Source organism: Bacillus sp. FSL W8-0519, from assembly GCF_038005585.1.
Classification (GTDB): Bacteria; Bacillota; Bacilli; order Bacillales; family Bacillaceae_G; genus Bacillus_A; species Bacillus_A paranthracis.
This window is the reverse complement of record NZ_JBBOTL010000002.1, coordinates 286,897-378,864: the sequence shown is the minus strand read 5'-3', so window position 1 is coordinate 378,864 and position 91,968 is coordinate 286,897. Positions and strand designations below refer to the sequence as shown.

Sequence of the window (91,968 nt, the reverse complement as noted above, 5' to 3'; positions counted from 1 at the left end):
TTGTGATCACCAGCTTTTAATTGTTCTTCATACACGTGAAGTGAACGTTGTTCCACTTCATGATTAGAGGGCTGAATGTGACGGGTCGCCAAACCGTTTTGTGTCACATCTGGCTCTTTTTTTATGTTCTTTATGTGGTTGATATCCGTTAATGATTTATTGATCCCAGAAATAATCGGATGAGTAGCGATGCACTCTAGATCAAAATAGATCTCTAAATGATGATCAAGAGTTTCCTTCACCTTTACTTCCATCCCTTTATAACGATAAGGAACCGAATAGTTTCGATCATTATAAGAAATCATGCTGCTTTCCGTTACGTAAGTAACCTTCCATTTACTTATTGGGAATAAGGGTCTCGTATTCCAATGTAATAAGTGTTTTTGTTCCTCTTCAAAACGCTGTAGAGGTGGCTCAAGCGTCGTTTGATTCGGTTTTTTATTGGCCACTTTGTCCAGCCATCCACTTAACATCTCATTCATCTCATGAAGTGTATTCTTTTGTTTTCTTTGCAGAAAATTCTTCTTAAGGTAACCAACCGCACTTTCTACTTTCCCTTTGGTTTGTGGTCTTGCTGGTTTACACGCTTTCGGAACAACTCCATAGTAAGCTAGGAATTCTTCGAACTTTCGATTAAAACGTATTTGTGTTGGACTATGTAAGGTGACTACCGTTTTCATATTGTCATAGAGTATGTGTTCAGGAACGCCGTTAAAATAGGCAAATGCATTCATGTGGCATTTCATTAGCTGCTCCATATTCATCGTATTTGTAATTTCCATGTATTTCATACGGGAGTAACCTAAAACGATGATAAATACATAAAGCTTTTGTTTCTTCCCATCAACCTCATGTTCTCCAATCTCTGCCCAGTCCATCTGTGCTTGCTTTCCAGGAGGTGTTTCAAAACGGATACTCGATTGTTTCTTTGGTTTCTGGCGATAAGGTCTGATGAAATCTCTTAAAATAGTCATCTTTCCTGGATAACCCATAGATTGAATTTCCTCAAGAAGCACTTCGCAGTTAGTGGTACCTTCCTTTAACCGTCTTAATAAATAGTCTTTATATGGATCTAAAAGGCTTGTTTTCAATTTACCGTGAGGTTGTTTTTTTTTCTTTGGTAACTCATTTTGATTTAAGTATTTTCGTATTGTTTTTGGATCAAAGCCTGTTAATTCTGCTATAGCAATCTGAGTCCAACCTTTTGAGTGATACTCTTTAATCATAAAAAATTCCCCATCCTTGATCATTATCTCTCTACACTCCAAGTTGTTTTTGAGATAATTATCCGTTATTATTGGGGAATTTCACACCGTTGTTATTAGGGATTTTACCACCGTTGTTTTCAGAGAAGTAAATCATTATTGGATTCAAGGTATAAACCGGAAGGTTACAACATTGGAGTGAATTGTGGGGAGACAGCAGGTCAAACGATTTTTCATTGTCACATACACTTAATACCAAGATACTTTAACGATATTAATGACCCCACAGGTGGTGTTAGAGGAGTGATTCCACAAAAAAGGATTTATAAATAATTATACATATTATTAGGAGGTTCCAATGCTAACAAATTTGTATTTGGTTAGACATGCCCATTCTACTTACACACCAGAGGAATTAAAAAGACCCTTATCAGAAAAAGGACTAAAAGATGCTTACAAAGTCAAAGAGTTACTAAGAGAAGAAAACATTGATCATGTTATCTCAAGTCCATATTTAAGGGCTATACAAACGGTTGAAGGAATAGCATTAACACTGGGCAGGGAGATTCAAATTGTAGATGAATTTAAAGAAAGAAAGCTAACGAAGGAAGATGTTAATGATTTTGAGCAAGCAATTAGAAAGGTTTGGGACAACCCTGATTTTTCTTGGGAAGGTGGAGAGTCAAACAAGAGTGCCCAACAAAGAGGAATTAAAGGCATTGAAATGGCTTTAGATAAATATGAAGGCAAAAATGTTGTTGTAGGAACACATGGAAATATTATGGTACTAATGATGAATTATTTTGATGAACAATACGATTTTGAATTCTGGAAGAAGCTTGCTATGCCAGATATATATAAACTTTCTTTCCAAAAAAAAACCTTAGTTAATTGTATAAGAATATGGAAAGATTCTAACTTAATTTAACTTGTGAAATCCTTATTAATAGTGAAGTATAAAGTTCTATTTCAAACGGTAGCTTGTTTAGTTGAACAAGTCAGTTAAAAAAAGTCGGTTCCTTAGCGTACAGGAATTCGACTTTTTTTAGTTAAAATTCGCTTAGCGTACAAAACTTCCGAAATGTTGGCTGTACCCCATGCCCATCAACTTAAGAACGAAAACAAAATGAACTTTCGTTCAAACAAACTAAAAAACACGTAATGTACTTTTGGTATTGAAAAGTACACACACCAAATAAACTCTAACGAGTTTCATTTTAAAAATTATGCAGCTTTCTTTTGTTTTCCAAACCCATTATACTCATAGACAACACCCATAATATCAAAGATAGTTTTCTTCTCATATCGATGAGATTTCCGTCCATTCTTCTGTAGGAGGTCGAACAAACGGATTAAAATCTTTGTTAGATTTTGGGTGTTTCTCTGTATCGCTTGATATAACAGCGATACATGATCTTGAATCATCCCAATGGCTTTATATTCACTTAATTCTCTTTTGTTCTTTTGCAAAAGAAGTTTACGCATCTTAAACATCGTAGAAGAACAGATAAAGATGGCAATAAGTCTTCCATACACATGACATTCTAATCGCTCTTTTTTGATAGTTTGCCAATGATGAATTTGAAATAAGGATTTCCACGTTTTAAAAATAATTTCTATTTGCCAGCGAAGGGAGTAAAAGTCATGTATTTGTTCCATCGGAACAACTCCTTCAGGCGTATTTGAGACATATATGTTGATACCCGTTAATCGTTTACTCTTTTCTGAAAATGTAATACCCTTTTTACTTTCAGTGTAACTTTGTTTTTTTCTACGTTCCTGTATCTGTTTGTCTGTTAAACGATAGATAATTACACGTGTGAATAGTTTTTGATTCTTTCCAATGTAAGCTTCTTTTATTTCGTATGTTTGACCGGGTTTTAAATTGTTCATAATATGTTCTAAATCAACTTGGATATACTGTGATTGCTTTTTTACGGTTCCGTTTCGAAAGTATTCTGGAAACGGATTTTTTACATACACGGTATGGTTTAATTTTAATCTGGATATATAATAAGCACCTCGTTGATCCATTTGATCTAAGTCTTCTAATGAAAAATAACCTAAATCACGGATACATAAATCGCTTGGACGTAATGTGTCTAAGCATTCTGTTCCAAAGGTCTTATCATTATTTTTTCCTGGACCTATCTGAAAGTTTAGAAACTGTCCGCTATGTAAGTCATATTCTAATTGAATCTTGATACCCGCTGTTTGTGCACAACCACCTGATCCAGGATATACATGGGCTAAATGTTTTGGTACTTGGAAAATCGTCGCATCTAAAATACGAATTCGTTGAAAATACGTGAGCGCCGCGCTTGAAATGGCCGATGTTTCACAGATTTTACTTTTCCATAATGCCGAAAAAATATATTTCAAAAATTCAACCGCTTTTTTATCAAAGCGTTTATTAAGTCCTTCTGGACTCATAAGAGTGCCTGTGGCCGCATGTAATTGACTGCATAGTCGAACAAGCGAGTCACTCGCTGTACGTTGACTTACCCAAATACATATGGTAGCTAATTCATTTCCAGAAAACTTTCGTTTTCTTTTTACAAAACCTAATTCTTTTGCGAGTTCTTCCAAAAGAGAAGGGGTTAAATGACGATACAGTTCTTCAGAAAATAGTTGTAATTCATCTTGAATCGAAAGATTCATAAAAAATGTCACCCTTTCTAGCTAGCTTTTTAGAAAGAATAACGTTTTTTGTCACTTGGGGGTAGTGAAAATTCTTAAGTTGATGGGCATGTGGCTGTACCCCACATCCATCAACTTAACGTATATTTTTATACAAAATGCGGTCTTTCCACGTAGTTTTTTATTATCTTTTATAGATGTTATAAAAGTAGGCACATCAAATAAACCCTGACGGGTTTCAAATTTTTCGCTATGCTACCTGATGGGCAGAAGTGGTATACTCATACACAACACCTAAAATATCAAAGACTGTTTTTTTCTCATATCTGTGAGATTTTCGTCCGTTTCGCTGTAGGAGGTTAAACAGACGAAGGAGAATCTTTGATAATTCTTGGGTGTTTTTATGTAGTGCTTGATGAAAAAGTAAGAAATAATCTTTAATTATGTACATCGCTTTATATTCACTTAGTTCTTTCTGTTTCTTACGTAACAGGAGTTCTCTCATTTTAAACATAGTAGAAGAACATAATAGGATACTAATGAGTTGTCCATAAAGGTGGCATTCTAATCGCTCTTGTTTAATAGATTTACAACGATGAATTCGAAACCAAGATTTCCATATTTTAAATAACAGCTCAATTTGCCAACGCAGTGAATATAAATCATAGATTTTCTCTTTCGGTACCCATTCCGTAGGAATGTTTGTCATATATACCGTAATTCCTTGTAAAAGTTTCGTACGCTCTGTATATGTAATCCCTTTTTTCTTTTCACGAATAGCTCGATCATGTAGACGTTTCTGTTTTTGCTCCTCTGTACATCTATAAACCACAATGCGAGTGGGTAGTTTGTCTTTGCTCCCTACATATACATCATGTAATTCATACACTTGGCCAGGTTGTAATTGGTTCATGATGTCTTCCAAATGAATTTGTATATATACCGGTCTCAATTGAGCAGGTTTTGTTTTAAATACCACTGTTTCGAATTCTTTTCTATATATTTTAGTTGGTAATTTAAGACGCGATAAATAATACCCTTCCTTATCTTGGATCGATTTAAAGTCTTGTAAACGAAAATACCCTAAGTCACGAATATATAGTTCATTCTTTTGTGTCATGTCCATTCGAGTCGCCCCATATGCCTGATCACTTCGTTTTCCTGGTTCAATTTTCACATCAGAAAACTCTCCGCTCAACAAGTCATACTCTAATTGAATTTTCACACCAGCTGTATGACTACAGCCTCCGGCACCAGGATAAGTAGCTGCGAATCGATCTGGAACTTGAAAGGTTGTAGAATCAAGGATGCGAATCCGCTTAAAGTAAGCAGAAAGAGAATGAGAAATTGTAGATGATCCTCCAATTTTAGCTTGTAGAAGTGTAGTAAATACATTTCGAAAGAAGGCTACAGAAGCCGAGTTAAATCGTCGATTCAGTCCCTCAGGACTTAATAAAATTCCTGTTGAAGTTTCTAATTGACTACAAAGTTGAGTAAGAGAGGTTGTAGCGATTTGTTGATTTAACCATACACACAAAGATAAAAAATGGTGCCCATGGCACTTACGTTTTCGTTTCATTCCACCTGCTTCTATAGCTAATTGATTAAGTGTAGCGGGAGACATATATCGATATAACTCTTCGGCAAATAAAGACAGCTCTTGTTTTTGATGCATATTCATAAAAAGCACGTCACCCTTTCTCATTAACATAAGAGAATAGTAACGTGCTTTTAAGTTTAAGAATAGTCTAAATCCTTAAGTTGATGGATGTGTGGCTGTACCCCTATAATTCCCTCAACAACTTCGTTCTATTCATCTGATATTAAGCTAGTCCTGGCTTATATCGGCCGGACTAACTTAGAGCAAGAAAAAAATGCTAAGCCCGTCACATCAAAGGCTTAGCGTATATTTTGTTCATCCAGCCTAGTTATCCATTTTGATAAAACTTTAAGGTGCTCGCAGTCAAGCAACCGTTTTCCCAACGAAACTACACATTTTCAATAATAATCCTTTGTGCTGTTCTCAGGTTGCGTTTTACAGTTCTCAACACATTTTCTTCTTCTGCGTAAGCACCTACTTGCACACCGTCAACAATTACACGTTTAATAGCCATATTGCTTTTCAGATTAGTCGATTTTCTCTTCAAATTAAACGCGCGTGCTAACCCATTAACATGCCCTTGGGCAACCGCTTGCCGCCAATTCGGGTCTCTTAATTTTTGGGCATCGCTTGCATGATCAATAAATCCGTTCTCCGTTAATAAAGCGGGCATTCTGGTTTCTCGCAGTACATGGAAATCGGCCTTTTTTTTACCACGGTTATGCAAGTTATTTACTTTGACAATTTCTTCATGCATAATGTCCCGAATTAACGCTGTTCTCGATGAATCAGACAAACTGTTATGAATATAATCTTCATACCCATGAGCTGAACCGTTAAATGCATTAACGTGGATGGATAGAAAATAATCTGCACCCCAAGCATTCGCATCATCTGTACGTTCTTTCAAGCTGCGCGTAATATCTGCTGTTCTACTCATTTTAATTTGCAGGCCTTCATAATGGTTTTCCAAGAGATTCCGGATGCTATGGGAAATATTTAAGGTAATTTCTTTTTCCTGCATCCCATTGCCAATAGCTCCTGGGTCCACTCCCCCGTGACCAGGATCTAAATATAATTTAAACATTTTACACCACCTCGTACAAATACAATATGATCGAAGAGTAACGGAGGTATAGGAATTCGTCTGAGGTACATATAAAAATAGGTGATGATAGGCATTACATTTCATTGAATCAGATGATTTATTTTAAAGCTAAGAAATTTTCCAAATGCGAGACCATATGTATGAGCAGCAGGAATTAATGTTCCATATTTTTCGTGGGTCAGGCAAACTCTTTTCATCTAGACAGTAGGCTGATTGATTATTGATGCTTCTTTCTTAACAAAACACCTAAGTGATTCTCTGTGCATATACTGTATCATTACTACAGGATTATGATTAAATACAACTCAATCCATACATAAAATAATCAAGGAGAGGTTAATTTTGAAAATTCCAAAGACAGCCAAAGTTAGTATCCCCTTTCCATCCGTATGGGGGATTGATGCTTCTATTGCGGGGAGATCCATTATTAGAGGTATACTTACCATTGATTCCATTGTAGACAACAAAGTAGTAGGTACAGTTAATTTTCGTGGTATACCTATTCCGATTAATGGGTATTGGGACGAAAGCGCTAAACAAATAAGTTTCGATTCACCATATGCCTCCTTTTTTGGCAACTTGACAATATTTGATGAGACCGCTATAAGCATTCGGCATTTCGTTTTAAGTGGACGGTTTATAATGAAACCTCCCTCTTTGCTGGCTGGTGAATATGGAAATTGGATTGCTACAACCTTTACACCCCGTTTGGGACCTCCCATATATACTAATGTTTTACCACCTGCTGGTGCCTTTTCAGTCTCAAGTATGCTCTTGGGACAGCAATTGTTTTAATTAGACCATGACTTTATAAAAACAACCTTCGTTTGTGATTGACTAAGGTTGTTTTTTATAAAGTGTTCTCGGAAAATACAGCCTTGCTTTAAATCTGAGTTTAGCGTATATCTCCGTTAAAATGTACTCGGAACCCTTTGATGATCGTGCCTAGTTAGATAAACAAATATTGATACTTCCTTATAGAAATAGCCTGCTTGGTTAGGTACGTTGTTTCACAATCCCCGGAAATTTTTAATATAAGTAATGAATGCTTATTTTTTTCCTTCCGATAGCTTTCTATATAAAGAAGCTCTAGATACATTTGTAATTTCACAAATTTGATTTACAGTCATATTTCCTTCTTTATATAGCTTTACTGCATAATTCATTCCTGCGTGATTTTTATGATATTTCTTTAACCGTCCTTTAAACTTCCCTTCTTTCTTTGCGAGCTCAATTCCTTCACGCTGACGCATACGAATAAGGTCTCGCTCTAATTGGTTAACACCAGCCATTACCGTAATTAAGAATTGGCTATATGGATTATCTTCTGATAAATCTAGCCATGTATCCTTAAGTGATTTTAAGCTTCCCTTTTTATTTCGTATTAAATCAATCAATTCAAATAAATCTTGCGTACTTCGAGTGATCCGAGTTAAATCTGTAACATAAATAATGTCACCTTCCTGTAAATCCTCTAACATTTTTTGAAGTTGTTCACGATCTTTTGTGGCTCCTGAAGTTTTTTCTTCATAAATAATATCCATTCCAATTTCGTTCAATTGCCGAAATTGTCTTGAAGGATTTTGGCTAGTCGAACTGACGCGTACATAACGGGGTGGCGTCAGGAAAATGCGGATTTACAACGATAAGGAATTTCCAATATAAAAAGCCTGATTTCCCATCACCTAAATTGAGAAATTAGGCTCTTTTTTCGTTACTCCATAAACAGCATTCTATTACTGAATATGTAATTTACTTCGGGATAACAGGGACCCAGAGTTCGTGTCTTGGTTTATGCTTCGGACCGTAATAACATTCTATACACGGTAAATTTGCAAGTTCATACTCGGAGGTAGGGACCCACTCGGAATATAAACGTTTCCATGCATCCACTATGTTCGGAAAAACTGCCCATGTACTTGCGGGAATAATAAGCGTCTCCATATTTTCTGGGGATTCCCCATCGTATCTTACGCCCATGAAATAGGAAAATTGTTCATCTGTGATGGCAGCTTCTTTTCCGCAAACCCCCAGAAGGCTTTCAAGCGTGCATTTTGGATTTTCCCATGACATATCTACTAGTTCTTGCATAAATCCATCTTTTTTCGCAGTGTTCCAAAGCGTAGGGATTGTTTTAAATGCTCTGCTTGTTTTTACTGGCTTGCTTTTTCCGACAATTCTTAATTCAAAATCAAGGTTTTCAATTCTGTAGTCCATCTCGGTATCTCCTTTAATAGAAATTTGAAAGGAAATTTTGGGAAAGGCTTTTAACTGTACCCCTCTATTACGAGCATTGGAAGGGGTTACCCCATGCATTTTTTGAAAAGCACGTGAGAAAGTATCAGAAGAAATATAACCATATTTAATTGCCACATCGATGATCCGAATATCACTTTTTTGAATTTCAAATGCTGCAAGTGTTAACCGTCTTCGTCTAATATATTCTGATAGCGATACACCTGAGATTGAAGAGAACATTCTTGAAAAATGAAACTCAGAACAGTTAGCTGCTTTTGCAATCTCTTTGTAGTCTATTTCTTCATCCAGGCTATTTTCAATGTAGTTTAACGCATTGTTCATTCTTTCTAGCCAATCCATAAGTTTACTCCCTTTCAATATTTACTTTAAAACAAAATAGATAATAATTACCGACATTTCATGCCTAAAAATGTTGGTGAAAAAATACACCTTTTGATAGAATCAGGACAAACTATTTGTTTCTTTCCGATAGATTTCTATATAATGAAGCCCTAGATACATTAGTAATTTCACAAATTTGATTTACAGTCATGCCGCCTTCTTTATATAGTTTTACTGCATAATTCATCCCTGCGTGATTTTTATGATACTTCTTTAAACGCCCCTTAAACTTTCCTTCTTTCTTTGCTAACTCAATCCCTTCACGTTGACGCATACGGATAAGGTCGCGCTCTAATTGGTTCACACCAGCCATTACTGTAATTAAGAATTGGCTGTATGGATTATCCTCTGATAAATTTAGCCATGTATCCTTGAGTGATTTTAAGCTTGCCTTTTTCCTTCGTATTAAATCAATCAATTCAAATAAATCCTGCGTACTCCGAGTGATCCGAGTTAAGTCTGTAACATAAATAATGTCGCCTTCCTGTAAATCCTGCAACATTTTTTGAAGTTGCTCGCGATTCTTTGTTGCACCAGAAACTTTTTCTTCAAAAATAATATCCATCCCGATTTCGTTTAATTGCTGAAATTGCCTTGAAGGATTTTGGTTAGTCGAACTGACACGTATATAACCAATTTTCCGCAAAATATCACCTCATTTTTGAGATAAGTCTTATGAGACACTCTTAACTATGATTGTCACTTTTGGAGTTATTTTGCGCTTGTTTTAAGTAATATTTTGCATTATAAGTAAATATAAAAACGCTATCATCATATAAAACGATAGCGTTTTTATTTACTTGATTCCGATTACTAAACTATCTCGTGCGGCTTCAACAACTTCTGTTGTTATTGTTTCAAGCTTATTAATTTCGAGTATTCTTTCAATTTGAGTGAACAGTCTCTGTATGAGCCTAAAGTTCCCTCCAGTAATCTTTATTATGCTAGTTATTGCCTCATAATCGGAAAAGTCCTCAAGCTTTATAGAAAGTCCTAACTCTCTCCATTTATATTCCAAAATATGATGGGTTTCATCTTTACTAAGTTTATCAAATTCATGGGCAAATCCAATTCTAGAGTAGAGTTGAGGGTATCGAGCTAATCGCTTTTCAATGCCAGGCATTCCAATTAATATCATCGCTATATCATTTCGATCGTAGATATCCCTAAGTTGTTCTAAATTTTGTACTTTTAGGCGATCTATTTCATCAACAATAATCAGGTCGATATCTTCATAAGCGTCAGTGGAGTACTTTTCTTCTTCTCCCTTAGTAAGTACTTTATACATAGTTCTTACCATGTTCATTCTAATTCCAATAGTATGAATCTCGTCAGTCATTTTAGTGGCTCGTACAGCTGGAGCTGTATAAAAAATTGTCCTAGCCTCAAGTATTTTTTCATCTGCATCTTGGCCAATTTCATTTGCTGTTTTATAAGCTATTTGTTTTTCAATGGAATCCCAATTTGCATAATACCTTGAGGACAATGTTTTTCCTACACCCGGTAATCCATAACAAATGCCTATATATTTATATTTGATACATGCATCACAAAACTCGGCAAATCGCTTATATTCTTTTGTTTCAATAAATTTTTGACCTTTATTCATTGAAATACCTCTTTAACTTTGACTTTGACTTTTTGGTAGGTTCATTTATTTTGTTCTCTAGATCCTTTTTCTTTGACAAGGCAATTTCTTCTACAACAGTTTTTCCAGAATCGAGTTGCTTTTTTAGACTTCTCCGTATTTTATTTCGTGCTGAAACAATCTCTTTTAAATCTACTGTATAATCGGAGATTTCAGGGGAAATAGCCGTACATAAGTATTTATCTTGATAAAACACTCGAATCTCCGCAATGTCTCTTGGATTATAACGAATAATGACAGTTTCTCCAATGTATGCAGCTAGATTTGTGTCTATATATCTAAGTCCTTGGAAGTGAATCCCGTCAGAATGAACCTTCCTTGGTTTCGCTACATTTAGCAATAATAAATCAAGACTTTCCAAACTCTCAGGCATATTGGGAAGAAATCCAGAATTATTCCACGCCTGTATCGGTTCTTTTTTTGTTGTACTGTGAACCCTATGGTGATAGTTACTTATAATGAAATTTGATAATTTTTCATCTAATTCTTTAATGGTAAGAAGTGAAGTGCTAGTCTGATTTCCCAAATAACCGGGTAAATCTTGCAGAAACAATTGATTAATGGTTAAAAAGAATCTCTCTATTTTCCCACGCCCTCTTGGAACACCAACTGTAGAAAAAACTAGATTAATTTTTAAATCAACTGCTACTTGCTCTAAATGGTTGGATGTAAAGTCACTCCCATGGTCTGTATAAAATATTTCAGGAATCCCACATATTTTCCAATCGGGATTGCTTTTTTTCCATATTGCTTGGTGTAAGACCAAAGATGTATGTATAGCAGAGGGATTTTCAAAAGTTAAGAAATATCCAGCGACTGCTCGGCTATAATCATCTAAAATGATTGTTAGCCAAGGTCTTTCTGGTTTTCCTTTTTCATTTAAAACTATAATGTCTAATGGGGTATGGTCTGCTTGCCAAATTTCATTGGGGTAGCTTGCCTCTCTTCGATGAATTAAATCATATTGATTGTTGTATGCTTTTTGGCCATCATGCGCTAACTTCTTCAGGCTTGGCAAAAGGGACTGTGATACCTTATGCACTTGATAATAACTTGGTTTTTCCCAGCCTTTTTTCTGACATTGCTCACAAATCATCCGATGAATAGACGTTAATGAATTCCTTTTGTACTTCAATATCAATTGTTCGATCGACACGACAACTTCTGGCTCTAAATGTGTTTTGCCGGCATCACTTCTTGTTTTTCGAATTAAACCTTTTAATCCATTTTGTTTATAGTCCTGAATCCAGTATTGCAGCGTTCTTTTGGCAATACCGGTTTCTTTTATAATAACAGTTAATGTTTTCTCATCGGTAAGATAAGGCGCAATGATTTTATACTTTACCATTGCTTCTCGACGTTGTTCTTCTGAATAAGCCGTTAATGGAGGATGTTCATTTTGCATTAATAACCACCTTTCCGATTTATTGTCTTTCTAAATAGCGATAAATTGTAGTACGAGATACACCCCATTTTTCTGCGACATCTTTGATAGGTGTACCACTTTCAATTAGGGATTTCATCATTTCTATGTCTTTCAATCCAAACTTTTCTGGTCTGCCACCGAGCCTTCCTCTTGCTCTAGCTGCCGCTCGACCGGCAGCCGATCTTTCTTCTATTAAATTACGTTCAAATTCAGCAAAAGCTGCGAATAAGTGAAACATCAATTGTCCTGTTGCATTACTTTTATCCATTGTTAGGTTTTCTTGAAGACTATGAAAACCAATACCACGTTTATTTAAGTTATTCACAATTTGGATCAAATCTTGCATGTTGCGTCCTAGACGATCCAATCGCCAAACTACAATTGTATCGCCTTCACGTGCATAATGAATTGCTTCCTCTAAACCAGGACGTTGTTTTTTTGTTCCACTCATTTTATCGTGAAAAATCTTCTTACAACCATATTGAGTTAGTGCATCTGTTTGTAAATCTAAATTTTGTAATCCTGTAGATACACGTGCATATCCAATTAACACCAATTATCACTCTTTCTAATTTTTACTCTATTACCATTGTAACATAAGATAGAAACACATTGGTTATTGAACATAGAATAATGAACAGAGTTTTATTACATATAAGACAATAAAACACGCTTCTTTTAAATCAAAAAGAAGCGTGTTCAGAAAAGGACGAGTTTTGGAACAAATATTGGGTTTAAGAAATATTGGCAGGCTGCTTTTTTGATAAAAAGCGCTTTTTTAATTTTGTTCCGCAATCGGTCCATATTCTGGAATAAGTGATTGTATAAATAATTAAATTTTGAGATAATTATCATTAAGGAAAAGGGAGTTTAAATGGAATAAGATTGCTCACTAAAAGAAGTAATGAAAATATGACTTATAAGGGGTAGAGTTATGAAGCATAAAACATCAGAAAGATTATTTAGAATAGATTGCGGATATATATATATCCAAGAGTTTTCCATTAAAGATGCAGATAGTATATACAGAATTTCAAATCAACCCGAAATATTTAAGTTCTTGCCAGACTGGAAATCAACAAAAGAACAAAGGGTAGATTGGGTTACCAATTATGAAATACCAGCAAATAAAGCCTTTCTTGATGCCGCTGTAAATACATCAAACATAGATGGTCATTTTTTAAAACTAGGGGTATTTATTAAGGAAACAGATGAATTTATTGGTTGGTGCTGTACAGGCATTAAAGATGAGCTACCTTCACCGAATAGAGAAATTATGTATGCCATTTCAAGTGAATTTCAAAAGAAAGGATACGCTACTAAAGCGTCTAAAGGATTGATTAACTATTTGTTTACAAATACAAATTTAGATGTCATTAACGCAGTAGCTTTAATTAACAACGTTTCATCAAATAAAGTTATTGAAAAATGCGGATTTACTTATCTGAGTCAACAAACGATAGAAAATGAATTATATAATCACTATATATTGAATAAATCAGAGTGGATGAAAAAGCATTAAATGAAAATGTTGTTGTTCCAGAAAAGGGCGCTTTAATGGAGCAACGAAAAAAGCCTAATTTCTCAATTTTAATGAGAAATTGGGCTTTTTATATTTACTCATAGTGCAAAATAGCGCTTAAAATAGGTGCAAAATAACTCCTAAATTGACAATAGTAGACTGATAAAATCATAGTTTAAGAGTGTCTCATAAGACTTATCTCAAAAATGAGGTGATATTATGCGGAAAATTGGTTATATACGTGTCAGTTCGACTAACCAAAATCCTTCAAGGCAATTTCAGCAATTAAACGAAATCGGGATGGATATTATTTTTGAAGAAAAAGTTTCTGGTGCAACAAAGAATCGCGAGCAACTTCAAAAAATGTTGCAGGATTTACAGGAAGGCGACATTATTTATGTTACAGACTTAACTCGGATCACTCGGAGTACGCAGGATTTATTTGAATTGATTGATTTAATACGAAGGAAAAAGGCAAGCTTAAAATCACTCAAGGATACATGGCTAAATTTATCAGAGGATAATCCATACAGCCAATTCTTAATTACAGTAATGGCTGGTGTGAACCAATTAGAGCGCGACCTTATCCGTATGCGTCAACGTGAAGGGATTGAGTTAGCAAAGAAAGAAGGAAAGTTTAAGGGGCGTTTAAAGAAGTATCATAAAAATCACGCAGGGATGAATTATGCAGTAAAACTATATAAAGAAGGCGGCATGACTGTAAATCAAATTTGTGAAATTACTAATGTATCTAGGGCTTCATTATATAGAAATCTATCGGAAAGAAACAAATAGTTTGTCCTGATTCTATCAAAAGGTGTATTTTTTCACCAACATTTTTAGGCATGAAATGTCGGTAATTATTATCTATTTTGTTTTAAAGTAAATATTGAAAGGGAGTAAACTTATGGATTGGCTAGAAAGAATGAACAATGCGTTAAACTACATTGAAAATAGCCTGGATGAAGAAATAGACTACAAAGAGATTGCAAAAGCAGCTAACTGTTCTGAGTTTCATTTTTCAAGAATGTTCTCTTCAATCTCAGGTGTATCGCTATCAGAATATATTAGACGAAGACGGTTAACACTTGCAGCATTTGAAATTCAAAAAAGTGATATTCGGATCATCGATGTGGCAATTAAATATGGTTATATTTCTTCTGATACTTTCTCACGTGCTTTTCAAAAAATGCATGGGGTAACCCCTTCCAATGCTCGTAATAGAGGGGTACAGTTAAAAGCCTTTCCCAAAATTTCCTTTCAAATTTCTATTAAAGGAGATACCGAGATGGACTACAGAATTGAAAACCTTGATTTTGAATTAAGAATTGTCGGAAAAAGCAAGCCAGTAAAAACAAGCAGAGCATTTAAAACAATCCCTACGCTTTGGAACACTGCGAAAAAAGATGGATTTATGCAAGAACTAGTAGATATGTCATGGGAAAACCCAAAATGCACGCTTGAAAGCCTTCTGGGGGTTTGCGGAAAAGAAGCAGCCATCACAGATGAAAAGTTTTCCTATTTCATGGGCGTAAGATACGATGGGGAATCCCCAGAAAATATGGAGACGCTTATTATTCCCGCAAGTACATGGGCAGTTTTTCCGAACATAGTGGATGCATGGAAACGTTTATATTCCGAGTGGGTCCCTACCTCCGAGTATGAACTTGCAAATTTACCGTGTATAGAATGTTATTACGGTCCGAAGCATAAACCAAGACACGAACTCTGGGTCCCTGTTATCCCGAAGTAAATTACATATTCAGTAATAGAATGCTGTTTATGGAGTAACGAAAAAAGAGCCTAATTTCTCGATTAAGTTGGCGAGAAATTAGGCTTTTTATATTGAAATTTCCTTATTGTTGTAATCACCATTTACCTGAAGCGCTTCCTTTAGGAGATTATCGCAAAAATATTCCAAACCGTGTGGGGATGGTTTGATGCTAATGAGTATAATATGAGGTGTTTTATGGATAATTAATTAATAAATGGAAAGAATACCTTTGAGTAACCTAGAAATAAATTTTATTTTATTTGCTCATTAATTATTAAATCCTAATCAGATAGTAGGTTTAACAATGCAATCACATAAAGCAAATTTTTCACAAGTATTTGTTTTGTTTATGATGAGTATTGGCTTAATGAATCACGTAATGGTAATTCCTATGTTATTAGCGATCTCAAAGAGGGATTCGTGGATTTCTGTCCTCTTATCTGGAGGATTCATTCTCGGTTGGTTACTTTTTATTCAATTTATTATGAAAAAATTAGACCATACACATCTGTATTCATGGTTAAATAACCATTTTGGCAAAATTATTGCAAGGGGATTATGTTTTTTAATATATATATTTATCCTCTTATTTATTGGAGTTACCTTAAAGGATATGATTGTATGGACCGTTACATCCTATTTCCCACAAAGTCCTGCGCCTATATTAGCAATGCTATTTTTAGTTATCTGCTTTTTTGCTGCAACTTCTACCTTTACAACCTTATCTATTCTCTCAGGTTTTTTATTAGTATTTGTTGTTGCATTAGGCTTTTTCGTTATGAGTCTTAATTTTCCACATAAGGATTATTCTCAATTATTCCCTATCCTTGAGAATGGATTGACACCCGTTATCAAAGGAACCGTCTATAGTTTAGGTTCTCTGCTAGAAGTGATTTTAATATTTTTTATTCAACATAAATTAAAAATGAATATCAAGTCACGGAGTTTTATTATGCTCGGCTTAGTATTGATAGGCTTAACGCTTGGACCTTTATTGGGTTCTATTGCTATTTTTGGACCTGAAGAGGCTTCTAATCAGAGGTATCCTGCTTACGAAGAATGGAGATTATTGAAGATAGGAAAGTATATCGAACATGTAGATTTCTTTTCAATTTACCAATGGTTATCAGGTGGATTTATTAGGATTAGTTTTGGTTTATATATTATTGGACAATTATTTTCATTTAAAAACGAGAAAAAAAGGAATGTATTAATAGGAATCAGTTCACTAATTACATTTGTGGCTGTTCTTCTTCCTATAAGTGATATCGAATTTGTTCGTTTTTTACAAAATGTTTATTTTCATTTAACTTTTTTATTTTTACTTTCCTTTTCAATAGTATTAGGACTTTTAGTTTTTCTAAAAAGAGGAAAGGAGAGATAATCCTTGCGAAGATGGAATCAGAATACAAAAAAAGAGGGTAATGGAAAATTTTCTATCTATAAACCAAATCCAATATTAAATGAGGAAAAAATACGTTCAACATATCAAAATAGTGAGGATGTCAAAGTTGTTCTCCATAAAATTGGGAGTGAAGAAAAAGCTGTTGAGACCTTTTTCATTTATTGCGAAAGTTTAGTGGACAAAAAACAAATAAATCAGATTGTTATTCCTCAATTAGAAAAAATAGCTCAAAAACATCAATATCTTTTCTTAAAGGAAGAAATCCATAAGTATCAACAAGAGCTAGAGTGGACACCTTTAAAAGTGGGAGAAGGGTTAGAGTCTATCTCTTTGGAAATATTTAACGGAAATTTAGTTCTGTATTTTCCTAAGTCGCTTACCTTTTTTTCTGTCAATGCTTCAAATAAACCAAACCGTTCTACTGAACAGTCTAATTACGAAATATCCGTACGTGGGCCAAGAGACAATTTTATTGAAGATATTTCAACAAACGTGGCACTTATTCGTAAAAGATTAAGACATCCCACCTTGTCTTATCAAACGTTGACGTTAGGTAAACGGACCCAAACTCAAATAGGGATATTATATTTAAAAGATGTAGTTAATTTAGAGATTTTAGATAACATTCGAGAATGTCTAACTTTAATTGATATCGATGGCGTAATTAGTTCAACTCAAATTCAAGAGATGGTATCGAAACAATCTTTATCTATTTTTCCTCTTTGTGGTGATACAGCTAGACCAGATTTTGCAGTGGAATGCTTATTGCAAGGTAGAGTAGTGATTATAATTGATGGCTCCCCAATTGTTATTATCGCTCCTGTTACTATAACTTTTTTAATAAAAGCTGCAGAAGATTCCCACTTTAATTTTCTAACTGTATCATTTGCACGCTTTTATCGGTGGATAGGATTTCTTTTAGCTGTCTTCCTACCCGGATTTTGGATGGCATTACTTGCTTATCACCAAGATCAAATTCCTTTCCCTCTTCTTGCGACTGTGACTGTTGCAAGATCAGGTCTACCATTTCCAGCACCACTTGAGCTTATAATTGTTTTGTTCCTTTTTGAGATGTTCCGTGAAGCCGGTCAAAGATTACCCTCCCCCCTTGGTCAAACCCTTTCAGTGGTAGGCGGACTAATCATTGGGGATGCTGCAATCCGTTCGGGTTTTATCTCCCCTTCTGTCATTGTTATTACTGCTTTATCTGCTATTGCGGGATATACCTTAGTAAACCAAATATTAGCAGGAGCAGTATCCATACTCAGAGGGTTTGTACTATTATGTTCAATTTTGATGGGGTTATATGGATTTATGCTTGCCGGATTCGTAATCGTTCTTTATATCTCAAGATTACGTTCCTTTGGAATCCCTTACTTAGCTTTAGTTTTCCCAAAATCTAGTTCAGATTTTTTCAAGGGATTGTTTCGTTTACCGTGGAGAAGTTATAGACATAGAGTTGATTATCTCCGAACCAATGATAGTTCTAAAACGGACGAAGGAGAAGGAAAACAGTGAAGCTGCACAAAATAAAACTAATAATTATGATGCTTATCACTAGTGCAATGTTATCTGGATGTTGGAATATTAAAGAAGTTCAAGATATTTATTATGTTGCAGCTCTTGGTATAGATTTTAAAGAAGGAAAATATATAGCTTATGCTCAGTTACTTGACTTTTCTAACGTTGCTAAGTTAGAGGGGGCTAGACCTGATAAACAACCACCAGTGTGGATAGGAAGAGGTGAAGGTTTTACCATTACGGAAGCATTAAATCAATTATATAAGGATGCTCAACAAAGACTTTTTTGGGGACATGTATCTACAATAATATTAAGCGAAAGACTGCTCAGACAAGATATTAAAGACTCTATTGATTTTATTAATCGGTACCGAGAAATACGCTATAATATTCTCTTATACGCTACAAAGGAACCCATTGATGATATACTTAAAACAAAAGCCTTTTTTACATTATCGGGGTTGTCTACCATTCTCCATGAACCAAAGGAAAGATATAAACAACGGTCTTACATACAACCTAAACAATTTTATCAATTTATTAGAGATAGTGATCCGATGGGGCAAACTGCTTATATCCCATCACTTAAAATTTCAACAGAAAATTGGAAAGAAGAATCCAAAAAAGCACCATTATTAAGAAATGATGGAGCGTTCTTTGTAAGGAATAATCGCCTAGAAGGATGGCTTTCTGAGACTGATTTAAACGGTCTAAGATGGATGGATGAAAAAAACGTTCGATCTCCTGTGTGGATTATTGAGAATGATAGCGCTGTTGTTTCCGTAGTGATAGAGAAACCTAAGATTACAATTTCCCCTATTATGAGTAGTAAGCCCATACTTTTTAATATTCGAGTTGAAGTTCAAGCTGGAATAAATGAGAAGATCAAGGAAATTAGTGATAAAGAGTTGATTACAAAAACTGAAGATATTATCAAATTAGAAATTCTAAAATCCTTTGAAAAAGGAATAGAAATAAATGCAGATATCTACAAATTAGGTGAATCATTATACCGTCAGAATCCAAGAAAATGGAAAGAAGAAGTAAAAACAGACTCGTTTTACTTAAATGAACACAGTATAAAGAATTTAAAAGTTAAAGTTAATTTAGTTAACTCCGGAAAGTTGAAGTACCAAGATGGATCCTAATATTAATTCAAACGGTATTTATAGTTTTTTAAAAAGGCCTAAGCTCTTGCAACACCGAGAAATTAGGCTTTTTTATATTGAATTCCTTAACGTTGTAAATCCGCATTTTCCTGACGCTACCCCTAGATAAAGAAATAGGAATTCATCATTTATTTAGTTGAGTGGATATGCAGGGGAATTTACTCCGTTATTGGATAAGGACGGAAAGTCAATGGTAAAACTATATATTCGAATAAAACAATTTATATTATTCAACTATATGGTAGCTTTAGTTTCACAAGGAAATAAACAACTTTATTATCTGTTTTGATTTCAGAAGTAAAGCTGAACTTAACTTTTTTAAAAGGAGATACTACAATTTAAGCAGTGCCTCCTTTACGTTTTTATAAGTGAGTTTTAATGACCTTATTGTTTCTATTCATTATGTCCAATGCTATAGATGGGCTGATGCAGCTTGAATTCACAGTGACTTCTTTAATTTTGTTTTTCCTTTTCTTCTAGGAATGAGCAGTTAGTTTTCTGCTGAATGCTCTTTTATATTAACTTGTTTGTCATCATATATTACGGATATGTAGCTATTAACTCATAGGGTCTTCTTTTAAAGAGCACTTGTACCTAGTGCTCTTTTTAGTTTCCTTATTTAGCTCACTTTTAATTTTACATAATATTTTTAATTCCGTTTATACTATAGTTGTAACTTTAAGTTACAACGTATTGTGGGTATCGTTATTGTTGGACAATAAAGCAGTTAGTTCATTGAGCTAGCTGCTTTATTATTTAAATAATAACAACATTAAACCTCTCCCTATAAATTGTTATTCATAACATCATTAGTTACTATATTTTAGTTTTATTTCCCACTTTTCCAGCATATTCTTTAAGAAGGGTGTTTAGCTAAAAAAGTTACCTCCTTATCGATGAGCACTCACTTATGTAGTGCTCCTTTTCATGCTGTACAATTCTGTTTTACTTGTATAATTATATATAGTTTCTTTTTTGAACCTCCCACATTCTTTTTTACAAGTTGCAATGAAACAGTTAGCTTTTTTCTAACTATCCTGTTTTTATTTTTCACTTTTTAGTTAAACGTACATATATTAACTTTGAACAATGGCCAATAGGATACTTAACCTACCTCTCTAAGAGCACATTTATATCTGTGCTCTTTTTTGAGTCACTTTAAAATAACGATTTTGTTTAGTTATCATTTGATTAATCATATTTAAAATTTTTTAACATATCTTAATTTTAATCAGGAATTACACTACCCCCCAGTAGATCTGTAGTTCCTGTAATTGAGCCTATAACTCTGATTAGAACCTGTTATAAACAACAGGTTCTATTTATGGTCATTCTTCATCCCCATCGTTGCGATAGGTAAGACTTTGAAGTTATCTCCATCTTTTGCGCCACTTAACACTGTACGTGCGAAATTCACTACATTCAAACACCTCTAGGCTACATTAAGCAATACAAACTTTATTAATGTATTCATTTCTAGCTTGAAGATAAAAAAATTCATGATTCCACATATTTATATTCTCTATCCATTTTGGATACTTTAAAAATGGATACTTATTTTATACATATTTTACTTGTATGATTTTAATCAAAATGTGAGGTGGTCGTTTATGATAAAAGGCTATGCAGCATTGCTTATTATAGATGTACAAGTGGGTTCATTTAAAGAAGAAAGAATGCTATATAAAGGAATTGAATTATTAAAAAACATTCAATTGTTAATCCATAAAGCTCGTACTGTCCAAGCGCCTATTTTTTACATGAAGTTTAATGGGAAAACAGGATCTTTATTAGAGCATGGAAATCCGGAATGGGCAATTCATGAATCTGTAGCTCCACTATCTGAAGATATCGTTCTTGAAAAAAACCACCCTGATTCATTTCATGAAACAAGTCTTCAACAAGAATTGAATAAAAGGGACATCGAACACATTGTGATTACAGGCGTTCAGTCTGAAATATGTATAGATGCGACGTGTCGACGTGCATATAGCTTAGGGTATGATGTTACTCTTGTTGAAGATGGGCATAGTACATATGACACTACATTATTATCGGCATCCCAAATTATTAAGCATCATAACGATATAATAGGTGAATGGTTTGCTGATTTGAAAAAAGCTCAGATAATTGAATTTTAATTAATCTTGAATAGGTTTTTCTTGATAGATATAGTACGAATCATTTAAATTTAGCTAAGGTATTAATCCTGTTTCCTATTATTAAATATATGTTTTACTGTATGCGATAATGTAATAATTATATTCTAATAATTAAATGCCCCTTTTAGGGCTACAGACACACCGTTATTAAGTAACAAAAAGCTTATTTTTTTTATTTTGGGGTAATTCTAAATTCTTAAGTTGATGGGCATGTGGTGCTATCCAAAAGTCAAAATAAACAAAATAGAGGAACAAATGCAGTTTTATAAATCAATGTTTGTGTCCCTGGAGTTTCCTTTAATGTTAATATTAACTGATTTAAAAATAGCCCTTGTTACTATTAAATTCCTTCCAATGATTAAGGAAGGAATTTATAGTTCAATTATACATGTTCCTTTTGATTGTTTATATGCATATCGTATTTTGACCAAAACTATATGCAAATGAGGTGAAAAAATGCCCATTACGAATCGATTTTCTACCACTACTAACGGGGCACTTGCGATTACAGGGAACACACTAGGTTTAAGTAAAATTAGTAACCAAAACCGTGCTGGTACAATCGGGGCAATTGGTGCATTCGTAACTACGAATACCGCTTTACAAGTACCTACTTTTCCTGCTGGTACAACGTTAAACTATACACAAAATAGTTCTACCGCTGTATTAAATATCCCTGCTGGTAGTACGATTCTTTACGCAGAACTCGTTTGGGGTGGAAACTATTTATCTCGTGATCAAAACATTACGAGTGTATTAGGAAACCCTGTTTCTTTTACAACACCTGTTTCAACATACTCAATTAACCCTTCGGCTGTTACAGCTTCAAATCAAACTTTCGTTTCTGGATCTGTCACATTTGGATTCTATACACGATCTGCAGATGTAACATCTCTCGTTCAAGCTGCTGGATCTGGCTCTTATACAACTGGCTCTGTCCCTGGACTTGTTGATCCTTTAGATGCTTCTAATGGGGCTATCAATTCTTCTGGATGGACGCTCATTGTCGCTTATCAAAATGGGACATTGCCAGCAAGAAACTTAACCATTTATGTAGCGGGTAACCGTGTTTCTGCTGATACCGGTAGTGCAGATGTAGCTGTTTCAGGATTTTTAACACCTTCAGGGGGACCTGTAAGCGGACGATTATTTTTGAGTTCTACCGAAGGGGATGCTGATTTAATTGGGGATCAGGCTCTATTCGGACCAAATTTCAGTTCATTAAACGCTTTATCCGGACCAAATAATGCCATAAATAATTTCTTCGGTTCCCAAATTAATAATGCTGCAGGAAACTTAGATACAACAGGGACATTTGGAACGCGAAATCAAAGTGCTTCTTCAGGTACAAACATCTCTGCAGGAAGACAAGGCTGGGACATTACTTCCATTGATATTTCTCCCTATTTAACAAATTCTCAAGTATCTGCCGCAATCCGTTTAACAACTAACGGAGATGCATACATGTTAAATACAGTCGGCTTACAAATTAATATAAACTCACCTAATATACAAGCAACGAAAAGCGTGAATAAAAGTGTAGCTACAATTGGAGACATTCTCACTTATACAGTTACTATCCCTAATACCGGACTTCTTCCCGCCAATAACGTTATTTTGACAGACATTCTCCCTAATGGGACTTCCTTTATACCTGGCACTGTAACGGTAGATAACATACCACAAACAAATGCAAATCCTGCCGCTGGTATATCTCTTGGAACAATTAATAATGGTGCTTCTCGTACAGTAACTTTCCAAGCGACTGTCGTTTCTCTGCCAAATCCAAATCCGATTTCTAACACTGCTAATATTACATTTCAATATACACCAATCGCCGGTGGAACGACCTTTAACGGTCTTGCAACAAGCAACTCTGCTGGAACACAAGTTAACCTCGCAGATATTAATGGCACAAAATCAGTTAATAAACTTTTTACCGATATTGGTGAAACGCTAACTTACAGTATTGCCTTAGCTAATATAGGAAATATCGCTGCAACAAATGTTATATATACGGACCTGATTCCTAGCGGGACTACTTTCATTCCAGGGAGCGTAACTGTGAACGGAGTTATCCAAGCTGGCGCAAATCCCGCTACTGGTATATCAATTGGATCTATTGCTGCTAATTCTACGACTACGGTTTCATTTCAAGTATTCGTTCCTTCTATCCCGCAAACAAATCCAATATTAAATAGTGGTACAACAACTTATCAATACATTCCTGTGCCAAATCAACCGGCAGTAAGCGGGACTGATACGACGAATATTGTCTCCACTCAAGTGAATAATGCTACTGTAACAATGACGAAAGCAGTAGATAAAAATTTTGCAGATATTGGTGATACACTAACGTACACCGTTTCCTTTACAGGTACAGGTAATACGAATGCGAACAATGTTATTTTTACAGATGTCATTCCTACTGGAACAACTTTTGTTATAAACAGTTTAACAATTGATGGCACGACACAAGTGGGCGCAAATCCCGCTAACGGTGTGAACATTGGATCCATCCCAACTGGTACAACAAAAAATGTTTCATTTCAAGTAGTAGTAAATACAATACCCGCGTCAAACGTCGTATCTAATGGATCAAGCGCTTCTTATCAATATACCGTCAACCCTAGCCAATCACCAGTTACAAAAAACATTTCTTCTAATCTCGTTTCCACTCAAATTAATAATGCGAATGTAACATTAACAAAATCAACTAACAAACAATTTGCCACAATTGGCGAAACGATAAGTTATACAATCCTTATTACAAACAGTGGAAATACAGCTGCAACTAACGTACAGCTAACAGATTCACTTCCAAATGGAACGATATTAACACCAGGTTCGGTAACACTCAACGGTGTTTTACAAAATGTAGATTCTCTCGTTTCCGTACCTATTGGTACAATACCCGGAGGAGCTACTTTCACCTTATCCTTTCAAGTAACAGTCATCAATATTACGACCCAAAATCCTATCATTAATAACGCCTTCGCTTCTTATCTATATACTGTAAATGCAAGTTTGCCACCGACTTCAAAAACAGCAAATTCTAATTCTGTTACATCAACAATTAGACTAGCAAATCTCCATGCTAATAAATCTGTAGATAAAACGTTTGCGGAAGTTGGTGATGTATTAACTTACACCTTTGCCCTTACTAACGATGGAAATGTTGCAGCGAACAATGTATTACTATCTGATTCAATTGCGAATGGAACCGCTTTTGTCCCAAACAGCGTTATAGTTAACAGTGTTACTCAGCCAGGCGTTACACCAGCTAGCATCAATATTGGTAGCATCAATGCTAATACTACAATTACAGCTTCATTCCAAGTAGTAATAACTAGCATTCCAAATCCAAACCCTATTTCAAATAGCGCTTCCATCTCCTATAACTTTATCGTTGATCCAAACACTTCACCTGTAAGTAAGAACACTACTTCAACCACTACATTTACTCAAGTAAACGATGCAAATGTCATTTCAGCCAAAACAGTGGATCGAGCGTTCGCTACCGTAGGGGATATATTAACTTATACTGTTACTTTGACGAATGCAGGAAGTGTTTCTGCTGATAGCCCTACTTTCGTAGATACGAATCCAGACGGTACTACCTTTATTCCAAATACTTTTCTTATTAATGGTGTACTTCAAAATAACGCAGATCCAAATATAGGTGTTCCACTACCTTCCATTGCTGCTAATGGCTCACTTAATGTCTCTTATCAAGTAACCGTCACCTCTTTACCAGCACAAAACCCAACATTAAATTCATCTAGTACACAGTATAGCTTTATTCTAAATCCGGGCGATCCACCAACTATAGAAACATCTTTGAGTAATACTGTAAGTACACAAATCAACTTAGCAAATGTAGTTATTGTCAAACAGGTAGATGTAACTATTGCTGATGTTGGGCAACCAATCACATATACCATTGCTTTAGCTAACACTGGAAATACTCCAGCAAATAATGTAGTCGTTACTGATATACTCCCTCCTGGCACAACTCTCGTACCAAATAGTATTTTTATAGGCGATGCTTTACAACTAGGTGCAGATCCAAGTGTCGGCCTTCAAGTTGGTACAATTCCAGCAGGCGGAATTACAACTATTGTCTTCCAAATTACTACGAATGGCATACCTTCACCAAATCCAGTGCAAAACAGTGCTGCACTTCAATATAGCTTTATCGCAGATTCAAATTTACCTGCTGTTGTAAGAAATGCTACTAGTAATATAGTAACAACACAAATTAACACCGCTAATATTGTTGCTACGAAACTAACAAGTACAAATTTCGCTGATGTTGGCGATGTCATAACTTATGCAACGATTTTAACGAATAACGGCAATATCCCTGCCTCTAATGTAACGTTTACAGATATCATTCCAGCTGGTACCATCTTCCTTCCTAACACTGTAATGATTAACGGTGTCCCTATAGCTAATGCAAACCCTGCTAATGGCATTTTAATTGGGACGATAGGAGCGAATTCATCACGTACTGTTGCATTTCAAGTTTCTGTACCAACTATTCCTAGTCCAAATCCGATTACGAATCAATCGAGCACTACATTCCAATACACATACGACGCATCCAAATCAGTTGTAACGCAGATGGTGGCCTCTAACACCGTACAGACAACTATTAATAACGCTACGATTGCCGCTGTAAAATCGGCAGATAAACACTTTGCTAACGTAAATGATATTATTACGTATACAACTACTTTAACGAATAACGGGAACACACTTGCATCAAATGTAATTTTTACAGATGTAATTCCAAACGGAACATCATTTATTCCTAATAGTGTAACAGTAAATGGCAATACACTTCCTAATACAAACCCAGCAAGTGGGATTGCAATTGATCCAATAAACCCTAATACAAGTGCAACAATCTCATTTCAAGTAATAGTAAATTCCATTCCTAGTCCAAATCCAATCCCGAACCAAAGCAATACAGCGTACCAATATGTCATAGATCCTAACTTACCTCCAGCATCCGCTAATGCGTTAAGTAACGTAATAACAACTCAAATTAATAACGCTACAATCGTCGCTACGAAGTCAGTAAATACACCGACAGCTGCAATTGGGGATATCGTTACTTATACGATTGCCGTTACGAATACAGGAAATATTCCTGCTAGTGCTACAGTTTTAACAGATGGACTCGGCGCAGGCGCTTCATTTGTCCAAAACTCTGTAACTATCAATAATATTCCGCAGCCGGGTTTAGATCCATCACTTGGTATTCACTTAGCAGATATTCCCCCAGGAGATACTGTATTCATTACTTTTCAAGCACAAATTTTAGCGATACCACCTAGTGGCACATTAACAAATAATGCTCTTGTAAATTATGAGTATACCGTGAACCCAAACCAATCACCTGCTGTTGATAGCACAATTACGAATACGACGGTTACTCCAATTATTGATGCTACTTTAGTTTTAAATAAAAATGCGAGTACAACTTTCGCTACAATTGGTGATACGATTACATTCACTTCATCTATTACAAACACAGGAAATACTACTGCGAACAACATTGTGTTTACAGATTCCATTCCAAATGGTACTACCTTTGTCCCAAATAGCTTTAAAATAAATGGTGTAACCGTCCCAAATGCAAATCCACAAAATGGTATCAATATTGGCAACTTGAATTCAAATGCATCTGCTACACTCAGTTTTCAAGTAAACATTACATCACTCCCAAATCCGAATCCAATCCCAAACCAATCATCGCTTCAATATAGCTTTATTGTAGGTATAAATGAACCGCCAGTTTCACGAACAGTTCAATCTAATAAAACTTTTACACAAGTAAATACTGCTTCCGTTATCGTAACAAAAACTGCAAGCAGTGCATTTGCTGCTGTTGGAGATACAATTACGTATACAACTACCCTCACCAATAGCGGAAATACTACCGCAAACACACCTGTTTTTATCGATATATTACCACCTGAACTTTCATTCGTTCCTGATAGCGTACAAATTAATACCATCCCACAACTTGGATTTAGACCAGATAGCGGGATTTCTTTAGACTCAATTCCAGTTGGAGGAACGACAACCATTAGCTTTCAAGCTATCGTTGGCTCAATACCAGTTACAAATTCAACTTTGAACCAGTCTAGCACGACATACTCGATCATTGTTGATCCTACCCAGCCGCCGGTGACAGAAACAGCTACAAGTAATCCAACTTTAGTTCAAATTAACGAAGCGATTATTCAAGCAACGAAAAGTGTGGATCGACTATTTTCTGACGTAGCACCTGGAAATTCATTTTTAACGTATACTGTTTTATTGGAGAATATAGGAAACACAACTGCTACGAATATCATTTTTACAGATCCGATTCCAAATAATACAGTGTTTATAGCGGATAGCGTTCGAGTAGGCGGGGTTTTATTACCTGGGGTAAATCCAGCGAATGGGGTACCAATTGGGGATATTATTGCAGGAGATTTTACAAACATTACCTTCCGCGTGCAAGTAGTTAGCATCCCAAATCCTATTTTTACAATCGGACCTGGAGGACCAAACTCACCAGTTGTAAACGGTGCTTCTATTGATTATCAATTTATGACAGGACCTAATTTACCACTTGTTTCACGAAATACGACATCTAATTCTGTTTCGACACAAATAAATTCTGGGGAAATTGTGGCAATCAAATCTGTAGATAAAACTTTCGCAACGATTGGCGATACAATTTCTTATACAATTACATTAAGCAACCCTGGAAATGTCACTTCACAAAATATAATTTTCACGGATACTTTACCTGATGGAACGGCATTCATATCTGGCACTCTTACAAACGATTCTGGTACACAGCAGATCGGAAATCCAGCTAACGGGATTCAGATTGGAAATATAAATCCAAACGGAACGGCTGTGATTACTCTCAACGTACTTGTTACAAATATTCCAAGTATAAATCCAATTTCTAATTCTAGTTCTGTACAATTTTCATATGTGGTCGACCCTAGCCAACCTTCCGTATCACAAATGAATGTATCTAATGCTGTTTCGACAACTATTAATAGTGCAATTTTAACAACCCAAAAAAGTGCTGATAAATCTATCGTTTCAGTTGGAGATACGATTACGTATACAACTACTATTACAAATACAGGAAATACAGCCGCTACGAATATTACTTTCACAAGCGCTATTCCAGCTAGCATTACCTTTATACCAAATTCATTCACGATAAATGGCGTTCAGCAGTCTGGTGCACAACCAGCACTGGGAGTAACTATACCAAATATCGCACCGGGTGAAACAGTAACTGGTACTTTCCAAGTAAATGTTATTTCTGTTCCCCCTTCAAATTCGATTATGGGTAATGACACAATTTTATATTCTTATACTGTCGATCCAAACGGAACTCCTATTACAACTTCTATTTCAACAAATATCGTTACAAACCCGGTACTAGATGCTATGATAACGATGGTGAAATCTGTAGATCAAACACTTGTAACACTAGGTGATACCATTACCTATACGACAATTTTAACGAATAGCGGTAATACAAACGCTACGAATATTACTTTCACTGACCTCATACCAGATGGTACGACGTTTATAACTGATAGCGTTACAATAGATGGCATCACACAAATCGGGCTCAACCCTAATACAGGTATTACAATTGGATTAATTGCTCCTAACAGCTCAATATCTATAGCATTTCAAGTGACCGCTACTTCTACCCCTGTTCAAAATCCTATTGCCAATTCCGCTACTGCTTCTTACACATTTATCGCTGATCCCAATGCACCTATTGTTTCAAGAAACGCTACTTCAAACACAGTGTTTACTACGATTAATACAGCTAACATTCTTTCATTAAAACAAGTCGATAAATCCTTTAGTCATATTGGAGACACACTCACTTATACTGTCGTTTTAACAAACAATGGAAACTCATCCGCACAAAATGTTATATTTACAGATACCGTGCCAAGCGTCACTACATTTATTGCAAACACATTTTCTATTAATGGAGTTCCTCAAAGTGGGGCGGATCCATCGAACGGTGTGAATATTGGGACAATAACAGCCGGGACTACAGTAACAGTTTCGTTCCAAGTTACTGTAACATCATTACCAAACCAAAACCCAATTGTAAATTTCTCATCAACATCGTATCAATTAGTCTCACCACCTGATGCAGAAACTTCAATTAGTAATCCTGTTTCAACCCAAATTAACGAAGCAATATTGTCTATGACGAAAAATGAAAGTGTATCCTTTGCAGATATCGGGCAAACTGCTTTTTATACTACTTCTATTACCAATGTAGGCAATACCGATGCAACTAATATTGTATTCACAGATACATTACCAAGTGGACTCACATTTGTTCCTAACACATTAACGGTCGATGGCGTTTTACAACCGAATGCGAATCCAAATACAGGCGTATTACTTGCAACACTTCCACCAAATGAAATATATAGTATCGTCTTTCAAGTTACGGTGAACAGCATTCCACCTATTAATCCAGCACCGAATACAGCAGCAACGACATATGAGTTTATTGTTGATCCTGTTAACCCTCCAGTATCGAGTGCAGCTACTTCCAACACAACGCTTCTTCAAATAAACAACGCAACTATTATTAGCACAAAAACAGCAGATCTTACTTTCGCGGATATTGGTAATACAATAACATTTACACTTAACCTCCCTAATACCGGGAATACGGCTGCAACTGATGTAACTATTATCGATATTCTTGATAGTAATTTAAGTTTCGTTCCAAATAGTTTCACAGTTAATGGGCAAACCATTCCAAACGCTGATTTATCTACTGGTGTAAATATTGGTGCCATTAACGGCGGTAATGCAGCAATCGTCACATTCCAAGCAACTGTTACCACACTTCCTACACTTAATCCTATTTCTAATTATGCTTCTATCACATATCATTATGTCGTTGATCCTAGCCAACCATCTATTACAACTTCTAATCAATCTAATACAACAACCACACAAATTAATAGCGCTATCCTTACTGCACAAAAAAATTCAAATGTATCTACGGTTGACATTGGGCAAGATATTGTCTACTCCGTTACAATTACAAATAGCGGAAATGTTAGTGCAACAAATGTTATTTTTACCGATCTTATTCCAGATGGAACTTCATTTGAACCGAATAGTTTTACACTTAACGGAACTAGCATCCCAACTGCAGATATCGTTACAGGGGTTCCAATTGGTGATATCGCGCCAAACCAATCTGTCATTGTGGCATTTAATATTATCGCAGATGAAATCCCGCCTATAAATCCAATTACCAATCAAGCTAGCGTTAACTTTCAACATATCGTTAATCCGACTAATCCACCAGTTTCAAAAAACATTACTTCTACTACTGTTTCAACAAAAATCGAAAGTGCAATTTTAAACACGATTAAAATCGGAGATAATGCTTTTGCAACGATTGGTGATACGATTACGTATACAACTACGATTACGAATACAGGAAATATTCCAGCTAACAACGTTGTTTTCTCAGACCCTTTACCTTCATGGACACAATTTGTTACAGGATCAGTTGTTGTTGACGGTACTTCATTACCATCCGCTTCTATCACCAGCGGTATTGGCATAAATACAGTCAATCCAGATCAAACTGTAACAATCATATTCCAAGTTCAAATTGTAAGCAATCCGACAACATTCACTCCTGAACTCCAAAACTTAGCATTTGTGAACTTCCAATATAACGTAGGCAATGCATTACAGGCTCAGCCTGGCAACGTGGAAACGAACGTCTTCGTTACTTCTATTCATTCAGCAATACTTTCAGCTGTAAAAACTGCTAGTACAGCCTTTGCAAATATTGGCGACACGATCACTTATACCGTTTTAATTCAAAATAGCGGCAATACAAATGCTACGAATGTAAATTTCTCAGACCTCATTCCAGCAGGAACGACCTTTGTTGAAAATAGTTTTACTGTAAATGGAAATACCATTCCAGGTGCAAATCCAAATAGTGGAGTTACTATCGGGACGGTTAGCGCGGGTAGTTCCTTAACTGTTACTTTCCAAGTCATAGTTACATCTACTCCACCTTCAAATCCAATTACAAACGTTGCATCTATTCAATATGCATTCATCGTTGATCCGGCGGCTCCTCCTGTTACCGGCACAATAAATTCTAATAGCGCTTCAACACAAATTAATAACGCGACTGTTACAACTATTTTAGAAGCAAATCGAACAATCGTATCTACCTTAGATATCATTACGTATACAGCAACATTAACGAATACTGGAAACTTCCCTGCAAACTCTGTATTACTCATTAACGGAGTTCCTGAAGGAGCATTATTTGTTCCAAATAGTGTCACGCTTAACGGGATTTCACTTCCAGATGCAAGTCCAACTCTTGGTATTCCAGTTGGTATTATCGCACCAGGTGATTCTGCTACTATTACGTTCCAATTTCTTGCAAGCTCTATTCCATCGCAAGGAGCAATTATAAATCAAGCACTTACAAGTTACACGTATATTGTCGATCCGAGTCAACCTCCAGTTACAGCAACCTCCTCATCTAATACGGTTAGTACAGCTGTCGTTGATGCATCGCTGTCTGTAATTAAAAATACAGATTCTCTCGTACAATCTACTAACGGTACAATCACTTACACTGTAGTCGTTCAAAATAACGGGAATACAACTGCAAATACAGTTACTTTAACAGATTTGGTCCCAGAAGGAACTGCATTTATTCCGAATAGTGTGACCATTGATAGTGTCTCAATTCCAGGTGCCGATCCAAACGTAGGGATACCATTAAACTCCATAGCGCCTTCAGACATTATCACCATAACATTCCAAGTGATCGTTCAATCCATTCCAAGCGTGAATCCAATTTCTAATATAGCCCGTATTGCCTATACTTTTATCGCCGATCCAAACGCTCCTATCATCTCTCGAACAATAACGTCTAATCCAGCAGTCACACAAATTTCGGATGCGAATGTTCTTTCATTAAAAGCAGTCAATGCACAACAAGCAACAACAGGTGATATTTTGACTTATACGATAACGCTAGAGAATACCGGAAATATTCCTGCTTCAAATCTTATATTTTCAGATACTCTTCCAGAAGGGACTACATTCGTAGACAATAGTTTTACACTTAACGGAACAGCTATACTTGGTGCAAATCCAAATGCAGGTGTTACTTTGCCTAACCTAGCAGCAAACGCTACTCACCTTATTTCGTTCCAAATTCTTATTAACGATCCATTCTCGCAACAATCGATTACAAATCAATCCAATACAACATATACAATTCAACCAGATCCAGGGCAACCGCCTATTACGGAAACATCTACTAGTAATATCGTCATTACAAATTTCGTGCAAGCACAATTAACAATTACAAAAACATCCAATCCAACAACTGTAGATATTGGTGGAACGATACTTTATATTTCTGAAGTGAAAAATATCGGCAATGTTGACGCAATAAATATTATTTTTACAGATTCGATTCCAGCTGGGACTACATTCGTTCCCGACAGTGTCACAATTAACGGTGTACTTCAGCCTGATACAAATCCAGAAAACGGAATATCAATTGGAACGATCCCATCAAATAGTTCCAAAACAATACTATTTCAAGTACAAACAAACAATCCACCTACTGAAACCGAAATTGTAAATCAATCTTCAGCAACGTACCAATATGTAAGCATTCCTACAGCTCCCCCAGTAAATCGCTCTGCAACTTCTAATATCGTTACAACATCACTTCAAAATGCAAATATTATTTCTGTTAAGCAGGCAGATGTTACTTTCGTATCCATCGGGCAAAATATTACCTACACAAATACACTACAAAATATAGGAACTGTTCCGGCTAACAATACATTGTTCATTGACAATATTCCAGAAGGTACTATATTCATTGAAGATAGCTTATCAATAAATAATGTCATTCAGCTTGGTGCGAACCCTGAAAATGGAATAACTCTTGGCACGATACAACCAGATGAAACAGTCACTATTTCATTCCAAGTACAACTTACAAGTATACCTCCTGGCAATACAGTCATTAACATTTCAGACACTTCGTATGAATACCAAATTGAGCCTAGTTCTCCAATTATTCAGCGTAGATCGTTATCAAATGCCGTAACTACTGAAGTCCGTACAGCAAATGTTAGTTCACTTAAATCTGCTAACAGATCTATTACACGCATAGGTCAAATCATCACATATACAGTCGCAGTTACAAACGCTGGTACAGTACCTATTACAAATACTCTCCTAATTGACGCAATTTCTGCTGGCACCACATTCATTCCAAATAGCATTCTTGTAGATGGTATACCAAGACCTAACGAGAATCCAAGTACCGGAATCACCCTTAATATTATCCTTCCAAACAATACAATTATCGTTACATTCCAAGTAAATGTAGTCTCTATACCTCCTCAAAATAACATTAATAATATCGCCGTCATCCACTATGAGTATCAGCCGGACCCAAGCTTACCACCAATTTCAGAAACGACATCTTCCAATACTACAAATATACAATTTATTGATGCTATTCTTATCGCTACAAAATCTGCTAATACAATAGTAGCTAATATTGATGAAACTATTGAATATACAGTACTCATTCAAAATAACGGATCCACTACAACTAACTCCATCTTTTTTACAGATACGATAGAAGATGGAACAGTCTTTATTCCAGGAAGTGTAATAGTTAACAACACGGTACTTCCTGCAGCAGATCCAAATATCGGTTTTTCTATTCCTAATATTGCGTCAAGTCAAGCGACTACAATAACGTTCCAAGTTTCCGTTACGAATTTACCTGCTGTAAACCCAACACCTAATACTGCAAACATCGTCTACGACTTTATTTTCAACCCTGATTTTGCACCAATTCAAAAATCGACTAATTCCAACACTACTTTCGTTCAAATTAATGATGCTGATATCGTTTCACTTAAAACTGTTGATTTGACTTCTGTAACAATTGGTGACATTTTAACTTATACAACAACTTTAACGAATACAGGGAATACAGATGCCACTGCTGTTGTATTTACAGACAATATTCCTGGTGGAACTACCTTTATTGACGGTAGCGTTTTAGTAAATAACATTCCGCAGCTTAACGCCAATCCAAGTACCGGTATACTTGTAGGAACGATTGCTCCTAACATTTCTATCCCAGTCACATTTTCTGTTACCGTCATAGCGCTTCCAGCTAGCGGCCATGTTCAAAATCAATCAACTTCTCGTTATACGATAAATGGAGAAGAACAAATATCGACTAGTAATATTACCTTCACTGAAGTTATTACTGCTACTGTAGTCGCAACAAAAACAACGCCTATCCAATACGCTGACTTACAAACGATTATCCCTTACACAATTTCCATCACAAACAATGGGAATATACAAGTAGAAAACATTATCGTGACAGATATCATCCCAGCAAATACGAACTTTATAGAGAACAGTGTTATTGTGAATGGCAACGCTCGTCCAAATGACAATCCACTTAACGGGATACAAATCGAGAACATTCCGCCTAATACAACAGCAACTATTCTATTCCAAGTACGGGTTACTTCGATTCCGCAAACAAATCCAATCTCTAACACGAGTACAATTGAATACCAATACACGTTACCAGGTCGACCACCTATTACCGAAACTATTATTTCATCAGCTGCCGTAACAGAAATTAATCACGCGACTTTAAATAGCAATAAAGCTGTTGACCTTGCATTTGCAACTGTCGGTGATACGTTAACGTATACGATTACACTCAATCAAACTGGTAATGTTGCAGCAAATGATGTAGTCATTCAAGATATAATTCCTCAAGGTACCACATTTATAGAAAATAGCGTTATTGTAAACGGAGAAACTCTTCCGGGAGTTAATCCAGTAAGTGGCATACCAATTGGTACTATAATTGTTGGTGGAGACGCTATTACTTCATTCCAAGTAACTGTGACTTCTATTCCAATACAAAACGAACTCACCAACCAAGCAATCACTACTTTTAACTATAAAGTCAACCCAAATAACGTACCTGTTACAAATACGACGACAACAAATACAGTCACAACAACCGTCCAAAATGATAATGTCATTGCGATAAAAGCTGTTGATTTCACGAGTGCCTTACCTGGTCAAACTTTAACGTACACCATTACGATTACTAATAGTGGTAATATCACTATTGAAGATCTTCTTCTAGTAGACACGGCACCAGTAGATACGACATTCGTTATTGGTAGTGTTACGATTAACGGAATCAATCAACCTAATGCGAATCCTGAAAATGGTATTACGCTAGGCAACCTTGCTCCAAACGAATCTGTTATTATTACATTCCAAGTGACAATATCTTCTTCTACTCTTCAATCTACAATCAATAACGATGCTACTATTTCCTATACACCTATTGTCGGTCCAATCCAACCACCTATTACGATTACAAAGCAAATAAATACAGTTACAAAGCAAACAAATACCGTTACAACGACAGTCGTTGATCCGATGGTTGACATTGAAAAAACAGCTGACAAATCTATTGTCGTTATAGGAGATATCATTACATTCACATTAGCGGTATTTAATCACTCCCCAATTCCGACAATCAGTACTTCTGTTATAGACAGCATTCCAGCTGGTACAACATTTATAGAAAACAGCGTAACTATTAACGGTACTTCGGTTCCAAATGTTCGTCCAGACACTGGTATTAATATTGGTTCTTTATCTGCAGGTACAGTAGCAACTATAACATTTCAAGTCCTCGTAACTTCTATTCCTTCAAACAGTACAATTATAAATTCTGCAACAGTTACCGCTGCTTTTCAATTGACACCACAGGATCCAATTATTACTTTCATTGTTAATTCAAATATTGTTCGTATACCAGTTCAATTTATAACTACAACAGTCACGAAAAATGCTTCCGTCAGCTCAGCTTATTTAAATCAATATTTTGATTACACGGTACGCATTACAAATACTTCCAAAATTTCACTCTCAAATATTTCGTTACAAGATACTATTCCAGCAGGTTTACAATTTATAAACGGCACTGTCTTTATTAACGGTGAACGCTCTCCACTAGCGAATCCGAATATCGGTTTCCTAGTTGCCACTAATTTAGAGCCAAACGAAACAATTATCGTGTTATTCACAGTACAAGTAATAAGTCCACCTGTTAATAATGAGTTTAAAAATACGGCCAATATTTCGTTACAACTTCAAGTCTCGCCTACCGATCCACCAATTACAGTAACCGTTACAAGTAACGAGAACATCGTCACCTTTGTTCCAGAAAATCCAGATGAAACACTTCCAAATTTAAATTGCTTCTTTGACGGTGAACGCTTCATTCGCATTACTCCTCGAAATATAAGAAATTACCTTTGGGCTTGGATTTGGTGGCAGTAATTAAATAAAAAATAAAAAGCTTGTAATTTGGATGTTATCCAAATTACAAGCTTTTTTGACATGGTACCTCTAGTTACTTAATCTATTTCAAACCTCTGATAAAAAATTATTCAGTCAATTTTTTAGTTGAAAAGAAAATATTAAGAAAAGTAAAAGGTGAAATTGGAAGAAAAGTGTAAAAGCTTGTTCACTTATATAATTTATGTAAGAAATACAGGTAATGTATATGAAGCAATCGAAGTTATGAAAATAAAATATATAATACGGGGTATAGCTAGTATTGATATTTGGCAGCTAATATCTAATTCGGTAACCAATCAAATTAACTCATTTTACTTTCTTGGGTAAAGCTGAACCTGAATGTTCAATTATTGAATGAACATGAACATTAATTTGGGCATCACTAAAATAATTTTCGCCTTGATCCCAATTCTTACGTATTTTCTTCCATTTTTTATAATTATGCCGCTTATATACTTCTCCTAACGCTAATACATCTACCTTATATTTTTTTTGAACAAGCTTTATTGATTTTTGAATCCTTTGTTCCACCTCTTTTGAAATATCCTTCGTTAAGCGTTTTTCATTCATGAATTTTTTATGATCACTAAAATGCAACTCCGCTAAAGCACCTTCGAGAAATAGATGAATATCAAACTTCGGTTTTGTAGTATTTTCAGTAAATACCTGTATTTTTCGGTGTAGCTTATGAATTTCATATGTAATAAGCTGGTCCTTTTTACGTATGGTAAAATAACCTCCTAATTTTTCACCGATTATAAAGTTTATTCCCACTGTCTGTTCGCCGTTTAACATTCCAACACACTTGTTATCCTTCCCACGAAACAACGCAGCCCCATCCATTTCTATCCCCTGTTTTGTAGGTTTTAAGACAGGTAGTACAAAACTTCGGTTTGAAATTATCTTTTCCTGCACGTCACCAATTCTTGCTGCCTCAACCATCTGAGCATTTTTAGGAGGGTGTTCAGCTAGCATATCAATATACTGTGCCGGTAAATTTTCTGGTTTTGCATTTTGTTTCAAGATTGCTTCTGCATTTTTCTCAGAAACAAATAGACGAATATTTCTTCTCATTTCATGATCTCGAATGTATACATCTAACGTATTTTGTAAAACATTTGGATTCGATAGTAATTCTTCAGAAAAAATGATTACTTGTATATGTGGAAAAAATAAAGTACGACTAATCTTTTTAGCGATTATTCGTATTTGTTCAAACACACTATCTCCTTTTGCACTCACATCAATATAATTATTCCCTGCGCCTTTTCCACCTTCTTGCGTTAACTTACTGGGAAGTACCATTTGATACGTCCCTTTCATAATTGGATTAGATTTCTTTTCCTTAACAATATCGTAAGCGGCACCTACTACAAAGCCTCTTTCTTCTATCTCCGCTAACTCAGAGCAACCGCTGATAGCCCCAGCTATAAGCGCAATTGTTATAACTTTAAAAAGACATTTCATTTCCACCATTCCTTCATTTTATCTTATATACAATAAAAATTAGTAAAGGCGCTAACACAATAAATCTCATATCAAATCACTTAAAATCCAAATAAGCCCACTGTGTGAAAAGAAAGTTTGGATAGCGATATCTCGAGGCATAGAAGATGCACCTATACATCACTGGTTGAAGATGCCACAAAAAACAAGTTCCCAACATCTAAGTTTTTCATCTCTATACTCAAATGATTTCAATTATTTTTGCTTCTCAAGATTCATTATAGAACCTTTATTTTTTTGATTAACTTAACAATTAATCTTCATGTAATTAAAAAGATAGATTATTGATTTTTATGAAAGGAAAAGATGTTTATGACACTACATGGACGTTCAGAATATTTACTGAAAGAATGAATGAAAAAATTACACTGTAAGAATAAATTTAATTTTGTGTTTTTTGAAGACAGCAGATGCAACGGACCTGAAGGTAGCTGTTTTAAGATGGGTGGTGAATTCGAACTTTTATTACAAAGAGCAGCTAAATTAGATCCCTTGTTTATTATTCATGGAGGAGACAAGGTTTATACAGTAGAAAAGAAATATGTATAACACTAAACAAAATCATTATCCCTAAAAACAAAATATACGGATTAAATAATTATAAAGTAGACTATTTAGAAAAATAATTATATCTTACCCGGCTTAATCCTATTTTAGCAATGCATGCGCAACCTAATATAGGATGTTGGTCAACAAAAGAAGGATTTCCTGTGGTCACATCAAAAAAGTATGATGTGAATATGTTAGGTTTGTTAAATGGAATGCAAGCAGTACTTCCTTCTATGATTGTAAGCAAAACAAATACCTTAATGGGGTCCTACCACACATCCATCAACTTAACGTATATTTTTATACAAAATGCGGTCTTTCCACGTAGTTTTTTATTATCTTTTATAGATGTTATAAAAGTAGGCACATCAAATAAACCCTGACGGGTTTCAAATTTTTCGCTATGCTACCTGATGGGCAGAAGTGGTATACTCATACACAACACCTAAAATATCAAAGACTGTTTTTTTCTCATATCTGTGAGATTTTCGTCCGTTTCGCTGTAGGAGGTTAAACAGACGAAGGAGAATCTTTGATAATTCTTGGGTGTTTTTATGTAGTGCTTGATGAAAAAGTAAGAAATAATCTTTAATTATGTACATCGCTTTATATTCACTTAGTTCTTTCTGTTTCTTACGTAACAGGAGTTCTCTCATTTTAAACATAGTAGAAGAACATAATAGGATACTAATGAGTTGTCCATAAAGGTGGCATTCTAATCGCTCTTGTTTAATAGATTTACAACGATGAATTCGAAACCAAGATTTCCATATTTTAAATAACAGCTCAATTTGCCAACGCAGTGAATATAAATCATAGATTTTCTCTTTCGGTACCCATTCCGTAGGAATGTTTGTCATATATACCGTAATTCCTTGTAAAAGTTTCGTACGCTCTGTATATGTAATCCCTTTTTTCTTTTCACGAATAGCTCGATCATGTAGACGTTTCTGTTTTTGCTCCTCTGTACATCTATAAACCACAATGCGAGTGGGTAGTTTGTCTTTGCTCCCTACATATACATCATGTAATTCATACACTTGGCCAGGTTGTAATTGGTTCATGATGTCTTCCAAATGAATTTGTATATATACCGGTCTCAATTGAGCAGGTTTTGTTTTAAATACCACTGTTTCGAATTCTTTTCTATATATTTTAGTTGGTAATTTAAGACGCGATAAATAATACCCTTCCTTATCTTGGATCGATTTAAAGTCTTGTAAACGAAAATACCCTAAGTCACGAATATATAGTTCATTCTTTTGTGTCATGTCCATTCGAGTCGCCCCATATGCCTGATCACTTCGTTTTCCTGGTTCAATTTTCACATCAGAAAACTCTCCGCTCAACAAGTCATACTCTAATTGAATTTTCACACCAGCTGTATGACTACAGCCTCCGGCACCAGGATAAGTAGCTGCGAATCGATCTGGAACTTGAAAGGTTGTAGAATCAAGGATGCGAATCCGCTTAAAGTAAGCAGAAAGAGAATGAGAAATTGTAGATGATCCTCCAATTTTAGCTTGTAGAAGTGTAGTAAATACATTTCGAAAGAAGGCTACAGAAGCCGAGTTAAATCGTCGATTCAGTCCCTCAGGACTTAATAAAATTCCTGTTGAAGTTTCTAATTGACTACAAAGTTGAGTAAGAGAGGTTGTAGCGATTTGTTGATTTAACCATACACACAAAGATAAAAAATGGTGCCCATGGCACTTACGTTTTCGTTTCATTCCACCTGCTTCTATAGCTAATTGATTAAGTGTAGCGGGAGACATATATCGATATAACTCTTCGGCAAATAAAGACAGCTCTTGTTTTTGATGCATATTCATAAAAAGCACGTCACCCTTTCTCATTAACATAAGAGAAAAGTAACGTGCTTTTAAGTTTAAGAATAGTCTAAATCCTTAAGTTGATGGATGTGGGGTACAGGCACATCGCTATCAAGCTAACAAAACAAAATACCCCCTAAAACGAAAAAGAATTGTAGATTTGTAACACCTATTACATCTGTTCAAGATCCAGGATCATATGTAGCTGTTATGAAACTTGGAGAAAATTATTATTATGGTGGCAGCTTTAAAATTAAAAAATAATGAAAGTTAATTTCACTAATGATAATATTTTTGATATGATCAATGTATAATAAAAACATAACTCATGTAATAGTCTAGGCGGTATACTTGACCAACGGCCGCTTAGCTAATGAGTTATACCCCTTAGAAAAGGTACCTTGCAGCAGGGGTACCTTTTCTTTTATTTTCAGTGGTAAATTATTTTAAATTGTAGCTATATAGCTAAAAAGTATAATGATTATATTGTAATTGAAGTGTAGTATGTATCCCATATGAATATTTTTAAATATTAGAAAGAAAATCATTTGGGCGATAGCTGGAATCCCAATGATAGTTAAACATTGTATCCAATTATAGTTATACGTAGAGAGATGGAGTAATCCAAATGAGCTTCCAGATAATATTAAAGAGGCTGTAATTGAAGCTATGGGGCTTATTATGAATGAGCGTATGATCTTATGCAAAAAAAACAATATAGAGACAAACATAATGTTCTCTCCGATTAATTGAATTGCAATACCAGGTGTTTTGTGAAGCATATTAGTAATCCCTTCATTCCCAATGGGATGAGATGCTCCTCTGAATGTTGTAAAAGATATTAGTACGGCTAACAATAACAACATAATAGCATAAATAATAAAAGCACAGAAAAAAGAAATTTTTAGTTGCTGGAAAGTGATTTTTTTAGAAAACAAAAACCGTTGATCCCTCATTATAAATAGGAAAACTAATGAAATGGGAAAAGAAAAATAAAAAGATTTAATTAAGTATTGCATCCGTATATCTAATTCATTTATATAATTAAGCATGAATGATGGAAAAGGTATGTAAACAGTAATAATACAAAGTATGATAAGTATTAGAAAGTGCAGATACGTTTTAGTTTGTACTAAGCAATCTAAATATGTGTTGGCAGAACTTAATGCGTTTATGGTCTGCTTAAACTCTTTAGAAACTGCGTTAATAACACTCCGCCATTTTAATAAAAGTATATGTATTTAATCCATCATCTTATATGCCATTCTTCCCTAATTGTGTTAAATATAATCTCATCTCTACGCACATTATAAAATTTCACGTACCATATTTATTAATTATATTTAAAATATAGTCAACAAGGGGATTTCTATATTCCGGACGATATAATTTTTGAGAACCAATATTTTTGAAGCGTGGCATCAGTTTAAAACCAAGTAGATGACAAAAAGCAAAAGCAACGACACTTTGCCCATGTGTATCGACATAATTTCGATCTACTTCCATGTCCGTACAGTGACGAAGAACCCCTTCCATCATAGCTGCAACTTCCGAAGAAAGGCAGGATTTAAGCTGTGAATAGATACAAGCTGACTTTCGATCTGTATGCCAATAGATCATAACGCCCTGTCTTTTATAACGAGGATGCCATTCGTACAGCAAGTTCTGATTCCACGATCCAAAATGTTTTGAATCGGAAGCACATGCCGTAGTAGCTTCTCCCCATACTTCTTTCATACGGTTGCAAATGATATGGTTCGTAACCTCTGCATTCGCTTTACGTAGATGATCTTTATGTATAAATTTTTGACGGATGTATCGAAGTTCCCGATAACTATCAGTGTTGCTTCCAGCAGAGACAGCTTTCAGACCTGTATTGGTTCCAAGGCCAAATAAACTGAGAAGAAGTCGACGTTGAATTATTTTTCGATCTAAAATCTCTCGATCTGCCGTAGTCTTAAAATGCTTCGTAAATTCTGTGTGAAAATCGGTTTCTTTTAGCAAATCTAATAAGTTAATATCTGACCATCGATTCTTGATTTCACCTTTAATTTGAGCCAAATGGGGAGGATCAGGCTGTTTCTCTAAAGGAGAAACTCGAATCCAACCTTTATTATTTTTCGTCGTAATGACAACTTGTCGATTACTGTTCTTTTCGAATCCTTGATTCAATAGAGTTAACTTTTCCTTCATTAACCGTATGATTTCTGAAATAAACAGATCAGCTTCCAAAGGTACTTTCAATGCTTGAAAATGTTCTTCTTTACGTTCTTCAAAATCTTGAGGTAAGTCTTCATCAGGATTTCGATAACGATCAGCCCCCTCAATCCAAACTTCTTTACAACGAAGTCGAGTTCGAAGTGATTGAAGAACAGCAATTTCATAATTGATTCGATTCACTCTTTCAATCCCTTTGTTATCTTTTTCAATAATAATCCCTTTCCATCATCAAAACCTCCTATTATAATAGTTTTATTTCTGTCTCTCAAAAAGTTAAAAAGCCTGCCTGTATGTTTATATTAATTTTAAAATGTCCTTAGGTTCTTGTAAAATATATTCCGCATCTTTAAAAGCATCTTTTGTTTTTGATCCCCACGAGGCAAGAGCAAATTTCACACCAGCACTTTTTGCACATTGCATATCATATATAGAATCTCCAATGTAGATTGCCTCGTGACAAGGAACATCTAATCGTTTTAAGCAGGCTAATAAAGGTTCAGGATGTGGTTTATGTTTATCCGTATCACATGCGCAAATTGTATGTTCAAAATAACTACTTAAGCCAAATGGCTCAAATTCGTCTATTAATTCCTGTTTAGTTTTCGATGTCACAATGCCTAGTTTTATAGTACTTAGAGACAACATACCAATGATATCTTCAATTGACTTGAACACGGAGACTTCATGATTATAAGCTAATACAGCTTTACTCCATTTTAGATGAATAACGTCTATATTAGGCACATTCAATTTTTTTAAAGCTTCCTTCCCGGGGATACCCAATGCAAAGTCCAATGCATCTAATGTATAATCTTCATTTAATTCTTCTTTCAAAATTCTTTGTAACGATTTTAATATTGCTTTTTCTGTATCTAAAATTGTACCATCAATATCGAAGATAAGAGTTTTAACCAAATTAGTCCCTCCATTTTCAGTTCTATTCCAAGCGATTTTTTCACACCCTTTAAAGCTTTTTTCCTATATGTTCTCAGGTTTAAATTTTCTCTTAATGTCCATTGTAACAAAGTTCCAAATGAACTATCATTATTTTTAGTAAATGGAGGGGATTTTTTGAAAAGAGAAAATTTGAGGGTGTTTACTAAAATTTCATTCTTAACAGCATTAACTTCAATTACAATTCTACCAATATCCTTATATATGTTAGCAATGACTTCAAATGAAAATATAGTATCTATTTTAAAGGTTTCTATATCAGTTACATTTTTTTCTTCCTTATTTGCTATTCCTTTAAGCGTCATTTCAATGTTCAGTAAAGAGAATTTAACCAAAAGAATTTTTGTTTTATTGGGAAATTTATTACCAATCGGTCTTTTAACTTATGCTATAATTTTAGAATTTGTAGATGAATTCTTGTAGACTACACCTTAAAACAAAAAATAGCGAATTTAGGTTTAATAGCGTTTAACAGACTTAAGGTTACTTTTAAAGGGTTTAATGGGTTTCTATACTTAATGTATTGTCACATCAAATAAAAACCCTTAAAAATGAATCTGAGTGGTCATTTTTAGGTTTTTAAAAATGATTTTTAATATTTATGTAAATAAAAGGAAAAAGAATCCGTTTTATGGACCCTTTTTCCTTTTATTATTTTAACTTAATGTAATCTGTGTTGTCCTGATAATTGTTCCTCAGCCATTCGAACTAAGCGCTTTGTAATTTCTCCACCGACAGACCCATTTGCACGTGATGATGTATCAGGTCCTAGTGTGACTCCTAATTCACGGGCAATTTCATACTTCATTTGTTCAATAGCACTTGCTGCAGCAGAAATAAGAATTTCATTTGTATTACTTTCGCGTCTTTGAATATTCATAATTGCACCTCCACTATATTTGTATATAACATGTGCTTAATTATGATATTTATACGTAAGTAAACTATTTTCTTCTATTATTTTTAGGAGAACTCTTTTTCGTTCTCTCTTTACCATATTCCACTAACTGAATTTGAAACACATCTGAATCCTGAATTCCTAACACATTCATTTCTTCTCTAAATGAACGCCAGGACTCTACCTTTATTGATTTTTCTAGGCCATTTCTTAATGTGTAGATTCTTGAGTATTCTATATTCTATAATTAAACCCTCCTTACACGTTAAATAATGTGTATTTAATTGTGTAAAAAAGACATAATTAAATAATTTTTTATATTAAAATTTCACACCAACATATCCGCAAATGTAGTCCCCACATTATTCTTTCGTTTCATATGCTTCTCTAAATAGATCTTTGTTGTTTGAATATTTTCATGCCCAAGTGTTTGCATTAAATGATATAAATCCGCATTTCCTTGTTCAACTGCCATGATTGCAAAAGCATGACGGAATGTATGTGCCGTTACAGGATTTTCACGATACTTTAGAAAATCTAAATTTGTCTTTTTTATCATATCTGTTACCTGGTTGGATAACGTTTTAGGATTATAAAAGTTTCCTCTTTGATTAATAAATACAGGACTTTCATCTCCACGATTCAATACAGTTTGGAATCCTCGTCTTCGTCTCATTTCGCTAATACATTGGAATAAATGCTCAGGAATGAAAAGTTCACGTACTTTATCCCCTTTTCCTGTGACTTTTAACCAATACTTTCCGTCATAATGTAAGTCTTTCACTCTCGCAGTGCACAATTCTTGAATTCTTGCACCGGTACTTGCTAGAGCTAGTAAAATTGTATAGTTTACTAAATGCCCTTGTTCTTTATAAAACTCTAAAATTTTCATCACTTCATCATAGGATAGGTCTCGATTTGGCCGATCCTGTTCATTTACATTCGCTCGCTTCAGTTCTTCATGAAGAGGCTTTTCAATGTAAGAAAAAACGTGAAGATGTTTTAGAAAAGAACGAATGAGCACTGTTTTCTTCGCAAGCGTTGCGACCGCGTACGTATCTCCGTTTCTACCGTTCTCTACCTGCTTCAACCAAGCATTATATTTACGAATATGCCAAGGTTGCAATGTTTTTAATAAAGAGTCGTTTTGCTGTACCTCTTCCCCATTCAATTCGAATTCCTCTGCGTGCTGCACCATGCACTGACAAAATGACAAGATTTCGGACACATAACTCTTTTTCGTATCCTCTTTTCTATTCTTCTTTTCATCCATATCTTTTTGTAAATGGGGTCACGTCACATGCCCATCAACTTAAGAATTTTCACTACCCCCAAGTGACAAAAAACGTTATTCTTTCTAAAAAGCTAGCTAGAAAGGGTGACATTTTTTATGAATCTTTCGATTCAAGATGAATTACAACTATTTTCTGAAGAACTGTATCGTCATTTAACCCCTTCTCTTTTGGAAGAACTCGCAAAAGAATTAGGTTTTGTAAAAAGAAAACGAAAGTTTTCTGGAAATGAATTAGCTACCATATGTATTTGGGTAAGTCAACGTACAGCGAGTGACTCGCTTGTTCGACTATGCAGTCAATTACATGCGGCCACAGGCACTCTTATGAGTCCAGAAGGACTCAATAAACGCTTTGATAAAAAAGCGGTTGAATTTTTGAAATATATTTTTTCGGCATTATGGAAAAGTAAAATCTGTGAAACATCGGCCATTTCAAGCGCGGCGCTCACGTATTTTCAACGAATTCGTATTTTAGATGCGACGATTTTCCAAGTACCAAAACATTTAGCCCATGTATATCCTGGATCAGGTGGTTGTGCACAAACAGCGGGTATCAAGATTCAATTAGAATATGACTTACATAGCGGACAGTTTCTAAACTTTCAGATAGGTCCAGGAAAAAATAATGATAAGACCTTTGGAACAGAATGCTTAGACACATTACGTCCAAGCGATTTATGTATCCGTGATTTAGGTTATTTTTCATTAGAAGACTTAGATCAAATGGATCAACGAGGTGCTTATTATATATCCAGATTAAAATTAAACCATACCGTGTATGTAAAAAATCCGTTTCCAGAATACTTTCGAAACGGAACCGTAAAAAAGCAATCACAGTATATCCAAGTTGATTTAGAACATATTATGAACAATTTAAAACCCGGTCAAACATACGAAATAAAAGAAGCTTACATTGGAAAGAATCAAAAACTATTCACACGTGTAATTATCTATCGTTTAACAGACAAACAGATACAGGAACGTAGAAAAAAACAAAGTTACACTGAAAGTAAAAAGGGTATTACATTTTCAGAAAAGAGTAAACGATTAACGGGTATCAACATATATGTCTCAAATACGCCTGAAGGAGTTGTTCCGATGGAACAAATACATGACTTTTACTCCCTTCGCTGGCAAATAGAAATTATTTTTAAAACGTGGAAATCCTTATTTCAAATTCATCATTGGCAAACTATCAAAAAAGAGCGATTAGAATGTCATGTGTATGGAAGACTTATTGCCATCTTTATCTGTTCTTCTACGATGTTTAAGATGCGTAAACTTCTTTTGCAAAAGAACAAAAGAGAATTAAGTGAATATAAAGCCATTGGGATGATTCAAGATCATGTATCGCTGTTATATCAAGCGATACAGAGAAACACCCAAAATCTAACAAAGATTTTAATCCGTTTGTTCGACCTCCTACAGAAGAATGGACGGAAATCTCATCGATATGAGAAGAAAACTATCTTTGATATTATGGGTGTTGTCTATGAGTATAATGGGTTTGGAAAACAAAAGAAAGCTGCATAATTTTTAAAATGAAACTCGTTAGAGTTTATTTGGTATGTGTACTTTTCAATACCAAAAGTACATTACGTGTTTTTTAGTTTGTTTGAACGAAAGTTCATTTTGTTTTCGTTCTTAAGTTGATGGGCATGTGACGTGACCCCACTTATTTCACCTGTAATATCTCTGGCTAATTTATTACCATCAAATTCTTTTTTTCCTGATGCTAATGAAGTTTCATTGTTTATTGTTTCTTCTTGATTTAAATCGCTATACACAATTTTATCAGATTCACGCGCTTTTTCCTCTGTGATTTTTTGAATTGATGCAGTCCAATTCATATTTAAATCTTGTATACTGAATGTTCCACTCGCAGGACTAAAACCTTTCCCACTTTGAACTTCTGCAAGACCTTGAGCAATACTCGTAGCTAATTGAAGCGCTGTATCATAATTACTACTAGAAACATAATTAAATTCATATAAATACTCTAGTTTTTCTTGAAGCTTTTGTTTCATCGTATCATAAATTCCCACCATAACTTGCATTCCTGGAAGGGTACTACTAGTTCCTTCAATATCTGCTTTCATTCGGTCAATTTCTCGAATTTGTTCTCGTATTTCTTGTTCAATGACATCTGTTGTAGCGACTTGTGATTGAAAATCGTTCGGAAAGGAATTATTCTGTCGAATTAATTCTTCACACAAATAAATAATGCCTTGAGCTAAAGGACGAAATGTCTGTGCAAAGAATGTCTTCCCTGTATCATAAGTTTTCCCTTGCAAAATAGTATCGCCCACAAAAGCATCAATTGAATTAATAACTTGTTCCATACCTTGAATAGTGGCTACACAAAAAGCATTCATACTTTCTGTTTGAGCTTGTACTTCTCCCAAATACATGTTTAAACCCATGTACTCCCCCCTTAATAAGTAAATGATACCAACTAAAGGATAAAATTGTAAACTATGATTTTATTGATTTTATTGATTTTTTTGATAATTTTAACTATAAAATCCTTAATATTATTTCGCCGCCGTGTATCCTACAATTAATTTCGCAACCCATTTTTAAAACAATCGTAACACAAAGTCAATTACACTCTACCAAAAGGTACACCTTTAGATATAGTATATTCTATGCAGCTTAAACTACTTCAAAAGGTATCAAAATGTACTTAAGACACACTTCATAAGTACACACACTTTTTGAGATGTGTTTGTTGAATGATTTTATGCTTATTGGATATCCCTATCAGTTGGATACAGCACAGAGAATCCCCTTGTTGTGATGTTTGTTATTTTTAAGATGTAATCTGGTACATGAAATTTTACAATTAAGTTGTTCCTTTGTTTTTCTTTTAAAATTCTTATAGCATTCTATATAAATCTTATGGTATTATATAGATAGAAAATTTGTTTCCATTGTTTATACTCTATTGTACGTAGCGTGAAGGACAAACCTTACGCCCTGTTAACTCGGGCGAGGTTTGTCCTTTTTTTTACTTTAAGGAGGAATTTACTATGAAAAAAGTCTACAAAATTGGAGCAGTTATCACAACTTTATGCGTTGCATGTATCGCGATCTTTACTTTAACTAAGAATGAATCAGTCAAAACAGAAACTATAACACCAGAAAAAACAATTGTATCTGCTGCAGATGTAAAAGGATCACCTGAGAATATAAAAGATATTTCAAAAGAAGAATTAAAGCAAAAAATACAATCCCATGAAGAGTTCATTGCGTATTACTATCAACCTACCTGTCATTTTTGTAAAAAAGCTGCACCAGATATCAATCGTATGTCAAAAAAGCATGATAGAACCATTTATCGTATTGATATCTCTACACCAGAAAATCAAAGTGCCTTTCAAGAGTTCGACATTCCAGGTACTCCAGTTGTTGTAGCTTATAACAGAGGTGAAGAAGTTGAACGTTTAGAAGGAGCTGTTTCAGCTGCTACCTATGATGGATTCTTTGCAAGACGTAATTCGAGCGCTAGCTAGTATAGTGCTCGTTTTTCTTTGTAAGAAAGGAGAATTAACATGCAACAAAACGCCCGTATTCATTCTTTAGACATAATAAGAGGTATCGCCACACTATGTATCCTATTTGCGAATCTACCCACTATGACGGGACTAGATCCCTTTAATCAGGCAGGTTACACCGGTACAGATAAAACGATTCGTTTTTTAGTAGATTTGTTTATACAAGCAAAGTTCTACACTATTTTCGCATTCTTATTTGGAGTAGGATTTTATATCTTTATGAAAAATACAGAAATAAAAGGATATCATATGTATAAGCTATTTACCCGGAGACTATGTATTTTACTAGTCTTCGGTTTACTCCACTTCACCTTTCTATGGTATGGAGATATTCTACATGCGTATGCTATAGCTGGATTTATTCTATTGTTCTTTTATAAGCGATCTACTAAGCTTATTTTTATAACTGGTTGTAGTTTCCTAACGGTTAGTTATGTATTACATATTATTGTATTTTTACGAGCAAGTTCTTCTATTACTGAAGTACCAAATTACTATCAATATATGTTTACAGGTAACACTACCAATCACACTGTAAATCTATTTATACATTATTCTCATCAAGTAAAAGCACGTCTTTTCTTTCTAATGACTCAGGAATTCCAGCAACTACTCATAGGAATTCCGGAATATATAGGCTTATTTTTAATCGGGTTATGGGCTGGTAAGAAAAATATTTTTAAAAGGGTACCGGAATTAATAAAGAAAATTAGATTTTTACAGTGGAGTTCGTTATGTATCTCATGCCTTCTCTCTTGTCCTATTATCTACTACTTTATAAAAACAGATGTCTATTACTCTCAGGATGTACAACTATGGATTCTATTTGGAGGGAAAATGCTAGCTATATTCTATATTTGTACTCTACTGAGAGTTTGTGAGAATAAAAAATATATAGAATGCCTGCACCCCTTTATGAACGTTGGCCAGTATGCTTTAACGAATTACATCACTCAAAGCATACTTACGCTTGTGATTCTTTCGTGGTGCTTTAAAGATGTCTCACACTTATATTACTGGCAACTATGTATCTTTGGGCTTTTAATTATTTTTGTACAAATACTATTCAGCAAGATTTGGAGTAAATATTTCCGCTATGGTCCTATTGAGTGGATATGGAGAAAAGGAATTTATAAGAAATAGACTATTTTTTACCAGCTACATGCAATTAACTGAAAAAAATGTTAAAATATTATATGAAAGATTAAAGATATATTTGTGGTTGTAAAATGGTGTTATTAAAATTAAAGTGGTTCAAGTCAGAGAAAGGCACCTTTTGGTGCTTTTTCTCTGACTTGAACCTATATTCCATAGAAATCCACTTAACATAATATAAGGTAATATTAATTTAATTATAAAGATAGGTGATAATATGTTTAGTATTAACAATAACCCTCGAAAAAGTAAAATACGAAAAGTTAAATTACAAGTACCTGGTGATGTGAAATATGAACTTCACACTACTTATAACTTGTTATTAAAGGAGGGATATCAGGTTTTATCTGTAATCAATATTAAAAATGGTGGTATCATTGTGTACCGTCATTTATATGAAGATACCAATTTATACGAAGAAAATTCTATTGTATTAAAAATTCGATTAATTACAAATAAAGGAACGGTTTTCCCTGAGCCATATCTGTACGCACATTATATATCGGCAAGAACCACTATAGACCTTGCTGATATATTTATTGAAGAACCAATACGTAACTTGGGGTTAGGAAGCATATTAATGAAACATTTACTACAAATAGCAGTAGAATCTCAGGTAGACAAAGTAACTGGTCTTATGGTTAGTGATGATAGTCAACATAAAGCCAAACAAATTAATTTTTATATGAAACATGGATTCGAGATATCTGGTAATCGTCTTTTATGGAAGCAAAGCGCATAAAAATCAAAAATATTAAATTCACAAAAAGAGGATGCTATACCTTTTATTGAGTATAGTATCCTCTTTTAAAACATCCTATTTCAATGTCATGTGTGCAAGCACCACATTTTTATCAAGAAATCTGAAGTATGACAACAATTAAGTTCATACTAGCATGAACAACAAATGATATTAGTAACCTATTGGTACGCACATATACTACAGCAAGTACAAGTCCAATTAAAAAATAACCAAATATAAACGGAAAATCAAAATGCATAATAGAAAAGAACAATGAGCTTATTATTATGCTCCAAGTTTGCTTAAACTTAGACATTAAAATGTTTATGGCCGCATAACGAAAAACAAACTCTTCTACTAACGGTGCAAGAAGAACAATTGAAATAAGTGCCACAGGAGATATTGCTGCTGCAGCGACTGTATTAGACGTATTTGCTGATTGCGTAGTTAGCTGAAATACACTCTTATCTAATACACTACCAACCATCTGCGCAAGAAATACGAATATGATCCCAACTAAAATCCATATGAATGATTTTCTTGATAATTTAATCGATAACTTTGGATCACTTATTAATTCTTTACTATATATAAGAAAAAAGATTATCAGCGTAAGTGAAAACCCAATTAGTTCCCAATGCACAAGAAGTTTTTGGATTGCTTGCTGTTGGTTTCCCTGAATATCATACCAACCTGTCTTTGCTAGCAATAGTACACCTATTATCCCTACAAATTGTGTCATAACAAAATAAATCAAAATGACGAAACCCGATTTATATTTAATACCACTACTCATATTCTTAATTCCATCCTCCACTTTCTTTATCTTTTCGATACCACTCATTACAGCAACAATAAGCACAAAATGCTAGATAACTAGCATTTCAGCTACTAATCGCTCCCACATAATTATTCTGCTTAGTTTTCTAACAAACTAATTCGTTGTAAAAACTTAACTGCAAAGTACCCTCTAAACTCTTCTAGAAAAACCACTTGCGTGCCACTCTCTGCTGTAAACTGATCTGTCCTACAAGTCCATACTTTTCCGTCATAACGCTTTGCCTCTAAGCAAGTGTGCATTACTACCTTGTCGCCTACCTTTAATCCGTCCATCACACCAAATACCGTTTGATATGCTTCTTTATATCTACGTTTTATGAAATCAACTTGCTTCTTTGTTCTAACATTTGCAAAACGTCCCTTCATATAATCCGAGCAAACGTGATCTATATCTTCTGGAGGACCGGTAAAGTAAGTAGAGCATTGCTTACCTCCACTTGTTGTATAAGTCATTTCCACTCCACCACGTTCATCTTTTATCATTTCAAGTGTTGGCTTCATGCTTGCACCTCTTTTAATTCCACCTTCCATTTCTCTTGAAATCTCACAAATGTTTCATTTGAAAATCGAACAGCTGCACTTGGATATTTGTACTGAAAAAAACCGTCGTCAAATTGTATCTTTGTTTTGTCGTACCAATATTGAAATGCTACTTCATTTGAGTAATCTTCCAAATCTACCTGTAATTCCTCAATAAGCTTCCATTCTGTCCTTGCATCATCTTCTGTAAAGCGCCCTTCTCTGCGATCATATAGCAAATTCTTTTTGATATAAGTAATGGTTCCTTCAATATCAACCACATCTTCTTTTGCAATTTTGCAAAGTATCTGATCCGGTCTTCGGCTAATTAAGTATTCTTCTATACTTTTGTTTCTTCCTAATGAAAACCAATGAGAAAAGTTACCGAAGTCTGTAACAGCTGTAAAAACTCCGGATTGATCGTATAAAAATACCCCCCATCCTTCTCCATCTACTGACGGAACTGTATAACGATATGCGGCTGTTTGTGTCATTCTCATTTCTCCTTTTTTGTATGTAAATAAAGACTTTGTACAGTTATTTTGTTCGCCAATTTTTGTAGGATAACGCTCCTTTGTAATACGTAAAATCAACTCTAGGCAAAAGAATCCCCAGTTCCCTTCCGCCTTGATGAATACCAAACCAAATACCTTCATTTTCCCATGTATCCCGTCCTAATCGAATTTCTTTAAAGCTACTTACATACGGGTACAAAAATCTTTCTAAATAGGATTCATACGTATTTTGAAACATTGGAAAATATGCAGATACATCGGACATAGGGTCTTTATATTTTTCCTTATAATATTCGTAAAACTTCTCTCCCTCTATATCTAAAAAGAATTGAAATTCAATGCTTTCTTTCCCTTCTGGTGGAAATAATACATATATATCTTTAAACACTAGCTTCCTCCGTCCTCTTTATAAATGTTATATATTGATTTAACAATTATAATTCCATAGATATGTATCAAACCTCATGCAACCTTCAAATGCTTTAATCCCATTTCAAGCGCACCAGTTCCACCAAATCCTTGATTAAATAAAAGGGGGACATCATACTTCTTTGCGTACTCTTTTGCTACATCAATAGATACATGGCCACATGCACCTTTTTGAATGACAATAACATCACATTTTTTTATAACACTTCGAAAGGTTTTCTTTACGCCTCCGTGATTTTTCCCATCATGGAAAATAACCTGGCAATCTCTTTTTTTGGCCAACTTCTCTAACGTTCTTCCATTTGATCCACCTAAAACTAGAATTGTACTCATTCCCATTCACTCTCCTTATCTTTCTTCTTTATGTACGTACTTGGTGATGTTAATAACACAAGTGTACAAGCTACAATATTCATTAATACGAAACAAATTAATAATAATATAACGAAAATTGGTGACAACAAGATGAGAATAAAGCCACTTACTACCAAGCATATAAAAATAAAGCCATTGCTCATGTCTTCGTAACCATCTAGTCCTTGTACAATATTCAAACTATGCATCCATACTGTGATACTATCCCAATTTTCTATTAACAGATAGCCACCACCCAACAGAAAAGCCCAGCCAAGCAACGTTCCTAATAATCCAGAATTTCGTCCTATATAATACCCCGAAACAAAATTCGCAGCAGTACCAATTAACATTCTCATTTGTATTCCTCCATATCCATTTCATTTAGCGTTATATACAAATTTCTTTTAACCATGGTTTTATTATATCAGAAAATTATGAATATTCAATAAATAATTTTAGGTACTCTTTATTTTTTTATAAAAGGGTTGTGTTTTTCTCCACAACCCTCACTTTCTTCTTAATCCACAGGTACTTCTTCTTGTCCATGTGGAATTTGTTCAATTGGTGTTACAATTTGAGCATATTTGTTTACCTGCACTTTAAATTGTCGTGGTTCTAAGAAGTTTACCTGTTGAATTAAAACTTCAATATGAAACGTATCTACTTTTTTCCCACGATCAATTTTGGTAATACGCGCATTGTAAAACTTATCTCCATTTAGAAAATACCTTTGAACAGCTTCTGCAGCCAGCATACGCTCATTACTTGTCATCTTCATTGGTTCAATACCAAATCCAGCCTTTGTAAACAAATACGGAACATCATAACTACTATTAGAAATTTTTCGTAGTAAATCCTCTACAGTTTTTGTCTTTGCGATATATTCCTCTTCCTTTGTATCAAATCCCTTTGGCTTATCTCCAAGCATCTCGATTTCATCTTGATTGACTTGCTCTTCCTCTTGTACTTGAGATTTCATCATGTAACGATGAATCGTATTATAAGTAGCAACGCCTACTACCAACACAATAATCCCCAATATAACTAAGTACTTACGAGGCAGATTCGCTAACACATTCATGACTTTCTTCATTTCTTCACATCCCATATCAGTCTATAACATTACGAATTTGCGTCATATGTTGACCTCTTGCCGTATAGTTTAGACCTGTAATTTGTACACCTTTATTATCACCAATATGAATCATTCTTTGATTCCCCATATAAATTGCAACGTGCCCTGGGTTTTCATAGAAAATAAGATCCCCTGGTTGTGCATGATTGATATCTGGTACTGGTTTACCTTGTCCGACTTGAGCACCTGTCCAATCTCCAAGTTGTACACCTATGCTTGTTCTAAAGACATACTGCGTAAATCCTGAACAATCTGAAGAGCCACCTGGTGGATTACGGTCTCCTAATACATATCTGACTTTTCCTTGCCCTAGCCATTTTTTCGCTTCTTCCAGTACCTTTTGTCGTTTAGCATTTGTCATGGTAGGAGAACCACCAGATGATAACCCTGGATCATCATTTTTCTTAAAGAACTTCATTGGATCCATCGGTTGATCGTTTATACGAATTTGGAAATCTAAATGGACAGCGTATCCAAGCATGTTCAGAACACCACCAACATAGTTAGAACCACCCATTTCCCCGATAATTTGTCCTTTTGTTACCATAGTTCCTGGAGTAACTGAAATCTTACTCAAGTGTAAATAACGGGATACAATGCCATTTCCATGGTCAATATAGACACCTAGACCACCGTAGTTTACATATCCTGTTTGAGCTGTAACTATTCCTGCTTCCATCGACCATACAGGGTCTCCTGGTTTTCCAGCGGTCATGGCTCCAATATCTACAGCATTATGCGGTTTGTTATTATGAATTTCATCAAATGTACCTGTAATACGCCCTGATTTCGTTGGCCATTTCCAACCTTTATCAGAAATCCATTCTCCATCTCCATTTGCTACACAACCTAAATCCTTGTAATATTTTAAAACTTTGGAAACATATGTAAAATCCCCGTAACACGCATTTACCTTGGTTCGAAAGTTATTCGGATCGGAGCAACCACCTGGATTTAAATGATTCTTACTTCTTGAGAACTCAATAGCTGTTTCTTCTGAATAGCCACCCTTTGCTAAAGCGTAACTAATAAAACCTTCGCCAAAGTTGTATGACTGCAAAGCGAGTGCAATGTCACCATTGGCCTTTCCTAGTACATCTTTAAATTCCCGTACACCTGCTTCTATAGAAATATTGGGATCTTTAATACACCCTACACGAGCATTTCCCTTTACACCAATACAAGATGAGCTCATATCTCCATATTGCCCCTCTGAAGCCTGCATCGGGTCATTTCCTGCTCCACCTGATTCCTGCATCATTTGGGCAGCCAAAATACCAACATATTGAGCAACACCATGTTTTTCTGCCATTTCTTTAATTTTTGGAAGATATCCTGTAACTTTTGCATTAAGATTGACAGGCTCCCCGCCAGGGCTCACATTACCTACACACATACCACCAACAAAATTACTAGAAGGTGCTAGATGTCCATACATACCTTCTAACATCCCGGCTTCTAATATCTCACGCGCACGCTCTTTTTGACTTTTACTAAACTTTGCGAGTTCCATAGCTTTCTCTAGCCCATGAGAAGATGTTGTCACTTTTTTACTTCCACTCGCATTAATCTCATCTATTTTTTTCTTAAAATCTGTATCTCCTAATATCTTTTTTACATCTGGTCCGGAGTAACTTTCAGATTTTGTTTTTTGCATCTCCTTTTTCTTTTTTTCGCAAGGACCATTCGGTCCCGCCTCGCATACCTCTTTTTCCGTATATTCTTCATATTGGATATCCAAGAAATATGATATAGCATCATGCGGATCTTTACCAGTTAAATCATTATCATATCGTGCCATGTCAAAGGCGACGACCTCTTTCCAATCCACATTCAAAGCCATTGAGACTTCCATATATTTTTTTACTTGTTCCTCTGTCTTATCTTCATCATCGGTAAAAGGTACAAAAGAGACTAAAATCACACACACAGCAATAATTACTCCCATTACCAAAGCGGCAGGTACTCCAACCGCTGCTACAACAGCACCCACAATTTTTAATATACCTGCTTTTAGCATTTTGGCAGCAGCTTTCGCTGCCGCCCTTCCTGCTTTTCCTGCCAATTTTGCCATCTTCCCGCGTGCTTGCATCCCTTTTTTCTTAATAAAGTGGGAAGCTACATCTTTTAAAGGATTACTTTTTTTCTGTTCATTTGGATCGTTAGGATTTTGACTCATAGACTTATCACACCATATTTTCCATTTTGAGAATTTCTTCCTCTTCGCTGCGCTAAGCGAGGATTTGGCGCAAATGGAATCAGATTTTGCGGGTCATGTTCTGATAAATTCAGATGCGTCTCTGTACGAACAACTTCGTCCTGTGTATGTGTGACTAAAATTTCTTCTTTTGGCTTAATACTACTGTCTTTCACTTCACAAGCTCTTTCAATCCTTTGGTTTGCTTGTAAACGCGTATCTCCTTTTCCGAATGGCGAAATACGTGACACTGTACCGTCTGTTGTTGTCGCAACCATGTAACTACGATCTCTTTCTACCACCATTTGTACATTCTTATAACCACCTTGGTCTAAATCAGACATATAGAAGTGACCATTGTCTACCTTGTGATTGACCGTAAGTGGTGGTTCATTAAATACCGGTTTCTGTTGCAACGGTCTTTGATTTTGATTTCCTACTAATTGATTTGGATTTACATTGATCGAGCGATTGATATTGATTTTTCCACCACTTGAATCTTGTATATAGGCTGGAGATGCTTTCGCACCATTACGATACTGCGTTAATTGTCCATCTGAAATATTTAAGTCCTGATATACGACTTGTCCAGATCGTATACTGCTATCTCCACTACCATAACGAGATACAACTTGCGTCATACCACTAGCGTCTTTTGCTTCAATCCAAGATTTATTATTTGTCGTCACAAGACGTACGGCACCTTTTACAACCGATTGCGCGCCTGTATGATCTGTTGTTGTCGGTACCATCTGTTGAATTTCCTGAATCTCTTTTGCTTCTGTACGAACTGCACTGTTATACGGATTATGTTTACTTACCATACGTGCAGTTGCTTGATAAGCACCCGCACCACCAATCACACCTGCGGCGTAACTTAAGCCTTTTGTCACATTATAGTGACGCTCTGCTGCATTCCCACCTAATGATGTATTAACTGCAGCAGTAGTCCCACTTATTACTCTTTGTACTGCATTCCCTCCGGATTGTTGTACAGCACTCGCGGCACTAAAGTATGCATTTGATACCGTATCAATGCGATCCGCAAGCATAAGGTGTTTCGCACCTTCCATTACACTCATGCCAAGTTTTGTACTTTGCTGTGTCATACGTCCCACTGCGGAAGTTGGGATAGACATTTTACCAGCACTTTGTGCAATATTCGCTACACTTGTTGATGCATCTGCATAAGAGCGTTCAATTTCCGCAACGGAAAGATCTCCTGCACGTGCTATACTCGCTTGCGTTTGTGTCGCTGCATATACAGCTTTATTGATTGCGCCACCTGTCGCAACGCCATGTGAACGAACACCTTGAATCGCACTAGTAATTCCAGAACCTACTTGTTGGCTCACCGTTCCAAGACTTGCATGGCTTTGTAAACCTTTCGTTAATTGCGAAGCAAAGGCATCTTTATTAATATACGATTGATTATGTAGACTCTTACCACTCATATCTTTTGCCTGTACGGGCATCGCTCCCGCTTGTACTGCCGCTTGTTGTGCGACTGCTTTAAATTCATTTCCTTTTTCATTCAGGTGAGACTGCCAAGCTTGCTCTTTTTGTGGTTGAGACATAGTTGGAGACAACTTTTTCATAAAGCTTGCCTGTTGTTCTGCTGCATAGCCCTGTTTAAAGGATTCTGTAGAGGCTTGTACTAGGTTCCCAACATTACTTACTTGTTTTGCTTGCTGACTTCCATTTCCACTTGTCAAACCGTGTGTTTTCACACCATTAACTGCCTTCTGAATACCTGCCGAACTGGATATACCCATAGCATTTAAACCAGGATCTTTTTGTAACTGTTGTGATAAATGAGAAGCGAAAGCTTCTTTATTCGCATAGTTTGTACCGTCTTTTTGCTGTACAATACCAGCTGATTCCGCCGCTTGTTGTGCATAATTTTTGAAGCCTTGTACTTTTTGATCTAAATGCTTATTCCATGCTGCTTCTTTTTCTTGTTGCGGCATATCTGCAGGGAATTGTTTCATAAATCCAGCCTTATGGTCTGCACTATACGCTTTCTTAAATGCAGCAGTAGAAGCGCCGACAAGAGCACCGACTTGTCCCATATTTTGATGGCCACTTTCTAACGTTTCTCCTTTTACATCCTCGACTGCTTTTCCGACTTTTCCTAATGCAAGTCGAGAAGCAAACGCATCTTTATTCACATAGGACTTATCAAACAGATTATTTCCTTGTTTGTCCTTCGCATCAACTGGCATAGCTCCCGCTTTTGTTGCCGCCTGTTCTGCGTGATTTCTAAATCCTTGTACCTTTGTGTTCAGATGATCGTTCCAATGTTTCTCTTTCTCTTCTGCTGACATATTTTCTGGTAACTGACTCATAAACGTGTCTTTATGGTCTGCCTCATACCCCTTTTGGAATGCATTCGTTGCAGCCTTTACTAAATCTCTAGCATTTCCATATGGTGTAGCGGCTTTCTTCATATTTTGTAAATCTTGTTTCCGCTGATTTGAGAAACGAGACATTTGATCACTATTTGTTTTCGCTACTTTTTTAGCAATCTCTGCATCAGATGCACCAGGGAATGCTTGTTTTAAACGGCTTGCAACTGCAGAATCCGGATTATCTGCTTTCCAATTTTCAAAGTCTTTTGTAGCTAAATCCTGTGCGATATCTTCATCGGTTAGTTCCGGATAAGATTCGCCATTTAGATTTGAATACGTGTCCGCACCCTTTTTTACACTGAAACCAATATGTTTTCCTAAAGCCACAGCTCCTTCGCCGACTGCAGCAACACTTCTACCAGCCACTGCACCAGGAGCACTACCTAATGCACTTCCAACTTGCGATCCTGCTACCATCGCTCCCGGTCCAAGACCAGCTCCCGCTGCCATACCTGCAAGTCCTGTCGCTGCTTTACCAATTGAACTTCCAATTTGACCAGCTTTTAACATACGAGCTGCACGAGATGTTGTACCAACATCTGTCCCTAAATTCGCTCCTAATGCATCTTTCGGGTTATCCGCATCTTCTTTATTATCTTTCTCTCCATCTTTCTTTTCTTTCCCTTTATCTTTTGCGCTGCGGTAGTCATCACGAACACCTTTAACTAGCCCGGCCACACTTGCTAAAGCACCCATACCCATCATCGTACCTGCTCTATGAATACCAGCGGATGCATTGGTGCTAAGGCCAATAAAGCTTTTCACGATTTCACCAACTGGGATAAACATCGCAAGTAATATTAATTTTATAATAGGATTTTGCGCACCCCCAATAAGTGTAATAACTAACCATAGGGTAATTGCGTGAATCGCTTGAATTAATACTGCACCCATAAGTTCACGAATCCAATATAAAGTCTGTTGTTTCTTTTGTGGGAACATCCACATTCCTACCATTACAGGGCCTAGTAACATTAATACGTATAGTGTCACAGCACGCATTAAATAATAAAAGTTTGCCCATATCATTAATCCAGCTTCAATAAATAGTCCGAATATGATAAACATATAATCATTTTTATGGTCTTTCATTGAAAGTTCTGTAATCGTCTTATTATCTGCCAGTCCATTCTTTAATAGAGGTATTTGCTGATCTGGGTTAAAATTCCCTAACGCCTCTTTAAACTCTACTATAATCCAAGAATTTAGATCAAAAATAAAATTATAAAAGAAATCTAAATGCCAGAGGCAAATCGAGATAATCATTAAGTCTTTTGCATATTCAATTAATGCCGTGCGATTATTTGGATTCAGAGTCGTTGCTGAATATTTTGCTGCTGTAATTACTACACTGACGAGAACACAAAAAGCAACAAGTTTAAACATGACAGGCATACCGGTATCTAATACATTCGTAACTGCATTCTTTTCATATAAAAAATCTAGATTAGATTTATCTCCACCAAAGACTAGAACTGGAATAGTATCCATAAATCCATAAATAGGCGCTAGTAGGGCCTTTACCATATGGATAACAAGGCCTCCGACCCAATCTATTATTTTCTCAAGCATAATTTCACCTTCCTTTACAAAGGTACGCTACTATCCTGCGTACCCTTGTACTTTCTTCATATTGTTTAAAAGCTCTTGAAGTACCGCTTCATTCGATTCAATAAACATCATTTCTTTATCTGATGGATCTGTTTGAATCCAAACCGAACTATCTCCTACACGGAAGATTCCTTCTCCTTTTCCAGGGTTGTTTAGGATAATATCTAACTCCCCAGCAGTTAAGTTAAAGTTCTCTTGAATCTTTTTCTTATCAATCTTATTTTGTTCTAAGAAGAAATAAGAGAAAGTAGATTGCAAGATACCACGAGCTTTTACATTTTCTAAAATACGAACAAAGTCCTGACTTGCCCAACACATACCGGCATTTCTTTTACGTGAACGACGTGCTACTTTTTCTAAGAAGTTAACCGTTTGTTCATAATCGATAAACTGCCACATCTCATCCACATACAGTACTTTTCGTTTGATAGCGTGTTCTGGACTCTTAATCCAGTGCTCCCAAATATAGTTCAAGATAACGTGGAAAGCGATTGGTTTTAAGAATCCTTCTTCTAAATGACTAATATTAAAGTTAACAACACGTGATTCATTTAACTGTGTTTCTACACCACGACCAAAATGACTTTGCCCATCAAATAATGGTTTTGACCCATCACGTAAGAACGGACGAATCGCAGCGATTAACTCTTCTGCCTTCACATCGTCTCCATGATGTTCTACTATGACATCGTAGATTTCTTTTAACTCCGGCTCTGGCTTTCTTACTTGAGACTGAATTAATTGTCCATCCACCTTCTTCACTTCATCTGTATATAAAGAAGAAGGATGTGAAGTAATACCATGTTTATCAAACACTTCACGGATTGCATCTTCTAGCATCGTACGTTGGAATACATTTAATCCTGGTTGATCAAAGTCTTGCCCACGAATAATAATGTCAAAGAATCCTAGTATTTCATTGATTTTCTCTAAAATTGGTACAAATCTCACATACTTTACGCCATCACGTTCTACGAGTTCTTTCTTATCATATTGTTCAAGTGCTTCTAGTTCTTCATCTTTATCCGTAATCTGAAGCTCTGTTACAGCAATTGCACAAGGGTTAATAATGATATTACTTTCAGGTGAAATGTTTAGGTTAATACCACCTAAACGTTTTGTAATTTTTACAAACTATGATGATAGGTAAGGCTTTGATGTAATCTCCACCTTTTCCCCCACCTCACACCGTACGTGCTAGTTTCCTAGCATACGGCGTTCCATCGTTTCCAACTGACTTTAAAATCAAATTATGTTACTATCGGTTCATTTCCAGCTTTAGTTCTTAGCACATTCAGTTTATCCATTTGTTTCTTGTTAAGTTTAAAAGACCGAAGGTAATGTGTAATCTTATTAAGATTCGTCATGTGAATCAGTTTGTGTATAAACCAATCTACAATTACCAAGTTGTTGTACTTGTCATCCCCACCTTGTTTAATGGGAACAATGTGATGACAATGAACACGTTCAATACCAATTTCCTCACCAGTTACATAACACTTACCATATTGAGCAACGTATTTTGATATCCTATTATCGTTGTACTCAATACTTTTATTCTTCGAATAAGTCCTCATAACTTGGTTGAGAACATCCTTAGGTATTGCCTTAAGATTACTATGTACTTTATTACGCCCCGTTTCCGTATAGTTACAGATAACCTGCGAAAAATTCCACGGGTTTTTATGATGTATTCCTGTAACTGGTAAGAGTGGAGTGTTCTGTACAACGTAAATCTTAGTGTTAGGTTGTATTCCTTTGGTCTTCCTTTTAAAATTCACAGATGTTTCACAGAACTTCATGTGCTTCATATTGTTTCTAAGTCTGGTTCTTATGACTCTTCGCAGAGAGTAATTTACCTCCGTTAAATCCATGTAAATTGTAACCGCATATTTAAAGTAATTTTGTATACCAAGAAGGGTTGAATTAAATTGAGTAACTTTCTCTGAAGTGGGCTCCTTTTGAATTCCTTTGATTCGTTCTTTTAGTTGTCTTTTAGCTTTTGTAATAGCTTTGTCGGACATACTGGTTTTTGCAATATATCCAAATTTAGCTTTACCTTGTTTAACCACTTTGATTTTGAATCCAAGGAAAACTGACGAGTTTTTCTTGAGATTAACCACTTTGGACTTTTTGGGGTTAATTTCTAATCCCAAGCGGGATTTGAGAAAATCAACTGTCGCATGATAAAAGCGTTGTGCTTCATCATAAGTCCGACACATTATTTTGAAGTCATCCGCGTATCTCACTACATAACCACATTTTAGATTCGTGTACTTCCTAGCATATTGTCGAAACCCTAAATGCCGAGTAGAGATTCTGTGAGGTTTGTAGGTTTCCCATTGGCTACTTATCCACCAATCAAGTTCATTTAGAACAATGTTGGAAAGTAAAGGAGAAATAATTCCTCCTTGCGGAGTACCCTTATTGGGAATACCCTCTCCTTCTATCTCAGATTTAAGGATTTTTGAAATAACACATAGAAGTGATTTGTCTCTTATTCCCAGAGTCCACATTTGCCTTAATAGCTTTTTGTGGCATACATTATCAAAGAACCCCTTAATGTCAATATCAACACAGTAGTGTTGGTGACCTATGTTAATAAGACTTACAACTCTACTTAGTGCATGGTGTGTACTTCTGTTCGGTCTAAATCCATAACTATGGTTATGAAACTTAGCTTCACAAATAGGTTCCAATACTTGGAGGATAGATTGTTGTACTAATCTGTCCCAAATTGTTGGAATCCCCAGGGGTCGCTTCTTATCACTGCCCTCTTTTGGGATAAGGACTCTTTTAACTGCTTGTGGTTGATAGTTATTTAATCGTTTCCTAACTTCATGAATAATCTTTGTATCGTTTAGGTGCCAAATATCTTTAATGGTTAAATTGTCAACTCCAGCCGTGTTACTCCCCTTATTAGTTTTGATGTTGCGGTATGCCAATCTAATATTTTCTTCCGAACCGATAATATCAATTAATTTATAGAAATTGTTACCATTAAGGCTATTAGAATATAACTCATCATACTTTCTTTGCATGTCGTAATATTCACTGTGCCTTAGTTTAGTTTTCTTTAACATGGGCTGTAACCTCCCCTTATTTACTGGAGGTTTACATCTCTTTAGTCTTACTCGAAACCATGTCAACCATAAGTAACAGTCAGTTTTCAATCGACTAGTGGCTATCCCTCCACGTTCATTACACGTTTCATAGGTACTGTGCCACCACTTTCACTGTCATAAACCTAGGTTATACAATTTACAATTGTTTTCCCTAGAACCACTTCATCGGAAGCAAGCCCTCAGTGTTGACAGCTTACCACGTTCCGTCATTCCTATCTGTGCATATACCGTTAGGTTTCTCCTATGAGCCTGCTACCTTGATATTGCCTGTAACAATATATGGACTTTCATAAAGGCGAGTTTTACTCATCCACAGTAGCGACACTAATTGTGTCAGTAAGCCTTTCGACTTACTTCCGATATAGACCCGTACCATCAGAGATTCGTCCGCACATACCATACTCTATTGGTTCATAGTGCATACTAACCATAGGTAATTTATAGACTTCCGGTTTATAGGTTACACCACCCACCTCTGAGTGACTTTCGTATCCTATAGGATTACGGTAACTCTCAACCGACTTCACCGAGCTTCATACAGTTCAGTTCTTGCTAACTTCACTGCATGTCGGAGTATTAAAGGAAGCCCTTCAAGGCGTTACCCTATCATTTGACTTCTTGGAATGACAGTTCACTGTTGAACTGTAAGTTCGACAATGCCTAAGCTTTTCACTTAGGAACGTGTCGCACCTCCCTCTGGATCGATAATCATTGCATGTGTATCTGCAAGTGATGTTTCACGAGCGAGCTTCATTTTTAAAAGTAAACTTTTCCCGGAACCTGAAATTCCTGTCACACCAATGTTATAGTTTGGTGGACGATAATCTGCATTCCCGAATGAATTTAAAAATTCTACTTGGCCAGTAATTTTATTCTTTCCTATTGGTATACCACCGTTAAATCTTCCGGATCCTGACACAAAGGGTGCAAATGTACATAGAGCACGTCTATCGATGTTCCGATAAGTATCTTGCAGCGTATTTGGTGCCCCTAGTGGCATAGTAGCTTTCAAACCACTTTTCACACGGTTCCAAGTACTTGCTATCTTAAAATGAGATGCTTGCATTTCATCTTCAATATACTCACATAAAACGTCCAATTCTTTCTTTGATTCTGCGTAAGCAACACCCATTGTACTCACCATATACGAGTCGTTTTCATTGAACTGGATTTCATCCATTAAATTGTTTGTATCTTGAATTTTTGCATCTAAGTCTTTTTCTTGGTCAATGTTTCCTCGTGTACGTTGGAAAGAAAGATTCGAACGTAACATTGTCAGCTGCATATCTAATGATCGCATTGCCTTAGCTTTTGGCTCTTTATGAATATCAATCATGACATCCACTTCCCCGGCTGAAGTTAACATGTTCAGCCAATTCGTTTGCATCATACGTGGATATCCATCACGTGGAATATAAAACGGACGGAAGAACGTATTACTTCCTAAAGATTGTTTAATAACCCCATAATCTTCTGCATCAATTTTCATTCCTTCTGGGGCAATAACATCAAACACTGTTGTTTGATTGTCTAATTGCGTCGGTACTTCCTCTTCTTCCAACTCTTCCTCCTCTAGCTCCAATTCGTCCCTCTCTTCTGCTTCTATTTTTTTCTTTTCCTTTTTCTTTCTTCCGAACAACTTCATGTTTACGCCACCCCGTTATTTGATTTTTCTGCCTTTTCTTCTGCTAGCACTTTCTTCATTAACTCTAGTTTTCTTTCATTTGTTTCCCCTGTTGAATAGAGGGAGAAATTCTCATTTTCAATTAAGTCCTGGAAACGAGCTTTTACAGCTTTCCGACGGTTAAATGCTACATATAAAAGTTCTATTAATTTATCTTTCGTTAACATTTCTACATTAATTTTTGCTTTCGATAGTAGATTTCGAGAAGCATTATAACGGCGATATAATTCGTTAAACGCCTTATCCACAATCTTTTCTTCCAACTCTTCCTCTGTATCAGCAGTAATCGTACTAATATCAACCTTGTATGGATAAATTAAATAACGCTTTTGTTCATATCGAGGTTGCGAACGCTGCCAGTACTCTAAGTTATCGATAACTTCTTGGCCATATAGAACCGTCTCTGGTGTAAGGTCCTTCGCACCTTTCATCGTTTCTGTCATTTTGCGTACAGGATCTGTTAAATCCACAAACTTACTTTGAATATATACTTTCGTATTAAATTCTAATGTGGTTAACCATGATTCAATTTTGATATCAATTGCTTCTTGTTCCATATTGGAGAGTAAATAATAGTTAACTGGATGTGCTTCCGCAATCAGAACAAATGTATCATCATGATATCGAATCATATGATTATCGATTTCCTTAATGTCTTCTACAAAAGCACGAAAGAAGTCAACATTATCCTCATCAATTTCCGATTCAGCAGGCGTATTTTTTTTATTTTTCTTTCCAGCTTTTTCAGTAGTGTGTTTCTCTACTCCACCTTGCTTTTTCCCTTTTTTCTTAGAACCAAACAGCGGTTTTCCATTCATTTTCCGATAAAAGAAAAATCCCACAATGGCTATTGCTGCAAAATATATCATTTCTAACATTTATAAGTTCTCCTTTGCCCATGTAGTTGGCTCGTATCCTTTTCTCCACTTACCTTTTTCGGAACGGCTACGCATTTTAATAAGTAGATACTTATCTAGATACATGTGTTGTTTTTCTTTATATATAAACGCAAACGTTATAACACCTATTACCGTCGGTAGTGCTAAAATTAAGCAAATAAAAAACGCTACTACCGCATCAATAGGTGCAAATAGTCGCCATAAAAATGGTACATATAAATAAAGGGATGCTCCGCCACCTAATAGATAAATCAATTGGCGTTTGCTCAGCACACCTAATAGTGTTTTTTGTTCCGAAGTCATATCAACAGGAACGGTTACTTTTCTCATTTTGTTTCCTCCCTTGTATAAGAGAAGCTCTCCCCAAATAGAGGAGAGCTTGTACAAACTCTTATGTTAGATTGTCGTAACCCAAGCAGCGATATCGTAAGCTTTGATCATGACAAAGCCTCCAATTGCCGCGCAAGCTAAACCAATCATAGCTTGTGTACGGTTTTCAGGGTTCTTCCCTTGTGCTCCAGATAGTTTAATAGCTGCAAATACAACGCAAGCTGCTACCCAAATTCCCCCAAAACCAATTAAGGTTTTCACCAAAGTGTTCATGCTTTTTTGAACGGTTTCAGCATTACCGCCACCACCATTACCACCAAGCCCTTTCGAAAAACTATTTTTTGCCAGTAAGAAATCTCCTACTGATGTTGTCATAAGTTTTGCAGACAACCAATTCAACATAATTCCTGCACCTCCGGGTGTTTTTGCTCGCAAAACGCAAAAAGACCCCAATACACGCACACGCCCCCTAAGGACATGGCGCATATTGAGGTCTTCTCTTATATGCGAACTGATTAAATTTATATTTTATTGTAAAATCTTATTACGTTTATATTATAGCAATACGATTTTAAAAATACAACCCCTTATTTACACCTTTATTACTTTTTGTCTACTTTGTTTGGATCGTACCATACCATTTTTATTATATCGTATTCAAATTTGTAGCAAAAAAAATGTGTAGATTCAAACCAAGGCTAACCACAAAAAAATAAGTGCAGATATAATATTTTAAATTAAACTGTATTCTAGATAACTAGCTATATATTCAATTTTGTACGACATATCGTTTTTTCTTAATGTTAAAATGAAAGAAAAAGGAGACTTGTTCATGAGTGAATTAATCAGTGATGTATTGGTTGGGATCGTTATGTCGATTCCTTCAAAAAAGGAAAAAATGATTCGTAAAAACTTTAAGTTATTGAAAAAAGAAACGTGGTTTAAAGAGATTGAACAAAGATACGGTAGATTAATGGTATTTAACTATTCCATTAGAGAACTTGTTAAAAAAGAGGATCTTGAGGCAATCTTAAAGGATGTTAAGAAGACTAATGAATTTCGTTATGAATTAGAGGAAATCCTAAAGCAAGAAAAAATATAGTTATAATCACAAAATGGGCATCAATTAAAAATCAAAAATAGGTAATTGTTTGTAATCACAATTACCTATTTTTGATCATTTATATTTACTCTTTATGTTTTAAAATTTCATTAACCTCTTCCACACTTAATTCAGTGGCTTCCGCTACTTTCTCTATAGGTACACCGACATGAATTAAATTGTGAATTATCTCTATCTTAGTTGCAATTCTAGTCTCTTCTGTGGCTTTCTTGGTAGCTTTTTCTTCTGCCGTTTCTATTTCTGATATTCTATCTTTTATTGCTTTTTCTCTAGCCTCATATAAGCGTAAAAAATCCTTATCGCTACTTAAACGCTCCCAATCCTCTATTGCTTTTTTCAAAACTGGATCTTTTTCCATTGCTATCGCCTCCAGGATTGTTGTTAATTTCTCATCCTCATGCGCAGGGAATAATAATAACCAACGCGCTAAAGAATTTTCCCATGGATTCATTCGTTCTCCTCGCCATTCTTGAATCACTTTTGGAATTTCAAGAAAATGCAACTGCATATTTTCAGTAATAATGCGCTTCGATTTCTTGTTCATCACTGTATTAACATTATGAAACTCTTGCTCTTCTGGAAACAGAATGAAATCTACTATGTTAATGCAAATGGTTGGTCTTAATTCTGTGTACTTCATCCCTTGAGTCATTTGAGAATAATACATGCCAGCCCAGTAGAACAAAGAACGCTCTATCATATCTTTTTTGTCTCGAACTTGAATCTCTATATTTAATTTTATACCATTATTCAGAGTAGCTCGCAAATCTAAAATAGATAATTTATCATCCTTCTGCTCTCTTGGAAGATGCGGATCATCTAAGTGCAAAGATGTAATTTCTTCATCAATAGATGATTGTAGTACCGCATTAAGAAACCCTATTAATATATCTTCATTTCCTTCTACTCCAAACAGACGCTTAAAAGCATAATCAACTCGTAAATTTACTAGATTCTTTTTTACATAGACACTCATGTTCTTCCTCTACCTTTCTCGTTTTAAAATTGTATTTTAGGACATAAAAAAAGATAGAATTACAATTCTATCTTTTCCCCCTCTATTCATCTCACCATATATGGATACTAGTTATTTAACATATACGAAATATCCTCTTCACACATATTTGTCGCATTTGCAATTGTCGTGATAGAAACTCCTTCACTATAAAATCGTTGAATGAGTTCCATTCTTTCTTGTTCCCTAGCTTTTTTGTCTACGTCCATTAATTGTTGCATAATATCCATATCCTTCATACACACCTTTCTTTTATATAAAATCCCCTAGTTAAACTGTTACGTGTATTGTAAAAGAAATTTTTACACTAATACTGCTACTTTGTTGTAAAATGTACAACTTTCTTTTAAGTTCACAACGATTTTTTATATTGTGCGAAAAACAGGCTTGAAAGAAGCTTGCATCGCATCATCTAAACCTTTCCCTTGTGCTGGGTTCCATGCTGCAATAATTACGTTATAGCCCTCTTTCTTTAACTCTGTCGCAAAAGCAATTAAGGCGGCTCTTACTTTTTCATTCTCTACTAAGTCAGCATCGAATGCTAAGTATACATTTTCTACGCCCATATCTTTTAATACTGGCATAACGATTCTCCATGCATTTACACCCGGAATCGCAAGAACTGTTGTCCCTACTTTAGCTATTTCTTCTTTATTTAGTCTTTGAGGAAGTAAATCGGCAATCAAATCCGCCTTCATCGGCCCTTCTGTAATCATTACTGATTTTGTTTTGTGCAGCGTACCAGACTTCCGATGTTTCAAATGTGAGCTTGGTACTGCTACATGTACAGGAAGTGGATTTTCACTACCTCCCGCACCGGTTCCTTCATTTTTATTTGCTGAAGAGATCCATAAGTATTTTTGACCTTTATGTATCTTTACAATAACTTTTTCCCCGCCGATTAATAATTCTTTATTTTTCCCTATTTCTAGTTTTCCTTCATAGATACAATCACCGTTTTTCGTTATTTTCACAATATTAGGCTGTTGTAGTAGTTCGGCTTGTATACCTGTAGGTCCAGATTTCACATGAACAGAGTTCTTTACTTCATCTACACGTACTTGCCAACCAACAATTTGATTATATTGGTTTCGGAATGGAATCATAATTCCTGGAAAACCTGCCATTAAACGAAGAGAAAGTTGTCCTTTCTTCATTTCATAAAATGTGACGCATCCCAAAGGATATTTCCCTCTGGGGTAGCGCCTACCCATTTCGGGTGCGATAGGTAAATCTTTGATGTTATCTCCAATTTTTCCCCCGCCCCACACCGTGCGTGCGACTTTCACCGCACACGGCGTTCCATCGACTGTTTAATGTCTTTGTGTTTCCTCAATCTAAAGGTTTATTACTTTTGTTAATGTTTTGTTTGTCAATTGATTTCTAACATTTCATTTTTCGCTTGTTTTCTAAGTTTATTTAGCTTAATGAGTTGTCCTTCGTTTAGCTTCAACTTCTCCATTAGACCTCCGATCACATCAGGCGATGTTGCATGGATTAATGTGTGTACATCTCTACATATTAGGATTAGGTTCTTATAACTATCATCTTGCGTATATTTCCAAGGTGTTTTATGGTGACATTGCATGTCTGATAGTATTAGTTCCTCGGAAGTAATTGCACATTTGCCATGTTGGGCTACAAATAGAGAGATTCGGTTGTCATTATATTCAACAGTTGCTCGTTGACTAATGACAGGGTGTTCTCTTAACCATTGTATTTTCCATTCAGGCACTGCAGATTGATTTTTATGTATCAATTCTCTACCTTGTGGTGTATACTTATTGATTTTTGTATCCTTATTTTTGGGGCTTTTGTGCTTGATATACGCTAGTGGTAGAATAGGAATATCATTTAGATATCGAACCATTGCTGATTTCATGTATCTTTTAATTCCTTTATCTTTCCCTTTGTACTTCCCTTTCCTATTAACATGTAATCTGTTGTAAATCCTTATATTTAGGTGTTTATGGATGCTTGCTAAATCCCTATTAACCTCGGTCGCAATCTCATAGTAATTATGTGTGCCAATTACCATAGAGTTGTAGCGAACAATAGCTTTATTCTTTAGTCCCTCATTTTTACTTCTTTGAATTACAGCGATTTGATCTTCAAATTGTTTTTGGATTTTCTTTTTGGTTTTGTTTGATATGTGTGTTCTTGCAATTAACTTACTTCCCTTTTTTACCATTTTGATTTCAAAACCAAGAAATTCACTACTTTCCTTACGGAGATTTGTGATTTTTGACTTTTCCTTCGAAATTGGTAGTTTTAGGCGTTCTTGCAACCACATCTCACATGCTTTAAAGATTTTTTGTGCATTCGATTTCGTAGCGGTGAAGATTTTGAAGTCATCTGCATATCGAACAATATACATTTCTTTCAAAGCCGTTGTTTTGCGCATTTTACTGTAATGTGGGTACTTGTCAACATGTCCGCCCTTTTTAATGGTTAATGACAATTCCTTTAACAACCTGTCTTCCCATTGATTTGTTATCCACCAATCGAATTCATTTAGATTGATATTGGCTAATAATGGACTTAATATTCCACCTTGTGGTGTACCTTTGTTTGGATATTGCATTTCACCATTGGGCAGTACTATTGGGGCTTTTAACATTTTTCGGATGATTACAAGAAGTTGTTTATCTCGTATTCCCATAGTCCATAGTTGACGCATGAGTTTTTTGTGATTAACTTCATCGAAAAATCCTTGTATGTCTACATTAACTACATATTGCATATGACTTCGATTCACCCTCAAGGTTGCATCTGCCATAGCTGTTTCAGGGCTTCGATTTGGACGGAAACCGTGACTGTGTTTGTTGAATTTTGCCTCGCATATAGGTTCAAGTACTTGTTTTATACATTGTTGCGCAATTCTATCCCACATTGATGGAATTCCGAGTGGTCTCGTTTTCCCATTAGGCTTTGGTATCTCTACGCGTCGCACTTTTCGTGGGGTATAGTTAGAAAATCTTTTTTGAACAATTTTGATGAAATCTTCTTGACTGAGTTTCTCAACATCCTTGATAGTAACTCCATCAATCCCCTCTGTGATACTTCCTGAATTGCGTTTAATATTTCTAAACGCTAAAAGAATATTACTTTCAGAGGTTATGACTTTCATTAACTGCTTGAAGTTTCCTCCATTTAGACTTTTGGCATATAACTCGTCTTGTGATTCCTGCATACCGTAGTATTCAGAATGTCTAAGCGAGTTATCCTTTAGTCCCTCTTTTCTAGACCTTTTCATGTTTTATCACGCTCCAATCTTGGCTCGTGACCTTTTAAGTCATACGAGAATTCCATGAGCGATTGAGGTTATATGACTTTTAAAGAGTCGACTTGTGGCTATTGCTCCAGTTCCATTACAGAACCTTCTTTGCTCCTACCACTACTCTCACTAATGTTAAAAGAAGTTCCCTCGGTATACCGTTTCCTCCTTACTGTTTCATAGAGTTTGCGCTCTCCACATCATTAGCTTTCGACGTTCCCTTAACTTTATCAATTTTAGACTTAGATGCTTCCTTTAAGCCGATGCCCTATCCAATGCCTGTAACATTGCATGGTGGTTTTTCCAGGCTATAACGTATCCACCACTGGACATAGAAACTTTCGTTTCCCATACCATTTCTGGTATGCGAATATTCGACCCGTACATTCGGAAGTTCGTCAGAATACCATTTTATTCATTCTCACCATATCTAATTTTTTGTGACCCCCACCCTATCAACTACGGGACTCACCTCTGAGATCCTTTTCGGTTGCCTGTTAAAATAGGTACTTCGGTAATTTTTCAGATGACTTCACCGAGCTTCAGACCCCTTCTTATGTCGCAAAACTAGAAGGCGCATGTCGGAGTATTAGGGGAAGCGTTTCAAGACGTTACTCTATCATTCCACTTCTCAAGTTAAGAGTTCTACAATCTTAATTCGTTGTGGGTGTTATTTACATTTCAACGTTTCAAGATGGTGCGTAATCTTTTCAATTACGAACGTCTCGCACAGCCAGGTATTCCCTTCCAACAATCTTTTTTGCCAATTTGTTTAAATAACTTTTCCCAAATAGTTGTGTACGTATTATCATCTTCCAACACAATTTGTTGCTTTAAAAAAGAACGATATTGACGTATCTGTACTTCTTCTTCAGTCATTTTTCTATCTTGTAGTAAATGTATATGGTGCTTCTCCTCTAACGGCAAAAATCCGATTAAATTACGATTAAATGCATCTAATTCTTCGTTACTACGCTTACTATGCCCCTTTACCACATCTACATCTGGTAATTGGTATTGCTTCTTACCATTTAGATAATGGATATAACTTGGATTACTTGAATTTTTACCGTATACCCACTTACTTTCCACACGAGTACATGCTACTTTCTCCTGTGAAACATGCAGCATACAGTTTCCAATACCATTACAGATTGGGCATGGAACACGATAAAATTCCCACCAACTTCCTCTTGGATGTGCAGTTGTTAAACGAAATTGTCCTTTTTGTATGTTATAATTCATCATTTCCCACTCCTTGTATACTATTTATTATATATGGAACAGCTACTTCCATTAAACTCTTTATACTTCTATTTAGATGTTCTCTTTGTTCTCCTAACGGATATACAAAAGAATATGTATCACAAACTAAATAATCGTTTCTATGTTCTTGATCTAGCAAAGCTGATTCTACATATGCTTCAAATGCTCTAGCAAACATCTCATGATTCGTAGACCAATACTTTTTGGTTCTCTTCTTATCTAACTTAATGGCTGTATCAAAGTATATAGACCCTTTCACTTGATAGGATATTTCAACAAGTTTTTCGCCAGTTTTTTTATAATGATATGCAGCTAACATTTGTGCGGTTTTCTCGAATTCTTTTTCAATTTTACGCTCCATACGCGTTTTTGTAGCTCCTGATAAAGTATCAAGCTTCCTACACAAACTAGCATGATGTGATTCTAAAATATTTGAAAGATTTCCTTTAAACACATCATAACTATCGATAACACCACCATAGAAATACCACTTTCTACTGTAGGCATTTTCCACGTTGATTACTCTGGCCACTTTTCCTTGTTTACAAGCATCTAACACAGCTTGTATCTTTTCCTTGATAATAGCAGGCAAGATATTCCCAATACTCTTCCCATTTGATAAGAAAGCAAGAGTACCATTTTGAAAATCATGACTACAATCATATAAGAAATGATCCAATGCATGTCCCCATTCATGACACAATGCCCCGACTCCATTATCACGAGTTAAATTAATGACTTTGGTAGAAGGTTCATAATGTGCTAATGCATTGCCGCTTCCTCTCGCACCAATCGCAAGTCCTAAGCGTCCTCCTAACCCTATATACTCAGGTGGAATTCCCAATATACGAGCTAAATCATGCAATGCTTCAGATACATGCCCAATATGCTCTTTTGCATATTGTTCGGTGCAATAATGACCAAATTGCATCCCCTTCAACCCAAACATAGCAACTACGTCTTCAGGTTTGGTAGCAATTTCTACTCCTGGCCCTTTTCTTTGCAGGGTATCTGGCAGTTTCCTACTCCAAGCAGCTGCGGATTTCTTACGAGTTGTAACCTTTTTCGTAAGTAAATCATTCCATGTTAGTTCATGTGATACACGAAGATACGTAGAATTAATACTTTTTGAATTTGTGCAAAGTGATATGAATTTCTTTCCTAATATCAATAATTCCATACCATCTGCATCAACAAACTCATCAAAATATTCCTCTACCATTCTTTTAAATGTGAATGTTACATTCTTATTTTTTCTAAATGCAGACCAACCATTGCTCATTTCCATACCATAAGAAACAACAAGATCTACCCATTGTTCTGAGGTATGTACTGACTGTATATCATTCCATATTCTTCTACATGCCTGAACATATAGTTTCCTTGCAGTCGGTGTATCTACAATTGGCTTCTTATTAATTCTGCCCACTAGCAGTTGCTTTAACTTTGCAACACGTGGCAGGACATCATTTTCTTTTTCATATTCAAAAGAGAATGGAATTAATGCGTTTCGATCCAATGCATTTAGCGCCTCTACTGGAGATTCTTTTTCAATTTCAGCTAAAATTTCTAAAGAAAATGATACTAAAAATGATTCTTTTAAAGCTCGTATCTCTTTCTTTGCTCCCGCTAATTTCTCACCTACATCATAACTGTATCGATTGCGAACTTGTTTATCTGTTCTCACATCCTGTACCATTATGTCTTCTCCTACCTCTAAACCAAAAAGTTCAAATAAATTCATACTAAAATCCTCCTGAATAAAATAAAAGACAGAAATTCATAGTTATTTTTCACTACGGATTTCTGTCATTCCCTCTGTCTGTAGACTTTCATATAGTTATGTAAATCACTCATTACGATACACTCACACCTGTTAAAGAGAATAGATCCTCTTTTGTTGGATTTAGTGCTTGTAACCAGCTATCTACCTCCAGAAAGTTTACTTTTTTTAATTGTTCACCTTTTTCCGCACGTTTAACCACCTCTAAACTTCCATGCTGATGCACAATCATTACAAGATCATCTTTCTTAAAAATACAATCTACATCTGCAGAATTTATGTGGTGGTTACGTAGAATTGGTTTCCATTTCTTAAGTGAATAACCTTCTACATCTAAAAAACCACGGATAGCAGTAAAGCGAAAACTCGTCCCTCTAAAACATCTTTCCAATAAAAAAAGGAAATCCCGTACACATCCATTAAAATGAACATGATACAAATAGATTTCCCCTGCTTGTTTTGCTGCTCGCTGTGACAAGTTTGATGGTTTAATGGAAAATTGATAACAATCTCGTTCCCAAAATGCTCCTTCTTTTGTAACTCTCATTCGTAATGCACGTAAACTTGGAATAAGTTCATCTGGATGCGCAGAACAAAATAAAGATACTTCATAACTGATATTCATAAATAAATCCCCCTAAATAATAATTTTTGCCCAGTGTAATAATGGGTTCTAACAATCAAACAGACTTGAAAACAACACAAAAAGGGCTTCTTCAAGTCGATTAAAAATGTGCATAGCAAAATAAGCTATATATACACTAATCGGCTCAAAGAAGCCCTTTCATAAATGAAACAAGACGCAACTTGCTTCTACAACTCAACCACAACACAAAAAAGGTGTGGGAATAAACGGAATCAATTAAACAATAAATATAGTTATATATTAATTAATTTATTAAGTATTAGCAAGTATCATCATATATATTTATATTATCATTGAGCTTATTATTTTTCATTTTATTGAAATTATGTATAATTAAAGTATCCTACACGAGATATTGAGTCATATCTCATCGTCATTTTAAAAGACCTCCATTTTATATGGAGGTCTTTTTTTAGGGGATAAATAAATAACTACTAATTTTCCACGGCAGGAAATTCCCCCTACACATTCTCTATTAATATCCACCCATTTTAATTACTAACATAGTCATAAACATACTAAACATGAGGCTTTTTAAGTACTTATTTTCATCTTTTGCTACAAAAATAGCTAAACAGCAGAATAAAGCCCATCCTAACCAAAATAGCATTCCTAAAATCATTGGTAAATCAGTCAATTAAATCTACTCCTTCGAATGTTTTATCTATTACATTATTTAATATATTCATTTTGACTTCATATTTTAAGACCAAAATAAAAAAGACAGAAGTTTTTCTGTCTTTTTTATTTATCTTAAAGTAATCCATTCATAACTTGCCCACTCTTTTGGTTTTTTATCGTACTTAATACGACCAGTCGTACAGAATGAAGCAATCATCCATTGTATAATGTTCATCTTGGCATATGGATCAATACAATCCTCTATTTTTTTTAATTGATAGCCTGTACTATTTTTCTGCCAAATTGTATATAAACGAAAATGAGTTGTCGTAACAAGCCTAGCTTTTGTTGTAACTTGCCATTTTGCAATTTTCGTTAAATCCTCTTTTACTTTTCTCTCATACTCTTGTTTTATCACTTTATAAGTCTTGTCTTTATTAATTAATCCATTAGAGAATGTAAAAGGCATTTGATGCACCTCATAAACTGTTCCTTCTTCATCTCCTAAAATATTTGATTCTACTAGGAATATGTTTTTTAGTTTTAACTGTTCCGTTAATTCTTTTCCGCTCCGATAAAACGGTTTTTTTATCTTCTGAAGCAAGACAACCTGTACAATTAATCCAATTAGTAACGGATACGCTAGTATAAACACCATATTAATAAACATATTGGTAATAAGTACCCCTACTAATGCGAATATCGTGAAGTAAATATAAGTTTCTCTTTGATGAATGATTCTACTATTCAAGCTAAAATACCTCCGTTTTGATAAATAGTGAAAGCAACATATACAATTGCTCCTAATAAAATAGAACAAGCCCCCGGAAAGCTCTGTATCAGCTGTATTTCTTTCTTTGGTAGCTTTGCCCCAAATATAGAAGCAGCATGCTCCAATTGGTCTTTAAACGCCCCCATAAACCCCAAAATTTTAATTAATCGATACACACTAGCAATCCAAAAGAATAGTAAATGGAAAGCTGTTAATGTAATAGCAGTAAGGATTGCTGATTCTTCCACTAAATTACTAACATATATAGCTACCACCACAAGCATTTTTGTATCACCGGGTGAAGAAAATTTAAATGTCTCTAACAACAAACCACACGCTAATGCCATAGCTAGTACAATCACAATCTCTTTCCCTGTTCTTATTCCAGCAAAATACGTGATTCCTATACCTACAATTAAGAATAGCAAATGCCATATATTTTTCGTTTTTCTATATTTCAAATCAGTAAATACATTCAGGGCCATATATCCTAGTAGTATTCCTATTACATATATACTCATAATTTTTTCTCCTTATTTTTTCCTATTTTAATGAATTATTACGGTCCACTCACTAGAGACCAGGTGACCGTAGAAGTATAAGTAGCTTGCCGATTCTTCCCTACATAAGTTGTCCCTGGATCTAACTGCAGTTGTAATCCATTTTGTCCAAAATCGACTTGATATTCTCCAATTGCTACATCTTTTGAAGCCCGTATAATAGTGTGTGCCGCCCCAGTATCAATAGGTGTACTTGGAATTTGTATGATAGGTTTCCCTGTCTCTGGACCTTTTACTTTAGTTATACTTACCTGATTTTTTAAGGATAAAGAACCCTTTGGCAATTGTTTTGCAATATTCGGCTCTGTAAATGGAGAAATTGTCATATTCAATCTCCATCCATCCGCTTGATTTCGACTATCATGTATCATGAGTTTCCCTAATGTACCAAATGAATTTTGCTTTTCTCCATTTAGTTGAATAGGAGTAAACTCTACACTTTTAGGAACAGTAAGCATGTCTACTCGTCCTTTTTGTGTTGTAGATATATGCTTCGTCGTACTTTTATTCCCAGCTTTATCTACTGTACGGATATGTACATATTGTGGTTTCGCATAATCAGTTGGAAACTGAATGCTAGTCTGATTTGTAAACTGAACACCACCCACTTTATCAAGTGAAGTGTCGGATTTATCATTCACTACATATTCATATCCCTTTACACCACTTGTTACAGTTGCAGGAACTTCCTTAGAAAAATCCGAAACGCCATTCCTGCCAACTCCACGAATTTTATAATGATAGGTACTCCCTTCATCTTTAGCAGGGGCAAACGTTACTTTAGTTTCTTTCAGTTCTCTATTTTCAAATTGGAAGCTTTCAGGTGTTGTTGGCACTGCCTGATCTTTTGCTTCTTTATCTACATAGTCAGAGAGTCTACCCTTATATATTTGCTGATTTCCCCTGTATACTTCCGCTTCCGATGCATATCCCACTTTTAACTCATCCACATAGGTAATCCCTTCTGAATAAGCAAGCATATAAAAAGTTACACCTCATTGCTCGGTAATATAAAACGGATTATTTGCAACTTGAGTATTCATACTAAACGTAGACCATCCATTTATATCTTTATTAGAATCATTCTTTGTGATCGTACGATTATTTGGTAATTGGATAGGTGCTGCCCATTTTCTTGTTTTTAGGCGATCACCTTGTTTCATCGGGGTCACAATAGGACTATTTAATATTATCTTTCCCTTTCCAGAACCATCCTGATACGGTATTACCTTTTCAATCATAGGGGAATCTTGATACACATCTTTGTTTATATCCGAAGTTATATGTCTTCTATCCCTTGGTATGTTGGTACCCGGTTCCTTCTCTGGAAACAAAGAGATATTACTAATTTCTATTTCTTTTGAACCGCCTGGAACATCTTTCAAAACAGTAGCATTATAATAGTCAAATTCTCTCCCTGTTTCCCAGCCTCCATCACCATAGAAACTAATTCTTCCTAATCCTTGTGACTTTGCTTTAAACGTTGCTGAAATATAAGCATTATTAGGTACGTTTAATCGCTTAAAAACAGCAATGGAACTCTCTCTTACTGTATAAGGATATAAGACTCGATTCCCTACCGATTTTGTATCAAATACTTTGTATCCGCTAGTATCTGTACCATTTGGATAAAAAACTTCAGATTGTAAACTTTGATTCCCGTTACCGTAAAACTCTCCCCAACCACTCATCAAATTAACGTCTTTTGGGTTATTAAAATCAATTTTCCATAAGACGTCCTGCTCTAAGATATCAATCGCCCATTCTAGCTTCACTTCATTTTCTTTTCCATTTGCAGTGAGTGTTGGAATACCATTTTGCTGTTTTCCTATTTGATCAGCTAATATAGAGTTATCTTTTGAATCAATAATTAAGCACGATACACCCAAAAGTATGATTGAAGTAAGAACCTTCCCCCATTTCACTGTTTCCTCCCCCATTTCATTTTTATGCTATCTATGCTGCCTTATTTTGCTCCTTCTGATTTTCATGTTTCTTTCTCCACCATACAAATACAAACATTGAAATAACTAATATGAAAACACCAGCGGCTATTATATATATTTGATTAGAATATCCAGGCAACACTTTTATTACACCTGTTTGTTCCGCATAATCTGTCACATTAGAAGCAGTTATGCGTATCTGTTCTGTATATGTTTTTGGTATACCATTCTCTTTTATAGTGACTTTTAGTGTATACTTTCCATCTTTATATTCTTTCGCTTTCCATGGGATTGCTAATCCTACCTTAGATTTTGGCGCTACATTGAATGTTGGAATATTACCATGAAACAGAACGTTATCCTGGGATAAAACTTCATAGTAAACTGCTACATCCCTTACAATATTTGCATTTGTATTTTGAATAAGTGCATGGACTTGTGGTTGTGTTGGATAAGATTCAACAGTTGTGCCATTTAGTTTAAGAGGCGTTTTATTGACCGAATTTTCAGTCTCCTCACTATTCAATTGTATTGCTACCGCATATTCAATGCTATTATGTACAGAAAAGTTCAATCCGTCCTTTTCAAGCTTCTGTCCTTGGGTATCGTGCGCTAACTCAAATAATAATCCACCCAAAAACACTCCATCTTGATTTGGTGTCGTTAAATGTACCTCTATAGTTTTCGTTTGATTCCCCTCTAAGTTAACAGCGTCAGGCGCTTGAACATACTGATCCATATAGAAATCTGTATCTGTTAATATACTTTGTGAGACTTCACGATTTGTTACATACATAATACCTCCGTTTGTAGAGGTGAGAGCGTTAGCGACTTTTACATTGACTTTGATTGGAGTATTAGCTTTATTGTGTACATCCATTTTTACTGTTTGATTCTGTTTCTTTTTCACCTGTAAATTAAAATAATTTTTTATATCACCTAGTTGATTATCCGGGACATGAATGCTTACATCAAATGGTAAACTATCTTGTTTTTCTTGTGCATAAACTACTTTAAAAGGTTTTAAGCTTATACTTAAAATGAATATAATCACAACCAAAATACTAATTAAAATTTTATATACATAGCTTTTCATTCTGCCCCTTCTTTCTATGTATAGAAGAGAATCATACATACGTGATTCCCTTCTATATGATAAATTTCTTTTAAGGTCCTGTTACAATAGAATATGTCAGTTTTGACTCATATGAGGTAGCACCAGCCTTATTCTCAACATACGTACTATGTGGATTTAACGTTAAAGCTAGAGATTTATCATTGAAACTAACATTATATTTCCCCATACCTTCATCTTTTTTCGCACTTAAAATCGTAACTTGATTATCAGTATCTATAATAAAGTTAGTCGTTTTAAACTCCGGATTTGGTGAACTTGTCCCTCCAACTTTCGTTATAGCAGCACCACCACTATTCAAAACTAAGGAACCCTTTGGAAGTGTCCGATTTGACTTTGCATCTCCACTCACTTTAAATTGATCTGCTTTTACATTGATTCTCCAACCATTCCCAGAACCAGTTGCATCTGTCACTGTTAGTACACCAGGATTTGCATGTGTTACTTGTGTTTCTCCACTTAGTGTTACCGCGTTAAAGTTACTAACTGGTGTAACAGCAATATTATGTTCCCCACCTGTTATACTTTGATTTAGTTTTGTATCAGCTGTTGTTGCTGCACTTGCAGGTGTACTAATTAATGACATGCCAAGGGCTAATGTTGCTAATGTAGGAATCATTACTTTACTGAATTTCATCATAGTACCTCCTTATATTTTAAAAGGAGGGAGCTATATAAAACACGCCCCCTCTTATTTTCAATTAAAATTTATTTTTTGTTCCAAGAATCTACATCCGCATTGCTTGATGCTTTTGTGAATCGAGCTAGAATTGTATCATAAGCGCCTTGGATTGCTTTCCATACAAATGGCCCAATTACTAATACAATAATGACCGCTAAAGCGATTAACATACCGTTTTCTGATGATAGTTGTGAATCCTCATTTTTTAACCAATTCTTCATATTTGCTAACATTACATTTCGTCTCCTTTATATATCGATTTTAAGAATTTACTAAAATAAGAACTTAATTATTTAAATCTTTTATTACTTATTCCAAGAATTTACGTCTGCATTGCTTGATGCTTTTGTGAATCGTGCCAGGATCGTATCATAACCACCTTGGATTGCTTTCCATACAAACGGCCCAATTACTAATACGATAATGACCGCCAAGGCAATTAACATACCGTTTTCTGATGATAGTTGTGAATCCTCATTTTTTAACCAATTTTTCATTTTTGCTAACATGATTGAATCTCCCTTATTCATTTATTTGAACTATATACATAATAAACATCATGAACCTAAAACTTTTATTTCTTGTTCCAAGTATTCACATCTGCATTGCTTGATGCTTTTGTGAATCGAGCTAGAATTGTATCATAGCCACCTTGGATTGCTTTCCATACAAATGGTCCAATTACTAGCACAATAATTACCGCCAAGGCGATTAACATACCATTTTCTGATGATAATTGTGAGTCTTCATTTTTTAACCAATTCTTCATTTTCGTTAACATATATTTTGCTCCTTTACCTATTCCATTTTGAATAATGTTTTTCTATATACTTGCAAATCCTTGCATTAAGGATTGAATAACAATAACCATTGGATAAATTACAATACATCCAATAACAGCTACGTTAAATTTATTCATTTCCATTGGCTTATTTTGAATGAGACGGTTATAGTTCTCATGTTTTAACTCACGCATCATTTTAATCTGTGCATCCATAATACGAAGACTCTGTACCTTATCCGTTTTTTGTGCTTGTTGCAATGCAATAGTAAAGGTATTTACTTCTGGACTATTTAAGGCTGCTGCAAAGTTTCTAAATGGTTGATCCGAACCCGCATACATTTCTAATTCCGCTGTAAGTGTAGATACATACGGTCGAAGATGTCTCCCGGCATATATCTGCGCCTTTTTTACTGCTTCTAATGTTGTATGTGTTTTTAACAACTGCAGCATAGGAATTAAATACTCCGGTAATTCGAACTTCCTTGCTTCTATAGCCTGCTTGATTCTTCTCTTTAATAGATAATCAGGATAGAAATAAAGTAGCGGTGAAATTAAAACGCCCACTTTAAATAAGTAGTAATCATGAAACACCGTACATATCAAGAAAACAGAGGTGAAAATGATGGGATAGGCAACCTTCATTTTCAAATATTCTTCTGGTTTCGTATCCAAACCAGCTTCTTCTAATTTTTTTTGGATCTGCTCTTTCTTTTCTTCTGTCAGATACTTATGTGATAACGACTGGAAGGGAGCAAGCATCATTTGATTTAAATTCTTTTTTTCAATTCGTTTTGCATTTTCTACATAGTTTGTAAGTAGGCTACCGCTGTCTTTTTTACTTTGTAGAAAGGTAGAGAATACCCAGTACATGACAACGAATACCACTAAAGCTAAAATCGTAGCCACTTTATTCCCCTCTTTCTGTTGGATTATAATTTGCAATCTTTTCTACACGGGTCGCTAAGAAAAATACAATGAACATATTTACCGCTAATGCAATTTTCCCCATCATAGAACCTGCTAAAAATCCATATGCTTCTTTTGACATCAACATAATCACAATCGGCATGGCAATCACGATTAAGCAGTTCTGTACAAACGCACGTTGTGCTTGCGACAAACTAGAACGTAATCTTGCCAGATATAGCTTTTGTTTTTCGAAATCTTCTGCAATATCTAATAAGACTTGTACTGAATTCGCCCCGCCTTCTCGACTACACACTTCCAACATTTCATGGAAGAAAACCAATTCTCTAAAATTAAAAGTTTCATTGAATCCTTTAAATGCACGGTGCATTGTAGTTCCACCTTCTAATAAAAGAGAAACTTTTTCTATTTCTTCTTGAATACTCTCATGCATCATTGGCTTTACTTGTACTAACACGCGTTTAGCGTTATTACTAATTTGAAGCGCATTCGCTACTGCCTTCATATAAATAGAGAGACGGTCAATGACAACCAAGTAGTAACGTTTTTTTCTTCGATAGAGAAGAAATCTCGGAACTAAAAATCCACATAAAGCAGAAATCAGGGTAAAAGGATCTCTTCCAAATGAGAAGTAGAATATTGCTGCTATACTCATTCCCGAAAGAATCGTATATACCCAGTACATGCTTTTCGTCAATTTCCACTCGTACTTTTGGGCTTCTTGGATAACAGATTGTGGAAGATACATTCGTATGCCTTTAATATTCCTTAATTCCAAGCGCCTTTCTTCTTTCTCATTTTCTTGTACAAATTGGGAAAGTGCAGAACCTTTAGATTTTGCAAAAAGTAAAACAAGTAATACTACACTAATAAAGATTAATAATATACATCCATAGGCGAACAAACTATGCATACTGCACCTCCTGTTGTGATAGGAACGGTGCATAAAGAGCTGGATTTACAGAAGTAGCAGAACGGAATTTTTTCTCCATTTTAGCTGACATTTTCCCTGTAATAATGTGCTGTCCATGAATTTTTCCTATGCTTTCATTTATCTCATCCTGTTCCTCGTATGTCGGGATAAACTGAGAAAGTTCATTAAACTGTATATCACCTCGATAATCTAATAATTCAATCATCTCTGTAATATAACGATTCCCATCATCTTTCTTTTCTAAAAAGACAATCACATCGAATGTCTGTGAAATTAATTCATATAAATACTGGGCATCAATATTCGCACCACTTTGCAGACACATGAGCATTAAACGTCTGACTGCTTCTATGGCACTTCTTGCATGGACAGAGGTAAAGCCAGGGTGGCCTGTTTGGAAAAAGTTAATCATTTTTAATGCTTCTTTACCCCTCGATTCCCCTACAATTAATCGCTTTGGTCCTTGACGTAGTGCATTCGTTAACAATCTATCAAAATCAATTGCATTTTCTTCTACTTCCGATGCCCTACATTGCATCGGAACAAAGTGATGTTCTGGAAAAATTCGATGCAAATATAATTCAGGGTTATCTTCTACTACAAGAGTACGTTCTTTTTTCTTTCCTTTCGGAATATGAGAAGCAAGAAATTTCATAAACTCTGATTTCCCTGTCCCTGTTGCTCCAGCGACTAGAATATTCATTTTGGCTTTCACGGCTGCAGCCAAAAAGTCCAACATCTCTTTTGACGCTTGATTAGTAGATAACATTCGCTCTTCAGAAGCACGAAGATGATCTGCATTCTTACGAATCGTTATTGTTGTCCCGAGTCCCCCAAGTTCATCTAAAGCAATATTGATACGGATATAGGGAAACACGCAGTCCACATATGGTTTTGCTGTATTTAATGACTCTGACGTACTATTTACCATCTTATAGGCTAAAGCCTTTACCTCTTCTTCCGTCTCAAATCGGTAAGGGAATGTTAACTCTCCCTCTCCAATTTTTTCGTAAATAATTTCTTTTGTACCATTGATATAAATATCGGTTACATCCTGATCTTCTTTTAAAGGTTCTATAATTCCAAATCCCACAATATCATCACATACCATATTTAATAATTGTTCAGAAGGTACATCTGAAATGACGACTTGATTACTTAATAGAAAACTTTTAATGATTTGTTCTACAGCTGCTCTCTTTTCTTTATTCATAAAAGATTCGCTTAAAATATCACGATGGTCTTTTACTAAAAATGCACGAATTTCATCCGTGATATCTTTAATTTGTTGAGCTGTAGTTGTTCCTAACTTTCGAGCTGATTTGGAACGAATCATATAACCAAAATGATATAAATCAACTCGATTTCGCTTTAAGGCGACTTGTTTTCCCTGTAAATAGCCCCACATACTACTGCCTCCCTTTTAATTTCGTAAACCAAAGAGACCCTTTTTCATAGAGGATGTATGCTGGGTTGGAATATCAAGACCAGCTGCTTCCATAATGTGATGGACCTTTGTATTAATTTGCGGGGAACCAAACTGCATCCCCCATTCATAACTCGTACGATCCCTGTCATACGGAATTGTCACCGCAATTTTTTGGGAAGATAGCTTTTCAATATCTTCTACATAATCCTCATCTGCCATATTTAAAACATGAATCATACGAGGCAATGTTAGCTTTGCTTCTTCTAGTAGTTGTAATTCTCTTTTAATTGCTATTGCACCACGAGGGTTGCCGTTTAACACATGAATTACAAGGTCTGATTGGTATAGGATTGGATAACTCAGAACCTCAGATAATTCAGTTGGTACTGATAGAATGATAGAATCGTATTCTGTATCTACAAGTGATTCTATAAATGTCGTTACAAACAGTTCTTTGTTTTGAATCTCTGGGAATTGAGCTAAGTTATAACCTGATGGAAACACTAGAAAATCCATCTTATCGTGCAATTTTTGCATCAACCTTGGATTCATTTTTCTCTCTAATAAATCTTGCTTGGTACAAATATATTGCGAGAGATTGTATTCATTTTCTTTTCTTACAAGTTCTAAGATGTTTTTACTATCGTGGCTAAGACCAGTTCCAACCGCAAAGCTAGGTCTTACTTGGTCTGCTTCAACATAAAGCACCTTTTTCCCTAAATGAGCTAATTCATTTGCCATCGCAATACTTAATGTGCTTTTCCCTACATTTTCGTTTGTTGCATAAAAGGCAATGATTCTTGCTTGCCGCTCCATCTTAATAACCCCTTTCTTACTTAGATTCATTCAGATACTGTGCTACATACTCTTTTACATTTTTAGAAATTGGATTAGTCGAATGCTTCTCTACATAGTCTAAAATGTTCTTTTGATCAGATATTTGTGAGAATCCTTCAGCTGGTTCTAATTCTTTCCCTGTTTGCTCCACCTTTTGTCCAACTGCAACAGGAATGACATCTCCAAGTGTTTTTGCACGATTTAAGTATTGAAGTTGTTCAGGGGAAACAGCCAGTGTGTATAATCGCGTTACTTTAGGCTTTTGTTTTCCTTCTTGTTCCTCTTTTGATTCTTTCTTTTCTAGCACAAATGCATCTTCTGTATTGCTATCTTTTGCAGCCGTCACACGTACACGTTGGAACAGACCACCAAAGACAACCTTCTCATTGTCTCCTTCTTTCACAACTTGTTTGAAATACAAGTCCACATACGTGTTTGGGATAATACTATTCCCTGAACTTGTTTCTAAATCAACGAGTAACGGGAAAGCAACTTCTCCATCTTTCAAATTTAAAATAGCAGAGTCCGGTAACTCCTCTTTCTTTACTACTTTGTTTTTAAAGAGATAGCTATTTTCTGTAATGGGTTGCCCATCATTTGTCCACTTACCTACAACCTCTTTTTTATTTACACGTAATGCATTTGGGGGAATCGCATCACCAGGTAAAGTTCGTTCCACTAGCATGTCTTCTTTAATTTCTGTATGTGCAGGTATATCCTTTGCGGCTACAACAATCTTTGTTGGTTTTACAGCATTTTCTACTGCGAAATGATTGTATCCATAGATACCCGCTACTGTTGCAGCAGCTAGACCTACCGCAACAATCTGCTTCTTTTGAAACTTAGATGGCTTCAATGTTTGTATTCCTCCTTATGTAGCCTTTAAACGCAAAAAAAGGACACACCTATGGCATAATGCGCCTTAGGTGTGTCCTTTTAGCTAATCTAAAGTCTATATGAAAATGTTGGATTTGGTTTCTTTAATATTACAATTTCAATATTATGATATATAGAGTTATATGTCAATCATTTCTAAAAAAAATATTATTTTTACCATTTCAAATCTCTGATTCCAAAACTCAAAAACCCTTAAAAACATTGTCATATCAAGGTTTTTAAGCTATTAACCCACCCGTAAATATGGTATAATTAATATAACGTAACTGAATATTTCAGGGTGGTTGGTTGCTATCCTTTCTCTTTCATTTTATGGAGAAAGGAGGTGATCGCATGGAAATACTTTTCATAATAGCAATTGAAATTTTAAAAGTAATTGCTAGAGAAGTCGCTGTGTTTTTTGCAAAACGAGTAGGTAAATACCTATCAACGTCTTGGAAGAAAGCACAAAAAAAGCGACGAAAAACGAAAAGAACCACCCACAATGTGAACTGGACCCGAAAAGTTAGACATATATTTAAGCAGCTAATAAGGATTGAATTCTGTATTTTACAGGAGGCAATCCTTTTAATTTTGCCTTAATCCTTTTATTATTGTAATAATAAATATAATTCTCTAGTTCTTCCCTAAAGTGTTCCATACTTTCAAAATCTTTAAGATAAAGTAATTCAGATTTTAATAAGCCAAAGAAATTTTCAATGACTGCATTATCTAAGCAATTTCCCTTACGGGACATACTTTGAGTTATATTATTTTCTCTTAAAATATATTGATATCTATCCATTTGATAGTGCCAACCTTGATCTGAATGAAGGATAGGAGTATCTTCTTTATCCAAGCATTTTAAAGCCTTATCTAACATCCTTTCGACTAGAAGGAATGTAGGGCGTTTCTCAATATTATAGGAAATAATCTCACCATTAAACAAGTCTAGAATAGGAGATAGGTAGAGTTTTTCACCAAACAAATGAACTTCAGTAACATCTGTAACCCACTTTTCATTAGGCTTAGAGGCCTTGAAATCACGCTTCAAGACATTTGGCGCTACCTTCCCAACCTTCCCGCGATAAGAGCGGTATTTAGTGATTCTTACCAACGATTTTAACCCTAATTGATTCATTAAGCGAAGGACGGTTTTGTGGTTAATGGTATAGCCCTGATTACGTAATTCAAGTGTGATACGCCTATAGCCATATCGCCCTTGGTGTTCCTGAAAAATCTGCTTAATACTTTCTTTAACCTCGTTATATTTATCTTCACGACTCATTTGTTTCACCCAGTAATAATATGTACTACGAGCCATTTCAGCCGCTTTAATCAAGTCGATAATTTTATATTCATGCCTTAACTCATATATTATGTGTGCTTTGTCTTTTTCAGAGATTGTTGTTTTTGTTGAATTAAGGCGTGTAACTTTTTTAAATAAGCATTTTCCATGCGTAAGTATTCAATTTCTTTTTGTAAATCATTTTGAGAGTTAATATTTTGTTTTTTCTTAGGTGCAATAGCCTGTTTCTTCTTCACAGTGGAGTACCCCTTACTTGTTTTACGAAGAGCATCTATCCCCTGCGATTCTAGCATTGATCGCCACTTCCTAACGGTACGAGGAGATGGAACGTTGAACATAGCGGCCGCTTGTAGGGGCGAAGCTCCTGTATTGTTCATAAAATTCAATACTTCCATTTTAAACTGAATGTCATACCTTGTACATTTAGAGTTTAAGGACTCTATTCCTTGTTCTCTAGTACGTGCCACCCACTCTTTTAATAACGATATACTGACTTGATATTTTTTGGCAGTCACTTTAAAAGAATCATTTGTATTTAAATAATGTTCAACGGCATTTCTTTTTAATTCGAATTTATATTTTCTAGACATAATAAAACCGCACCTCCAATTGTTAGTTATTTGTCTAACAAATTGGGTGCGGTTCAAATGCCTGCAAGCGTGTGAAGGGCGGTTCTAAGAAAAAATAAACTTTTTAGCAACTAGCCACCTTGCGGTAACAGTTACATAAGGCGAGATGTTGGAGCATCTCGTCTTCTTTAGTTTATGCAAAAACTATTGTTATAATACTTCTACACTTATTATAACATCAACTATTGTACATGTCATGCAGATTTATCCGCGATAGTTGATAAAAAAGACATTATTATTAAAACAAAATCAATTTTGTTCCTGTTTCAAAATACTTTGCAGGAGCATAACTTGTCCCATTTCGATCTTGAAATTCATTTCCAACATATATTGATACTATCATTGCGATTACTCCAATAAAAATCACTCGTCTCACACGCTGCTTTTTCTTTTTATCCACTCAAAATTCCCCTTTCTATGAAAAAAGGCACACCCCATTAAGGGGTGTGCCTTTGGTTTATCCATTCAGCTACTAGTTCAAGAAGGATTATATACTTTTGTCGATTCAAGTCATTATACAATACTATTTATCTAATTTCTATTCTTCATATAGTACCAATTTGATAAATCAGTAATAATATTTTCCTTTCCAACCCAATTCCAACCTGGTGTTTGCACAGGGAATGGAAGATCCGCAAGCACCCTTCTCTTTTTAAAATCATCGTAGGCAACACCTTTAATTTCCACTTCATCTGTCAGGCACAAACTCATTTCATTCACACCTGCTGGGTTTGTTTCAACATTGAACGAATATTTTCCATCTTTTGTTTTTAATGGCGCATACCATTTTCGTTGGCCATCAATAATTTTTTCCTTACCATCCCAATATAAAGACTTAGTTGGTCTTTTACTATCAAAGACATGTCCTGTTACTTCAGACAAATACATATTTTTAGGTAGGAATTTAGATGTTAAGCCATTATTAGAAACACTCTCTAAATCATAAGCTGTTTTTAGTCCTTCATCTGCAAATGGATACTGTGCCGTTGCTTTTGTAAATACACCTGGATAATTGGTATTCCAATCATTTTTGTATTTCCCATTAACTTCATAAGAAAAACCATACCCCGCATGGAGCTTAGATGGTTCTAAATTATCAATACTTCCACTTAATGTTTCATAGAACATTTCTCCCACTGTGTCCTCTTTTGACACACGTTCACTTACTGTTTCTACCACACCTTTTACACTCGTTACTCCGCACATTCCTTTTTCATGAGATGGTGAATAGATAGCTGTTTTAATAGGATTATTTTTGTATGTGGTTTCTTCTATATCTAATCGGTTACCAGCAGGGTTAATTTCTG

General features: G+C 35.3%; 67 protein-coding genes and 9 pseudogenes (1 of these 76 only partly in view). 18 read left to right on the top strand and 58 right to left on the bottom strand.

Annotated elements, in window-relative coordinates; all coding sequences use genetic code 11:
• A partial coding sequence (gene istA / locus NST14_RS29830) for an IS21-like element ISBce16 family transposase (protein ID WP_203558802.1) occupies positions 1–1,250 on the bottom strand: 1,250 nt, incomplete at its 3' end.
• Positions 1,251–1,364: 114 nt separating this feature from the next.
• Between istA and NST14_RS29825 the strand changes: the two genes are divergently transcribed.
• Positions 1,365–1,538 carry an HIT family protein gene (locus tag NST14_RS29825; protein ID WP_014315595.1) on the top strand — a complete coding sequence of 58 codons (174 nt, stop codon included), beginning with the start codon at positions 1,365–1,367 and terminating at the stop codon, positions 1,536–1,538.
• Positions 1,539–1,563: 25 nt separating this feature from the next.
• Positions 1,564–2,133: a histidine phosphatase family protein gene (locus tag NST14_RS29820; protein WP_000957215.1), complete on the top strand. Its 570-nt coding sequence runs from the start codon at positions 1,564–1,566 to the stop codon at positions 2,131–2,133.
• Between the two features lie 296 nt (positions 2,134–2,429).
• On the opposite strand, the gene NST14_RS29815 is transcribed toward NST14_RS29820, so the two are convergent.
• The 3 genes from NST14_RS29815 to NST14_RS29805 form a co-directional block, all read right to left on the bottom strand.
• Positions 2,430–3,866 carry an IS4 family transposase gene (locus tag NST14_RS29815; protein ID WP_001053964.1) on the bottom strand — a complete coding sequence of 479 codons (1,437 nt, stop codon included), beginning with the start codon at positions 3,864–3,866 and terminating at the stop codon, positions 2,430–2,432.
• Positions 3,867–4,095: 229 nt separating this feature from the next.
• Complete coding sequence (locus NST14_RS29810; RefSeq protein ID WP_001055915.1) at positions 4,096–5,526, bottom strand: IS4-like element ISBce2 family transposase; 1,431 nt, start codon at positions 5,524–5,526, stop codon at positions 4,096–4,098.
• A 307-nt stretch (positions 5,527–5,833) separates the two neighbouring features.
• On the bottom strand, positions 5,834–6,532 hold the full coding sequence (locus tag NST14_RS29805; protein WP_000475617.1) for an N-acetylmuramoyl-L-alanine amidase family protein: 699 nt from the start codon (positions 6,530–6,532) through the stop codon (positions 5,834–5,836).
• A gap of 363 nt (positions 6,533–6,895) precedes the next feature.
• On the opposite strand from NST14_RS29805, the gene NST14_RS29800 reads away from it, so the two are divergent.
• Entirely contained in the window at positions 6,896–7,348 is a 453-nt protein-coding gene (locus NST14_RS29800; protein ID WP_000701227.1) for a hypothetical protein, read from the top strand.
• 254 nt (positions 7,349–7,602) lie between these two features.
• Here the strand turns inward: NST14_RS29800 and NST14_RS29795 are convergent, their stop codons facing one another.
• The 6 genes from NST14_RS29795 to NST14_RS29770 all read right to left on the bottom strand — a co-directional run bounded on the left by NST14_RS29795 (position 7,603) and on the right by NST14_RS29770 (position 12,820).
• Positions 7,603–8,178 carry a recombinase family protein gene (locus NST14_RS29795; protein ID WP_033656251.1) on the bottom strand — a complete coding sequence of 192 codons (576 nt, stop codon included), beginning with the start codon at positions 8,176–8,178 and terminating at the stop codon, positions 7,603–7,605.
• A 127-nt stretch (positions 8,179–8,305) separates the two neighbouring features.
• Positions 8,306–9,151: an AraC family transcriptional regulator gene (locus tag NST14_RS29790; protein WP_000383881.1), complete on the bottom strand. Its 846-nt coding sequence runs from the start codon at positions 9,149–9,151 to the stop codon at positions 8,306–8,308.
• Between the two features lie 112 nt (positions 9,152–9,263).
• Positions 9,264–9,839, bottom strand: coding sequence for a recombinase family protein (locus tag NST14_RS29785; RefSeq protein WP_001226074.1), 576 nt, complete (start codon positions 9,837–9,839; stop codon positions 9,264–9,266).
• A 150-nt stretch (positions 9,840–9,989) separates the two neighbouring features.
• Entirely contained in the window at positions 9,990–10,802 is an 813-nt protein-coding gene (locus NST14_RS29780) for an AAA family ATPase (RefSeq protein WP_001032575.1), read from the bottom strand.
• Positions 10,795–12,246 (bottom strand): Mu transposase C-terminal domain-containing protein, encoded by a 1,452-nt coding sequence (locus NST14_RS29775; RefSeq protein ID WP_001178744.1) that lies wholly within the window; start codon positions 12,244–12,246, stop codon positions 10,795–10,797. The genes NST14_RS29780 and NST14_RS29775 overlap by 8 nt, the downstream gene beginning before the upstream one ends.
• Positions 12,247–12,265: 19 nt before the next feature.
• Positions 12,266–12,820, bottom strand: a complete 555-nt coding sequence (locus NST14_RS29770) for a recombinase family protein (protein WP_000904909.1) — start codon at positions 12,818–12,820, stop codon at positions 12,266–12,268.
• A gap of 381 nt (positions 12,821–13,201) precedes the next feature.
• Between NST14_RS29770 and NST14_RS29765 the strand changes: the two genes are divergently transcribed.
• From NST14_RS29765 to NST14_RS29730, 8 genes are all read left to right on the top strand, one after another.
• Positions 13,202–13,789, top strand: a complete 588-nt coding sequence (locus NST14_RS29765) for a GNAT family N-acetyltransferase (RefSeq protein WP_000681199.1) — start codon at positions 13,202–13,204, stop codon at positions 13,787–13,789.
• A gap of 219 nt (positions 13,790–14,008) precedes the next feature.
• Positions 14,009–14,584 carry a recombinase family protein gene (locus NST14_RS29760; protein ID WP_001226074.1) on the top strand — a complete coding sequence of 192 codons (576 nt, stop codon included), beginning with the start codon at positions 14,009–14,011 and terminating at the stop codon, positions 14,582–14,584.
• Positions 14,585–14,696: 112 nt separating this feature from the next.
• Positions 14,697–15,542, top strand: a complete 846-nt coding sequence (locus tag NST14_RS29755) for an AraC family transcriptional regulator (protein WP_000383880.1) — start codon at positions 14,697–14,699, stop codon at positions 15,540–15,542.
• 325 nt (positions 15,543–15,867) lie between these two features.
• Positions 15,868–16,947, top strand: a complete 1,080-nt coding sequence (locus NST14_RS29750; protein WP_001190586.1) for a GerAB/ArcD/ProY family transporter — start codon at positions 15,868–15,870, stop codon at positions 16,945–16,947.
• Between the two features lie 3 nt (positions 16,948–16,950).
• Positions 16,951–18,486, top strand: coding sequence for a spore germination protein (locus NST14_RS29745; RefSeq protein ID WP_001255449.1), 1,536 nt, complete (start codon positions 16,951–16,953; stop codon positions 18,484–18,486).
• A complete protein-coding gene (locus NST14_RS29740) occupies positions 18,483–19,637 on the top strand; it encodes a Ger(x)C family spore germination protein (protein WP_000766211.1) in 1,155 nt (384 codons plus the stop codon). Before NST14_RS29745 ends, NST14_RS29740 begins: the two co-directional genes overlap by 4 nt.
• Positions 19,638–21,268: 1,631 nt before the next feature.
• A complete protein-coding gene (locus NST14_RS29735; protein ID WP_000589748.1) occupies positions 21,269–21,799 on the top strand; it encodes a cysteine hydrolase family protein in 531 nt (176 codons plus the stop codon).
• Between the two features lie 477 nt (positions 21,800–22,276).
• Positions 22,277–37,330, top strand: a complete 15,054-nt coding sequence (locus tag NST14_RS29730; protein ID WP_341119490.1) for a DUF7507 domain-containing protein — start codon at positions 22,277–22,279, stop codon at positions 37,328–37,330.
• Between the two features lie 327 nt (positions 37,331–37,657).
• Here the strand turns inward: NST14_RS29730 and NST14_RS29725 are convergent, their stop codons facing one another.
• The gene (locus NST14_RS29725) at positions 37,658–38,818 is read right to left on the bottom strand and encodes a Ger(x)C family spore germination protein (RefSeq protein ID WP_000649885.1); all 1,161 of its coding nucleotides are present in this window, start codon (positions 38,816–38,818) and stop codon (positions 37,658–37,660) included.
• 989 nt (positions 38,819–39,807) lie between these two features.
• Entirely contained in the window at positions 39,808–41,238 is a 1,431-nt protein-coding gene (locus NST14_RS29720; RefSeq protein WP_001055915.1) for an IS4-like element ISBce2 family transposase, read from the bottom strand.
• A 141-nt stretch (positions 41,239–41,379) separates the two neighbouring features.
• On the opposite strand from NST14_RS29720, the pseudogene NST14_RS29715 reads away from it, so the two are divergent.
• Positions 41,380–41,502, top strand: a pseudogene (locus tag NST14_RS29715) (DUF5065 family protein); the annotation flags it as partial.
• Positions 41,503–41,684: 182 nt separating this feature from the next.
• Here NST14_RS29715 and NST14_RS29710 read toward each other — a convergent pair.
• From NST14_RS29710 to NST14_RS29700, 3 genes and pseudogenes are all read right to left on the bottom strand, one after another.
• Positions 41,685–42,446, bottom strand: coding sequence for a hypothetical protein (locus NST14_RS29710; RefSeq protein WP_033688310.1), 762 nt, complete (start codon positions 42,444–42,446; stop codon positions 41,685–41,687).
• Between the two features lie 166 nt (positions 42,447–42,612).
• Positions 42,613–43,683: pseudogene (locus NST14_RS29705) on the bottom strand (Tn3 family transposase); the annotation flags it as partial.
• A 69-nt stretch (positions 43,684–43,752) separates the two neighbouring features.
• Positions 43,753–44,373 (bottom strand): HAD family hydrolase, encoded by a 621-nt coding sequence (locus tag NST14_RS29700; protein WP_000241162.1) that lies wholly within the window; start codon positions 44,371–44,373, stop codon positions 43,753–43,755.
• 156 nt (positions 44,374–44,529) lie between these two features.
• Between NST14_RS29700 and NST14_RS29695 the strand changes: the two genes are divergently transcribed.
• On the top strand, positions 44,530–44,835 hold the full coding sequence (locus tag NST14_RS29695; protein WP_000817947.1) for a hypothetical protein: 306 nt from the start codon (positions 44,530–44,532) through the stop codon (positions 44,833–44,835).
• 238 nt (positions 44,836–45,073) lie between these two features.
• Here NST14_RS29695 and NST14_RS29690 read toward each other — a convergent pair whose 3' ends face one another.
• The 3 genes and pseudogenes from NST14_RS29690 to NST14_RS29680 all read right to left on the bottom strand — a co-directional run.
• Positions 45,074–45,292 carry an alpha/beta-type small acid-soluble spore protein gene (locus NST14_RS29690; protein ID WP_001025787.1) on the bottom strand — a complete coding sequence of 73 codons (219 nt, stop codon included), beginning with the start codon at positions 45,290–45,292 and terminating at the stop codon, positions 45,074–45,076.
• A gap of 64 nt (positions 45,293–45,356) precedes the next feature.
• Positions 45,357–45,548, bottom strand: coding sequence for a hypothetical protein (locus tag NST14_RS29685; protein ID WP_230305665.1), 192 nt, complete (start codon positions 45,546–45,548; stop codon positions 45,357–45,359).
• A 90-nt stretch (positions 45,549–45,638) separates the two neighbouring features.
• Positions 45,639–46,598, bottom strand: a pseudogene (locus tag NST14_RS29680) (tyrosine-type recombinase/integrase); the annotation flags it as partial.
• A gap of 102 nt (positions 46,599–46,700) precedes the next feature.
• On the opposite strand from NST14_RS29680, the gene NST14_RS29675 reads away from it, so the two are divergent.
• A complete protein-coding gene (locus NST14_RS29675; protein ID WP_001053964.1) occupies positions 46,701–48,137 on the top strand; it encodes an IS4 family transposase in 1,437 nt (478 codons plus the stop codon).
• Between the two features lie 251 nt (positions 48,138–48,388).
• On the opposite strand, the pseudogene NST14_RS29670 reads toward NST14_RS29675, so the two are convergent.
• Positions 48,389–49,027, bottom strand: a pseudogene (locus NST14_RS29670) (T7SS effector LXG polymorphic toxin); the annotation flags it as partial.
• A gap of 609 nt (positions 49,028–49,636) precedes the next feature.
• Here NST14_RS29670 and NST14_RS29665 point away from each other — a divergent pair.
• The 3 genes from NST14_RS29665 to NST14_RS29655 all read left to right on the top strand — a co-directional run bounded on the left by NST14_RS29665 (position 49,637) and on the right by NST14_RS29655 (position 52,058).
• The gene (locus NST14_RS29665) at positions 49,637–50,119 is read left to right on the top strand and encodes a thioredoxin family protein (RefSeq protein WP_000758632.1); all 483 of its coding nucleotides are present in this window, start codon (positions 49,637–49,639) and stop codon (positions 50,117–50,119) included.
• A gap of 39 nt (positions 50,120–50,158) precedes the next feature.
• Positions 50,159–51,304, top strand: coding sequence for a DUF418 domain-containing protein (locus NST14_RS29660; protein WP_048520091.1), 1,146 nt, complete (start codon positions 50,159–50,161; stop codon positions 51,302–51,304).
• Positions 51,305–51,533: 229 nt separating this feature from the next.
• The gene (locus NST14_RS29655; RefSeq protein WP_048520092.1) at positions 51,534–52,058 is read left to right on the top strand and encodes a GNAT family N-acetyltransferase; all 525 of its coding nucleotides are present in this window, start codon (positions 51,534–51,536) and stop codon (positions 52,056–52,058) included.
• Between the two features lie 112 nt (positions 52,059–52,170).
• On the opposite strand, the gene NST14_RS29650 is transcribed toward NST14_RS29655, so the two are convergent.
• The 15 genes and pseudogenes from NST14_RS29650 to NST14_RS29580 all read right to left on the bottom strand — a co-directional run bounded on the left by NST14_RS29650 (position 52,171) and on the right by NST14_RS29580 (position 68,596).
• Positions 52,171–52,854, bottom strand: a complete 684-nt coding sequence (locus NST14_RS29650) for a CPBP family intramembrane glutamic endopeptidase (protein ID WP_048520093.1) — start codon at positions 52,852–52,854, stop codon at positions 52,171–52,173.
• Positions 52,855–52,976: 122 nt separating this feature from the next.
• The gene (locus NST14_RS29645) at positions 52,977–53,399 is read right to left on the bottom strand and encodes a hypothetical protein (RefSeq protein ID WP_048520094.1); all 423 of its coding nucleotides are present in this window, start codon (positions 53,397–53,399) and stop codon (positions 52,977–52,979) included.
• Positions 53,396–53,911, bottom strand: a complete 516-nt coding sequence (locus tag NST14_RS29640) for a hypothetical protein (protein WP_048548632.1) — start codon at positions 53,909–53,911, stop codon at positions 53,396–53,398. Before NST14_RS29640 ends, NST14_RS29645 begins: the two co-directional genes overlap by 4 nt.
• A 43-nt stretch (positions 53,912–53,954) precedes the next feature.
• Complete coding sequence (locus NST14_RS29635; protein WP_048520096.1) at positions 53,955–54,320, bottom strand: hypothetical protein; 366 nt, start codon at positions 54,318–54,320, stop codon at positions 53,955–53,957.
• Positions 54,321–54,394: 74 nt separating this feature from the next.
• On the bottom strand, positions 54,395–54,700 hold the full coding sequence (locus tag NST14_RS29630; protein WP_073541001.1) for a DUF2325 domain-containing protein: 306 nt from the start codon (positions 54,698–54,700) through the stop codon (positions 54,395–54,397).
• Entirely contained in the window at positions 54,691–55,074 is a 384-nt protein-coding gene (locus NST14_RS29625) for a hypothetical protein (RefSeq protein ID WP_048520098.1), read from the bottom strand. Before NST14_RS29625 ends, NST14_RS29630 begins: the two co-directional genes overlap by 10 nt.
• A 161-nt stretch (positions 55,075–55,235) precedes the next feature.
• Positions 55,236–55,811: a hypothetical protein gene (locus tag NST14_RS29620; RefSeq protein WP_341119489.1), complete on the bottom strand. Its 576-nt coding sequence runs from the start codon at positions 55,809–55,811 to the stop codon at positions 55,236–55,238.
• A 16-nt stretch (positions 55,812–55,827) separates the two neighbouring features.
• Positions 55,828–58,032: a lysozyme family protein gene (locus NST14_RS29615; RefSeq protein ID WP_048520099.1), complete on the bottom strand. Its 2,205-nt coding sequence runs from the start codon at positions 58,030–58,032 to the stop codon at positions 55,828–55,830.
• The gene (locus NST14_RS29610) at positions 58,029–62,033 is read right to left on the bottom strand and encodes a hypothetical protein (RefSeq protein ID WP_048520100.1); all 4,005 of its coding nucleotides are present in this window, start codon (positions 62,031–62,033) and stop codon (positions 58,029–58,031) included. Before NST14_RS29610 ends, NST14_RS29615 begins: the two co-directional genes overlap by 4 nt.
• A 30-nt stretch (positions 62,034–62,063) precedes the next feature.
• Positions 62,064–63,206: pseudogene (locus NST14_RS29605) on the bottom strand (VirB4 family type IV secretion system protein); the annotation flags it as partial.
• Between the two features lie 116 nt (positions 63,207–63,322).
• On the bottom strand, positions 63,323–65,155 hold the full coding sequence (ltrA, locus tag NST14_RS29600; protein ID WP_000914978.1) for a group II intron reverse transcriptase/maturase: 1,833 nt from the start codon (positions 65,153–65,155) through the stop codon (positions 63,323–63,325).
• Positions 65,156–65,888: 733 nt separating this feature from the next.
• Positions 65,889–66,842: pseudogene (locus NST14_RS29595) on the bottom strand (hypothetical protein); the annotation flags it as partial.
• 2 nt (positions 66,843–66,844) lie between these two features.
• Positions 66,845–67,759: a hypothetical protein gene (locus NST14_RS29590; RefSeq protein ID WP_000892008.1), complete on the bottom strand. Its 915-nt coding sequence runs from the start codon at positions 67,757–67,759 to the stop codon at positions 66,845–66,847.
• Positions 67,760–68,110 (bottom strand): PrgI family protein, encoded by a 351-nt coding sequence (locus NST14_RS29585; RefSeq protein ID WP_001233532.1) that lies wholly within the window; start codon positions 68,108–68,110, stop codon positions 67,760–67,762.
• Between the two features lie 66 nt (positions 68,111–68,176).
• Positions 68,177–68,596, bottom strand: coding sequence for a hypothetical protein (locus NST14_RS29580; RefSeq protein WP_001996082.1), 420 nt, complete (start codon positions 68,594–68,596; stop codon positions 68,177–68,179).
• A gap of 346 nt (positions 68,597–68,942) precedes the next feature.
• Here NST14_RS29580 and NST14_RS29575 point away from each other — a divergent pair, with 346 nt between their 5' ends.
• Positions 68,943–69,212: a hypothetical protein gene (locus NST14_RS29575; RefSeq protein ID WP_048519936.1), complete on the top strand. Its 270-nt coding sequence runs from the start codon at positions 68,943–68,945 to the stop codon at positions 69,210–69,212.
• Between the two features lie 85 nt (positions 69,213–69,297).
• Here NST14_RS29575 and NST14_RS29570 read toward each other — a convergent pair whose 3' ends face one another.
• From NST14_RS29570 to NST14_RS29455, 24 genes and pseudogenes are all read right to left on the bottom strand, one after another.
• Positions 69,298–70,209 carry an Rpn family recombination-promoting nuclease/putative transposase gene (locus NST14_RS29570; RefSeq protein WP_048519935.1) on the bottom strand — a complete coding sequence of 304 codons (912 nt, stop codon included), beginning with the start codon at positions 70,207–70,209 and terminating at the stop codon, positions 69,298–69,300.
• A gap of 107 nt (positions 70,210–70,316) precedes the next feature.
• Positions 70,317–70,469, bottom strand: a complete 153-nt coding sequence (locus NST14_RS29565) for a hypothetical protein (protein WP_172452034.1) — start codon at positions 70,467–70,469, stop codon at positions 70,317–70,319.
• Positions 70,470–70,613: 144 nt separating this feature from the next.
• A pseudogene (locus tag NST14_RS29560) lies at positions 70,614–71,426 on the bottom strand (DUF3854 domain-containing protein); the annotation flags it as partial.
• A 194-nt stretch (positions 71,427–71,620) separates the two neighbouring features.
• Complete coding sequence (gene ltrA / locus NST14_RS29555; protein ID WP_000830948.1) at positions 71,621–73,504, bottom strand: group II intron reverse transcriptase/maturase; 1,884 nt, start codon at positions 73,502–73,504, stop codon at positions 71,621–71,623.
• A gap of 753 nt (positions 73,505–74,257) precedes the next feature.
• Positions 74,258–74,770, bottom strand: a pseudogene (locus tag NST14_RS29550) (hypothetical protein); the annotation flags it as partial.
• On the bottom strand, positions 74,760–76,535 hold the full coding sequence (locus NST14_RS29545) for an LPD1 domain-containing protein (RefSeq protein ID WP_001048055.1): 1,776 nt from the start codon (positions 76,533–76,535) through the stop codon (positions 74,760–74,762). The gene NST14_RS29545 and the pseudogene NST14_RS29550, both read right to left, overlap by 11 nt.
• 112 nt (positions 76,536–76,647) lie before the next feature.
• Positions 76,648–77,199, bottom strand: a complete 552-nt coding sequence (locus tag NST14_RS29540) for a hypothetical protein (RefSeq protein ID WP_001027667.1) — start codon at positions 77,197–77,199, stop codon at positions 76,648–76,650.
• Positions 77,200–77,695: 496 nt separating this feature from the next.
• The gene (locus NST14_RS29535; protein WP_000130909.1) at positions 77,696–77,857 is read right to left on the bottom strand and encodes a hypothetical protein; all 162 of its coding nucleotides are present in this window, start codon (positions 77,855–77,857) and stop codon (positions 77,696–77,698) included.
• Between the two features lie 111 nt (positions 77,858–77,968).
• Positions 77,969–78,592: a hypothetical protein gene (locus tag NST14_RS29530; RefSeq protein WP_001088469.1), complete on the bottom strand. Its 624-nt coding sequence runs from the start codon at positions 78,590–78,592 to the stop codon at positions 77,969–77,971.
• Positions 78,589–79,134 carry a hypothetical protein gene (locus tag NST14_RS29525; protein WP_048519932.1) on the bottom strand — a complete coding sequence of 182 codons (546 nt, stop codon included), beginning with the start codon at positions 79,132–79,134 and terminating at the stop codon, positions 78,589–78,591. The genes NST14_RS29530 and NST14_RS29525 overlap by 4 nt, the downstream gene beginning before the upstream one ends.
• 38 nt (positions 79,135–79,172) lie before the next feature.
• Positions 79,173–81,113: pseudogene (locus NST14_RS29520) on the bottom strand (WxL domain-containing protein).
• Between the two features lie 16 nt (positions 81,114–81,129).
• Entirely contained in the window at positions 81,130–82,215 is a 1,086-nt protein-coding gene (locus NST14_RS29515; RefSeq protein WP_048519930.1) for a DUF916 domain-containing protein, read from the bottom strand.
• Between the two features lie 70 nt (positions 82,216–82,285).
• Entirely contained in the window at positions 82,286–82,891 is a 606-nt protein-coding gene (locus NST14_RS29510; RefSeq protein WP_000672678.1) for a WxL domain-containing protein, read from the bottom strand.
• 71 nt (positions 82,892–82,962) lie between these two features.
• The gene (locus NST14_RS29505) at positions 82,963–83,169 is read right to left on the bottom strand and encodes a hypothetical protein (protein WP_048519928.1); all 207 of its coding nucleotides are present in this window, start codon (positions 83,167–83,169) and stop codon (positions 82,963–82,965) included.
• Between the two features lie 72 nt (positions 83,170–83,241).
• Entirely contained in the window at positions 83,242–83,445 is a 204-nt protein-coding gene (locus NST14_RS29500; RefSeq protein WP_000879955.1) for a hypothetical protein, read from the bottom strand.
• A 65-nt stretch (positions 83,446–83,510) separates the two neighbouring features.
• Positions 83,511–83,717, bottom strand: coding sequence for a hypothetical protein (locus NST14_RS29495; protein WP_000956356.1), 207 nt, complete (start codon positions 83,715–83,717; stop codon positions 83,511–83,513).
• A gap of 42 nt (positions 83,718–83,759) precedes the next feature.
• Positions 83,760–84,626, bottom strand: coding sequence for a hypothetical protein (locus tag NST14_RS29490; RefSeq protein ID WP_000201162.1), 867 nt, complete (start codon positions 84,624–84,626; stop codon positions 83,760–83,762).
• A gap of 1 nt (position 84,627) precedes the next feature.
• On the bottom strand, positions 84,628–85,560 hold the full coding sequence (locus tag NST14_RS29485; protein WP_001996222.1) for a hypothetical protein: 933 nt from the start codon (positions 85,558–85,560) through the stop codon (positions 84,628–84,630).
• On the bottom strand, positions 85,553–86,989 hold the full coding sequence (locus tag NST14_RS29480; protein WP_000264620.1) for a CpaF family protein: 1,437 nt from the start codon (positions 86,987–86,989) through the stop codon (positions 85,553–85,555). The genes NST14_RS29485 and NST14_RS29480 overlap by 8 nt, the downstream gene beginning before the upstream one ends.
• A 15-nt stretch (positions 86,990–87,004) precedes the next feature.
• The gene (locus tag NST14_RS29475; RefSeq protein WP_000441033.1) at positions 87,005–87,826 is read right to left on the bottom strand and encodes an AAA family ATPase; all 822 of its coding nucleotides are present in this window, start codon (positions 87,824–87,826) and stop codon (positions 87,005–87,007) included.
• Positions 87,827–87,842: 16 nt separating this feature from the next.
• Entirely contained in the window at positions 87,843–88,703 is an 861-nt protein-coding gene (cpaB, locus tag NST14_RS29470; protein WP_000804792.1) for a Flp pilus assembly protein CpaB, read from the bottom strand.
• A gap of 558 nt (positions 88,704–89,261) precedes the next feature.
• Positions 89,262–90,622, bottom strand: a protein-coding gene (locus NST14_RS29465; RefSeq protein WP_085963576.1) for an IS3-like element ISBce15 family transposase whose coding sequence is annotated in 2 segments (ribosomal slippage) — positions 89,262–90,166 and positions 90,166–90,622 — 1,362 coding nt in all. Because the reading frame shifts where the segments join, the coding sequence is not laid out codon by codon here.
• A gap of 277 nt (positions 90,623–90,899) precedes the next feature.
• Positions 90,900–91,061, bottom strand: coding sequence for a hypothetical protein (locus NST14_RS29460; RefSeq protein ID WP_048519918.1), 162 nt, complete (start codon positions 91,059–91,061; stop codon positions 90,900–90,902).
• Positions 91,062–91,192: 131 nt separating this feature from the next.
• Positions 91,193–91,968: the 3' end of a hypothetical protein gene (locus NST14_RS29455; protein ID WP_048519919.1), read on the bottom strand. The gene runs 1,570 nt beyond the window's last position; the window shows 776 of its 2,346 coding nt (coding positions 1,571–2,346); the start codon falls outside the window, past its right edge; the stop codon is at positions 91,193–91,195.

Excerpts from the sequence above, each read along its gene's own strand:
- NST14_RS29820 (WP_000957215.1), top strand. The coding sequence starts at position 1,564 with ATGCTAACAAATTTGTATTTGGTTAGACATGCCCATTCTACTTACACA.
- NST14_RS29815 (WP_001053964.1), bottom strand. The coding sequence starts at position 3,866 with ATGAATCTTTCGATTCAAGATGAATTACAACTATTTTCTGAAGAACTG.
- NST14_RS29810 (WP_001055915.1), bottom strand. The coding sequence starts at position 5,526 with ATGAATATGCATCAAAAACAAGAGCTGTCTTTATTTGCCGAAGAGTTA.
- NST14_RS29805 (WP_000475617.1), bottom strand. The coding sequence starts at position 6,532 with ATGTTTAAATTATATTTAGATCCTGGTCACGGGGGAGTGGACCCAGGA.
- NST14_RS29790 (WP_000383881.1), bottom strand. The coding sequence starts at position 9,151 with ATGGATTGGCTAGAAAGAATGAACAATGCGTTAAACTACATTGAAAAT.
- NST14_RS29780 (WP_001032575.1), bottom strand. The coding sequence starts at position 10,802 with ATGAATAAAGGTCAAAAATTTATTGAAACAAAAGAATATAAGCGATTT.
- NST14_RS29775 (WP_001178744.1), bottom strand. The coding sequence starts at position 12,246 with ATGCAAAATGAACATCCTCCATTAACGGCTTATTCAGAAGAACAACGT.
- NST14_RS29765 (WP_000681199.1), top strand. The coding sequence starts at position 13,202 with ATGAAGCATAAAACATCAGAAAGATTATTTAGAATAGATTGCGGATAT.
- NST14_RS29760 (WP_001226074.1), top strand. The coding sequence starts at position 14,009 with ATGCGGAAAATTGGTTATATACGTGTCAGTTCGACTAACCAAAATCCT.
- NST14_RS29755 (WP_000383880.1), top strand. The coding sequence starts at position 14,697 with ATGGATTGGCTAGAAAGAATGAACAATGCGTTAAACTACATTGAAAAT.
- NST14_RS29750 (WP_001190586.1), top strand. The coding sequence starts at position 15,868 with ATGCAATCACATAAAGCAAATTTTTCACAAGTATTTGTTTTGTTTATG.
- NST14_RS29735 (WP_000589748.1), top strand. The coding sequence starts at position 21,269 with ATGATAAAAGGCTATGCAGCATTGCTTATTATAGATGTACAAGTGGGT.
- NST14_RS29730 (WP_341119490.1), top strand. The coding sequence starts at position 22,277 with ATGCCCATTACGAATCGATTTTCTACCACTACTAACGGGGCACTTGCG.
- NST14_RS29725 (WP_000649885.1), bottom strand. The coding sequence starts at position 38,818 with ATGAAATGTCTTTTTAAAGTTATAACAATTGCGCTTATAGCTGGGGCT.
- NST14_RS29720 (WP_001055915.1), bottom strand. The coding sequence starts at position 41,238 with ATGAATATGCATCAAAAACAAGAGCTGTCTTTATTTGCCGAAGAGTTA.
- NST14_RS29690 (WP_001025787.1), bottom strand. The coding sequence starts at position 45,292 with ATGAATATTCAAAGACGCGAAAGTAATACAAATGAAATTCTTATTTCT.
- NST14_RS29675 (WP_001053964.1), top strand. The coding sequence starts at position 46,701 with ATGAATCTTTCGATTCAAGATGAATTACAACTATTTTCTGAAGAACTG.
- NST14_RS29665 (WP_000758632.1), top strand. The coding sequence starts at position 49,637 with ATGAAAAAAGTCTACAAAATTGGAGCAGTTATCACAACTTTATGCGTT.
- NST14_RS29660 (WP_048520091.1), top strand. The coding sequence starts at position 50,159 with ATGCAACAAAACGCCCGTATTCATTCTTTAGACATAATAAGAGGTATC.
- NST14_RS29655 (WP_048520092.1), top strand. The coding sequence starts at position 51,534 with ATGTTTAGTATTAACAATAACCCTCGAAAAAGTAAAATACGAAAAGTT.
- NST14_RS29650 (WP_048520093.1), bottom strand. The coding sequence starts at position 52,854 with ATGAGTAGTGGTATTAAATATAAATCGGGTTTCGTCATTTTGATTTAT.
- NST14_RS29645 (WP_048520094.1), bottom strand. The coding sequence starts at position 53,399 with ATGAAGCCAACACTTGAAATGATAAAAGATGAACGTGGTGGAGTGGAA.
- NST14_RS29640 (WP_048548632.1), bottom strand. The coding sequence starts at position 53,911 with ATGACACAAACAGCCGCATATCGTTATACAGTTCCGTCAGTAGATGGA.
- NST14_RS29630 (WP_073541001.1), bottom strand. The coding sequence starts at position 54,700 with ATGGGAATGAGTACAATTCTAGTTTTAGGTGGATCAAATGGAAGAACG.
- NST14_RS29625 (WP_048520098.1), bottom strand. The coding sequence starts at position 55,074 with ATGAGAATGTTAATTGGTACTGCTGCGAATTTTGTTTCGGGGTATTAT.
- NST14_RS29620 (WP_341119489.1), bottom strand. The coding sequence starts at position 55,811 with ATGAAGAAAGTCATGAATGTGTTAGCGAATCTGCCTCGTAAGTACTTA.
- NST14_RS29615 (WP_048520099.1), bottom strand. The coding sequence starts at position 58,032 with ATGAGTCAAAATCCTAACGATCCAAATGAACAGAAAAAAAGTAATCCT.
- NST14_RS29610 (WP_048520100.1), bottom strand. The coding sequence starts at position 62,033 with ATGCTTGAGAAAATAATAGATTGGGTCGGAGGCCTTGTTATCCATATG.
- ltrA (WP_000914978.1), bottom strand. The coding sequence starts at position 65,155 with ATGTTAAAGAAAACTAAACTAAGGCACAGTGAATATTACGACATGCAA.
- NST14_RS29590 (WP_000892008.1), bottom strand. The coding sequence starts at position 67,759 with ATGTTAGAAATGATATATTTTGCAGCAATAGCCATTGTGGGATTTTTC.
- NST14_RS29585 (WP_001233532.1), bottom strand. The coding sequence starts at position 68,110 with ATGAGAAAAGTAACCGTTCCTGTTGATATGACTTCGGAACAAAAAACA.
- NST14_RS29580 (WP_001996082.1), bottom strand. The coding sequence starts at position 68,596 with ATGCGCCATGTCCTTAGGGGGCGTGTGCGTGTATTGGGGTCTTTTTGC.
- NST14_RS29575 (WP_048519936.1), top strand. The coding sequence starts at position 68,943 with ATGAGTGAATTAATCAGTGATGTATTGGTTGGGATCGTTATGTCGATT.
- NST14_RS29570 (WP_048519935.1), bottom strand. The coding sequence starts at position 70,209 with ATGAGTGTCTATGTAAAAAAGAATCTAGTAAATTTACGAGTTGATTAT.
- NST14_RS29565 (WP_172452034.1), bottom strand. The coding sequence starts at position 70,469 with ATGCAACAATTAATGGACGTAGACAAAAAAGCTAGGGAACAAGAAAGA.
- ltrA (WP_000830948.1), bottom strand. The coding sequence starts at position 73,504 with ATGAAAAGGTCTAGAAAAGAGGGACTAAAGGATAACTCGCTTAGACAT.
- NST14_RS29545 (WP_001048055.1), bottom strand. The coding sequence starts at position 76,535 with ATGAATTTATTTGAACTTTTTGGTTTAGAGGTAGGAGAAGACATAATG.
- NST14_RS29540 (WP_001027667.1), bottom strand. The coding sequence starts at position 77,199 with ATGAATATCAGTTATGAAGTATCTTTATTTTGTTCTGCGCATCCAGAT.
- NST14_RS29525 (WP_048519932.1), bottom strand. The coding sequence starts at position 79,134 with ATGAGTATATATGTAATAGGAATACTACTAGGATATATGGCCCTGAAT.
- NST14_RS29515 (WP_048519930.1), bottom strand. The coding sequence starts at position 82,215 with ATGAAAAGCTATGTATATAAAATTTTAATTAGTATTTTGGTTGTGATT.
- NST14_RS29510 (WP_000672678.1), bottom strand. The coding sequence starts at position 82,891 with ATGAAATTCAGTAAAGTAATGATTCCTACATTAGCAACATTAGCCCTT.
- NST14_RS29505 (WP_048519928.1), bottom strand. The coding sequence starts at position 83,169 with ATGTTAGCAAATATGAAGAATTGGTTAAAAAATGAGGATTCACAACTA.
- NST14_RS29500 (WP_000879955.1), bottom strand. The coding sequence starts at position 83,445 with ATGTTAGCAAAAATGAAAAATTGGTTAAAAAATGAGGATTCACAACTA.
- NST14_RS29495 (WP_000956356.1), bottom strand. The coding sequence starts at position 83,717 with ATGTTAACGAAAATGAAGAATTGGTTAAAAAATGAAGACTCACAATTA.
- NST14_RS29485 (WP_001996222.1), bottom strand. The coding sequence starts at position 85,560 with ATGCATAGTTTGTTCGCCTATGGATGTATATTATTAATCTTTATTAGT.
- NST14_RS29480 (WP_000264620.1), bottom strand. The coding sequence starts at position 86,989 with ATGTGGGGCTATTTACAGGGAAAACAAGTCGCCTTAAAGCGAAATCGA.
- NST14_RS29475 (WP_000441033.1), bottom strand. The coding sequence starts at position 87,826 with ATGGAGCGGCAAGCAAGAATCATTGCCTTTTATGCAACAAACGAAAAT.